77 protein-coding genes, 4 tRNA genes, 1 rRNA gene and 2 other annotated features are annotated in these 88,693 nt (G+C 37.6%); of the genes, 19 read left to right on the forward strand and 63 right to left on the reverse strand.

All coding sequences use genetic code 11. From position 1 onward, the window contains the following. Positions 1–6 precede the first annotated feature (6 nt). The 7 genes from ACYSNO_RS03230 to ACYSNO_RS03260 all read right to left on the reverse strand — a co-directional run bounded on the left by ACYSNO_RS03230 (position 7) and on the right by ACYSNO_RS03260 (position 11,923). Positions 7–858, reverse strand: a complete 852-nt coding sequence (locus ACYSNO_RS03230) for a MetQ/NlpA family ABC transporter substrate-binding protein (RefSeq protein ID WP_461729619.1) — start codon at positions 856–858, stop codon at positions 7–9. 85 nt (positions 859–943) lie between these two features. Next, positions 944–1,176, reverse strand: a binding site (T-box leader). Between the two features lie 58 nt (positions 1,177–1,234). Next, positions 1,235–1,681 carry an NUDIX hydrolase gene (locus ACYSNO_RS03235; protein WP_461729620.1) on the reverse strand — a complete coding sequence of 149 codons (447 nt, stop codon included), beginning with the start codon at positions 1,679–1,681 and terminating at the stop codon, positions 1,235–1,237. 409 nt (positions 1,682–2,090) lie between these two features. Then, the gene (locus ACYSNO_RS03240; protein ID WP_461729621.1) at positions 2,091–5,801 is read right to left on the reverse strand and encodes a MucBP domain-containing protein; all 3,711 of its coding nucleotides are present in this window, start codon (positions 5,799–5,801) and stop codon (positions 2,091–2,093) included. Between the two features lie 486 nt (positions 5,802–6,287). Next, complete coding sequence (locus ACYSNO_RS03245; protein WP_461729622.1) at positions 6,288–7,595, reverse strand: hypothetical protein; 1,308 nt, start codon at positions 7,593–7,595, stop codon at positions 6,288–6,290. A gap of 35 nt (positions 7,596–7,630) precedes the next feature. After that, entirely contained in the window at positions 7,631–10,105 is a 2,475-nt protein-coding gene (locus ACYSNO_RS03250) for a Spaf_1101 family AAA-like ATPase (protein WP_461729623.1), read from the reverse strand. 192 nt (positions 10,106–10,297) lie between these two features. Beyond that, complete coding sequence (locus tag ACYSNO_RS03255) at positions 10,298–11,551, reverse strand: hypothetical protein (protein ID WP_461729624.1); 1,254 nt, start codon at positions 11,549–11,551, stop codon at positions 10,298–10,300. A gap of 117 nt (positions 11,552–11,668) precedes the next feature. Further along, positions 11,669–11,923: a helix-turn-helix domain-containing protein gene (locus tag ACYSNO_RS03260; RefSeq protein ID WP_461729625.1), complete on the reverse strand. Its 255-nt coding sequence runs from the start codon at positions 11,921–11,923 to the stop codon at positions 11,669–11,671. 106 nt (positions 11,924–12,029) lie between these two features. Between ACYSNO_RS03260 and ACYSNO_RS03265 the strand changes: the two genes are divergently transcribed. Then, a complete protein-coding gene (locus tag ACYSNO_RS03265) occupies positions 12,030–12,926 on the forward strand; it encodes a hypothetical protein (protein ID WP_461729626.1) in 897 nt (298 codons plus the stop codon). A 312-nt stretch (positions 12,927–13,238) separates the two neighbouring features. Here the strand turns inward: ACYSNO_RS03265 and ACYSNO_RS03270 are convergent, their stop codons facing one another. The 9 genes from ACYSNO_RS03270 to ACYSNO_RS03310 all read right to left on the reverse strand — a co-directional run bounded on the left by ACYSNO_RS03270 (position 13,239) and on the right by ACYSNO_RS03310 (position 20,534). Continuing rightward, complete coding sequence (locus ACYSNO_RS03270) at positions 13,239–13,574, reverse strand: hypothetical protein (RefSeq protein WP_461729627.1); 336 nt, start codon at positions 13,572–13,574, stop codon at positions 13,239–13,241. 238 nt (positions 13,575–13,812) lie between these two features. Beyond that, a complete protein-coding gene (locus ACYSNO_RS03275; protein WP_461729628.1) occupies positions 13,813–15,210 on the reverse strand; it encodes a relaxase/mobilization nuclease domain-containing protein in 1,398 nt (465 codons plus the stop codon). After that, a complete protein-coding gene (locus ACYSNO_RS03280) occupies positions 15,195–15,806 on the reverse strand; it encodes a plasmid mobilization protein (protein WP_461729629.1) in 612 nt (203 codons plus the stop codon). The genes ACYSNO_RS03275 and ACYSNO_RS03280 overlap by 16 nt, the downstream gene beginning before the upstream one ends. Positions 15,807–15,840: 34 nt before the next feature. Next, positions 15,841–16,014, reverse strand: coding sequence for a hypothetical protein (locus tag ACYSNO_RS03285; RefSeq protein WP_461729630.1), 174 nt, complete (start codon positions 16,012–16,014; stop codon positions 15,841–15,843). Between the two features lie 30 nt (positions 16,015–16,044). Continuing rightward, the gene (locus ACYSNO_RS03290; protein ID WP_461729631.1) at positions 16,045–18,810 is read right to left on the reverse strand and encodes a pLS20_p028 family conjugation system transmembrane protein; all 2,766 of its coding nucleotides are present in this window, start codon (positions 18,808–18,810) and stop codon (positions 16,045–16,047) included. Then, positions 18,807–19,016: a hypothetical protein gene (locus ACYSNO_RS03295; protein WP_461729715.1), complete on the reverse strand. Its 210-nt coding sequence runs from the start codon at positions 19,014–19,016 to the stop codon at positions 18,807–18,809. Before ACYSNO_RS03295 ends, ACYSNO_RS03290 begins: the two co-directional genes overlap by 4 nt. 15 nt (positions 19,017–19,031) lie before the next feature. Continuing rightward, positions 19,032–19,838 carry a hypothetical protein gene (locus ACYSNO_RS03300; protein WP_461729632.1) on the reverse strand — a complete coding sequence of 269 codons (807 nt, stop codon included), beginning with the start codon at positions 19,836–19,838 and terminating at the stop codon, positions 19,032–19,034. 168 nt (positions 19,839–20,006) lie between these two features. Next, positions 20,007–20,288: a helix-turn-helix domain-containing protein gene (locus ACYSNO_RS03305; RefSeq protein ID WP_461729633.1), complete on the reverse strand. Its 282-nt coding sequence runs from the start codon at positions 20,286–20,288 to the stop codon at positions 20,007–20,009. Between the two features lie 39 nt (positions 20,289–20,327). Further along, entirely contained in the window at positions 20,328–20,534 is a 207-nt protein-coding gene (locus tag ACYSNO_RS03310; protein ID WP_461729634.1) for a helix-turn-helix transcriptional regulator, read from the reverse strand. A 141-nt stretch (positions 20,535–20,675) separates the two neighbouring features. On the opposite strand from ACYSNO_RS03310, the gene ACYSNO_RS03315 reads away from it, so the two are divergent. Together ACYSNO_RS03315 and ACYSNO_RS03320 are read left to right on the forward strand one after the other, a co-directional pair. After that, positions 20,676–21,332, forward strand: a complete 657-nt coding sequence (locus ACYSNO_RS03315; RefSeq protein ID WP_461729635.1) for a helix-turn-helix domain-containing protein — start codon at positions 20,676–20,678, stop codon at positions 21,330–21,332. Positions 21,333–21,380: 48 nt separating this feature from the next. After that, positions 21,381–22,526, forward strand: coding sequence for a site-specific integrase (locus ACYSNO_RS03320; protein ID WP_461729636.1), 1,146 nt, complete (start codon positions 21,381–21,383; stop codon positions 22,524–22,526). Between the two features lie 84 nt (positions 22,527–22,610). On the opposite strand, the gene ACYSNO_RS03325 is transcribed toward ACYSNO_RS03320, so the two are convergent. From ACYSNO_RS03325 to ACYSNO_RS03335, 3 genes are read right to left on the reverse strand one after another with little or no spacing between them, the layout of a single operon-like run. Continuing rightward, a complete protein-coding gene (locus tag ACYSNO_RS03325; protein ID WP_461729637.1) occupies positions 22,611–22,910 on the reverse strand; it encodes a DUF1292 domain-containing protein in 300 nt (99 codons plus the stop codon). Positions 22,911–22,932: 22 nt separating this feature from the next. Continuing rightward, on the reverse strand, positions 22,933–23,364 hold the full coding sequence (gene ruvX / locus ACYSNO_RS03330; RefSeq protein WP_461729638.1) for a Holliday junction resolvase RuvX: 432 nt from the start codon (positions 23,362–23,364) through the stop codon (positions 22,933–22,935). Beyond that, on the reverse strand, positions 23,361–23,630 hold the full coding sequence (locus ACYSNO_RS03335; protein ID WP_461729639.1) for an IreB family regulatory phosphoprotein: 270 nt from the start codon (positions 23,628–23,630) through the stop codon (positions 23,361–23,363). The genes ruvX and ACYSNO_RS03335 overlap by 4 nt, the downstream gene beginning before the upstream one ends. A gap of 209 nt (positions 23,631–23,839) precedes the next feature. Between ACYSNO_RS03335 and ACYSNO_RS03340 the strand changes: the two genes are divergently transcribed. Continuing rightward, entirely contained in the window at positions 23,840–24,199 is a 360-nt protein-coding gene (locus tag ACYSNO_RS03340) for a thioredoxin family protein (RefSeq protein WP_461729640.1), read from the forward strand. A gap of 29 nt (positions 24,200–24,228) precedes the next feature. On the opposite strand, the gene ACYSNO_RS03345 is transcribed toward ACYSNO_RS03340, so the two are convergent. Beyond that, the gene (locus tag ACYSNO_RS03345) at positions 24,229–24,876 is read right to left on the reverse strand and encodes a redox-sensing transcriptional repressor Rex (RefSeq protein ID WP_461729641.1); all 648 of its coding nucleotides are present in this window, start codon (positions 24,874–24,876) and stop codon (positions 24,229–24,231) included. A 198-nt stretch (positions 24,877–25,074) separates the two neighbouring features. Here ACYSNO_RS03345 and ACYSNO_RS03350 point away from each other — a divergent pair, with 198 nt between their 5' ends. Further along, the gene (locus ACYSNO_RS03350) at positions 25,075–27,021 is read left to right on the forward strand and encodes an ABC-F family ATP-binding cassette domain-containing protein (protein WP_461729642.1); all 1,947 of its coding nucleotides are present in this window, start codon (positions 25,075–25,077) and stop codon (positions 27,019–27,021) included. A 172-nt stretch (positions 27,022–27,193) separates the two neighbouring features. Continuing rightward, positions 27,194–28,306, forward strand: a complete 1,113-nt coding sequence (ald, locus tag ACYSNO_RS03355) for an alanine dehydrogenase (RefSeq protein WP_461729643.1) — start codon at positions 27,194–27,196, stop codon at positions 28,304–28,306. Positions 28,307–28,438: 132 nt separating this feature from the next. Here ald and ACYSNO_RS03360 read toward each other — a convergent pair whose 3' ends face one another. After that, positions 28,439–29,194, reverse strand: a complete 756-nt coding sequence (locus tag ACYSNO_RS03360; RefSeq protein WP_461729644.1) for a MerR family transcriptional regulator — start codon at positions 29,192–29,194, stop codon at positions 28,439–28,441. Between the two features lie 161 nt (positions 29,195–29,355). Here ACYSNO_RS03360 and ACYSNO_RS03365 point away from each other — a divergent pair, with 161 nt between their 5' ends. Beyond that, a complete protein-coding gene (locus tag ACYSNO_RS03365; RefSeq protein ID WP_461729645.1) occupies positions 29,356–30,156 on the forward strand; it encodes a hypothetical protein in 801 nt (266 codons plus the stop codon). A 91-nt stretch (positions 30,157–30,247) separates the two neighbouring features. On the opposite strand, the gene ACYSNO_RS03370 is transcribed toward ACYSNO_RS03365, so the two are convergent. The 7 genes from ACYSNO_RS03370 to ACYSNO_RS03400 form a co-directional block, all read right to left on the reverse strand. Further along, entirely contained in the window at positions 30,248–31,054 is an 807-nt protein-coding gene (locus ACYSNO_RS03370; RefSeq protein ID WP_461729646.1) for an MBL fold metallo-hydrolase, read from the reverse strand. A 29-nt stretch (positions 31,055–31,083) separates the two neighbouring features. Then, positions 31,084–31,950 (reverse strand): two-component system regulatory protein YycI, encoded by an 867-nt coding sequence (locus tag ACYSNO_RS03375; protein WP_461729647.1) that lies wholly within the window; start codon positions 31,948–31,950, stop codon positions 31,084–31,086. 1 nt (position 31,951) lies between these two features. After that, complete coding sequence (locus ACYSNO_RS03380; RefSeq protein ID WP_461729648.1) at positions 31,952–33,262, reverse strand: YycH family regulatory protein; 1,311 nt, start codon at positions 33,260–33,262, stop codon at positions 31,952–31,954. After that, positions 33,259–35,091, reverse strand: coding sequence for a cell wall metabolism sensor histidine kinase WalK (gene walK / locus ACYSNO_RS03385; protein WP_461729649.1), 1,833 nt, complete (start codon positions 35,089–35,091; stop codon positions 33,259–33,261). The genes ACYSNO_RS03380 and walK overlap by 4 nt, the downstream gene beginning before the upstream one ends. 6 nt (positions 35,092–35,097) lie before the next feature. Beyond that, a complete protein-coding gene (yycF, locus tag ACYSNO_RS03390; RefSeq protein WP_461729650.1) occupies positions 35,098–35,802 on the reverse strand; it encodes a response regulator YycF in 705 nt (234 codons plus the stop codon). A 213-nt stretch (positions 35,803–36,015) separates the two neighbouring features. Beyond that, positions 36,016–36,873, reverse strand: coding sequence for a DegV family protein (locus ACYSNO_RS03395; RefSeq protein ID WP_461729651.1), 858 nt, complete (start codon positions 36,871–36,873; stop codon positions 36,016–36,018). Next, positions 36,870–37,427, reverse strand: a complete 558-nt coding sequence (locus ACYSNO_RS03400) for a DUF1836 domain-containing protein (RefSeq protein ID WP_461729652.1) — start codon at positions 37,425–37,427, stop codon at positions 36,870–36,872. The genes ACYSNO_RS03395 and ACYSNO_RS03400 overlap by 4 nt, the downstream gene beginning before the upstream one ends. 243 nt (positions 37,428–37,670) lie before the next feature. Between ACYSNO_RS03400 and ACYSNO_RS03405 the strand changes: the two genes are divergently transcribed. From ACYSNO_RS03405 to nrdF, 4 genes are all read left to right on the forward strand, one after another. Next, positions 37,671–37,743, forward strand: a tRNA-Lys gene (locus ACYSNO_RS03405). 381 nt (positions 37,744–38,124) lie between these two features. Further along, complete coding sequence (gene nrdH / locus ACYSNO_RS03410; protein WP_461729653.1) at positions 38,125–38,349, forward strand: glutaredoxin-like protein NrdH; 225 nt, start codon at positions 38,125–38,127, stop codon at positions 38,347–38,349. Between the two features lie 123 nt (positions 38,350–38,472). Further along, positions 38,473–40,632 carry a class 1b ribonucleoside-diphosphate reductase subunit alpha gene (gene nrdE, locus ACYSNO_RS03415; protein ID WP_461729654.1) on the forward strand — a complete coding sequence of 720 codons (2,160 nt, stop codon included), beginning with the start codon at positions 38,473–38,475 and terminating at the stop codon, positions 40,630–40,632. An 84-nt stretch (positions 40,633–40,716) separates the two neighbouring features. Then, positions 40,717–41,685, forward strand: a complete 969-nt coding sequence (gene nrdF / locus ACYSNO_RS03420) for a class 1b ribonucleoside-diphosphate reductase subunit beta (protein WP_461729655.1) — start codon at positions 40,717–40,719, stop codon at positions 41,683–41,685. A gap of 244 nt (positions 41,686–41,929) precedes the next feature. Here the strand turns inward: nrdF and ACYSNO_RS03425 are convergent, their stop codons facing one another. Beyond that, the gene (locus ACYSNO_RS03425) at positions 41,930–42,910 is read right to left on the reverse strand and encodes an aldo/keto reductase (RefSeq protein WP_461729656.1); all 981 of its coding nucleotides are present in this window, start codon (positions 42,908–42,910) and stop codon (positions 41,930–41,932) included. 73 nt (positions 42,911–42,983) lie between these two features. Then, a complete protein-coding gene (locus ACYSNO_RS03430) occupies positions 42,984–43,262 on the reverse strand; it encodes a hypothetical protein (RefSeq protein WP_461729657.1) in 279 nt (92 codons plus the stop codon). Positions 43,263–43,671: 409 nt separating this feature from the next. On the opposite strand from ACYSNO_RS03430, the gene ACYSNO_RS03435 reads away from it, so the two are divergent. After that, positions 43,672–45,414 (forward strand): ABC transporter ATP-binding protein, encoded by a 1,743-nt coding sequence (locus ACYSNO_RS03435; protein ID WP_461729658.1) that lies wholly within the window; start codon positions 43,672–43,674, stop codon positions 45,412–45,414. After that, complete coding sequence (locus ACYSNO_RS03440) at positions 45,401–47,149, forward strand: ABC transporter ATP-binding protein (protein ID WP_461729659.1); 1,749 nt, start codon at positions 45,401–45,403, stop codon at positions 47,147–47,149. Before ACYSNO_RS03435 ends, ACYSNO_RS03440 begins: the two co-directional genes overlap by 14 nt. A 100-nt stretch (positions 47,150–47,249) precedes the next feature. Here the strand turns inward: ACYSNO_RS03440 and ACYSNO_RS03445 are convergent, their stop codons facing one another. From ACYSNO_RS03445 to ACYSNO_RS03490, 10 genes are all read right to left on the reverse strand, one after another. Beyond that, positions 47,250–47,534 carry a hypothetical protein gene (locus ACYSNO_RS03445; protein WP_461729660.1) on the reverse strand — a complete coding sequence of 95 codons (285 nt, stop codon included), beginning with the start codon at positions 47,532–47,534 and terminating at the stop codon, positions 47,250–47,252. 254 nt (positions 47,535–47,788) lie between these two features. After that, a complete protein-coding gene (locus tag ACYSNO_RS03450) occupies positions 47,789–48,052 on the reverse strand; it encodes a type B 50S ribosomal protein L31 (RefSeq protein ID WP_461729661.1) in 264 nt (87 codons plus the stop codon). A gap of 98 nt (positions 48,053–48,150) precedes the next feature. Further along, on the reverse strand, positions 48,151–49,446 hold the full coding sequence (gene rho, locus ACYSNO_RS03455) for a transcription termination factor Rho (RefSeq protein ID WP_461729662.1): 1,296 nt from the start codon (positions 49,444–49,446) through the stop codon (positions 48,151–48,153). Between the two features lie 3 nt (positions 49,447–49,449). After that, positions 49,450–50,706 carry a UDP-N-acetylglucosamine 1-carboxyvinyltransferase gene (locus tag ACYSNO_RS03460; protein WP_461729663.1) on the reverse strand — a complete coding sequence of 419 codons (1,257 nt, stop codon included), beginning with the start codon at positions 50,704–50,706 and terminating at the stop codon, positions 49,450–49,452. Positions 50,707–51,005: 299 nt separating this feature from the next. Further along, positions 51,006–51,875, reverse strand: a complete 870-nt coding sequence (locus ACYSNO_RS03465) for a class II fructose-bisphosphate aldolase (RefSeq protein WP_461729664.1) — start codon at positions 51,873–51,875, stop codon at positions 51,006–51,008. A 257-nt stretch (positions 51,876–52,132) separates the two neighbouring features. Then, positions 52,133–53,473, reverse strand: a complete 1,341-nt coding sequence (gene glnA / locus ACYSNO_RS03470; protein WP_461729665.1) for a type I glutamate--ammonia ligase — start codon at positions 53,471–53,473, stop codon at positions 52,133–52,135. Positions 53,474–53,506: 33 nt separating this feature from the next. Continuing rightward, the gene (locus ACYSNO_RS03475) at positions 53,507–53,881 is read right to left on the reverse strand and encodes a MerR family transcriptional regulator (RefSeq protein WP_461729666.1); all 375 of its coding nucleotides are present in this window, start codon (positions 53,879–53,881) and stop codon (positions 53,507–53,509) included. 218 nt (positions 53,882–54,099) lie between these two features. Then, positions 54,100–55,350: a GTPase HflX gene (gene hflX, locus ACYSNO_RS03480; RefSeq protein ID WP_461729667.1), complete on the reverse strand. Its 1,251-nt coding sequence runs from the start codon at positions 55,348–55,350 to the stop codon at positions 54,100–54,102. A 1-nt stretch (position 55,351) separates the two neighbouring features. Beyond that, entirely contained in the window at positions 55,352–56,275 is a 924-nt protein-coding gene (gene miaA, locus ACYSNO_RS03485; protein WP_461729668.1) for a tRNA (adenosine(37)-N6)-dimethylallyltransferase MiaA, read from the reverse strand. Positions 56,276–56,302: 27 nt separating this feature from the next. Beyond that, entirely contained in the window at positions 56,303–56,821 is a 519-nt protein-coding gene (locus ACYSNO_RS03490) for a hypothetical protein (protein WP_461729669.1), read from the reverse strand. A 200-nt stretch (positions 56,822–57,021) separates the two neighbouring features. Between ACYSNO_RS03490 and clpP the strand changes: the two genes are divergently transcribed. After that, on the forward strand, positions 57,022–57,603 hold the full coding sequence (clpP, locus tag ACYSNO_RS03495) for an ATP-dependent Clp endopeptidase proteolytic subunit ClpP (protein ID WP_461729670.1): 582 nt from the start codon (positions 57,022–57,024) through the stop codon (positions 57,601–57,603). A 163-nt stretch (positions 57,604–57,766) separates the two neighbouring features. On the opposite strand, the gene ACYSNO_RS03500 is transcribed toward clpP, so the two are convergent. The 3 genes from ACYSNO_RS03500 to ACYSNO_RS03510 form a co-directional block, all read right to left on the reverse strand. Then, positions 57,767–59,077, reverse strand: coding sequence for a glucosaminidase domain-containing protein (locus ACYSNO_RS03500; RefSeq protein WP_461729671.1), 1,311 nt, complete (start codon positions 59,075–59,077; stop codon positions 57,767–57,769). 202 nt (positions 59,078–59,279) lie between these two features. Next, positions 59,280–61,037: an ABC transporter ATP-binding protein gene (locus ACYSNO_RS03505; protein WP_461729672.1), complete on the reverse strand. Its 1,758-nt coding sequence runs from the start codon at positions 61,035–61,037 to the stop codon at positions 59,280–59,282. Then, the gene (locus ACYSNO_RS03510) at positions 61,034–62,767 is read right to left on the reverse strand and encodes an ABC transporter ATP-binding protein (protein WP_461729673.1); all 1,734 of its coding nucleotides are present in this window, start codon (positions 62,765–62,767) and stop codon (positions 61,034–61,036) included. Before ACYSNO_RS03510 ends, ACYSNO_RS03505 begins: the two co-directional genes overlap by 4 nt. A 392-nt stretch (positions 62,768–63,159) precedes the next feature. Here ACYSNO_RS03510 and ACYSNO_RS03515 point away from each other — a divergent pair, with 392 nt between their 5' ends. Both ACYSNO_RS03515 and rnjA read left to right on the forward strand, forming a co-directional pair. Continuing rightward, entirely contained in the window at positions 63,160–63,372 is a 213-nt protein-coding gene (locus ACYSNO_RS03515) for a DNA-directed RNA polymerase subunit epsilon (protein WP_461729674.1), read from the forward strand. 1 nt (position 63,373) lies between these two features. Continuing rightward, on the forward strand, positions 63,374–65,053 hold the full coding sequence (gene rnjA / locus ACYSNO_RS03520) for a ribonuclease J1 (protein WP_461729675.1): 1,680 nt from the start codon (positions 63,374–63,376) through the stop codon (positions 65,051–65,053). Between the two features lie 105 nt (positions 65,054–65,158). Here rnjA and ACYSNO_RS03525 read toward each other — a convergent pair whose 3' ends face one another. The 11 genes from ACYSNO_RS03525 to ACYSNO_RS03575 form a co-directional block, all read right to left on the reverse strand. Beyond that, entirely contained in the window at positions 65,159–65,359 is a 201-nt protein-coding gene (locus tag ACYSNO_RS03525; RefSeq protein WP_461729676.1) for a cold-shock protein, read from the reverse strand. A 164-nt stretch (positions 65,360–65,523) separates the two neighbouring features. Then, positions 65,524–66,213: a RadC family protein gene (gene radC / locus ACYSNO_RS03530; RefSeq protein ID WP_461729677.1), complete on the reverse strand. Its 690-nt coding sequence runs from the start codon at positions 66,211–66,213 to the stop codon at positions 65,524–65,526. Positions 66,214–66,263: 50 nt separating this feature from the next. Continuing rightward, a complete protein-coding gene (locus ACYSNO_RS03535) occupies positions 66,264–66,926 on the reverse strand; it encodes an HAD family hydrolase (RefSeq protein WP_461729678.1) in 663 nt (220 codons plus the stop codon). Between the two features lie 11 nt (positions 66,927–66,937). Next, positions 66,938–68,242: a bifunctional folylpolyglutamate synthase/dihydrofolate synthase gene (locus ACYSNO_RS03540; protein WP_461729679.1), complete on the reverse strand. Its 1,305-nt coding sequence runs from the start codon at positions 68,240–68,242 to the stop codon at positions 66,938–66,940. Between the two features lie 140 nt (positions 68,243–68,382). Then, complete coding sequence (locus tag ACYSNO_RS03545; RefSeq protein ID WP_461729680.1) at positions 68,383–69,597, reverse strand: hypothetical protein; 1,215 nt, start codon at positions 69,595–69,597, stop codon at positions 68,383–68,385. Positions 69,598–70,149: 552 nt separating this feature from the next. Continuing rightward, positions 70,150–71,457 carry a hypothetical protein gene (locus tag ACYSNO_RS03550; RefSeq protein WP_461729681.1) on the reverse strand — a complete coding sequence of 436 codons (1,308 nt, stop codon included), beginning with the start codon at positions 71,455–71,457 and terminating at the stop codon, positions 70,150–70,152. 617 nt (positions 71,458–72,074) lie between these two features. Then, positions 72,075–74,717 carry a valine--tRNA ligase gene (locus tag ACYSNO_RS03555; protein ID WP_461729682.1) on the reverse strand — a complete coding sequence of 881 codons (2,643 nt, stop codon included), beginning with the start codon at positions 74,715–74,717 and terminating at the stop codon, positions 72,075–72,077. A gap of 46 nt (positions 74,718–74,763) precedes the next feature. Then, positions 74,764–74,977, reverse strand: a binding site (T-box leader). A 47-nt stretch (positions 74,978–75,024) separates the two neighbouring features. Continuing rightward, positions 75,025–75,681, reverse strand: coding sequence for a redox-sensing transcriptional repressor Rex (locus tag ACYSNO_RS03560; protein WP_461729716.1), 657 nt, complete (start codon positions 75,679–75,681; stop codon positions 75,025–75,027). A 170-nt stretch (positions 75,682–75,851) separates the two neighbouring features. After that, positions 75,852–77,054, reverse strand: coding sequence for a tRNA uracil 4-sulfurtransferase ThiI (gene thiI / locus ACYSNO_RS03565; RefSeq protein WP_461729683.1), 1,203 nt, complete (start codon positions 77,052–77,054; stop codon positions 75,852–75,854). Between the two features lie 11 nt (positions 77,055–77,065). Then, positions 77,066–78,208: a cysteine desulfurase family protein gene (locus ACYSNO_RS03570; RefSeq protein ID WP_461729684.1), complete on the reverse strand. Its 1,143-nt coding sequence runs from the start codon at positions 78,206–78,208 to the stop codon at positions 77,066–77,068. A gap of 139 nt (positions 78,209–78,347) precedes the next feature. Further along, positions 78,348–80,069 carry a septation ring formation regulator EzrA gene (locus tag ACYSNO_RS03575; protein ID WP_461729685.1) on the reverse strand — a complete coding sequence of 574 codons (1,722 nt, stop codon included), beginning with the start codon at positions 80,067–80,069 and terminating at the stop codon, positions 78,348–78,350. A 291-nt stretch (positions 80,070–80,360) separates the two neighbouring features. Here ACYSNO_RS03575 and ACYSNO_RS03580 point away from each other — a divergent pair, with 291 nt between their 5' ends. Further along, positions 80,361–81,710, forward strand: coding sequence for an aspartate kinase (locus ACYSNO_RS03580; protein ID WP_461729686.1), 1,350 nt, complete (start codon positions 80,361–80,363; stop codon positions 81,708–81,710). Between the two features lie 83 nt (positions 81,711–81,793). Here ACYSNO_RS03580 and ACYSNO_RS03585 read toward each other — a convergent pair whose 3' ends face one another. From ACYSNO_RS03585 to ACYSNO_RS03600, 4 genes are all read right to left on the reverse strand, one after another. Next, on the reverse strand, positions 81,794–82,297 hold the full coding sequence (locus tag ACYSNO_RS03585) for a pyrophosphohydrolase domain-containing protein (RefSeq protein ID WP_461729687.1): 504 nt from the start codon (positions 82,295–82,297) through the stop codon (positions 81,794–81,796). Positions 82,298–82,303: 6 nt separating this feature from the next. Further along, positions 82,304–83,158, reverse strand: coding sequence for a Cof-type HAD-IIB family hydrolase (locus tag ACYSNO_RS03590; RefSeq protein ID WP_461729688.1), 855 nt, complete (start codon positions 83,156–83,158; stop codon positions 82,304–82,306). Between the two features lie 92 nt (positions 83,159–83,250). Beyond that, positions 83,251–84,000: an acyl-ACP thioesterase domain-containing protein gene (locus ACYSNO_RS03595; protein ID WP_461729689.1), complete on the reverse strand. Its 750-nt coding sequence runs from the start codon at positions 83,998–84,000 to the stop codon at positions 83,251–83,253. Between the two features lie 73 nt (positions 84,001–84,073). Further along, on the reverse strand, positions 84,074–85,402 hold the full coding sequence (locus ACYSNO_RS03600) for a C1 family peptidase (protein ID WP_461729690.1): 1,329 nt from the start codon (positions 85,400–85,402) through the stop codon (positions 84,074–84,076). Positions 85,403–85,526: 124 nt separating this feature from the next. Here ACYSNO_RS03600 and ACYSNO_RS03605 point away from each other — a divergent pair, with 124 nt between their 5' ends. Both ACYSNO_RS03605 and ACYSNO_RS03610 read left to right on the forward strand, forming a co-directional pair. After that, the gene (locus ACYSNO_RS03605) at positions 85,527–85,916 is read left to right on the forward strand and encodes a GntR family transcriptional regulator (protein ID WP_461729691.1); all 390 of its coding nucleotides are present in this window, start codon (positions 85,527–85,529) and stop codon (positions 85,914–85,916) included. Next, complete coding sequence (locus tag ACYSNO_RS03610) at positions 85,913–87,277, forward strand: PH domain-containing protein (RefSeq protein ID WP_461729692.1); 1,365 nt, start codon at positions 85,913–85,915, stop codon at positions 87,275–87,277. The genes ACYSNO_RS03605 and ACYSNO_RS03610 overlap by 4 nt, the downstream gene beginning before the upstream one ends. Positions 87,278–87,322: 45 nt before the next feature. Here the strand turns inward: ACYSNO_RS03610 and ACYSNO_RS03615 are convergent. The 5 genes from ACYSNO_RS03615 to rrf all read right to left on the reverse strand — a co-directional run bounded on the left by ACYSNO_RS03615 (position 87,323) and on the right by rrf (position 88,555). Then, positions 87,323–87,396, reverse strand: a tRNA-Asn gene (locus ACYSNO_RS03615). A gap of 93 nt (positions 87,397–87,489) precedes the next feature. Further along, positions 87,490–87,562 (reverse strand) — tRNA-Thr (locus ACYSNO_RS03620). A gap of 81 nt (positions 87,563–87,643) precedes the next feature. After that, positions 87,644–88,330 carry an HAD family hydrolase gene (locus ACYSNO_RS03625; RefSeq protein WP_461729693.1) on the reverse strand — a complete coding sequence of 229 codons (687 nt, stop codon included), beginning with the start codon at positions 88,328–88,330 and terminating at the stop codon, positions 87,644–87,646. Between the two features lie 22 nt (positions 88,331–88,352). After that, positions 88,353–88,426 (reverse strand) — tRNA-Asn (locus tag ACYSNO_RS03630). A 13-nt stretch (positions 88,427–88,439) separates the two neighbouring features. Beyond that, a 5S ribosomal RNA gene (gene rrf / locus ACYSNO_RS03635) occupies positions 88,440–88,555 on the reverse strand. Positions 88,556–88,693: the final 138 nt, after the last annotated feature.

Here is an 88,693-nt window from a genome sequence, read left to right on the forward strand (position 1 = left end):
TGGCCATTAAAATAAGGGTACCACAGCACCTTGATAATTCTCATTGATGAAATCACGAACTTTATCTGTTCTTAACGCGTCAACCAAGGCTTTAATTTTTGGTGCGGTAGCATCTTGTTCACGAACGACCACCACATTCCCATAAATTTCTGCGGCTTCAGAATCGATTGCTTCGGACGCTAAAGAATCTTTTTCAACATCGAAGCCACCTTCTAACGCGTAATTTGCATTAATTACCGCAAAATCAACGTCTTGAGCAGAACGTGGGACTTGTGCTGCTTCTAACTCAACAATTTCAAGATTGTGAGGATTTTTTGTAATGTCATTGACCGTCGCAGTCACGCCAACGCCGTCTTTCAATTCAATTAAACCATTTGCTTCAAGTAACAACAAAGCCCGCCCGCCATTCGTTGCATCGTTTGGAATTGAAACTTGGGCCTTTTCTTTTACATCGGCTAAGTCCGTTGATTTTCCAGGGTAAATACCTAAGGGCTCAAAGTGAATTTTCGAAACTGCCGTAATCGTTGAGCCTGACTCTTCTTTGTAACTTTCTAAATAAGGCGTGTGTTGAAAGAAGTTTGCATCGACATCGCCCGCATCTAACGTTGGGTTAAATAAAGGATAATCGTCTAACACTGTAATCGCCAAATCATACCCTTGTTCTTTTAAATCCTCTTTAACTTGCTCCAAGATTTCAGCGTGTGGTGTCGATGTTGCTGCAACTTTAATCGTTTCGAATGGTGCTTCTGAAGAACCGCTTGCTTCTCCTGCTCCTTTTTTCTCATTTCCACAAGCAGCCAATCCGACTAGTGCTGCTCCTAATAAACTAAGTTTCATTACTTTATGCCATTTTTTCATGTTTAAAAACCCCTTTTTCTTCATGTTTTTCTTAATACTCATGCCGAGAAAACAAAAAAGCCCCTCTACTAGCCAAAATGACTAGTAAAAGGACGAATGATCGCGGTACCACCTTTTTTTAGAAGTTTACACTTCTCTCAACCCTACATATTTTCATAGATAGGTGTTCAAGATAACGATTGAACCTTTCGAAATCGTCTACCTATCGACGATTTATCCTTCAAGACCATCTTCATCTTTTCTCGTATCGTTCTTTTCACCAACCAGAACGTCTCTAATAAAACTTGAAAAAATTACTCTTCTTTGCATCGGATGAATATTTAAGTTATCTGTACTTTACATGAGAAGTTTCTCATTGTCAACTGTAAAACGACAATTATTCTTGATTAATCAAATGAATGATTGTCGTTTGATTGCTCTTTTCGACTAATTCTTGCAAAACAAGAGGTTTTAACTGACTTATTTCAGTAACAGGCAGCCAATGAATGGTTTGATTCGCGAAATCTTGCCCTTGGTAAGCTTCTCGAATAAGGACGTCTCCTTGAAAGACAAAGAGAAGTTCATGAAAGGATTGATCCAGTTTGAAAAAGTTTTCAATCACCGCAAAGAATCTCGGGTTTTTTAATCGCTCACCGATTTCCTCTTGCATCTCTCTTTGGAGTGCTTCCATACTTGTTTCACCAAATTTCATTCGCCCACCAGGTAAACTTATCGATCCATCTGGGAAAGTTGAAACGAGCAATTGCTCTTCATGCTGAATCCACGCGGCCACTCGAATATTTAGCTTTCCAAGAGGCAGTGGAATGGTTAGGTCTTGGGTCATAAGGGGGGCCTTTCTAAAAAATGATTTTTTAATTTTATCCGTTAGCCGAGAATACTCGTGACTTTAGTCATGAGAGGTTCAATGTCTCGTATTAACCATGAAATGATATCAGATGCGAATAAAAAAATCAAACAAAATCCCAAAGTACTTGTCCCTACCAAGCAAATCATTTGAACGGCGGGAATAAATAGGTTTGTATCCAAGGCAATCATCAGCATCATCGACAAACAATCTTTCATTCAAATATATCGCATCAAAAAAAAGAGAAGTCAATGACTCTTTGGGGGTTGTAAAAAAAGTGTTGGTAAGTGGCAAGGAACCACCAATCAACACTTTTTTTCTTGTGATGTTCGTATGATTTTTCCGAAGTTTTCCAGAAAAGAAACGATCATTTATTTAAGAAAAAGGATCATTTATGACTTTTTTCTTGTCTCTTTCTCACTAAGAATACAAATAGTAACAGGAGAATTCCAAGAATCAGTAAGAATGGCTCTGTTGCTTCATTGGTTTGCGGCAACCGGCCAGTCGAACCACCAGTTTTCGGTAATTTTCCTGTAGGTTTCTTGACGTCCGCATTTCCTTTGGGTACGTCTTTCTGATAAAGGTAAATCACGGTTTGCGCTTTTGAAGTAAAGGTGCCACTTACCGGTCCCTGAACCGATTGAAACGTGTACCCTTCAATGTTTTTTTGTTTGGTTTCATAAGTTTCACCCACATTCCCTGTTAATTTCTCTGCGGGGGCTAGGCTTTGTCCGGTTTCATCTTCGTAGCGAACGGTGATGGCCTCGCCTGCTTCAACCATTTTTGTGTAAATATAAGTTACGGTTTGCGCTTTTGAAGTAAAGGTGCCACTCACCGGTCCTTGAACCGATTGAAACGTGTACCCTTCAATGTTTTTTTGTTTGGTTTCGTAAGGTTCACCCACATTCCCAGTTAATTTCTCTGCAGGGGCTAGGCTTTGTCCGGATCCATCTTCATAGCGAACGGTGATGGCCTCGCCTGCTTCAACCATTTTTGTGTAAATATAAGTTACGGTTTGTGCTTTTGAAGTAAAGGTGCCACTCACCGGTCCTTGAACCGATTGAAACGTGTACCCTTCAATGTTTTTTTGTTTGGTTTCATAAGTTTCACCCACATTCCCTGTTAATTTCTCTGCAGGGGCTAAGCTTTGTCCGGATTCATCTTCGTAGCGAACGGTGATAGCCTCGCCTTTTACGACGTCAATAAAGACGCCTGTTTTTAAGTTTTCAATCGGCATATAATTATTTGCCGCTGCGGCAATATTCATATAAGCTGCTCTTTGTGCTGCAGGAATGGTCGTATCTTGCAAAGCTAGAGAGAGGTCTTTCGGTGTTTTTAACGGCAGGTTGATGAGTAGGGATTGACGATCCAAAATCTCTCCTTTTTTCTGAACAATTTTAAAAGACTGGATTTCAGTCCAATTTTGAACCGCTTTTTCTTCAATCCAATCAGGTGAAACTGCCTTCGCGTGGTTTTTCAAAGGTTCGAAACTCTCCGCATATTTTGTATGAACATCTAATTCGCCCACCGTTTGAATCTGACTTTCTTTCGAATAATAAACATCAAATTTTTCCTCCTGGTTCTTGAATTGAATAGGGCCAGTCAAACTCAACATGTACTTACTTTGACGTTCTTCTAATGTGACAAGTCCATAATCATCTACTTGCGGTAGCATTCCCATCACTATCAAGTTTTCCAAAGATTCATCACTTGTATCGTTTAACTTAATCTGATAATTCAAAGTCGTATCCTTGCTTGATTTTACAAGTCTTTGAGCATCAAAATGTTCGAAGCCACTTTCTAAATCAAGTGCAAATGAATGATTGCCTGAGTATGTGGTTGAGCGAGCGGACGCATAGACTTTTTCATCTTTTTTGCCATTATTATTTAGATCATTTTGATCTTCAATAATCGTTGTTGCCAAATCAAAAATTGTTTCGTCTACTGATTCAGGAACTGAAATTTTTTCAGTCGAATCGATCATCGTATACAATTCAAAGCGACTTGTGGTTAACATCTTCTTATCTGCTTGGACTTTAAATTGAGCTTTTAACTTTTTAGCAATTCCCAAATTTTTACTTTGATAGCGAATTTTAACCAATGTTTGTTGCGTGCCCTGATAGCGATCAGTCACTACCTCGGTTTGATAATCTTCTCCCTCACCATCTAAATAAGTCAGTCCATAAGGCAGTAAGACATACGACTCAAAGGTTCCTTTCATTCCGGCTAACGAGGTTTTCAAATTATTTAAGGTCACTGTTACTTCGTTTTCTCCGAGTTTCACTTGATTGTTTTGATTGAGTTCTATATTTTGCGCAAAAATTCGTGGCGCATCTTCGCCGTATTCAACAACTTTTGCAGAACGCTTACTTAGAATTTTTTTCCAAGCATCTGATTGGCTATAAAATTTTTGTTCTTCGTTGTCATAGACACCTTCGTCCGTATAGGTAAAATCAACTGAGCCAAGCCCAACACTATTTCCAACCCCTTTTACATGCATCGATGGTTGAATCGTTACTTCACCAACATAGCCTGTTTTTGGTGTCGTATAAAAGAAAAATCCTGGGCGGTTTAACATTCCAGCAGGGATTTTAGAATAATCGAGGGTCACTCGTTTAATGGTTTTTCCCTTTAATTGTTCCTTATATGGTGTTTGAGTAAAGTCATACATCTGATTGGGTTGGACATCTTCAATTAGGGTCAGGCTTGTTTGATCATCAAAAGTCACCTTTAGATGATACCTTGGCTGTGATGTTAATGGTTGTTCCTCTGCTAGACCTGGTTTATAAATCGCTGGGTAAGCATAAAATTGTTTGAATTCTTGATTTCCATCAAAATCGAAATGCAATTCTAGGACATCGGGGTCTCTATGTATATTAAGGGCATGACCCACACCATTATACATCCGCCAACCGAGTAACGCATCTTGATAGACGGTAGGGTTCGCATCGGATAAATCTGAATGGGTTGCTCCTTTGCCATCACTTGGTCCGTACCAATAAGCACCATAGACCGAACCCTCTAAATAGGGTGGATCTGTTTTTTCGCTTCTGGTGATTGAAACGGTTGCCGCATAAGACTTAGAATCATGGGTCCCATCAATAAAAGCTGCAGAAACCAGCACTTCTCCCGTTAACTTTGAAAAAACTTCTGCATCGTCATTAATGCGTACATTTAATTGGAATGCTCGTGCAAAAAGAACGTCGGTGGCTGCTTCTTGTTCCAGAAGCGTTGGATTGTCTATTTCCCATTGTAAAACTTTGCCATTTTCTGAAACAGTGGTCGGTTCAGGCGTTTCCCCCATCACCCTTTGAAAAACAGCATCTCCTTTTAAGGTATAGGTGATTTTAAGTTTTTCACCTTCTTTCAGATACTTCACTCCTGAAGCGCGTTTTGGTACGTGAACATTAAATTCCCATTGAGTTTCATCCCCCACACGCGGCGCAGCAATTGGTTCACTTGCGCCAATCGTTTCGCCATACTTAGTTGATACAGCCAACGTTGAATCACTCAAAATCTCTGTTTGTGACGATTCTGAAAGGAGGGATTCTCCTGTTCCTTGATTCTTCATTTCGGCCTTGATTGATACTTTTGTTCCTGACGGAGAGACACCATTTTCGGTAGGTAAATAAAGCGTCGTCTGAAACGTTTCCCCCTTTTTTAAAGATTCCAACGAATAAATCAATTTGTTTTCTTCCTGTTTAGGCGTCACACCTAGTATTTTCAATTGATCCACGTCAATCTTGGCTAAAGAGCCCTCCGAAAAACCCAATAGATACAGCACTAGTACTTGATTTTGGGCAGTCTGTTCTTCATTTGTCACTGCATTTTGGTAATGCACATTGAAAGGAACCGCCTCTCCCGCATAAACCGAACTTGCAACGGCTCCTACACTTAATTGTGTCAAGCGATAAGGCATTACCGCCGATTCCTCATTCTCCGCTTTTCGAAAATCTTGTGTTTCATTTACTTGTGAAGTCTCAAATGTTTGCTCATAATGATTTTCGTCTGCTAGAACACCCACTGGCACAGAAAAAGAATGCATCAATAACAAGCCGCATGCTAGCCATGGATAGATTGATTTACTTTTCTTTTGCATAACGATTCACACTCCCATTCTCAATTTTAACAAATGACATTTTTTACCATTAACCTTAGCGATCTTTGATTTAAAACTAATGGTCCTACACTTCTATTTTATAGAAGGCGCTCTCATGGAACAATTTTATTTTTTACAAAATAACTAAAAAAATAAAATAAGTGCTTTATGCTAAATTCTTACTTTTTAAATGGTTCTGAAGGGCGTCCGGTAAAGCAAAAGTTCTTTCATTCCAGTTTTTCTTGTAACAAAAAAGCTGAACCCCATCATATCAAGGGTTCAGCTCACTCTTTCACTCTATTCTTCTTCTTCGGTCATGAATTTAAGTTAATGATGACTCGTTGAGAATAGCTATGATTACAACACTTTATACATATATTATCTCTTGTTTTGATGATACGTTGGGATTGATTCGGATGTTAATCGTATTCAAAACCGTATTCAAGTTGCGTGGCGTGCTTTTGATTGGAAAGCTCATAATCGTTTTTAAATAGGACGCAATACTCCTTCTGATACAGCTTGTTCTACTGAACCGAATTTTTTTCTGATTATTTTTGAGGTAATAAAAAACTCCTTATATGTTTCTTGTCCTTGAAAGATAAATTCTTGAAAATGATTTCTTACGTGGTTTTTTAAATCCAAAACACTATTATAATGTTTATAATCACGATAGCTATCTATGTACCTCAAGAATGATTCAAACAATCTCTCTTGATCAAAATAAGTATCGACAATAAAAGAATACTTTGAACCACCCAAATAGTATTGAGCTATCAACTTTAACAAAATAAATTGATCCTCAGACAAGATAAACCACTTCTCATCTAACATCACTGGCGTTTCAGGGTTTTCATAATCATATTGAGTATCCTTTGATAGATTCTTAATGTAGTTTCCAGCGATTACAACTAACATATCAGTCACCCGTAGTCCAACTACTTGACTGGAATCACAATCGTCAAGTATCCGACCAAAAGACAGTTCCTCAAAATACTTTTTATCTATCCCACCATCTAGATAAAGTTTCACATTAGATGAATCTAATTCTTCTGTAATCTTTTTTTCATCTAGCCATAAACTCATATCATAAGTAATTTTATTCCAATCAAAAGTTATCTTTTTAGAATGACTTAGGTTGTAATGCTTTGTATTCTTTATGATTTTAATAATTTCTTTGTAACTTTTTAATTGAGAGACCATTCTTCTGTTGTTTCTATTATGATTAACAATCTCTTGCATGCCGTGTTCTATTTTCCAAAGTATCTCTTTTACAGTTGTCTCAGGGTCAAGGAGTTTACTGATAACCTCTTCTTTAGCTTCTATGCTTAAAAATTTTGTAATAATATATTTTAAAGCTCGAATATCTGGGTATAGTCTTTTATTGTCAATTAAATACAGCCAGTTTAGTAACTTGGAATCTACAATTACAGACATTTTATTAATGGAAAACAATAAATTATCTGTATCATATTTAAATAACAATCTAAAAAAATTGGAATAAAATTTAACATTTCTAGGTTTTAATGATGCTACACCGTACTTAAAGTTTCCTTTTACAATTATACTACCTTTCAATTCTCGATCTGGGTTTTGAGTAGACATTAAATACTGTTTTTCTAATACTTCATACTCAACAGAAAAATTTGGTAGATCATCATCTGATATTCGCCAAACATTTCCGATATAACCAAATATTTCATCTGTACCGTAGGCAAGTTTATTTTTCATTGAAAAAGGTTGACTCAAAGTAAATGTTTCTTGAGGTCCTTTCTCATCCATAAATACTGAATACAATATATTCCCTCCTGTTCAATATATTATTTTATAAATCATTTAATCGTTCCATACAGCCAATTCTTTCTTGAAAAGGCTATATCTCCTCCTTCAAGTTTATTAATAATAGCCTTTAATATTTGCTGTTCCTTGCAATAACCTTTTTTCTCAATCCAACCATTTTTTGAATTTGAATCCATAACATAGACCAACTCTGATGTACTATTAACAACAATAGTCGAATTATGAGAAGCAATAATGATCTGTCTGTTTTTCTTTAAATTTCTAAACATATTCACTAGATTATCATAGATGTACTGGTTATCTAGATTATCTTCAGGCTGATCAATGATAAGTGGGGAATAATCTTGAATAAATTCACTAAAAGACAAGATAAAGTTTAGCATAGTCACTACCTTCTGCCCCATTGATAATGAATATATCGCTTTATATTCAGGTTTTCTTTGATCCATCCCTGTTCTATTATTAATATTAAATTCAATATTCCATATGTCTACACCATTATAAAAACGTCTGAGTTCTTCAATTATAAATTTAGATGATCGTATTACACAACGACTGATCTTTTCAAGAACCTGATATATCACTTCTTTAGTTTCTAATTTATTATATCCTAATTCAAAAACAATTTTGTTACTCATTTGGTAGTCTTTCATTGAAATAAACTCTATAATACTTTCAAATTTTTTTTCTTTTAATAATTTTACTAAATTAAATACTCCTACATCATTTGATAGATCATCTAAATATTGGATGATTCCTCCAAATGAAATAGCAAAACCATAAAAACTTTTATCAATATTTGTCCTTGTTGCATAAATTATATCTTTCCAAGAGAAATCAAAATCGGTAGTTTTGTTTTGGCTATACTTTATTCTAAGAATCCCATCCTGTGTATTGTTATATTTATAGATTTGATTCAACATTATTTTTTCTTGATTAGATAGCTTTTTGTCAATATTGTCAATTGCAGTTAGAATACTTTTCCATTCATCTTTAGGATTAATTATAATTTTTTTCTTTAAGATATTATCTCCCTGAACCATTCTTTTTATAAATATATTAATAGAATCGTCATTTTGGGCACTATTAACTAAATCTGATATAGAAAATTTTCTAGTATATATCTTATCTAACAACTCTTTCCGTCTAGTTACTTCACGTACTTTTTTATTACTTTTTTCCCATACCTGTATTCTTCCTAGAACCTCTTCTCTTCTTAACCTATCAAAACTTAATCCTGAATTCAACTCAAAATATCTATCTCTAAAAATCATGTTATTTTCAAATGTACTGTTCAGGGAACTTATATAATAATCTTTTTCCTTGTAAATAAAATGAACACATAAGTCTCCTTGAGGTAAAACAGAATCAAATATCTTTTCATTTGAAATCAATTGCGAAATTAAAAATTCAAGCGTATTAAGAACTGTACTCTTACCCGATCCCCTTCCTCCTATGAATGAATTCATATATTTCGAAAATGTAAAAACAACTCCATCTTTATTTGACTCTTGCGCCTTTAAAAATGTTGCACCTTCGATATATAGCCCTTTAACATAGATTTCAGGATGTTCTGTAATATCAAAAGAAATAGAATTATCAAAATCATTGAATGCATAAAGTATCGTATTAAAATTAACTGACTGTCCTTTTAGCCAAAATGGTTTTTTTCCTAGTTCCTCCAGCGTATGTGAATCTTCGTCTAATATATAGTTAAATTTTCTTTCTGTTATAGAGGTAATCTTGTTTTGAATCCACTCTTGCTTTCCCATGTCAGATAAACCGATTACATTCATTACCGGATTGGAAAACAGCTCTCTCTTGTAGGTGCCACTTAAAAACTTGAAATCTTTAAATAAATCAGATGTATTAAAGTGAGCTATATATGCTATTGCTCCAATATCAATAAAGTACTTTATAACAAGAAGCGAAGGTAAGTAAGTTCCATCTTTAGAAATTATATATTTTTCTAACCATTCTTCAGCTAATTTTAACATCTTGGACTGAAACTGATTATCTATAATCACTACAACATGATGTTTATCTGAGCAACTTATTTCAATTCCATAAAAAACTTGTGGGATTGATGTTTTTAAACTTTTTTTATTTATTTTAAATGCTTCTTTTAATTTTTTTACACCAGAAAACGTATTATGATCTGCCACTACTACGATTTCAAAGTTATTGTCGGATAATTTTTTTGCCATTAAACAATACAACGCCAGTTCTTTACCATCTTTAAAAACTTTATTTTCATCACTTATTAATAGATTATCCAAACTCTGGCTATATTCTTCAAGGTCTATTGGGATACCTATTTTATTCATTTCTGTCACAATCTGATAATCAGATATAACTTCTAAATCTCCTCTTTCAAATAATCCATAGTCATATGATGCAGGAGTATGAATATGGAATACTGTTTTCTTATATACTCCTCCTTGACTTCCACGTTTTATATACTCTGAATCTATTCTAGATATCATTTTTGAAACTCTCGAAGACATAATATTACAACTCCTATATTTTTACACAACATTTTGGGACTCCTCTGAGCAATCATTTGACTTCACATATATAAACTAATCCTTCTTTATGATCTTTACTTTACTGATATATCAAGATGCTAAGCATCTTAATATTACATAACACACTTTTACTAAGGAGAAACAAACATTGTTCAAGAAGTGCTATAACAACTATTTATTATCGACTACTTGACCATAGATAGAATTTTCAAACACACGATCAACATAATTACACCATTTTTTTTCTCTTACTTTTTGTCCCATTAATCTATCGGATTCTCCAAATTCAAAATTACGCACTATTAACTTTGCCATTGCCTGTTTCAGTTTATCATCTGTAGCACTACTGAACGAAGGTCTTCCTCCATGAACAAAGTCATTTCTTTCACGATATTGTTGGTTAATGATATTTGATAGTTCTAAACTAGTCGTATTTGATAAATTAACGAGTTTAGGAAGTATCACACTGAGTCTTATTCTTTTTTCATTCTGTTTTTGTGTTAATAATGATTCTCCTGTAGTCATTAATAACAATTTAGAGACATCTATATCATTTTCATATTTAAGGGCTCTATTAAAAAGAAATATAGAGTTGTAGAAAAGATAATAGTGGGTGTCTCTATTTTTATTGAGAGTCATTTTTTGTATCATTTTAGTTAGTAATTCTTGATTACTTATATCTTTAATGAAATCCAGATTCAGTTGTATTTGAAGATTTGAGTGACTGCTAGTATCATGTCCATTTCTCCAACTATCTTTTGATAGAATAGCTATATGTTGATTTTCCTTGTTAAAATGCGCTCTGGATTTATCAAAATAGTTTGTGCTTGCTTCAACGCTATGATAAATCACTCTTAAATAGTTGAAAATATCCTGCATTACTGAATATGCTGTTCTTTTAATCAGATCTGTTTGATCCTCAATCTTAAAAATAAAAATATTTTCCTTCAAGAAATCTTTTGAACGAGAATTTTTTGTATGAGTAAGAAGTTCTCTAACTTTTTTCTCACTAAGGCTCGTACAACTAGCTATTTCTTTTATAAATTCTTCCTCTTTTTCTCTTTTTCTTAAAAAATAGAAATTAGAAAAGAATATATCTTCTGATAATACTGATCTTTGTAAAGGGCATATTAAAAAGTGAACATCTTTATTTAGAAAAAAATAGCTCTTGATCTGCTCTTCCAAATTGAGTAATTCGTTGTCTATATTAGTTATAGACTTATTTAAATATTTTTTTTCTTGGATATGAGACAGAATTTGATCCTCCATTAATTCAGGATCATAATACTCAACAGAATACATTTCTTCTGCAAGTTTTTCAAAAAAACTATTAAAAACTGAGTCCTCATACCCTTTAATTTCTTTGCCTTCCATCACTGCATAAATTAAATTTTGATATAAATCTTTTTTTGTTTTTTTTGCCACCAATATTCACCTCTACATTTTTAAATAATACTAGAGAAACATTTAACATTACATTATCTAGGTATATCAATATCACTGTAACCTAGAGGACTAATAAATTTCATTACTACTCAGTGACTACTTGTAGTCATTTAACAACACTTCGTACGATACTTTTAAAATATTTCTAATACCTCTTAGTTGCTCTAGTTTGATATGCTGGCGACCACCTTCGATTTTCACAAGCGTTTCTCTCGTAATATCAACATTCTCCAACTGTAATTGTTTAACCAACTCTGTCTGACCAATCCCCTTTTCTAAGCGTAACCGCTTAATATTACTTCCAATTACATTATCTTGATCTATGATTTTTTCTTCTCTCAACCATAACACACCCTATGGACTATTTTCAGTCCTTTTTCTTATTAATTTTAGGGGGTTTTCATGTTACAATGGGACTAGTTTTGGTTCTAATAATTTGATAAAGGGGTAAGAAAAAATGTTAAAGAAGTTAAGTATTGGTATTTTATCTATCATAGGGGGGCTATCTCTTGTTGCATGCTCTTCAAATGATACAACACAGGGAAAGAGTAACGTTCTTTCTACTAGAAATAGTACAATTTCATTCGTAACAGAGTCACAATCAAAGAAAGACATCATCTGGTATCTCCTTGATCCTGATAACGAGGAACAGTTACCTATAGCAAAGATGGCAAGAGTGCAGGGGATTATACATACAAAAGATGGTCAAGGAGTTGCTTATAACATGACTTCTGATAACTATTATTTAAAAGATTTAATTCATCTAGAAGATACTCAAATCATCGAATTTGCAAAACAATCCGATGAAGACAAATTTCAAAAGAAAATAAATGATGAGAAAGAGAGATTCAATGAAAACTATAGTTACGCACAAGAGTTAATAGAAAAATATAATGCAATTGGAGAGAATGAATATAAACCCGAAAAATTTCTCGCTCAATTAAATGAAAATCTTCCGTTAATTAGGCAAGATATCGATACGTTAGATAACATTAATTACCAAAATCCAAAATTCATTGATATAAAAGCAAAAGTAAAAACAGATAATACTGGAAAAGAAACTGTTTCTGAAAGTATTGTGTTCCCTTATATGTTCTTAAAATCATCCTCATGGAGTATTAATAGTGACTATCATAATATTAGACGTAGTGATGACGAAATTGATTATCAAGAGTTAACGGATTCGCTTACTTTTGAATATCCTGTCGCAACGACACAAGTTTTAGATTATTTTTTTACAGGTTTCGTTGATAAAGATTTCGAACAGAGTGTAGTTACAAAAGTAAAAAATGAAAACGTATCTGCCAAATTAGATTCGATTGATACAAAAAACGTAGAAGACATTGATAAATAAAAATTATCTGCTTAGGAACTTCTATCTAAAAGTAAAAAATCATGACAGTGAGTATTTAAAAACTCCCTTCATGATTTTTTATTTTACTTATCTATTGAATTCGTACTAAAAATACGTTTAAAACATTTAAAAGATGATCTTTGATTACTTCACTATGATAGTAGTAACTCATTTTATCCAATCTTAATCAAATCCATTTAAAAATGACTGATTCAATCAGTATAGATTTTCAAAAAAAGCTCACTACTTAAGATTTTAATAATAACTCCTTCAGAAAAACATGCATCATAATTCGTGTTTTCTTTTCAACTATTACCACTTAATAGATTCTTTTATCACGATATCTGTAAGAATATATAGATGATTGTAGCGATTAAAATGATGTAAGAATATTTTCCTAATAGAGAAAGAATAAACAGGATACCACAAAAACTTTAAAAATTTAAAGAAAATCCAAATGATAATAAAATAACCAAACAAACTCCAAAAATTTGGTACAAACCAATTGATAATAGAAATAAAATTTGGAATAATTACCCATTTAATGAGGGCAATAACACCTAATATCCCTATCAATAATATGGCTAAGATAGTTACAATTTCTCCCGTATAACTGTCTTTATACGGATAATTTTTTTCTTCTTTCATTGACTCACCCCTGTTGAGATAATATTTTTTAGTCTCTTTTTATGAACTTAAAAGATTCTGTGGGAGTCTGTAGGGAGCGTGCTCCCTCAGAGAGTGATTTGCACCATATACTTTCCAGTAAAGTAGCCAGCGTAGCGTTGGCGAATGAAACTGGAAAGTATATGGGTAGCTCGCGTAAGGTCTGAATCTCTCGTCTTTCCATCTTCCTCTATTAGTATCGGGGACTGGAAAGTCTTACTTAATAATCCATCTCAAAACTTTGTTGTCGTTGCTGTTGATTATCAATGATTCGTTGGGTAAATTCATAATCTCTTTTTGCACGATGCATCTTTACATCATCATTCATTAAACGGCAAATTTGATAATGTAAGGCACTTGCTGAGGGGGTGTGTGGTGCTTGTACAAATCCTTCACTTGGTAAAAATAATTGTTTTTTATCATTCTTTCTAACGACCATTTTTTGATATTTTTCACTCTTTAACGTTTTTGGATTTACATGAGTATGTAATTTAATTTCGTACTCATTATCTTCTTCTGGATAAATAGTTTTAGAAAAATGTTCATCAACTATAGATAAAAATTCTGAATATTGATAAGTTTTTCCATCTCCTATTGAATGTTTAAATTGCTTGCTTGCAAGATCGTCAACTTCTACATATGGCAATTTTAGTTCTCCTGTCTCAAAATTAATGCCACTTCCAAAAGCTACAACTTGAGCATGACTCGTATCAGGATGAAACAGATTATCTAGATGAAATTGATTTAAATTTTCTCTGAAATGTTCTTCAATTTTTTCTAATGAATAATCTGTTCCAAGTTTTTTTGCACTAAAAGTTCTTTCAACATATTTTTCTTTTTCTTTTCTAGTTGTTTTATTTTCACCCAACAAAATAAATTGCTTTCGATTGTCATAAAAGTTCGCATTTTCTTTGTAAAGAACGTAACCTAATTTTTTACTATTTTTAGAATAGCGATAAACTTCAATATGGTGATTCTTTGCCAATTCATCGGAAAATGATTCGAAATCATGAATCTTAGAATCGTTTAAAACAAACTCAATTGCTTCTTGAACCACTTCTTGATGATTTACTTGATTCATTCTCAAACGACTTGGATCATTAGAATAAACATTTTTTCGTTTGTTTAAATTTTCATAGTAAGAATTATCAATTGGCTTTAAATCGTTCTCAAGCAACGTCTCATCATTAATATTTCGCATACGTTCTAAATCTTTTGGATCAATACGAATTCTTTTCCCTGTTTCTAAATCAATATTATTAATAACTAAGTGACTATGGAAATGTTCTTTGTCGTCATGACTTGCAACAATGACTTGGCACTTTGGGAAAGATTTTTCTGCAAATTGAACAGCAATAGTATGCATTTCTTCATACGTGAGTTCTTTTGAGGTATGTTTATCAAAGGAATGAACCACATGGTACGCTTGTGTCCTATCTTTTGATTGATTCATCTTCGTACGTGTCCGATTCATTTGAATCAGTGCCTTCTCCGTCTCGTCATGACAATTTATTCCTGTCACTGCTACACATTTTTCCTTTTCAGTTGGGCTAGAAGCATAATAAATTAGGGAAGATAAATTCTTCTTCCTTCCTAATGACGTTACACTAGCGCCCATAACTTTTCACTATCCTGTTCGACTGCTTTTAGCATCTCCAAAGCTTTCATGAGACTCTGATCAATCCACCTCAAATACTCTTCTTTTCTCATTGGTCGTTTTTGACGTTCCAGCCAATGATCAAAGACTTGCCTCTCTTCTACACTTAATTTTTGAATTAGGAAGTGTTCCCTATTTTTCTCAACAAATATGCTATCAGCATCTTCAATACCTAGCACCCTTGCGATATTATTCGCCCTTTCATCCTGAAAAATATCGTATCTTTTCATTCCAATTCTAAAATTAGGTGACTCATGTTTCTTTCTCTCAGATTCTGACTGGTAATACCTTACAATCATGTTAATTCCCTTAGTCGCTTGATTTAAGTTATTTCCAACTTCATTTAACCCTCTAATAATACTTTTGGTATCCTCAGCACAAAATAATGGTGGCTCATAGATAAGTCCCTGCAATCGCTCTCTACAAATGTCAGAACGTGATTTTCCTCGTTGCACTGCAATTTTTGTCAATTCTGAGTATGTTTTTTTATCTACGCGAAAATATAAAGCTTCACTATTTTTTCTGTTTTTTTCATATTCTTTCTGTTTTTTTGCCATCCTCAATGCTCCTTACATAATAATAGTGAGAGATTCAGTGAGTAGCTAACAACTCACTGAATACTTGCTCTACCTGTATTTCTTGTTGAATCATAAAACAAATATAATCATTAACATTTAATTTTTCATCAAATATTTCGTCCAATTCAGCACAACGATTCTCTAAAAACTGATACTCTTTTTTTGATAATTTTAGTGTTAACTCCATACTAGTTATTTCTCCTCTCATAGATAAATTTTATTTTTTAAAATTAAACAGTGGATTATTCGTATTATCTGGCTTCTTAAACAATCTATTATGTTCATAAGTAAATGGTTGTCTTTCTTTTTTATCCACAGTAACCTCTTCTCTCACATTTACAGTTCGATCACTCGGTTGACTACTTGTAGTAGTTGGGTGTTCCCTGATGTTTACTGTACGTTCCGATGGTCCTTGACCTGAACTTTGAACCTGCTCTCTCACATTTACAGTTCGATCGCTTGGTTGACTACTCGTAGTATTTGTTTGTTCCCTGACATTTACTGTACGTTCCGATGGCCCTTGACCTGAACTCTGAACCTGTTCTCTCACATTTACAGTTCGATCGCTTGGTTGACTACTTGTAGTATTTGTTTGTTCCCTGACATTTACAGTTCGATCGGATGAACCTTGGCCTGCGTTTTGAACCTGCTCTCTCACATTAACAGTTCGATCATTCGGTTGACTACTTGTAGTAGTTGTTTGTTCCCTGACATTTACTGTACATTCGGATAAACCTCGGCCTGAGTTTTGAACCTGTTCTCTCACATTAACAGTTCGATCAATTGGTTGACTACTTGTAATATTTGTTTGTTCTCTGACATTTACTGTACGTTCGGATAGCCTTTGACCTGGACTTTGAACCTGCTCTCTCACGTTTACAGTGCGGTCACTCGGTTGACTACTTGTAGTAGTTGGGTGTTCCCCGACATTTACTGTACGTTCGGATGACCCTTGTCTTTCATTTTGTGATTGTTCCCTAACATTCACACTGCGATCACTTAATGAACTGCCTGACGGATTCAATCGCTCTTGTACGTTCATTAAACGTTCTGAAGGTCCTTGACTTGCACTCTGCGACTGATTAGTTCCTAATCGTTGATTTATCAATTCTTCACGATTAAATGCTTCTGGGGTATATTTAGCTTCATTTTTCTTTTGTTGTATAAATTCTTCTAAGCTCCTTCCGCCTTCCTTATCTTGATTCAACCCTAATTTTCTTTGTTCAATTTCTTGTTGAACCTTTTGACGAATAGCGCTAATTTCATTTGATTGACCTGAAGAACTAACTTTTTTATCTATTGACGAAGCCTTAGAACCCTCTTGTGAATTAGACAATCTAGTAGGTACATTTTGAGAATCATTATTCTGATCTTTTTCTACTGGTTTTTTACTATTTTTATTTATAGCGGAAGAAGTTCCTTCATCAAAAGCTTTGCTATAGCTATTTTTTGCGTCAGACATAGAGTTGGATAGTGATTTAAAAGGCTTTTTAACGCTGTTTGAAGCGTTTGATACTCCGTCCATTGCTAAACCTGACAATCCTCTTTCCTTTGCATAACCTAGACTTTTTCCTGCCCTTGAAGACAATGACTCACCAAAATTCTTTTCTGGTTTTCGGTTATCATTCTCTAAATTCGAATCTGATACCTTTTCTCTTCCACCAACCTTACTCGCCCCATTCATCCCTTTTTTAAAGAGTAATGCTCCTATTCCAACAGCTGAAGCTAACTGGCCATATCCTTCTTTCAAACCTATATCTACACCGAAATATCGCATAATCGATTGACTACCTTTAATTAAAATAAGAGTGGCACAGACATGAGCAAAGATCTTAATAATAATATTTTGAGTAATCCCTTCTCCTGAATTGAGATAACTTAAAAAAATTGAAAATATTGCTAGACCAAATCCTTGAAAACCGATTGTTAAAAAGCATTCCATAATGTCAGACAGTACCACTTTTGATTTTTGTCCAGATTCTAAATCGGTTGCAAAAACAAGCACTCCAAAAACTTTTTTAAATGCTAGCTCTATAATCGACGAAATAATCACGATTAGACTAAAAACATAAGCAACAGCTAATGATAACAAACTGGTGATAACAGCAAAAAAGTTAACCTTATATCTGAAGTAACCTGTTTGAAGACTATCGGAGAACATAGATAGAATACCATCAGAAATTTTTACTGCTTCTGGTTTTCCTTCAGAATTAATTGTTAAGTGATATCTTAAATTTTCAGCTTCCTCATTTTCTTTTTTCATTTGATCGATGAGTTTATCGGTCAGTACTTCTGAAAAATTTGTTTGGTAAAAATAAGCCTCATCTAGTAAATTTCTCTTGAGATTTGAGTTTTCCAATTGATTGAAAGCCTGATTTTTATTTATATAAACTAAATCAGTCACACCATCTTCTACAAGTGACCATGCGACTGAACCACTTTGACTCGCAGTTTGCGTAGAGTCCGAATAAATAACCTTAGCAAACGTCATCCCTGAAGAAATTAGAGTAGGCATTAGTAAAATCAGTACAATTGACATGAAAACATTCATTCCGATTGTCTTTAAATCTGATACTCCTCTACCTGTAATCATCTTATATCCAATAAAAATCAAAGAGAGAATCATCAAACTAATAACCACACCATTTATAACCGATTGATAAATGGCTGTCATTTTGTTGCTTTCTATAAAGCTAAATAGACTTAATGATTCAGGAATTAATCCCTCAATGCTACTGCTAATCCAATAGGCTCCTTTTATGATCAACCAGCTAACTTGATTCAATATTACAGAAAAAAAACCATCTGCATATTGTAAATATCTTCCATGTTCTTTAAGAAATGTTGTTTGTTGCTCCGTATCAAACCATCCTAACGAGACAGCTTCAATGACACTTGGTTGGGTGACACAAATGAGCAGTACGGACAATATCATTAAAACAGCTATTTTTCTAAAGGGAATTTCTTTTATTCTTTTATTCATCTACTTACCTCCTGACTCCATTGAAAAAGAGCTTCAGAAAGCATTAGAGCCATTTCTTTCGTTATTATGATGTGAGTGATGTCGTTATGATTAACACTCTTTAAATCTAAAACTATCGTGTTAAAACAGATACTTTCAATTAAATTAAAAGTATCTGCTTTATTATCGTAGCAATTTATCGTCTGAACTAGCCTAGTTTGTATCATCAAAATCAATCTCCTTTAAGATTCCTCCAACCAGTTATATGATAAAACATCCAACGACACTGGCTCCTTATAACCAAATACATTTTGAAACTCTTTCGTAGTTTCAATTATCTTTAATCCATGTTGGCTGTTAATTCTTTCGGAAATCCCACGTGTAAAATATTTGCTATAAGAAATTAGCCCTTCGTTCGTACTTGCCTTAACTACACATGCTTCATGCTGTTGTTTAATATATTTACCAATTAATAGTTCTCTGTGTTCAATAAAAAATTCAATAATTGATACTGTATGCTGTAAATGAACATTTGATTCACTTAAATATTTATAAACTGTAAGGACTTTTTCTCCATGATTTTTATCCTTCTCTATTTCACTTATAATTAAATGATGTATTTTTTCTATTACTTTATATTCCTCTTCCTCTATATTATTTGTATTTATAAATGTATTACTATCCTCAGTACTTTTCGAAGGGGCTATTCGAGATACCGACTGCTCCTCTTCGAAATACCGACTAGGTAGAACTCTAATAATTCTTTTTTCAACAGTTTTTCCCATTTCACAATATATTAAGTCAATGGATATAAACCCTTTTTTTCCTAAGCTATTTATCACCTCAGACGACCTGCTCTTACTAAGTCCAAAAAACTCTGCAAAATGTGAATTTGCAGCGTAGCAGCCTTCTTCGTTATCTAAACTTTCAATCTCTGCTAAAAAACAAACTTCTTGGAGTGTCAAATTTGTAGCTAACCATATATGTTTAGGTATCCATACTCCTTTGAAATTCCTTGATTCATTTTTTATTATTCTTTTCTTAGCCATTATGCACAACCTCTGTTAAAATAAGTTTGGAATGGGACTCTGTATACACCATTTCGACTCTTGCTTAGCACACTTCCGCCAAGTTGATGTGCTAAGCATTTTTTATTGTTTTTCATTGTTTAATCACCTTTCAAAAATTTATTTCTAATTAAAAACACGCCACGCATTTTAAACTTCGTAACACATAATAAATCGTGTTAATTCTTCCTTTCTAATAAATTGACATCCATCGATTACACTAACTTTTAAACCTTTTTTATTTATGAACTTTCGCAATGTTGCTCTATCACAACTCAAGTAGTCACATGCTTCCCCTAATCTAAATATTTCTTTATTTAGCGAGGTTTCAATCCGAACTTTTTCTACAGCTTCTTTTGCTACTTCATAAAAATATTGTCGTAATGATTTATCTAAATCAGTAGGTAGTATTACTTGAACATTTCGTTCCATCCTCTCACCTCTTTTCTTTTTCGGTAATATTTTCGGTAATCAAACATCCGAAAAAATATTCTCTAAAGTTATTGATTCAATTTCAGTTTGAACGATTAACTTAAATTGATTCATCTCTCTGTTAGTGAATTCCGTAACACCATTTTCTTTGTTTTGGTATGTTCTCAATGGCATTTCCATTAACCCAGCCATTTCTAATTGTGTTAAATTTAAAAACCTCCGATAATTTTTAGATTTATTTTCCATTCCCCTATCTCTCCTTTCTTTAAAATGAATAAAAAACGGTAATGTAAATATATTTACAAATATAATAATATCATGAAAAAATGTAAAATCAAGTGGAAATTGAATAAATTTCGGTATATCATATACATTAGGAGGTGTATTATGGAAATTAATCTTTCAAGTGCTGGTCAGCGCATTAAACAGATCAGAGAAAAACATGGATATACTATGGCAGACTTAGGAAAATTGGTAGATGCAAATAGCCCCAGTACTATAAATAATTGGGAAAAGGGAAATAATTTGCCGAATAAAAAACGATTAGAAAAAATTGCTCTCTTAGGAGGTACTTCTATTGAATGGATAAAGTATGGAGAGTTTTCCGATTACGTTTCTACACTAACCCAAAATTATGAGAAAAAAATTCTCAATTACTATGGGGAGTCTACTCTCAACAACTATCGTGAAGCTTTACTAGATGAATTATATATTGAAAAAATAACATATGAAGAAGATACTAAAATTCTGTTACATGCAGAAAGAATATATACTCTTTTAGTAAACTCTAAGAATAACGATACATACCATCCAGTTGAATTTGAATTAACTAAAAACCGTATTATAGATAGGTTTTCAAATCTAACAAAAAAAGATTTCCAAACTATGTGTCAGGCACTTATTATTGAAATGGATCCTTTTTACAAAAAAGGGGACAGAACAATAGATAGTACTATACTATCCTTATCATCTATGCTTTTTGACTGTTATAATGATGACCATGATAAATTTACCTTATACAGAGATATAAATAAAATAAATTAATTTTATTTCCTATCAAAAGCACGCCACGCAACTGGTAGGAGGAAAATAATGGCTACAATAAAACAATATGAAAAAAAAGATGGGTCAAAATTATGGATGTTTCAAACCTATTTAGGAATAGATCCTATGACTGGAAAAGAAATTCGTACGACTCGTAGAAATTTTAAATCAAAAAAGGAAGCACAAATCGAACTAAATAGACTACTTGTAGACTTTGAAGAAAATGGATTGCGAAAAGAAACAAATGAAACCTTTGAAGAGGTCTTTCAATTATGGTACGAAAGCTATAAAACAACTGTTAAAGAAGTGACTCAATTAAAAATGGAGATTAAATTTAATAAGTGGATTTTGCCAAAATATGGAGATTTGAGGATCAAAGAGGTGTCTGTAAACCGCGTACAGAAGATATTGAACGAATGGGCAGGCATAACTGACCAATACATCGTCCTACACTCCACTACAAGCCGTATTTTTAAATATGCAATGAGTCTAGGGATCATTAGTAAGAATCCCTGTGAACTTGTAATTAGACCTAAAAGAAACAGTAAGATTCAAGAAGACACTATTAAAATTTATACTAAATCAGAATTAAGACTCTTATTCGATTACTTAGAATCAAAATCCGATTCTTATCGGTCCGAGTACGATAAAACTTTACTCCGTTTTTTATTCTTCAGTGGTTGTCGAATTAGCGAAGTACTCGCACTGAACTGGTCAGATATTAATTTTGAACAAAAGACCGTAAATATCAACAAAACTCTGAGTCAGACAAAACACGGGTATAAAATTTCTTCGCCAAAGACTACAAGTAGTCGAGATATACTTTCTTTAGACACTAAAACAATCCAATGGCTAAAGAAATGGCAAATCAATCAAAGAAAATTTATGCTTGCCGTGGGAATAACTGATCCTGATATGATTTTTTGTGGAATATACAAGCAAATTATCACAAAGCATGCCATTTATTCCCGTATGATAACGATTTGTAATAAATCAGGAATTCCTTTTATGGGAAATCATGTTACAAGACACACTCATGCTAGTATGCTTTTAGAAGCAGGCGTGAGTATGAAAGAAGTTCAAGAGCGTCTGCGCCATTCCTCAATTAAACTGACGATGGATACTTACGCTCATTTAACAAAAGAAACCAAAGAAAAAACAGTGGAGCAACTTGTTGCCCACCTAAATTTTTAGCTCATCGTATTCAATCTCGTATTCAATTCAGAAAACAAAAAAGCTGAACCCTATCATATCAAGGGTTCAGCTCACTGTTTCAATCTATTCTTCTTCTTCGGTCATGAATGTGTTGAAAACTTCTTCAATCATGTCCCATTCTTTGTCTGTTTCGATTTGCTCTAAGCTTCCTTCAGTACCATCTTCGCTTTCAACATAAGCATATGCTTGTAATTCCACTTCTTCTTCTTCAGGCACACCAGCTGGGTAGAGTAACACGTAGTTACGGCCAAATTCTTCTTGTCCATCAACAGTTAACAAAATTTCAAATAATGTTTCATTTCCTTCTTCGTCAACTAGTGTAATGTATTCGTGATTTTCATGATCGTGTGTATGTTCTGTCATCATTTTTCCTCTTTTCTTTTAATTAAAGTAATGGATTGCCGTTTGCATCTAGATAGTTTTGTAAGATCATCACAGCAGCCACTTTATCAATGACTTTTTTCCTCTTTGAACGGGAAACGTTGCCTTGTTCAACCAACATTCGTTCTGCTTGGACAGTTGTTAAGCGTTCATCTTGATAAACAATAGGAATATGATAGAGTTCTTCCAATTTCTTTCCGTAAGCATATGATGCTTCTGCTCGTGGTCCGATGGTATTATTCATATTTTTAGGTAAGCCAATACAAACCTTTGTCACCTCATACTCATCAATGAGTTCTTTTACACGTTTGTAACCAAAGTGATTGGTCGCTTCGTTAATTTGAATAATTTCTACACCTTGTGCCGTCCATCCCATCGGATCGCTGACCGCAACACCCACTGTTTTTGATCCGACATCCAGACCCATTATTCTCATGATAAATGCACACCATGATCTTTTAGGTAGTAACGAATGAGCACTTCTAAAATCTCATCCCGTTCATGGCGGCGAATCAAATTTCTTGCCTCACGGTAACGAGGAATGTAGGCTGGATCTCCAGAGAGTAAATAACCAACAATTTGATTAATTGGGTTATAGCCTTTTTCTTCTAATGCGCGATAAACAATCGCTAATGTTTCGCTAACTTCTTTCTTACGACTATCATCAAAGTCAAAACGAACTGTTTCATCGGTAAATCCCATAAAGCGACACCTCTTTCTCTAAATAAACTCGTTCTTTCTTCTATTCATTGTACTAAACCTTTATCAAAACTACAAACATAATTAATTGTTTTTCATAATGAGTATAACAAGTAAATATGATAGAATTGTGAATTTTCCTTTCTAAAAAAACGCTCGAATTGACAAATCGGCTTTTCCTCAGTAAAGTTCAAGAAAAGGAGGGTTTTTAAATGGAGAATTTGTCTTTTCATGAGACTTTAAATCAAATAAACACTCAAAAATTAGTCTTGTTATCTATTTCTATGCCAAATTGTTCTGTCTGCCTTTCTGTAAAACCTCGGATTGAGCAACTGTTCAAGGATTCTGATGTGCTTTTGCTTTCCTTAGATGCAGCTGAAGCACCGGAAGTCGCAGGGACATTTCAAGTCATGACAGCGCCCGCAATTCTCGTTTTCTATCAAGGAAAAGAAGTTCATCGTCAAGCACGTTTTATCAATTTCAAACAATTGAACGACTTGATTCAAAATTATCAAGCGATGAACGAAACCATCAGTTATCCTGATGTCTTCCAAATAAAAGAGGATCTGTGACAAAGTCGCAGACCCTCTTTTTGTTTGGTTTATGATTCAGTTGGAATTATCCCACCTGAATGTAAAAAATAAATCAATGTTTGTAATTCTGTCGTTAAATCAACGTTTTGCACTAAGATCCCTGCAGGTGCCGTGATACGTGCAGGAGTAAAGTTTAATATCCCTTTGATTCCCGCCGCCACAAGGTCGTTCACCACGTCTTGAGAATGCTCAGCAGGAACAGTCAAAATGGCGATGTCGATTTGTTGAATGGCAATTTGTTCTTTCATATCGCTCATCGGGTAAACAGGGATTCCATCAACAATCCGACCAACGATGTCCGAGTTCACATCAAAAGCGGCGCTAACCCGAATGCTGTTGCTTTGGTGGAATTTATATTTTAACAAGGCACTCCCTAAATTTCCGACTCCGACTAAGGCAACATTTGTCATTTGATCGTCATTTAATGTTTTCGCAAAAAACATCATTAAGTCATTCACATCATAGCCATAACCGCGTTTGCCTAATTCACCAAAATAAGAAAAGTCACGACGAATCGTCGCGCTATCAACTTGAACGGCTTCACTTAGTTCCGTTGATGACACTTTCTTCTTACCTGCATCATTTAAAAGACGTAAATAACGATAATACAAAGGCAAACGTTTCGCTGTTGCCTTTGGGATTTGATTTTCTTTCAATTACAAGACCTCCATTTGTGAAAACTTCACTATTTCAACGCCTATCATAACAAACTTTGACCTAAAAAGGCAATTTGCTTGCTCAAAATTTGAACTTTTTTTTCGAAATAATTTTTGTCAGAGTCGCGACAGCGCAAAATCTATGATAAACTGACTTCAAATCCGATGATTTAGTGAAAGAGAAACGAGGTTTTATTTATGATTTTACTACAAGGAAACCAAATCGCTCGTTTATTTGGCGCAGAGGTTTTATTTGAAAATTTACAATTTGAAATTCATTCGCATGCTCGAATCGGACTTGTTGGCCGCAACGGTGTGGGGAAATCGACCTTATTAAAAATAATTGCGGGCATTGAGTCGCCCGATCAAGGTTTTTTAACAAAATCAAAATCGTTGACGATGGGCTATCTTGCTCAAAATACGGGAATCGTCTCTGAAACGACGGTTTGGGATGAGATGCTTGATGCCTTTCAAGAAGTCCGCCAAATGGAGCAACGGATGCGTGAACTGGAACAGTCCATTAGCACAACCGACATCGAAACCCTTGAAGGAAAGCGGCTATTAAAAGAATATGATCAGTTACAACATCAATTTTCAGATAAAAACGGCTATGGCTACGAAAATGAGATTCGCTCTGTCCTTCACGGCTTCCAATTTGACGCCTCGTTTTACGAACAAGAAATCCAGTCGCTTTCAGGGGGACAACAAACACGGCTTGCCTTGGCGAAGATGTTACTGCAACAACCGGATTTATTAATTCTTGATGAGCCAACCAACCACTTAGATATTGAAACACTCGCTTGGCTAGAGAACTATTTGCAAAACTACCGAGGCGCCCTTTTGATTGTTTCGCATGACCGGTATTTCTTAGATGAAGTGGTAAAAGAAATCTATGAAATCAGCCGTTCGAAAATGACCCACTACAAAGGAAATTACAGTCGCTTCCTGGATTTAAAAGAAGAACAACTCGCACTCGATTGGAAAGCTTATGAAAAACAACAAGAGGAAATTCATAAGCTAGAAGATTTTGTCGCTCGCAATTTGGTTCGCGCTTCGACAACAAAACGAGCACAAAGCCGTAGAAAACAACTGGATAAAATGACACGCCTTGATCGTCCACAAGGGGATGAAAAATCGGCAAACATCTTATTTGAAATCGATCGAACCTCTGGGAATGTCGTCTTACAAGTACAAGACGCAGCGATTGGTTACCCCGATCACCCTCTGTTAGCCAAGGATATTCAATTAGACGTTCGTCGCAAAGATGCTGTTGCTTTAGTCGGACCAAACGGGATCGGAAAATCGACCCTCTTAAAATCGATTTTAAAAGAAATTCCATTTGTAGAAGGTGACATTCATTATGGTACCAATGTTTCGATGGGTTACTACGATCAAGGGCAAAAACAGCTCCATCCACAAAAAACGATTTTAAAAGAACTGTGGGATGAACATCCGACCACACCTGAAGTAACGATTCGACGTGTCCTAGGAAGTTTCTTATTTTCTGGGGAAGATGTTGAAAAAACAGTCGGTCTTTTAAGCGGAGGGGAAAAAGCTCGTGTTGCTCTTGCCAAACTTGCGATGAACCGCGAAAACTTTTTAATTCTTGATGAGCCCACCAACCACTTAGATATTGATAGCAAAGAGGTCTTGGAAAATGCCTTAATTGATTACGAAGGCACCCTCTTGTTTGTTTCTCATGACCGGTATTTTATTAACCGAATTGCAACAAAAGTCATTGAACTCTCCGAAGATGGAAGTCGCCTCTATCTCGGTGACTACGACTACTACATGGAAAAGAAACAAGAAGAAGCCGAGCTTGCAGCATTATTAGAAACTCCGACAACCGTCGAGATTCCGCTCTCACAAGGAAAAAAATCTTTTCAACAAAGCAAAGAAGAGCAACGTCTATTGCGCCAATTGCAACGAAAAGTCACAAGTATTGAAGAAGACCTGGCAGCGATTGAAGAAGAAATTGCACAATTGGAACAACAAATGACCGCTCCTGAAATCTTAAACGACCATCTAGAATTGTTACGCATTCAAAAGACAATCGATGAAAAATACGACAAGCAAGAGCAGTACCTTCAGGATTGGGAAACAACAAGTTTAGCATTAGAAGAAATTGAAACAGCACTTCATTGACCATTTTTTAAACAACGAACAAGAACATCCTTTTCACTTCGAAAAATCGGATGTTCTTTACTTTTTCTTTAATTTTTTCAAAAAACTTTCTGAATATTCGTACATCGATTGTATTCTGAGCAAAATTCATCTATACTTTTTAAGAAGCGAAAAATATTGGAGTGTTCATATTATGAAAATTGGAATTTTAAAAGAAATTAAGAACAATGAAAATCGAGTGGCTTTGCCTCCTGCAGGCGTTTATGAGTTAGTTCAAGCTGGGCATGAAGTCTTCGTTGAAACAAATGCAGGCGCGGGCTCATCAATAGCTGATGAAGCTTACTCTGCTGTCGGTGCAACGATTTTAGAAAGTGCTGAAGAGGTTTGGGCAAGCGAGATGGTTTTAAAAGTCAAAGAACCACTTGAGCAAGAATATGCTTACTTCAGAGAAGGGTTAATTTTATTTACTTATTTACATTTAGCAGCCAATAAAGCTGTAACACAAGCCTTATTAAATGCCAAAGTGACGGCGATTGCTTACGAGGGGGTACGATTAGACAATGGAACATTGCCTCTTTTAGCACCGATGAGTGAGATTGCTGGTCGCATGGCCGTGCAAATTGGTGCACAATTTTTAGAAGGTCCTTATGGCGGAAAAGGTATTTTACTAGCAGGTGTTCCAGGCGTACGTAAAGGAAATGTGGTTGTCATTGGCGGCGGAGTTTCTGGGACGAATGCGGCTCAAATCGCCTCTGGTTTTGGTGCCAATGTGACGGTGTTAGATGTAAATGTCGAACGTTTAAAAGAATTGGACAGTCAATTTAACGGCCAGATTCATACCTTATTGTCAAATACTTTCAATATCGAACAACAATTAAAATCGGCGGATCTTGTGATTGGAGCAGTCTTGGTTCCAGGTAGAAAGGCTCCGACCTTAGTCAGTCGTGAAATGGTTAAAAACATGCCCGATAAATCAGTGATTGTCGATATCGCTATTGACCAAGGAGGCATTTTTGAAACAAGCTGTTCTGCGACGACCCATGATAACCCTACCTATATTTCTGAAGGGGTGATTCATTATGCAGTCTCTAATATGCCGGGGGCAGTCGCGCAAACTGCAACCTATGCATTAAGTAACATGACTTTAGCTTATATCAAAATGATTGCCAATCATTCACTTGAAACAGCTTTAAAAAATGATTCGGCCCTTTTCCGTGGTGTGAATACGTACCAAGGACACCTGGTCGAACTTGGAATTGCGGATGACTTAGGTCTTCCAGGTACACCTTTAGAAAAATTACTATAAAAACAAGCGATTTTATTTTTAAGCAAACAAATCAAATGGGGCTGTGACAGATGTCACAGCCCCATTTGATTTGTTTACACTTGACGGATAAATGAGAAACAAACGATTCTTTTTATATTTTTTTTCGTGCGATTAAGCGTAATATTGAATAATCTCATGTAACAATTGGGCCGCTCCTTGCCCCGCTCGCTCCTCGTAATAGTGAGTAAAGCGATCATCACCAATATAAGTGAACCCCAAGCCTTTATGTGCCTCCGGATGATATTCTGTCCACGAAAACTGAAGCCAATGCTTATGTAACTCAAAAATTTCTTTTGCTAACGGGCTCTCAATCTCTGCTGTTTCTTGCAATTTTTGAAGTTTTTCTATTAACTCCACTTCCGTTCTTTCCATCTCGGCAACTTCCATTTCCGATAAGCCTAAATAGTTTTCATTGGCTTGTTTTACTTTTTCTTCCCCGTATTTTTTTCGAATTTCTTTGCCGTATTTCTCCTCGTTCATTTGCAGTTGTTGCTGACGTAATCCTTTGAATTTTTCTTGGTCTGTCATATGCTTTCTTCCTTTCATACTTTCTATGGTTTGTTCGACCGTTTCAATAATCGCCCTAAGTGTTTTTTGTTGCTCTAAGAGTACCTGGTGGTGCGCCTCTAATGCCTTTTTTACATCGAAAGCTTCTGAGGTTAAAATGGCGCGAATTTCCTCTAATTTCAAGCCCATTCGTTTATACAATAAAATTTGTTGAAGTCGATTCACTTCCTCCTCACCATAAAGTCGATAACCAGAATCAGTTGTTCTTTTCGGTGGCAGTAAACCAATCGTATCATAATAACGTAAGGTTCGACGGCTAACGCCAGATAAGGTACTCATCTCTTTGATTGAATATTCCACAAAATTCCCTCCTTGTTTCTTAGTGTAAACCTTGACGTAACGAGAAGGTCAAGGCCAATTATTAAAAATCACTAATTTTCATCAAAAAGAGATGAAAAAAATAAATAAGCTTGTATAATATCATTAAATAACGTTGTTAATTAAATAAAGGAGTGTGTCTCATGAATACTTTTTTTTCAACTAATTACCAAATGAATTTCGGCGCGTTCGATCATTTCCACGCCTATAAAATCCCCTTAGAAGGCTTAATTTCTCTATTTGATGCTGGCGGATTTCATACTTCAAATATTGGGCAATTGACCCAGCAACTTTATCCTACCCTCTCTCCCAATTTCCATGAAGAAATTTATGCAGTTCTTCCCATTCAACAACACCAATACAAAAGAACAGTCGTTGTATATAGGGACTACCTCATGTATGTGGAAATGGCTCCTTTTCCAGTCATTAAACGACTATTATCGACTTCTCCCTTACTCAATTTCAATGCTTATACAAAAACACTTCAATGCCTATTCAATTGCAATACAACAATTATTCCAGTCGCAACGGATTTTTTTAGCCTTATTCCGCTCGGACCAGTAAAATCAAACGAAACCATCTGGGTGAATCCCGGTCGCATTCGAGAACTTAAAAACGATAAAATGAAAACGCTTTTAACGATTGACAACCAATTTCCTATTGCCAGTGACCGGCTAATTAAAGGAATTACTGGCCGTATGTTAAAAGGTTTCTTGGCACATGGTATCTTAAAGCGTGAAGTTGACGCGAAGCCCGTTTGGCCATCGATGAACTTACTTGAATATTTAGAACTTCCTGCGACACCCGCCGTTCGTCACGTGTTACGTCACTTCCAATTTCAACACCTTCCAAAATTACAAGGTGATTTCTTTTTGAATTATGAGTTAATCTACCACGAACTTCTAAGACAAAATTTACTAGATGATTTAGACATTGAAGAATAAACAAGCAGTTTGGAACGATTTTTAAGCACACGCATAGAGAAATAGTCATAAAAAAGGGCCGCGTACCGCTCCTTCTTATGACTATTTTTTCTTATATCGTAAATAAATCCGTGGCCTCTTCTGGGTCTGTATCAAAAATTTCAAAAGCTTCGCCAACCGCAAATCCTTGTTCTTTCAACATGTTCTCCATCGTCAGGTGAGCGAGCTCTTTTAAATTGTTTTCTCGACTCAAGTGCCCTAAGTATATCCTTTTTGTTCGATCGGATAAAACATCCGCCATCACTAATGCCCCATCTTCGTTTGATAAGTGGCCCTTGTCGCCTAGAATTCGTTGCTTCAAACTCCAGGGATAGGCGCCCATGCGTAACATTCCCAAGTCATGGTTGCTCTCCATTAAATAGGCATCGGCACCTTGAATGGCTCCTCTAAGATGATCGTTGCAATAGCCGGTATCTGTTAGAACAACAAATGAACGATTCGCTTTATGAAAACGATAAAATTGTGGCGCTGCAGCGTCATGAGAAACCCCAAAACTTTCGATATCGATATCGCCAAAGGTTAACACTTTCCCCATTTCAAAGTGGTGTTTTTGCTCCGTCGCAACGACACCAATGAGCGGATCCATCGCTTGCCAAGTTTTTTCGTTGGCATAGACGTCTAATTTATATTTTCGTGCAAGTACGCCTACCCCGTGAATATGATCACGATGCTCATGTGTGACAAAAATCGCGTCTAGCTCCTCTGGTTTTTTCCCAACTTGTTGTAATAACGTTGTGATTTTTTTTCCACTAAGTCCTGCATCGACTAAAATCTTCTTTTTTTGACTTTCAATATATAGCGTGTTGCCTGAACTACCACTCGCCAAAATACTAATTTGAAATGCTGCTGTTTGATCCACTCGTAAAACCTCTCTATTTCTAAATATTCCTATGATTGATCTTCTACCGTTTGAATGGTGGTATTCGTAATAATTCGATTCGTAAAACCATTTACCATTTCCGTCCGCACCTTTTGATCGGGCGTTTCAATTGCAACAAACCAAGTAGGGACATAAATCCCTTGTCCACGTACTTTCAAAGTCATTTTATAAGCCAGTTTTCGCGAGACAATCGTTGAATTTACAGGAATTCGATTATTCACATACAGGGTGTTGATGATTTCTTTTTCAGAATAAACCGCCATGACCTCTCGTAAAGGATTTAAGTCTGAAACATGACTTTGAATATATTTTGTTGCGGTCCATTGATTGTCCTCTCTTTCAAGGATCATCGTCAGGCGTGCAGAAGGATCGTTTAAGGGCAAACCCTCATACGATTGCCCTGCAACAATTTCGGCATAATCTTCAGTGATAAAAGACTCTTCCGCCAAATAACGGTAATCTTTCCCAAATAAAAGAAAATTCTTTTGAGCAAGCAATTGATGCAAGGTTTCAGAAACTTGATTGTCTCCACCAATTGTCACCCGAAGATCCATCGTATGCGTTAAATAAGCCCCTTCAATGGTTGTCTGACTTGCGAGTAATTTTGGTTGATTTAAACGCGTCCGCTCTTCTTTTAATGCTTCTTTAAAGTTTGTTTGGATACCACTCAAGTAATACCCTTCCATTTTTTCATCTGACAACTCCTCCTCATACTGAATATTTTCTGAGGATAGTCGTTGTTGAATTGGAATGGTCTCATTCGTTCGATAAGTAATATTTTGTTCAATTTTTGCTTCGCGATAAAGGTTAAATAGAAATAGATTCAAACCTAAGAAAGCAAAGAAAAAAATCCATTCGATTCGTTTGAAATCCATTCTACTCCCTCTCTTCTTCCATTAAAGTCGACAACAAAAAGTCATAGCTAAACCATTTATCTCCGTATTTAATATACCATTGAGGAATTAAATCAACGACTCCTGTATCTTCTAAGTTTTTCCATTCATAACCAATTAGTAACATTTGAACAAGATTCACATCAAATCCATTGTAATACAAGGTTTCAACGACCTCTTGACTGGCCGGCAATGTGACTTCCTCTGCAGAAGGAATTGGGATTTGTAAAGAAGTTAAATTCCCTTGAATGGAAACATTGACTTCATTGCTGCTATTGTTTTCTTTAAAGTCAAACAATAACCTTCCTGCAGAATTGGAGCCAAAAACAGGAAAACCTTCAACGAAAATTCGGTAATCAATCTCGTTGCGTGTTTGGTCAAGCATGCGAGTCGAACCATAGCTCGTTCCAATTCGCTGCATATAACGAAAACTTGTAGAGAAAATATCAAAAGGTGCAACAATCTGAGCATTTCCCTGAAAATTAATGACTTCTTGATTTTGTTTAATCGTCAAAGACTCTCCACTTTCATACAAGTACGTATCAAAAGCAGAACTATTGCTTCGAACGCTCTTTGGATTTGCAAAAAAAGCATCTCGAAATAACGTATATGGACGCGTTGATGAGATATAGCTATATTGCTTTAATTTCAGCGGCTCGGTCGTTAAATAATGAGTATCTAAATACGTATAGGTATTTTCCAGTACGCGCCACTGGCTGTCTGAGTTTTTAAAGACTTCAAGCAGAGCAAGCCAATCATCTTCTAGCGTTGCCTCGACAAAATGAAACTTCTTATCATTTAAAAAGCGAATTTGAGACTGGTCAAAATCAATTTGAATTTTCGTAAATTTAAATTGCAACAGCTCTTCTTCAGGTAACGCCAAATCCATCTCAAATAGTTCCAAGTACGATTTGAGCGGAAAAGCAAGTGCATAAGCCAGTTCAAAACCATTGGTTAACGTCGTCTGTCGTTGATAGTCTAAACGGTTTTTTTCTTCTACTTTTTTCCCGTCACTGTAACTCGTTTCTTTTAATAATAATTGGATGCTCTTTAATAAATTTTCACTTTGAGTTTCTTTATTTGCTTCCTTGGTTTGATACCGAAGCTTTAATGGTAAAAACATCTCTTCTTGTTTCTTTTGCGGTTTCTTTTCGGCGAGTTCTTTCGTTGGATTATTTTCAGTGGGGATATCACGTCCAACTGGACTGACCCAAATTAAATAAGTTAAATAAAAACTCAGCCCGATCATTACTAATAATATAAAGTGTAAGAGTTTGTCGCCAATCCGATTCATTCCCACCACTCCTCTTCATAAGGTTCATAAGGTAAACTAATATAAAAAGTCGAGCCCTGCTCTTCACGACTTTCGACCCAAATAGAACCACCATGCGCTTTTAAAACTTCACGAGAAATTGCTAGCCCTAAGCCTGTCCCACCTTGTTGACGGGCACGTGCTTTGTCGACTCGATAGAATCGGTCAAAGATTTTCGAGAGGTCCTTTCTTGGAATCCCCATTCCTTCATCTGCAATACTCAATATAATATGATTGTGTGTTTCAATCAAGCGAACCGTCACGGTCCCACCTTCTGGTGAATACTTAATGGCGTTGTTCATAATATTATCAATCACTTGAATTAAACGATCGGTATCGATTTCGACCCATAAGTCGCGCTTTGTAAATTCCCGTTGAATGCGGTAGTTTTTTTCTTGGCTTGTTACCATCATATCAAAGCGATCCAATACAAAGTTCACTAAGTTGTTAAAATTAACAAATTCTAATTGCAACTGGGCATTCCCACTATCCATCTTTGATAAGTTTAATAAATCATTAATCATACGAATCATTCGATCCGTTTCTTCTAAGGTGACTTGCAAGAAGTGGGGGGCAATCGCTTCGTCTTTCCATGCGCCATCTTCAAGCGCTTCTAAATAACTACGCATACTTGTTAAAGGTGTCCGAAGTTCATGTGAAACGTTAGAAACAAAATCACGACGTTCTTGCTCCGTTTTTTCTTGTTCCGTCACGTCATGTAACACAGCAACTAAACCAGAAATGAACCCCGACTCACGACGAATCATCGAAAAATCGACTCTTAAAATTAAACTTGGGACATGCGGAGAATGAGAGGGTCGATCTAAAAGCATTTCTTCTGTACTTTCCAACAATGAGCGTAAACTATACTCTTCATCCAACTCGAACAAACTCAAAATCGACTGCCCGATTGCTTCTTCTTGTTTGACATTTAGTAAGGACAGAGCCATCTCATTAATTGTAATCACCTTGCCTCGTCGGTCCGTTGCCACTACACCATCGGTCATATGCGTGAGGACACTGTCTAGTCGGTTTCGTTCTGATTCCATCGCTTCTTGCGTTTCTTCAATTCGCTCAGCCAATTGATTAAAGCTCTCAGCTAATTGGCCTAGTTCATCTTGCGCCTTGATTTCTACCTTATGGCTATAGTCTCCTTTGGCAATTCGCACTGCTTGTTCCCGCATTTCTCCAATCGGCTGTGTAATCGAGCGCGCGATTAAAACTGAAACGATGATTGCAATCCCAATGGCCATTAACGTCGCCGTTAAAAAAATCACGGCAATATTGGAAATATCTTGATATTGTTTTTCTAAATCCCCACGAATATACAAGGCACCGACCACCACATCACCAACAGACTGAATGACACGAATATTAATCAATACTCGACCACCAGTGGCTTCATCAACGGCTGCCAAACTTTTATTATCATATTGGTCGATGTAAGAATCGACGCTTTTTTTTCCAATCGAACTTCGATCATTGACATCGGTTGTTGCGCGGATAATCCCCTTTTCATCGACGACACGCATTTCCAACACATCTGGCGAGTCGCTACTGTCCAATATGCGCTGGATCTCATTGTTAATTTCTTCAGGGACGCCATCTTGACGACTCAAGTACGTGCTGACAGTCCCTGCTAAAGTTTCGGCTTGGGTATTCATCGTTGCTTTAAAGTTTTCAATCATTGAACGTTCGAGTCCACGAATAAAATACGCCCCGATAATCTCGATTGAAATAAATAAAATCAAGATAAACGTCAGGGCGATTTTAAAGTTCACTGACTGAAAAAAGCGAACTTTCTTTTTCATTATTTTTTACTCCTGTTCTGGATTTCTTAAATAGTAACCGACACCTCGGCGTGTCACAAGGTAATTCGGATGGCTCGGACTATCTTCAATTTTCTCACGTAAACGACGAACAGTAACATCCACCGTTCGAACATCTCCAAAGTAGTCATAACCCCAAACGGTCTGCAACAAGTGCTCGCGGGTCATTACTTGACCGATGTGTTTGGCTAAATAGTGGAGTAACTCAAATTCCCGATGGGTTAATTCAATCGTACTGCCATGCTTGGTCACCATATAGGCATCTGGATGTATGATTAAATCACCAATTTCCAAATCGGTTGTCACAGGGACATCATTTTCTTTATTGGTGCTCGAACCTCGACGTAAATTTGCCTTTACTCGCGCAATCAGTTCTCGATTTGAAAAAGGCTTTGTCACATAATCATCGGCTCCTAATTCCAAACCTAACACCTTATCGATTTCCGAATCTTTCGCTGTTACCATAATAATCGGCATATCATACGTTTTACGTACTTCCCTTGCGACTTCTAAACCATCCAATTTTGGTAACATTAAATCGAGTAAAATTAAATCTGGCTCGACGGCCTTGACTTGTTCTAACGCTTCTTCGCCGTCATAGGCAGTGAAGACCTCATAGCCTTCTTTGACTAAATTAAATTTGACAATATCAGAAATTGGTTTTTCATCGTCAACAACTAGTATTTTCTTCATAAAAACCCCTCATTCTTTGTTTCTTCATTTTTATTTGACACACATTCATCAATCCTCATTATTATACATGATTTTGAGAAATCTTTCATTAAAACGGAAAATTCCCTTTTCTTCTTTAATAAAAAATAAGTAAAAAAAGACGGCCCTTTGCTTGAACCCGACCAATGCTGCTTGTCGGAGTGGCTCAAAAAAAGAGGCGTCCTTATTTTTTATTTAACGAATCACTTGAATCCCCATACCCAATAGGCCAGGCCCAGTATGTACCACGAGGGCGGGAGAAATTGTTCCAAATAAAATTTCCTTTGCTTGCGGAAATCTTTGTTCCAATTTTTCCTTTAGTTGTAACCCTTCTTCCATCGCGTCTCCTTGGGCAACCGCTAGTCGAAATTCCGCGTGCCCTTGAACGAAGGCTTCCGCAATTTCAACTAATTTATCAATACTACGTTTACGCCCTCTTGATTTTGCCACTGTATAATAAACCCCTTCTTCATTACAAGAAATTGTTGGATTTAATTTTAATGCCGTCCCAATAATTGAAGATACGAGTCCGATGCGGCCGCCTTTTTGCAAATACTCCAAGGTACCCACGTTAAACAAGACTTTGTTTTGCTTGATTTCATCTTGTAATTGTTGCAATAAGACACTCCAAGGAGTCCCTGCAGCAATCAATTCCGCTGCGCGAATAGCTTGAAGACCCGCACCAATTCCAATACTTTTTGTATCCAAAACAAAAACTTCTAAGTCTTGTTCCTCTTCTCCTAGTAAACGCATCACATTATAGGTGCCGCTTAAACCACTTGAGATCGTAACAATCAATAACTTTTCATAACCGTCTGCCTTGATTTGTTGAATCATTTTTTGAATCGTTTGACCATCTGGCAAAGACGTACTAGGAATTTCCTCTGCAAAACGCGCATAGACTTCCTCGGGTGTAATATCAACTTTATCCGTGTAAGTTTGTTTCTTATAAATAATTTGTAAGGGAACCATATAAATCCCAAAACGATCCATTCGTTCTTTGGGGACATCGGTTCCTGAATCAACTAGTAAGGCTATTTTTTCTTTATTCATTTCGTTACTCCTTTTTCCAGATAGACCGTTTGTAAGGCGATCATTTTTTCAGCTAACAGCTTGTTGGCAAATGCTTTCGTCGCACTATCTACGGCAAAATACGGTATCTCAGTCATCACCTTGCTCGGCTGAACTTCTTGCTTTAAAGCTTGTCGGCAAACACGATAAATGGCTTCTTCTTGCATTTCACAATATAAATTGTAGGCTTCACGAATCCCAATGGCTTTTCCTTGAAACAAAATTCCTTGTTTTACTTCATAGATTGTTAGTACCTGTTTCAATAAGGTAATCGCGATTAAAAAAGCCACGTGTTTTCGTGTATATCTTTTTTTCTTAGGTGCTGGAATCATTCCGTTTTTGACATAGTTGTTCACCATTGACGGGGTTAACAAAGAATGCTTTTCGGGTTGGATGACCGGGGACAAATAGTGATCGACTAACGTAATCACTTGATCCATATATAAATCCAACTCTGGTAACTCTTCCCAACGTGGCAAGTGCAAGGTTAGTAACGTTTCCCCCCATACAATCAGTTGTTTTTCAATTTCTTCCAAGTTCATCCCTTCTTCTTTTGTTCTTCTTTTATTCTTCTTTTGCTACTTTCAACAAATACTTAACCTAGTTTTCAAAACTAGGTTAAGTGTACCACAAAGATTCACCTTTGAAAAGAACACAAGCAGCATCGATTACTACCTTTCAAGTAACGATTCCCCTTTTAACTTTTCCTTTTTGAAAAAAAAGGTGAAAAGAACTTGCATTTCAAAAAACGAGATGCTATTATAGCAAAGTAGTTTCACGGGATGTTAGCTCAGTCGGTAGAGCAATTGACTTTTAATCAATGGGTCGTAGGTTCGATTCCTACACATCCCATGGGTGCCAAACCCACGGAGCCGGAGAATTGTTGGTGCGCAAGCATTTTGAAAACAAATCTCGCGGCTTCATTTTTTTTGTGGTTTTCGCACACCCCGTATTTCTTTCTTTAAGTCCTTTGAGGCCAAGGATTCAGATTTTCTTTATATTTATTTTTTCACAAAAAGATTTTTTTCGTCTATTTTTCTAGTTTTTAATCCCCTACAAAAGCACCTCTCTCTTAGCTTATTGCCGGAAAAAACTTTTAAAAAACCACAACAGTTAGGGCTTTCTTCTTTCACAAACACAAGATATAGTGTTTTTCCGTTTGACTTTCCACTAAATAGGGTTATACTATTGTTTATAAGATTTACTTGAAACGATTTTAAGGAGGAACCAAAAATGAATATCAAACTATTTTCCAAAAACAACTGTATGCAATGCAACATGGCGAAACGCTTCTTAACAGACAATGATATTTCTTTTGAAGAAATTAACTTAGATAACGAACCAACGGCAATCGATTGGCTAAAAGAACAAGGTTTCCAAAGTGTGCCTGTCATTACAAGTGAGGCAAAAACAATCGTTGGTTTCCGTCCAGACTTATTGCGTCAACTTGCTTCTTAAAATGCAATATCCTTATTCCAATAACAATTAAACATCTGTCGGATTTGTCAGTCTTCAATAGACTTCAAATCCTTCTTTTTATGTTCCATGCTCTCTTATTAATTAGAAAAGGTCGTGTACAAAATGGGTCTTAAATCACTCAAAGATGTTACTTACTTCAAACTAAACAATGAAATTAATCGTCCGGTGAACGATCAAATTCCTTTACATAAAGATAAAGAGGCTTTAAAAGCTTTCTTTAAAGAAAATGTCTTACCACATACAAAAGCATTTTCTTCTATTTCAGAAAAAATTAACTACTTAATTGAAGAAGATTACCTAGAAAAAGAATTTATCGAAAAATACTCAATGGCTTTTATTGAATCCTTGTATCAGTTTCTTGCTGAACAAAACTTCCGCTTTCAATCATTTATGGCCGCTTACAAGTTCTATGGTCAATACGCATTAAAAACAAATGATGGCGAAGCCTACCTAGAAACCTATGAAGATCGCGTCGCTTTCAACGCGCTTTACTTTGCTGATGGCGATGAAGAATTAGCTTTAACCTTAGCCGATGAAATGATTCATCAACGTTATCAACCAGCGACTCCTTCTTTCTTAAACGCCGGTCGTAAACGTCGTGGGGAACTTGTTTCTTGTTTCTTAATTCAATTGACCGATGATATGAATTCGATTGGTCGTGGGATTAATTCCGCCTTGCAACTTTCGCGCATTGGCGGTGGTGTTGGGATCACCCTTTCAAACTTGCGTGAAGCAGGTGCACCAATTAAAGGCTATGAAGGAGCGGCTAGCGGGGTGATGCCGGTCATGAAACTTTTTGAAGATAGTTTTAGTTACTCCAATCAATTAGGGCAACGTCAAGGAGCAGGGGTGGTTTACTTAAATGTTTTCCATCCAGATATCATTGACTTCCTTTCAGCGAAAAAAGAGAACGCCGATGAAAAACTGCGCGTTAAAACACTTTCACTTGGTGTCATCGTTCCAGACAAGTTTTACGAGTTAACGCGTAAAAATGAAGACATGTACTTATTTAGTCCTTACAGTGTGGAAAAAGAATATGGCGTGCCTTTCTCTTATGTAGACATTACGAAAGAATATGACAACTTAGTCGCGAATCCTAACATTCACAAAACAAAAATAAATGCACGTGAGCTAGAAGATGAAATTTCAAAATTACAACAAGAGTCGGGTTACCCTTATATTGTCAATATCGATACAGCCAACCGTGAAAATCCAATTGATGGAAAAATCATCATGAGTAATCTATGTTCAGAGATTTTACAAGTGCAAGAACCATCGATGGTGAATGACATTCAAGAATTTGAAGTCTTAGGCACAGATATCAGCTGTAACTTAGGTTCAACCAATATCGTCAATTTAATGGAAAGCCCTGACTTCGGACGCTCGGTCCGTGCCATGACTCGCGCCTTAACCTTTGTCACGGATGCTTCAGACATCGCAGTCGTACCTTCGATTCAACATGGAAACCGAATCAACCACACGATTGGACTTGGAGCAATGGGTTTACACACGTACTTTGCAAAAAATCAAATGGCTTATGGCTCGCCTGAATCGATTGAATTTACGGATATTTACTTCATGTTATTAAACTACTGGACCTTAATGGAAAGTCATCAAATTGCAAAAGAAAAGAAAATGACCTTCCATCATTTCGAAAAATCAAAATATGCGGACGGTTCTTACTTTACGAAATACATCGAAGCGGACTATACGCCTAAGTTTGCAAAAGTCGCTGCCTTATTCGAAAACATTGCACTCCCAACGAAAGCGGATTGGGAAACCTTGGCAGCCAATGTCAAAATCGACGGACTCTATCACCAAAACCGTCTCGCTGTTGCTCCAAATGGTTCCATTTCTTATATTAACGATACAAGTGCAAGCTTACACCCGATTACCCGTTTGATTGAAGAACGTCAAGAAAAGAAAATCGGAAAAATTTACTATCCAGCGGCACACTTATCAAATGAAACCATCCAGTATTATCAATCCGCCTATGACATGGATATGCGTAAAGTCATCGATGTTTATGCCACTGCGCAAAAACACATTGACCAAGGAATGAGTTTAACCCTCTTCATGCGTTCCGATATTCCTGAAGGGATTTATGAGTGGAAAACAACTTCGAAACAAACGACTCGTGACTTAAATATTTTACGTCATTATGCCTTTAACAAAGGCGTGAAAACCATTTATTATGTCCGTACCTTTACTGATGATGCGGAAGAAATCGGCAGTAACCAATGTGAGAGCTGTGTCATTTAGCCGCTATAAATGACTTCGAACATCAAAAGCTAGCGGGTCAAACCGCTAGCTTTTATTATTTCAAATTGAAGGAGGCCATCTTTTATGGCAAAAACATATTATCCAGCAATTAACTGGAATGAAATTGAAGATTTAATTGACAAATCCACTTGGGAAAAGTTAACCGAACAGTTTTGGTTAGACACACGGATCCCCCTTTCAAACGATTTAGATGACTGGCGCCGCCTGCCAAAAGAGGAACAACAAATGATTAGCTACGTTTTAGGGGGCTTAACCTTACTTGATACAGTCCAATCTGAAAGTGGAGTAAAGCATTTAAAATCAGCCGTACGCACCCCGCACGAAGAAGCCGTTTTAAACAATATTGAATTTATGGAATCTGTCCATGCTAAAAGTTATTCGTCTATTTTTAGTACTTTAAATTCAAAAGCAGAAATTGAAAAGATTTTCGAATGGATCAATACCAACCAGTACCTTCAAAAGAAAGCGGAAATGATCAACGAAGTCTACCTTAATGGAACGCCATTAGAAAAGAAAGTCGCAAGTGTCTACTTAGAAACCTTCCTTTTCTATTCAGGTTTTTACACGCCTTTACATTATCTAGGAAATAACAAGCTACCAAACGTGGCTGAAATCATCAAATTAATTATTCGTGACGAATCTGTTCATGGTACTTATATTGGTTATAAATTCCAATTAGGTTTTAATGAATTACCGGAAGAAGAGCAAGAACCATTAAAAGAATGGATGTATCGTTTCCTTTTTGAACTCTATGAAAATGAAGAAAAATATACTGCTGAACTCTATGATCACATTGGTTGGACGGAAGAAGTAAACACCTTCTTACGTTACAATGCCAACAAAGCACTAATGAACTTAGGGCAAGACCCACTCTTCCCAGATACAGCCGATGACGTCAATCCTATCGTCATGAATGGAATTTCAACGGGTACAAGTAACCATGACTTCTTCTCACAAGTTGGAAATGGCTACTTATTAGGTACCGTAGAAGCGATGCAAGACGCGGATTACCTCATTGGTATCGAAAAATAATTCTTCATAACATAACAAAATGAGTTTATTGCACTCATTCATAAAGAAAGGGGGCTGTGACAGATGTCACAGTCCCCTTATTGTTTTACAAACGTTTGACGGATATACAGGCAATAAAAGTCAGCTCTTTCAAAAACTTCACGAAATTCGAGCGATTGAAAAAGCCATTTGTTCGAATTTCCCTCCCGTTTCTCAGAGAAAAACGACTTTTGTTCCCCTCTTTTTTACTCATTCTTACTGTTTTTTATCTGGCTCCAACTACTCGGTGCGGGACATAGGGTGCTTCTAAAAAGGCAACTTGTTCCTTGGTTAGTTGGAGATCAATCGCCGGTAACGCTTCTAACAAATGCCTCTCTTTCGTCGCACCAATAATTGGAATGGTCGGCACTTCTTTTTGCATCAGCCACGCTAGGGCTACTTGCGCGCGTTTTACGCCATGTTCTTTTGCAACTTGTGCCACTCTTTCAACAATCACACGGTCTTGTTCCATCGTTTGATCGTATCTTACTCTCGATGTTTTGTCCGTTTGTGCTCGTTTGGTTTCTCCTGTCCAATCTCTTGTTAAACGTCCGGAAGCCAAGGGACTATAGGGAGTCAATGCAATTTTTTGATCGGCACAAAACGGCAGCATTTCTCTTTCTTCTTCACGATATAACAAGTTCAAATGATTTTGCATTGAAACGAATTTTGTCCATCCATTTTTTTCTGCAACAAATTGCGCCTTCGCAAATTGCCACGTATACATTGCGGAGGCTCCTAGATAACGGACTTTTCCAGCTTTAACTAAGTCATGTAAAGCCTCCATCGTTTCCTCAATTGGCGTGTGGTAATCCCAGCGATGAATGATATACAAATCGATATAGTCCATTCCTAAACGCTTTAAGCTTTCCTCGACTTGAAAGAAGATTTCTTTTCTTGAAAGTCCCCCACTATTCGGTGCTTTTTTCATCGGCATATAAAGTTTGGTTGCGACAACCAATTCTTCTCGCTTACCAAAATCACGTAAGGCTTTTCCTAAGACTTCCTCGCTACGTCCTAACGAATAAATATTGGCGGTATCAAAGAAATTAATACCTAAATCTAAGGCTTTCTTTATCACTGGCCGACTGGCTTCTTCTTCCAAAATCCAATCATGAATCCAATTTGTTGAACTGCCAAACCCCATTGCCCCTAGGCAAAGTCGTGAGACATCTAATCCCGTATTCCCTAATTTGATATATTCCATCAATCTTTTCCTCCCAAAATACTTGTCCCTTTATTCTAACAAAGCAACCAAATAATGCACGAGAAACGCCCCTTCAGCCTAGAATATCATCATTTTCTAATAATGCCTTTAAGGTAAAAAAATCATTTTCTGTATACACATTAAAACGCTTTTTCTGTCGATTTTGAATCACTAAGATGTAATGCTTTTGCCCCTTATCCAATGATTGATCGTATTGTTCATAGGTAACCATTGGATTTAACCTCATCAAGCGAGAAATGAGATCATCAACGGATTCATAGCTTTCGATACTTTCAAATCGATCACTTTTCTTTTGCTTTAATTGTGCAATCATTTCATGCATGCTAATCATTCTTTGTATTTTCCTTTCCGATTTCTTTTTTTCATTTTAACACAATTAAAATAACAATTTCATTTTCCTCTTCTCTTTTTCTTGTTTTCTTTTAAAACTTTTTTAATTTTTAGACTTTACAAGGAGAAAAATATGTAGTAAATTGAAACTATCAAAAATTTAAGGAAGGAGTTTTCAAAATGAAATTACATTTAATCCAAAATAACACGACCTATCAATTTCATATGAATCATCGAACTCCTTTACAAGTAGGTAATCTTTTAGAGGGCTAGCTTTTTTGGCTACCGCTTTTTATTAGTAAACATTTATGCCTCGTTTTGTTCAGTCGGCCGATGGACAAAACGAGGCTTTTTTGTGCACTTTTTTACCCCTTTTTTTGAAAATTATAGAAAATATGAGGAATTCTTTTATGTTAAAAGCTTTTTGGTCTTATATTAAACAACACCCTTATTTGTATAGCGTAATCACTCTTTTCGCTTTGCTTTCATCTGTCCTGGCGATCGTTCCTAATTACTTGATTCAACGTTTTATTGATGCGATGGTGAATCAAACACTCACGCAACAAAATTTAAGCAGTTATTTGGGCATCTTTGCGCTTAGTATCCTCTTGATTTATCTCGTTGACATCACTTGGGTCGTCCTTTTATTCAGTCAATGCTATCACTATCAAAAATCTTTGCGCACGCAATTGTATCAACGTCTATTGCAGCTTCGAACCCCTTTTTATGAGCGCTTTCGCTCGGGTGATTTAATGACTCGAATGACAAGCGATATTGAAGCACTCGGTGATACCATCGGTTATGGTTTTATGTTAATTGTCTCAAACGGTACTTGGGCAGTCAGTATTCTAGCCATCATGATGCTCACGATTTCTTGGAAGGCCGCACTTGCTAGCACAGTGCCACTTTTCTTCTTCGCTTGGTCGATTCTCAAGTTGTGGACAAAAATTGATGTCCTTTACGAGGCCAACCGGGATGCCGTCGCAACCTTAAGTAATGAAGTCTTAGAAGTTGTTGATGGGGTTCGTGTGATGCGTGCCTATGGAAAAAAGGAACTCGAGCAAAGACGCTTTCAGTCTCGCACAGCCGAAGTTTCAGAAAAAGCAAATTTACTAATGGCTTATAACGGTGCTGTTTTGCCCATTGCTCGTTTTTTTACAGGACTTAGCATGGCAATTGGTTTAACCTACAGCGGGTATTTAATTCACCTTGGTCAGATGACCGTTGGGGAACTCATCTCCTTTCAAATTTACTTAGGCATGTTGAGCGGCTCGATTTGGGGTCTTTCAGATATTGTACTTGTCTATCAACAAGGAAACATCTCTTACCGAAAAATTGAAGAAATCTTAACAGCCGATGACCTCGTAGAAAAAACTGGCAGTCACGACCTCTCAAAAATTGAAGAAATTGTCTTTTCTGATTATTCTTTTCAGTATCCAACGAGTCAAACACCAACCATCGAAAACATTGATTTGGTACTAAAGCAAGGTGAAACTTTAGGGATTGTTGGGCCTACAGGTAGTGGGAAAACAACATTGATTCGACAACTTCTCCGACAATATCCCGTCAGCAATCAAGGGCACTTAGCCATTAATGGAAAAAAAGTAGCCGACTATCAAATTGCGGACATAGAAAAACAGATTGGCTATGTGCCACAAGAGCATATTCTGTTTTCCAAAAATGTTGATTATAATATTCGCTTTGGCAAACACCAAGCGACGGCAGCCGAAGTGCTAGCAGTCATCGAATCGGCTGATTTTACCAAAGATGTGAATCGAATGGCGCAAGGGTTAGAGACCTTAATCGGTGAAAAGGGGGTTTCAATCTCTGGTGGTCAAAAGCAGCGGATTTCCATTGCTCGAGGCTTAATTCGCCAACCCGAATTGTTAATTCTCGATGATTCGCTTTCGGCCGTCGATGCCAAAACCGAGCAGGCAATTATAAAAAACATTCAAGAAATTCGACAAAACCAAACAACCATTATCATCACTCATCGACTTTCAGCCGTCGCTAAGGCCGAAAAAGTGATTGTGATGGATCAAGGAAAAATCATCGAATGTGGGACGCCTGAAGCCCTTTTAGAAAAAAAAGGCTGGTATTACCAGCAACATTTGAAACAACAATTGGAGGAAACAAGTAATGAAAACCTTTAGACGCCTTTTAAGTTACTTAAAAGACGAACCGCTTTTTTATAGTTTGAGTTTTATTCTTTCCATTTTCTCTGCGGGGACGGTCATTTATTCACCCATGATTGGAAAAGAAATCATCGACGCCATCTCAAAAAGTGTCGAAAACCAGCAACAGCTGCCCCCCGCATTTCTGATTCAAAAATTCGGTTGGTTTATGCTGATTACCATACTGAGTGCCATAACCGGTTATTTTAGCCAACTCCTTTTTTCTTATGCATCGAACCGAGTTGGTAAGAGAATTCGCGATGCCGCGCATGAAAAAATGCAGCAATTACCGATTTCTTATTTTGACGATAAACCAGCTGGAAAAATTTCAGCTAGGATTGTCAACGATACCGAAGTCATCCGTAATCATTTTTACCAAAATTTTAGTAGTCAAGTGTTGCTAAACACATTGATGGTCATTGGGACTTATCTTGCACTTTTTCTTGTTAGTCGCCAAGTTGGACTCGCCCTCCTATTCTTGCTCCCTTTCTTTATTCTTTGGCAATTTTTTTACGTACGTTTTTCCACCCCTTTAAATAAAAATTGGCGTGAAATTGTGAGTGAATTAAATAGCCTAACCGCCGAAATTATCCAAGGTGTTTCGATTGTCCAGCTTTTCCATCAGCAAGTGAGTATGCTAGAAGAATTTGAAGAAAAAAATCAAGCTTGGCTCGACAATCGTGTGCGGACCATACGCTTAGACGGGATTTTTTCTTGGGATTTTTCCACTTTTATTAAGAATATCGTCACCTTTTGTCTTTTACTCTATTTGGGAACCCAATTTACAAACGGTGTGTTAGGGTATTCGATGGGAACAATTTTTATTTTAATCAATTATATTTCAAGTCTTTTCGATCCCATCTTAAACTTAGTTCGTATCATGCCAACACTCCAACAGTCACTAGCAGCAGGTGAACGTGTCTTCGAGCTACTAGATGAAGCAAACGAAATCGACAGTGACTTGCCGCTTCACTTTTTAAAAGGGGAGATCCAGTTTGAGCATGTCACCTTTGGTTATGAGGCAACAGCTCCCGTATTAAAAGAGATTCACTTTCATGTCCGTCCAGGAGAAACCGTCGGATTGGTTGGACATACTGGTTCTGGAAAAAGTTCGTTAATTAACTTACTCTTTCGTTTTTATGATCCTCAAAAAGGGAGCATTTTGATCGATAAGCAACCCATTCAACAATGCAACCGAGAAAGTGTTCGTGAACAAATGGGGATTGTTTTACAAGAGCCTTATCTCTTTAGTGGTACCATTGGGAGTAACGTCAGTATGCAAGATGAAACCATTACAGAAGCAATGATTGTCTCTGCTTTACAAAAAGTTGGGGCCCAACCCTTGCTTGATAAATTGCCAAAGGGAATTCATGAAGAAGTCATTGAAAAAGGCCAATCGCTTTCTTCCGGTGAACGACAATTAATTGCTTTTGCACGAACGTTAGCCAAAAATCCCAAGATTCTGATTTTAGATGAAGCCACTTCTCATATTGATACGGAAACCGAGGAGATTATTCAAAACGCGATGAATGTTGTCAAAGAAGGACGAACGACCTTTATAATTGCGCATCGACTCTCCACGATACAGCAGGCTGACCAGATTTTACTGCTTGACCAAGGCGTCATTCGAGAACAAGGTACGCACGAAGAACTCCTAGCACTCAATGGACAATATGCCGAAATGTACCATCTCCAGACGAACGCTGCGCGGTAAAATCCTTACGTTTCACGGAATGATTGCAAGCATGAAAAAGAAGATTTGATTGGAAAAACATCCTCATCAAATCTTCTTTTTTTTTACTCCTTGTCAACATTTAGTCGACAAATTCAATCTTTTCTTCCGCAGGTACCAGTTCAAACGTTCCGATAGTGACAAAGCTGGGGGCACTATCGAAAAAATGAAAATGAAGCGTATTGGCAATGTTGAGCATAGAATCCGCTTTCACATAGTCATAAGAACCTGCAATCGGATGTTGTTCTTCCAAGGCCCAATCGTACAAATCATTTTTGACACCATTAATATACACGACACCATCGACCACACAAACAGCCATCTCCACGCCGAAACGTTTTCCTTGTGCGATAATTTTTGCTTGCATTTGCTTAACCTCCAAATTTTATCTATGGCTCCAACCATTTCTTCCTATGAATGGTCCTCTTGCCTTAACATAGCAAAAATTTCGGTCGTTTGGTCCATCAAGCTTGTCGGATTTCGAGTCATTTTTTTATAACCGATTCAATGAATGAAATAGTACTTGTCTGTCAAAAAAGTGAGAGCTTAATTGCTACAAGCAAACGCAATCGACAAAAAAAGAGCTCCCTCGTAAAAGGTAAGCTCTTTTCAATTTTTTGATTATTCTGCAGCGTTTGCGTCTTTGAGACCGTATTTTTTGTTGAAACGATCCACACGTCCGTCTGCTTGAGTGAATTTTTGACGACCTGTATAGAACGGGTGTGAGTCAGAAGTCACCTCAACACGGATAACTGGGTATGTATTACCATCTTCCCACTCGATTGTTTCAGATGATTTTTTTGTTGATCCTGACAAGAATTTAAAACCTGTCGTTGAGTCTAGGAATACCACTGGATGGTACTCTGGATGAATATTTGGTTTCATAATGCTTTCTCTCCTTTGCCCTGATCCATTTGCTGAACCAGAGTTGATTTTGAAATTTACAACAAGAACATCTTAACACGTTTCGTTTTTAGATGCAATTATCTTTTTTTAATTCGTTTCGTTATTTTTTCTCCGAAGGATAACTCATTGATTGTCTGCAAGAATGCTTCATTACTCTTCGTCTTTTTCATTAACTGAACAAACTGCTCCGTATACTCTAAAGACTCTCCTTGCATGTTGTTGCGTAGTTTCCAAGTATCTTCTAATTGCTCAGATGTCATTAATAAGTCTTCTTTACGCGTGCTTGATTTTTTCAAGTCAATGGCCGGGAAAATGCGCCGTTCCGCTAGTTGTCTAGATAAATGGAGTTCCATGTTCCCGGTACCTTTGAATTCTTCAAAAATGACATCATCCATGCGACTACCTGTATCAACTAAAGCTGTGGCCAAAATCGTCAAACTACCGCCTTCTTCAATATTTCGAGCAGCACCAAAGAATTTCTTAGGCTTGTATAAAGCTGCGGGATCGATCCCACCACTTAACGTCCGACCACTTGGAGGGACAACTAAGTTATAGGCTCGGGCCAAACGCGTCAAACTATCCATTAAGATCACGACATCACGCTTATCTTCCACCAAACGCATCGCTCGTTCTAACACAAGTTCTGCCACTCGTGTATGGTTGCTTGGCTGCAAATCAAAAGTTGATGAGACAATATCTCCTTTAATGCTTCGCTCGAGATCGGTTACTTCTTCTGGACGTTCATCAATAAGCAAAACAATCAATTCTACTTCGGGGTGATTTTCTGTAATGCCATTGGCTATTTCTTTTAGAATACTTGTTTTTCCGGCTTTGGGTGGCGCAACAATTAGCCCACGTTGCCCGTAACCAATTGGGGAAAACAAATCAATCATACGCGTCGATAGTCGCCCGGTTGTGGTCTCTAATTGAATTTTACGATCGGGGTATAAGGGCGTCAAAGCTGGGAAATGTGGACGTTCTTTGGCTTCTTCCGGATTTTTCCCATTGACACTTTCTACATGCATCAAACCATAGTAACGTTCAGATTCTTTTGGTGGGCGTGCTTTTCCGGCCACCTTGTCGCCATTTCGCAAGCCAAAACGACGAATTTGCGAAGTCGATATATAAATGTCTTCCGCACTCGGACCATAGTTAATCGGACGTAAAAAGCCATACCCTTCTTGACCGATAATGTCTAAAATTCCTTCCATGTAAAAGAACCCTTGTTTTTCCGCTTGCGCTCGAATGACTGCTAAGGAGAGTTCCTTTTTATTCATTTGGCTGTAATACGGAATCTTTAATTCTTTTGCATAGGTGTAGATTTCTTTTAAGGTACGATGTTCGAGCTCTGCCATTGTTAAATAATCAGCCATCTACTACTCCTCAATCATTTTAATCTCTGCTCCTAAAGCAGTTAATTTTTCAATAATATGGTCATATCCTCTTAAAATATGATCGACTTTACTAATTTTTGTCGTTCCTTTTGCCATTAAACCAGCAATAACTAAACAGGCACCTGCTCGTAAATCCGAAGCCATCACTTCTGTTCCTTGTAACTCACTCTCACCATTCACGACAACCATTGATCCTTCAATGCTTGCTTTTGCACCCATCCGAATCAATTCTGGGATATGATTAACCCGTTTTGGATAAATCGTATCGACGACTTCTGAAGTCCCTTGTGCTTTAAGTAATAACGGAGTGAGTGGTTGTTGCAAGTCCGTTGCAAAACCTGGATAAGGATACGTTTTTAGGGAAATCGGCTTTAGGTCCTTCGCTGGATGGACGTAGATACTATCTTCACCAATATCCATCTTCACGCCCATTTCTTGTAACTTCGCAATAAAACTATCCAGGTGTTCGTAAATCACATTTTTCACAGTTACCCCATTGCCAACAGCCGCTGCTAAGGCTAGGTAGGTTCCAGATTCAATCCGGTCAGGAATAATGGAGTGACGGCAACCGTGCAGCGCTTCGACTCCATCAATCCGAATTTCATTGGTTCCTGCTCCACGAATTTTTGCCCCCATATTATTTAATAAAGTGGCAACATCGATAATTTCAGGTTCTCTGGCCGCATTTTCAATAATCGTCCGACCCTTGGCACGAACGGCTGCAAAGATGACATTAATCGTCGCACCAATTGAAACCATATCCATAAAAATACGTGTCCCAACGAGTCCGTCACCACTACGCAAATACATCGCACCGTGTTCATTGGTGACTTGTGCGCCGAGCGCTTCAAATCCTTTAATATGGAGGTTGATTGGACGAGGACCTAGGTTACAACCACCAGGTAGACCAACCACGCCTTCGCCAAACTTGCCAAGCAAAGCACCCATAAAATAATACGACGCTCGTAAGCTATTGATTTTCCCCGTTGGCATCGGAATGGAAGCAATTTCTGTTGGATCAATTTCTAAACGATTGTTTTCAAATTTGGTTTTCACACCCATGATTTCTAAAATTTCAATTAATGAATGGACGTCCTGAATGTCAGGGACTCCTTCTAAAGTTACCGGTGAGTCGGCCAAAATTGCTGCAGGGATTAAGGCCACGACACTATTTTTTGCACCACTAATCGTTACTTCTCCTGTTAGTGGCTTATTACCTTCAATTATTATTTTTTTCATCAAATTTCACCTATTTATTTTCAATTAATTATTTCAATCTTTACTATTTTAGCATATTTACTGAAAAGAAAAAAGGTACGCGTGTTTTCCTTCACGCAGCCCATTCCTTCTTCCGTTTTTGTTTATCTTTTCCAGTCAAAAGGTGTGTGCCTTTTAGAAACTGGAAAGACCATCGAACCATTCTTTTCGCTGGTCTTTCCAATGACGAAATGGATTCCTTTTTAGATTTCATTCCACAGACATGGTTGTAATAAAAGAAGGCCATGACGATTGTCACAGCCCCAAAAATATTTATAAAATTATGCTTTGTTCGCTGAACCGAATAAATCGATGTGCGCTTCCGCTTCTCTAACGATCGCTGCTTTCCCTGGTGCTAATAATTGACGAGGGTCAAATCCTTTGCCTTCTAAATCTTTACCAGCTTCAATGTATTCGCGAGTTGCTTTCGCAAAAACAACTTGGAACTCTGTGTTTACGTTAATTTTTGAAACACCCATTGAGATTGCTTTTGAAATTTGGTCTGCAGGAATTCCTGAACCACCATGTAAAACTAATGGCATATCTTCGCCAACTGCATTTGCAATTGCTTGTAAGTGGTCAAATGCTAAACCAGCCCAGTTTGAAGGGTATGCGCCGTGGATGTTTCCAATTCCACATGCTAGGAAGTCAATACCTGTGTTCGCAATTTGTACACACTCATCGATATCTGCTAATTCACCAGTACCAACGACTCCATCTTCTTCTCCACCAATTGAACCTACTTCACACTCAACAGAAACGCCTTTTGCATGTGCTTTTGCAACAACGTCTTTTGCTAATTTTAAGTTTTCTTCGAAAGGTAAATGAGAACCATCAAACATAACTGAAGTGTAACCTGCTTCAATACACGCAAGTGCTGCTTCATAATCACCATGGTCTAAGTGTAGAGCCACTGGAACAGTGATGTTCATTGATTCCATTAATTCTTTCACCATGCTTACAACTAATTTGTAACCACCCATGTATTTTGCTGCACCCATTGATGTTTGGATTAAAACTGGCGCATTTTTCGCTTGTGCCGATTGTAAGATCGCTTGCGTCCACTCTAAGTTGTTTGTGTTGTAAGCTCCAACTGCATAGCCGCCTTTACGAGCTGCCTGTAAGATTTCAGTTCCTGATACTAATGGCATAATAATTTCCTCCTAGTTTTTAGCTAAACTTATTTGTCAAGATTCTTGCATCTCAACTAACGCCTTTATTCTAGCAAAGTTTCGAAACTTTTACTAGTCTATCTGAAGATTTTACTTGTTTTTTCATAATCTCTTTGCATTCGTTCGATTCTTCTTAGAAAACTTTCAGAAAAAACCGCATTGCTTTTGTTGGCACTTTCATCAAAACTGACGCAAAAAGAGGCGTTGGCATGCACCTCGCCTCTTTGCTTTCTTTCTTAGTACAATTCCAAGTATTGCTCTCTTTCCCACTCAGAAACAGTTTGACGATAAGCCGCCCATTCCATTCGTTTGGCTTCATTAAAGTTACCATAAATATGTTGGCCAAGCGCTTCAATCATCACGGGATCTTTTCTCAATGCTTTAATCGCGTTGTGAATCGTCGATGGCAGGTCATAAATCTGCGCCGCTTCACGCTCTTCTTCAGTCATCACATAAATATTGCGATCAACCGCAGGTGGTGGGGTCAATTTCCGACGGATGCCATCAAGTCCAGCTTCTAACAAGACTGCCATCGCTAAATAAGGATTGGCCGTAGGATCAACTGAACGCAATTCCACTCGAGTTGATAACCCTCGTGCTTCCGGAATCCGAATAAGCGGGGAGCGATTGTGTCCGGACCAAGCAACATAAACAGGTGCTTCAAAACCAGGAACTAAACGTTTATACGAATTGACGGTTGGATTACAAACGGCCGTAAAAGCACGCGCGTGTTCCAACAACCCTGCCATAAATTGGTAGGCCACTTGACTGAGTTGCATCTCTCCTTTTGGATCGAAAAAGGCATTCTTTTTCCCCTTAAACAAAGACATATTGCAATGCATCCCAGAACCTGCAATCCCATACAATGGTTTCGCCATAAAGGTTGCGTGCAATCCGTGCTTACGAGCGATCGTTTTCACAACCAATTTAAACGTTTGAATGTTATCACATGCTTCAATTACATCGGCATACTTAAAATCAATTTCGTGTTGTCCTGGTGCCGTTTCATGGTGTGAGGCTTCTACTTCAAAGCCCATTTTCTCTAATTCCAGCACGATATCTCGTCGACAATTTTCACCTAAATCCATGGGAGAAAAATCAAAATATCCAGCTTTATCATTAAGGTCTGTTGTAATTTCTCCATTCTCGTCTAACTTAAAGAGAAAAAATTCAGGTTCTGGACCTAAATTAAAGGAGGTAAAGCCAAGAGTCTCCATCCCTTTTAAGACACGCTTTAAATTTCCGCGAGGGTCGCCTGCAAAGGGGGTACCATCTGGGTTGTAAATATCGCAAATCAAACGTGCAACTTTTCCATGCTGATTTTCCCAAGGGAAGATTAACCAGGTCGTTAAATCTGGATATAAGAACATATCGCTTTCTTCAATTCGGACAAATCCTTCAATTGAAGAGCCATCGAACATCATTTTTTTATCAAGTACTTTTTGTAATTGACTAATTGGCACTTCCACGTTTTTAATCGTTCCCATGATATCAGTAAACATTAAACGTAAAAAATGCACATTTTCTTCTTTGGCATTTTGGATAATTTCGGCAGCAGTATAGTCAACTCTTGGCATATTTTTCCATCCTCTTTCATGTCGGTTAAAATTTTATATTCTTGGATTCTTTTGGAAGGGATTGCTTTGTGACAACCCTCCTTGAGAGAGTAACTCATCATAGAAAATCCGACGAACGTCTTTATCCGTCAGTGGCTGTTTTACTTTCGCTTCTTTTTCTTCTTCCTTCATCTTATAGAGCTTTTTAATACCAGCCATATTTAATCCATCTGAGAGGTAATCTTTAATTTCAAGTAAGACATCAATGTCATTTAAAGAATACATTCGGCGATTCCCTTCACTTCTCTCGGGGTGAATCAAATCTTGTTCCTCATAATAACGAATTTGTCGCGCTGTTAAATCAGTCAACTTCATGACTGTTCCAATTGGAAAAACAGACATCGAACGTCGTAATTCCTTTTCTTGCATGATAGCCTTCCTCGTCTGACATATTTAAGGTTTTTTTCTTCCGACTTTCCAGGAAAACCTTAGCAACCTTTTTTATTTTCTAGTCATTCTAAAAAAAATATACCAAGACCTTCCTTGCTTGTCAACCTCTTATGTCAGCTTTTCTAACATCAATTCTTTGTTTTTTTTAAAATAAAAAACAAGCAGTCAAAAGGACTACTTGTTCCATTTTTTCAACGTCATGCTTCCATACGTCGCATCGCATAAGAATGCGGCAAAGCAAAGCCTTTGACTAAATATACTTGTTCTTCTTCATTAAAATCGGACGAAAGTAATAGCGACTCTCTTTGCAATAAGCTTAATAGATTTCCCTCACTTGGCGCTAAAGTCAAGGTGTAAGGTTGTAATATCTCCATTAAGGTCAGTTTGATGGCTTGCGTTAACTGTTCCTTTCCTCGAAGACTTTTAGCGGAAATCAAAACACTCGGAAAGAGCGTTGGGACAAATTGCAATGGATCTGTTTGGTCCGCTTTATTATAGACTGTTAAAACAGGAATTTCATTCAATGAAAGTTCATCCATTAATTGCAAGACCGTTTCTTCGTGTTGTTGTCGATTTTCAGAACTTGCATCAACGACATGTAAGAGCAAATCCATGCTTTTACTTTCTTCTAGCGTCGAATGAAAGGCGCTAATTAATTGCGTTGGTAAATCTTGAATGAAACCAACGGTATCTGTTAAGGTCACTTCAAACCCTTCTGGCAGTCGCCACTTTTTCGTCAGCGGATCAAGCGTCGCAAATAATAAATCTTCTTCATAAGTTTCTGCCTTAGTGAGCAAATTTAAAATTGTTGACTTGCCAGCATTCGTGTAGCCAATCAGGCCGATTTGAAAGGTCTCGTTGTCTTGGCGTTTTTGACGGGTGCGTGACCGGTGGGCTTCCACTTCTTTTAATTCTCGCTTGATGATTGTCACTTTTGTACGAATGTGTCGGCGATCCGTTTCTAACTTGGTTTCTCCTGGCCCTCGGGTACCTATTCCTCCACCTAGACGAGAAAGCATCTTTCCTTGCCCCATTAAACGTGGCAACAAGTATTCTAATTGCGCAAGCTCGACTTGAAGCTTCCCTTCTTTTGAACGAGCGCGCATGGCAAAAATATCTAAGATCACTTGTACGCGATCAATCACCGGTACACCCAAGGCATCGCCAATATTTTGACTTTGTCTTGGAGTTAATTCATGATTAAAAATGACTAAATTTGCTTCATGTTCTTCAATCAAAGCACTTAACTCTGCCATCTTCCCTTTACCAACCACTGTTTTGCGATCAATCTGTGGTCTTTTTTGGCTTAAAGAAAAAACAACTTCGCCTGCAGCCGTCTTCGTTAAGTTTTTTAGTTCTAACATTGATTCTTCAAAATATTTATAGTTTTCTTCCGTTTCGACTCCAACGATAATCACTCGTTCTTTTTCTTGTTTTGTTTGTGTCATCTCATTCACTTCCTTTCAACCATTCTTCGATTTGATTTTCCAACTGCGCAAACGATTCCGGGTTTAAAATAAAATCAAACCACTTTGGCGCCATTCGATTACGAAACCATGTTAATTGTCGTTTGGCATAGCGACGAGAATGCAATTGAATGGTTTCAATGACCGAGTCTAGTGAGACTTCCCCTTCAAAATATGGGAAAAACTCTTGGTAACCGATTCCTAAGGCTGCCTGCGTGCCTGGAAATGGTAGTAAAGTTCTTGCCTCTTCTAGCAAACCATTCTCGAGCATCTGAACGACTCGTTGGTTGATTCGTTCATAGAGTAACGCTCGATCGGTCGTTAAACCGATTAAAAAGTCGTCATACAATTTTTTGGGGGTTTCTTTCGGTGCCAAAATACTTTGCCCTGTCAGTTCAAAAACTTCCAACGCCCGAATAACCTTCCGTTGATTATTAAAATGAATTTTTTCAGCTGCGAGAGGATCACGTGCTTGTAGTAACTCCCATAAAGCCACAGCGCCTTTTTCTTCTCCATATTTGGTATATGTTTTTCTTAGTTCCGAATTTTCTGGACTTGATTGTTTCCCTAATTGATAGTCGTAAATTAAGGCCTGTACGTAAAGCCCTGTTCCACCAACTACGATAGGCAATTTCCCTCGTTGTGAAATTTCCTCAATTTTTTCACGTGCCATCTTTTGAAAATCGGCAACGGTATAGGTTTGATCCATTTCATAAAGATCGATTAAGTGGTGTGGAACGCCCATTGCTTCCTCTTTTGTAACTTTGGCGGTCCCGATATCTAGTCCTCGAAAAACTTGCATGGAATCGGCATTAATAATTTCACCATTGTATTTTTTTGCTAATTCGATACTCAGTGCCGTCTTCCCTACGGCAGTCGGACCGACAATTACCATTATTTTTTTCATTCTTTTCCTCAAATCTTCACACTAGGTTTAGAGTGTTTTTTTAAACAACGTCAAAGGTTCATCCGTTAAATTTTTCAATTGTACTTTTCTTTCATAAATCATTTCTGTAATTGTGTCTGATAATTGTTCAATCAAGACACGCCCACCTTTGAACGTATAACCGCCTAAAGAAACGGTTTCAGCCGGTGAGAGTACCGCTTTTCTAGTTGAAATCTGTTTGAAGAACTCATCTAAAAAATAATTTGGCAAATAAAAACTATTATGTGCAGCAAAAGATTGTAAGTAAATGTAATCATCTACCGTAATATAACAATCGTCAAACGCATCAAAACTGACATATTCAGCCATCGTAATCGTCCGTTTTTCCAAGATTTCAATTATTTTTTTATTTAATGCCAATAATGTTTCAATTTCTTTCACCTTATGCTCCAACAAGCGTTGTTTTTTTTCTTTTCTTTCGAGATAATTCATTTGAATCGAAAAAGCAATAAGCATCAATGCTGCTCCGACGACGACCCCACTTGTGCCAATTAAAAACATTGCCATTTCAGCTGTTCCCTCCCTTTCTTAACCTTCTTTCATTCTACCATATCTTCTTGCTTTTTATAATCTTTTTCATTTGACCTTTATTGACCTTTCCGTTATAATTTCAGTTAGCTAAATGACAGTTTTCTCTATTTAATCGACAATTAATGTGATATGCTAGAGTTAAAATTTAGCAAAAACTATCAAGGAGGATTTTTCCTATGAATTTAATTCCAACAGTTATCGAACAATCATCTCGTGGTGAAAGAGCCTACGACATCTATTCACGTTTATTAAAAGATCGCATCATTATGTTAAGTGGTCCAGTGACCGATGATTTGGCAAATACAATCATTGCTCAATTACTTTTCCTTGATGCCCAAGATTCTGAAAAAGACATCTATGTATACATCAATTCACCTGGTGGAAGTGTCACAGCTGGTCTAGCAATTTTTGATACCATGAATTTTGTGAAAGCCGATGTACAAACCATCGTGATGGGAATGGCTGCATCAATGGGGAGCTTCCTGCTAGCTGCCGGAACGAAAGGCAAACGCTTTGCTTTACCAAATGCAGAAGTAATGATTCATCAACCGTTAGGTGGCGCTCAAGGACAAGCAACCGAAATTGAAATTGCCGCTCGCCACATTTTAAAAACACGCGATCGCTTAAATAAAATTTTAGCAGAACGCACGGGACAACCGATTGAAATCATCGAAAAAGACACCGATCGTGACAACTTTATGTCAGCAGAAGAAGCAAAAGCATACGGTCTAGTCGACGAAGTGATGACTACAAAATAAGAAAGAACAAATGCCACAAGTTCCTTGAATTCAAGCGGACTTGTGGCATTTGTTTATCTTCTACTCCCAATCCTTCAAAAAAGGGAGGGCGTACCCGATTTTTCAACTGTTGACAATTCATTCCTTTACAAAAAAAGCAGCATTTTTTCTTTCCATTTTTTATCTAATCATATTGGGTCAAGTCCCAGTGTTCGATAATTTGATTCAATTTTTGAGCATATTGAGGATCCGTTGCATACTTCCCTGTTAAAGCTTCCGTCGCTTCTTGGTAAGTCGTTGCGACATTACGCCAAGTGCCTCGGTAAAAATGCGGATCCCAATTGACCCCTTCTGCAATTTTTTTAGCATAATCTTCCAGGGAATCTTTGGCTGTCGCGTATTTCCTAAAGGAAGCTGGTAGCAAGACCCGCTGGCCGTTGATTACTTCATCTGAGGCAATTTCGTATCGTTCAAATTTCCCTTCATCCACACCGACAGTAAATTTCATCCCGTAAAAATTATTGGCTTCTTGCGTCAATTGGCTGGCGCCATAACCAGATTCCAAAATTGCCTGGGCAATCATCACTGAAGGATAAAGATTGTATTCACGGCCCAAAATGACCGCATCTTGCGCTAACCGGTCGACAAAGGCTTGTTTGCTACTAAAGGTCATCGCTTGAAAGGGCTGCGAAACAGTCACTGAACTCGTTGTGTCCCTTTGGACTCTCCCATTCGCTCCACGTGCCATCCCTCCCATCAAATGCTGGCGAAAGTCTTCACTTAAGCGAACGGTCGCAGTTCTCGTTTCCATCGGTGGAACCAAGGTCTCCGTTGTTTCATTTGTAACCAAGTCCTTTGTTTCCTCGTCTTTTTCTTCTTTTGGGACGGACTTGGAAGGTTCGTCTACCACAGAAGGCGTTATAGAAACTGCTTGGGCTGTATGTTTTTCTTCCGTCGCTTTTTGATCAAGCAGCCCTAGGAGTTGCTGCTGCTCATCTTCTATTTCATAATAGGTGGTACCATTAAAATGATGGTAGGCGCCTTTAATCCGTACTTTTTGACCTAGCAATTCCTCTGATTGTTTCTTTTCTTCCCAATCAAAGTTTGCATAAATGGGATACCCCACGTGATGAATGGTTTTCCTTTGAACTAAAGGTTGCTTCACACCTTCGGGTTGTTCTCCAGCTAATGTCACACTTGAAGCCTGAACATACCCCATTGCTTGGCGTTCTTTATTTTCTAACAGATAATAAGTCGAAATGCCCCGAGTATACGAGCGAGAAATAAAAAAGGTTTGATTTAAAGAGACAAAAGTTTCTTGTGCTTTTGCCCCATCTAATGATTCTAAGATGCGAAAGTGTTCATACGTAATCGTGCCGTATTGATTGACCGTCGCTTCTTGGTACTTTGTTTGCGCATGAAAATCTCTTGCTCCACCAAAAACAATCCCTAGACTCCAAAGGACCACCAACGTAACATTTATTTTCTTTTTCAATCGTTTTATTCCCCCGCTTCCTTCGAAACTCTTCTCCTTCATTATACAAGATATTCAAAAGAGATGGTCTCATTTTCATAAAAAAGAACACGAAATGAAAAGACTCTTACTTCCTTTTAACCAAAAAACATGAACGGCAAAAGGAGCGAAGCACGACGATGCGCTTCTTTCTCTTTTTATCCGTTCATGTATCATTTTTTTCTTATTCTGCTTCTTCTGAAAATTGACTATTATACAGATTCGCATAAAAGCCATTCGCCGCTAATAAAGTTGTATGGTTCCCTTGTTCAATAATTGAACCTTTATCCATCACTAAAATTAAATCCGCATCACGAATCGTTGATAAGCGGTGGGCAATCACAAAGCTGGTCCGGCCTTCCATCACCTTGTCCATTGCTTTTTGAATGAGCGCTTCCAGTCGTGTATCAACCGAGCTCGTAGCCTCGTCTAAAATTAAAATTTTCGGATCAGAAATAACGGCTCGAGCAATTGTCATCAATTGTTTTTGACCAAGTGAGACGTTATCTCCCTCCGCATTAATTAACATGTCATACCCTTCAGGCATCGTGCGGATAAAATGGTCGACATTGGCCGTTTTCGCTGCATCGACCACTTCATAATCGGTTGCATCCAGTTTCCCAAATCGAATATTATCAGCGATGGTTCCTTCATACAACCAAGCGTCTTGTAAGACCATACCAAATAGCGAGCGAACATCGCTTCTTGCCATCTTCTTCGTATCGACGCCATCAATTTTAATCGCACCCGCATTTACATCATAAAAGCGCATCAGTAAATTAATCAAGGTTGTTTTTCCTGCACCCGTCGGTCCGACAATTGCAACGGTTTGCCCAGCTTTTACAGTAAAATTCAAGTTTTGAATGAGTGGTTTTTCTGGTGCATAAGCAAAATCAACCGCTTCAAAAGTGACCTCTCCATGAAACACTTCTGGTAACGCAATATCAACTTCATTTTCAACTTCTTCTAATTCATCTAAAATTTCAAAGACACGTTTGGCAGAAGCTGAAGCACTTTGTAAAACACCTGATAATTGCGTAATATTCCCCATCGGTTGGCTCACTTGCCAGATGTATTGAATGAAAGCTTGCAGTTGCCCCACAACAATCACCCCGCCAATGACATAATAGCTTCCTAAAACGGCGACCACAATGTACGCTAGGTAGGCTGTTAACTGAACAAGCGGCATCATCAACCCTGATATAAAGGCTGCTCGAAACCCATAATATTGTAATTTATGATTCGATTGTTTAAATCCTTCGAGTGCTTCTTTTTCACGCCCATACACTTTTAGGACACTAAAACCTGTCATGTTTTCTTGCACATAACCATTCATCTCGCCTAAAGCGTTTTGCATGTTGTTAAAATAAGGCTGCGATTTGCTTACGATTGCTTTTGAAATCAAAAGAGAAGCGGGAATCATAATCATTGCTAACAAAGCCATCTTCGAATTGATATAAAACATCATCCCTAAAGCAATGGCAATACTTAAAATCGCATTCACAATTCCGATTAAGGCTTGTTGCATCGCCCCACTCACTGCGTCCACATCATTTGTCACACGCGACAAGATATTTCCTTGTTGGTTTCTATCAAAATAGGAAACAGGCAAACGATTGATTTTTGTTTCTAAATCTTGCCGTAAATCTTTCATCGCCGATTGCACCACATTGGTAATGAGTACACCTGCGAGGAGTTGGGCAATTCCATAGCCTAATCCGATGAAAAAGATCCACAGAAGCGTCTGTTTAATATAAGCAAAATTAATTCCAGTACCTTCTGAAACATTTTTCGCAAGTTCCGTCGTTGGTAACCCAGACACATATGGAAGTAACCCACTGAAAACAACGGTAGCAACTGTAAAAAATAGGACGAAAAAGAAGGCGATTCGATAAGGTTTGAGATAATTTGCTAATCGTTTAAAAGAAGAAAAGTTTTTCATTTGGCTAATTCCTCCTCTGACAATTGTGATGCTGCAATATCATAATAAATTGGGCAAGTTGCCAATAACTCCTTGTGCGTCCCTACACCGACAACATCTCCTTCATTTAATACAATAATTTTATCTGCATCCATAATCGTTCCTACGCGTTGGGCAACAATCAAGGTCGTGGACTCTTTCGTTTCTTGACGCAAACGCTCCCGTAAACGAGCATCGGTTGCATAGTCTAGCGCGGAAAAACTATCATCAAAAATAAAGATCTCTGGTTGTCGAATAACGGCACGCGCAATTGCTAAGCGTTGTTTTTGACCACCTGAAAAATTACTACCCCCTTCTGATACGAAGGTGTCTAGTCCATCCGGTAATCCCATGACAAAATCGGTGGCTTGCGCAATTGCTAATGCTCGATGCATCTCTTCTTCCGTCGCGTCTTCTTTTCCGTAACGTAAGTTCTCCGCAATTGTTCCAGTAAACAGCAAGGCTTTTTGCGGAATATAGCCGATTTTTTGACGAAGGGCAGCCAGTTTATAAGCTCGTACATCATGCCCGTCAATTTTGACACTTCCTTGACTGACATCATAAAAACGCGGAATCAATTGAATCAATGTCGATTTTCCGCTTCCGGTACTACCGATAAAGGCAACCGTTTCACCAGGGTTTGCGGTAAAACTAATTTGACGAATCACCGGCGTCTGAGAAGGTCCTGGATAAGCAAATGTCACCTTTTCAAAAGTGATCACGCCTTTTGTCGCAGTCGTTTCAATTCCATCTACTGGGTCCTTAATTAAAGGCTGGGCATCAAACGCTTCTTGAATTCTTCCAGCTGAGACCGCTGCACGTGGATACATCATAAAGACAGTTGCAAATAGCATGAATGAGAATAAAGCATGGAAAATATACTCAATAAAAGCAATTAAATCACCGACTTGCAAGTCACCTGCATCGATTTGAACACTTCCCGACCAAATAATTAAGACCATTACGATATTAAACAAGAAAAAGAAGGCCGGCTGTGCCACGGACATCAAACGGAAGAGTCTTTTCGAACTCGTCGTATACGCCGCATTGACTTTTTCAAAACGCTTCTCCTCAAATTTCTCATTAACAAAAGCACGAACCACGCGTAGCCCTGATAAGTTCTCCCGTAAAATTCCATTAATTCGGTCTAAGTTCTTTTGCTGCATTTTTGAAATTGGCTCAGAATAAACAGCAATTGCCACGACCCCTCCTAGTAAAAAGGGTAATGAACCGAGTACATACCACCCAAGAGAAGGACTCGTTCTGACAACCATATACAAGCTGACAATAAACATCATCGGCGCAGTAAAACCAATCCGCAAAATATTTTGCATAAATAGCATGATTTGATAAGCGTCATTGGTCACACGTGTAATTAATGAAGAAACGCCAATTTCTTCATACTCGTTATGTGAATACTCCTGCACTTTTTCAAATAAGTCGTCCCTGATATCAGCAATCATATTTGTTGTGATTTTTGACGTCACAAATCCTAGTAGGATATTTAAAGACACACCAACCAAGACAATCACGAACATCAAAATCCCCATTTGTTTCACATAGCCCATATCTTTCGGCACAATGCCGTTGTCAATCATGGTTGCGAGTAGAGTTGGTAATCCCAATTCAACTAAAATAAAACCAAAGACACAAAAAAAGTTAAATAATAGTAATTTTTTTTGCTTCATTGCATAACGCCACATTAATTTCAAATAAAAACCTCCCTAATCATTTCATTCTTCTCTTATTCTAACTATAACAAAACTCTTGAAGGGGATAAAGCTTTTTCAGAAAGTTGTCTGCTTCTTTTCTTGCAAAGATGATTGTCTCATCTACACAACTCCATTCTATACTTCTTTTGCTTTCTATGATAAAATAAAAACAAATCCTGTATGGACATACAGAAACGTTCGGTTGAATTTTTTTAAAATGAAGCAATCAGAAAGTGTAGACGAGACTTTCTCTTTTTTCTCACGTTAAATGTCTGAAAAAAGCCCATTCAAGTTTTTCATTGACTGAAAAGGTCTAAACGATGATGACCTTCATTTTGGTGCGTTAAAATTCAAACCTTAAAAACTGCCCAGCAGATAAAGGAGAGTATCACATGATTTATAAAGTTTTTTACCAAGAGAGAAAAGATCAAAACCCAAAAAGAGAACAAACACAATCTCTTTATATTGAAGCAGAAACAGAAGTTCTTGCACGTCAATTAGTTGAGGATAATACCCCATATAATATCGAATATCTTCAACTATTAGAAGGCAATCACTTAGCTTACGAAAAAGAAAACACTGACTTCATTTTGACGGAGTTTTAAAATGAAAGTCTCCCTAAAAAACAACGAAACTGGTGTTTTTGGCATCGGTGGTTTAGGTGAAATCGGGAAAAACTGTTATGGGGTTCAATTCCAAGATGAGATCATCCTAATTGATGCAGGAATTAAGTTTCCTGAAGACGAATTGCTCGGGATTGACTATGTGATTTCCGACTACAGTTACATTGTACAAAATTTATCCAAAGTAAAAGGCCTGGTCATTACCCATGGCCACGAAGACCATATCGGTGGTATTCCTTACCTATTACGACAAGCGAATATTCCGATTTATGCGGGCCCGCTAGCCCTTGCCTTGATTACAAACAAACTAGATGAACATGGCTTGTTGCGCGATGCTACCCTCCATGAAATTAACGAAGACAGCATCATTCGTTTTCGTAAAACCTCGGTTAGTTTCTTTCGTACGACGCACAGTATCCCTGAAGCCCTTGGTGTTGTTGTTAAAACACCTTCAGGAAACATTGTGGCAACCGGCGATTTCAAATTTGACTTTACTCCAGTAGGTGAACCAGCCGACTTGCATAAGATGGCGCGGATTGGAGAAGAAGGCGTTTTGTGTCTATTATCAGATAGTACGAATGCAGAAATTCCTACTTTTACAAAATCTGAAAAAACAATTGGTTCTTCCATTACCCGAATTTTTGAAAAGATTGAAGGTCGTGTTATTTTTGCCAGCTTTGCTTCAAACATCTTCCGCCTACAACAAGCCGCAGATGCAGCAGTGGCAACCGGTAGAAAAATTGCAGTCTTTGGACGAAGCATGGAAAACGCGATTGTCAATGGACAAAACCTCGGCTACATTAAAGTTCCTAAAGGCACCTTCGTAGATGCTTCTGAAATTAATCGTTTACCTGCAAATGAAACAATGATTTTATGTACAGGCTCACAAGGAGAGCCAATGGCGGCTTTGAGTCGGATTGCTAATGGTACACACCGACAAATTCAAATTCACCCAGACGATACCGTCATTTTTTCAAGCTCACCCATTCCGGGAAATACCAAAAGTGTCAACCATTTAATTAACTTACTTTTAGAAGCAGGCGCGGAAGTCATCCACGGGAAATTAAATAATATTCACACTTCTGGTCACGGTGGACAAGAAGAACAAAAATTAATGCTACGTTTAATGAATCCGAAATTTTTTATGCCCGTTCACGGTGAGTTTCGTATGTTAAAAATTCACACCCAATTGGCACAAGATACCGGCGTACCAGAAGAAAATTGCTTCATTATGGAAAATGGCGATCTGCTGGCATTGACAGCAGATACCGCTCGGATTGCTGGACATTTCAATGCAAATGACGTTTATGTTGATGGTAGTGGCATTGGAGATATTGGCAATGTCGTCTTAAAAGATCGCCGGATTCTTTCAGAAGAAGGTTTAGTCCTCGCGGTAGCAACGGTTGATATTGAAAGCAAAGAAATTTTAGCTGGTCCAGATATCCTATCACGTGGATTTGTTTACATGCGTGAATCCGGTGAAATGATTAGTGAAGGACAGACGGTTTTATTCAATAGCTTACGCGAAGCCTTGCAACAACCAAATTGTACCGAATATAAATTAAGAGAAGCAATGTCTGCTGCTCTACAACCTTTCTTATTCGAAAAAACCGAAAGACATCCAATGATTTTATCAATGGTAATGACGCCCGATCAAGCATAAAAAGAACAAAGATGAGCCCGTAAATCAAAGCTCGTCTTTGTTCTTTTTTCTTTAGCTATAAAAAAAGAAACGCAGATTATTATCTACGCTTCTTTTGTTAAATTCTTATGCTTTGTTAACGTTTGTTGCTTGAGGACCACGATCTGAGTCTTCAACATCAAATATTACAGCTTGGCCTTCTTCTAAAGTTTTGAATCCGTCACCTTGGATTGCTGAGAAGTGTACGAATACATCGCTACCATCTTCGCGAGAAATAAAACCAAAACCTTTTTCTGCGTTAAACCATTTTACTGTTCCATTTTCCATGAATATAACCTCCTAGTGCTGATGCACAATAATAATTCGTAAGCTTTGCTCGTCATACACATAGAGGTCAAATCTTTCATTTTAACTCCTACTTGCGAAACAAAATTACATCTACTATTCTACACGTATGTTCAATATTTTGCAACCTTGGAATTCATTCTTTTTTAATGTTCCCAAAATCCTTCTTCTCTTAAACTCACATAACTCTGATCACCAATCACCAAATGGTCCAATAATTCAATTCCCATCATCTCGCCGCATTCTTTTAAACGTCGGGTAAATTGTCGGTCGTTCATCGAAGGTTCAGGATTTCCGGATGGATGATTGTGCGCACAAATAATCCGAGCGGCACTATAGCGAACCGCCACGCGAAAAATTTCACGTGGATGCGCAATACTCTGATTGAGCGACCCAATAAACAACGTCTGTCTGTGAATGATTTCGTTTTTTGTATTTAAATACAAACATAGCAAGTGTTCCTGTTGGTAGTCTTTTAATTCTTCCATTAATTGATACGCTAAATCCATACTCGTTCGTACACTTCCGTACTTAGGTTGCAGTGACTGATGGATGCGACGCCCAAATTCCATCATTGCCTTTAGCTCAATTGCTTTAATCGCTCCAATCCCTCGAACTTCTTGTAATTCATTTAAAGAGGCTGCTTTTAAGTCGTATAAACTGGGAAAAGCGGCTAGCAGTAAGCCGGACAACTCCATCACGTTATAGGGAGCGGAACCCGTTCGCAATAAAATTGCTAATAACTCTTGATTGGAAAGCGCTTGTTCTCCATACTCTAACAATCTCTCTCGTGGCAAAGAACTTTTCGGGATTGTCCGCATTAATTTTTCGCTCATATAAAAACTCCTTTACGTATTTTCAAACTAACATACGCAAAGGAGTTCCTTTATTTTATGATAAAATGAGGGACTTCTAACAAACTCGGTAAAACTTTTGTAATTTTCGCTTCCAAATCTGGTGTAGGTAACACTAAATCAGGAACCATCACCACATCGATCCCCGCTCCATGAGCCGCCAATACGCCGTTTCTAGAATCTTCTAGAATCAATATTTCCTTTTGTGGCAAAGCTAAAAAACGGTGCGCTTTTTTAAATATTTCTGGATCTGGTTTTGCTCGTTGCACGTCTTCAAAAGAAAAAATCGTTTCGAATTCGTCGATAATTCCTGCTTTTTTTAACAAAATATCAATCAGACGTCGCTGATTACTCGAAGCAATCACTTTGGCGACTTGGTGTTGATTTAAGAAAGTCAGTAACTCCAAAACCCCCTCTTTTAAATCTGCTTCGCCGGCTTCAAACATTTCCACACTCCGATTAAAAATAGCGACAATAAATTGATCTACTTTTTCTGACCCAAAATCTTCATCGTAGAGGTCATGGTAAACGACCCACAATTCTTCGTCACTGATTCCAATGTAACGATGATAAATGCTTTGATCATAAGGGATACCCATAAGATTCGCAATCTCTTGTGTCGCTTGATAATAAAGACGTTCCGTATCAAATAACAAACCATCTAAATCAAAAATCACACCTTGGTATTTTTTCATTTTTTGCTCCTTTATAAGCTTAATAAGTATTGACGGATTTCAGAGACAAAATAAAGAGAACCTGTAATTAAAATGACATCTTCTGGCGTACTTTTTTCTAATAAATCTGCCAAACCAAATTTCCAAGAAGAAGCAATCGTTATTTTAAGAGGATTCGTTTCTTCGTAGTGTTTTTTTAATTGAATGGCTCGCGGATTATCAAACGTCGTCAGCACGATTTCACTTTTAGGGATGTGACATAAGGCTTGTAACATTTGCTGAATATCTTTGGTTTCTAAGGCTGAAAACAAAATATAAATCCGGCGATTCGCAAAGGTCTTTTGCATATTCTCAACCAGTCGTTGCATCGCATGGACATTATGTGCGCCATCAAGAATCACAAGTGGTTCTTCTTGAATCCTTTCCATCCGAGCGGGCCACGCTGTCTTAGCTAACCCTTTTCGAATCATTTCAGGAAAGACTGGCAAGTCATTTAACTTACAGTAAGTATAAAACAATTCGATGGCTAAGCCGGCATTTTCCACTTGATGCGCTCCTAGAAGTGGCGTTTTCAAATCCTTCAACTTCCCACTCTCATTGTAAAAATCAAAGCGTTCGCCCCAAAGTGGATCCGGTTTGGGGTTGGCTACTTGATAGTCTGCTCCATAGAGTCGAATCGGTGCATCTAACGTCTTCGCACGCGCTTGAATAACGGTTCGCGCCTCTTCCACAATATTTCCTGTAACAAGCGGCGTATTTGGTTTAATAATCCCAGCTTTTTGACTAGCAACTTCGGCCAGTGTTTCGCCTAGTATATCTGTGTGGTCTAAACCAATCGTTGTGATTCCCGTTAATACAGGCTGGATGACATTGGTTGAATCCAGTAATCCACCTAGACCAACTTCAATAATGGCAACGTCCACTTTTTGACTGTAAAAATAATCCAACCCCATAACCGTCAGTAACTCAAATTCGGTAATGCCGCTAACCGCTTCTTGTTGATCAAGGATCGCAACAAGTGGTTGGTATTTTTGAACGAGCTGTAGCAAATCCTCATCTGGAATATAGCGACCATTTAAAGCGATTCGCTCGTTAAACACTTCGATGTAGGGTGAAGTAAACGTGCCCACATTTAAACCAACTTCTTGTAGCATTTGACTTAAATAACTGACAGTTGAACCTTTCCCGTTTGTCCCTGCAAGGTGAATCATTTTTAGTTTCTTCTCTGGATGATCCACCAATGCTAATAAGGCCTCTACTCTTTCTAGTCCTGGTCGAATACCAAAAGGTAAACGACCATGTATCCATTCAATGGCTTCTTCGATTGTCTCTACCACATTATCACCTCTTCGTCATTATACCAAACCCTTCTGGATTGTCACATGAAAAACATACATTCCCTCAGGTAACTGCTTGAATCATTGGGCTCATTATAAAAGAGCGAGGACGTCTTTCTCCCCACTCTTTTCTACTTCAACTAATGGGCAAACCAAATCGCTAAAGCGGAATTTGGATCGGCTGTTTCACATGTTTGCCAAGTCACGGTTGCTCCTTGAGATTTTAAAACACCGTAAGCATTGTCATCATTTGCAACATAGCGCATCACATGAAACACTGTATAGGTTTGCCCATGAATCACTACCGTATCGCCAATACCAATGTTCCAAATGGCACTGCCGGCACTACTTGCTTTTTCAACCAAGTAATGGGAAGGGTCATCTGACCACTGATAAATGTAAGGGGTCCACTGAGGTACAGCCCCTACTCCTGAAAAAGAACTTAAATCAAAGTGATAGCCTTTAAAGTTAAAGCCATCGGTTCTCGGAGAAGTGTCAAAGGGGGTTTCTGGTGAAGGAGAGGAAATAGCGGGTTCTTCCGAATTTGTTGGGGCATTTGGCTCCACGGTATTCTCGGTATTCTCGCTCTTCCGATCGAGAGTGATGTGAGTCGTATTTTGGCGCTGTTTTTCTGCTTCTTTTTGTCGTTCAAGTGTTCTCTTGAATGTCGTCAAATCTTCTTTATAAAGGGCTTGGACCGATTCTGGAACAACTTGTTCGACCATTTTTTTCAACGCACGATAATTTTTATCCGTGTAGCTCTTTTTGTTCTTCGCTAACCACTTTTCTACGGATTCCTTTGTTAAAATTTGTTCCGTTGCAAACGCGAGGACTTCTGCGGTTTCAGTCATGGATGGATTCACCTGATCCACTTGTTCAATTTGATTGGCAACCGATTCTATCTGTTGTTCGTCAACTTCGTCTTTAATTTTCACAGTCAGATCTATCCCTGATTCCGTTAAAATCTCTGCTTCAAATAAGGTTTGCTGCAGCTGATAAATCGTGACTAAACCATATAAATCTGCACGTTCTTCTTCAACTTTATTTACTCTTTCAACGACTTCCTTCGTATGCTTTTCAGGAATTTCTTTAGATTTTGTCTTTATCTTTTCTAATTGTCTGTCCAATCCCTCTAAATGATTTTTCGTTTGATCCATGACGACGATTTGATAAAGTTTTCCTTCTGATAGTGTATGAATCGAATCATCAATTGCCTCACCTTCACGAATCAATTGATTTTTTAAGTGAAGGTCTTTTGTAATCAATCGATAGGTAAAAAAGGTGAGTGCCAACCCTGAAATGACCAGTGCAATGACTAAAAATAGTGTCCGTTTCGTCATGTTTCCCTGTTTCATTTTTCTCATCCTTTCTTTCAACTTGCCATCTAACTTCACTCGCATCTGAAGGATTGCAATGAATCGAAAAGACTCTTTTTATCTGAATTGAGTAGATTCAATTCATGTAAATAACAAGAAAATGAAAAACATAAGAAATATCTACTTTTACCGTTCATTTTTAGCAGTTAAGCACCTCTTATTTCTATCTTTATTATAACTGGATTTTCTCCTTCTAAAATGACTGTTCTGTGATTCCCCCCCGACGATTCTTCCTCTGATTCGAGAAAGAACCTGCCACCATTTCCTTTCTAATGTCGCTTGCTCCGCCGAAAGAGGCAACTGCTTTCTCTTCCTTTCGCTACGGCTCTTCTTTTTATTTATAGAAAAAAAGCAAGCGTCTGCTAGAGTAGCGGTCGCCCACACCCTATTGTACGTTTGCTTTTTTTCTTTTCGAATGCAAATTTTTGAAATGCTTTTTTTCAACAACATCAGGCTTTTCAAACGACTAAAGCGTCTGACTTTTCGGAATTTTCGATAAACAAACCGTCTTTTTTCACGAAAATTTCCTTACTAGTAGGCATACCAAATCGCTAAAGCGGAATTTGGATCGGCTGTTTCACATGTTTGCCAAGTCACGGTTGCTCCTTGAGATTTCAAGACACCATAAGCGTTGTCATCATTTGCGACATGGCGCATCACATGAAATACTGTATAGGTTTGCCCATTAATCACTACCGTATCGCCAACACCAATGTTCCAAATGGCGCTGCCGGCACTACTTGCTTTTTCAACCAAGTAATGGGAAGGATCATCTGACCACTGATAAATGTATGGAGTCCACTGAGGTACAGCCCCTACTCCTGAAAAAGAACTTAAATCAAAGTGATAGCCTTTAAAGTTAAAGCCATCGGTTCTCGGTTCTGGTGCTGGTGCCGGCGTTGCAGCTTGAGACGAAAGGCTATTGCCGTTTACCGTAATATTTGTGGAATTCGAAGCAGATGGTTGATTGGTGTTTTTATTCGTTCCATTCGTAGACTCTCCGCTCGAAGATTGCTGAGTGGTCACTTGGTTTTCAGTTTGACTTGTCGATGATGTTTGTGCCTGAGCGATTTGGGCGGCTTTTTCTTTTGCCGCTTTTTCTTTTGCGGCTTTTTCATCGGCAATTTTTTTATCTAATCCTTTCTTAAAGGACACCACGGAAGACTGATACGACTCTCTCACCGATTGCGGGACAACCTGTTCCACTAATTCTTGTAGTCCACGATAGTTTTTCTCATTGTATTTTTTTCCGTTTTTTCTTAACCAGTCATCAACTGCTTTTTTCGACGTAAATTGCGTTTCGGCATATGCGATTACTTCTTTGGTTTCATCCTCTAATTGAAAACTTTGTTCATTTGCCTGCACCGTTTCAAAGACGTCATTGATTTTTTCTAATGTTACTTCTTTTTTTAATGTCGCTTCTTTGTTCACGCCATCTTTGGTTAAAATTTCTTCTTCAAATAAAGTATTTTGCGCTTCATAAATTTTAACTAGATCATAAAAAGCAGCAATTTCTTGAGCCAATTCTCGACTATTGGCTTTAATTTCTTGTGCATTCTCATTTGTTAATGTTTTCGTTTTCCCTTGAATCGCTTCTAGTTTTGATGCATACATCGCCAACGTTTGTTTAATTTGTTCGATCGTTCCAATTTGATAATACTCTTCCTCATATAGTTTTTTTAAAGAATGTTCCAAGCCATTTTGTTGACTAACTAAATGTTCTTTTATCTGTCCTTCTTTAACGGATTCTGCATAGCCATAAACTCCTAATCCTGAGCCGATGACAACAGCAGTTAATATACTTAATTTGACAATTGTTTTCTTAGCTAACTTCTTCATTTTGTTCCTTCACTCTTTCTGAAATTATTTTTCTCAAACACTTCACAACGATCAATTGTTTTTAAGTAGCAAGCCAATGAAGAAGAAAATTAGTCTCTTCTTCTCATCTTTTAACATTATTTCCAAAAAAGAATTTAATTAAAACTAAAAATGAACATCCGGTGAAATTTCCTTCATCTTTTTTTCTAGTTCAATCTTCTTATTCTCTTATATCGGTCGTTTCTCTCTTGATTTAAGCCTTTTACTAATAATCACTCGACTTAGATTTAGTAACAATGAATGAGCAACAACGATTTAGTTATATCATTTTTTACTTAAAAACAAATGAACAACCAAAGAAAGTGTTCTGAATTTAAAATTAAATAACCCTAGTTTGAACACAAAAAAGAATAATTATGTTTTTGTTTCATTCTCAATGAGTAAAGTGTTTGTTTTTGACCATTTGATTACCGCAAAAAAAAGAACCATTCATTGTGCTCACCTCTTTTTTATTTGATTGAAGCCTCCTGAAATGTACCATGATTTTCTACACGTTTTTGACATTTTTTTTGCTTTTTAACGACAAAAAGAGTGACTCTAAACTTATTAAAAAGTTTAGAATCACTCTTATTTTTTTATTATAAAATGTTATTTAATTGTTCGATTCGCTCAATCGTTGACTGTTGTTTTTCTAAATAGTCTTTTTCTTTTTCTCGTTCTTCTTGAACAACTGCTTCAGGCGCATTTGAAACAAAACGTTCGTTTGATAATTTTCCTTGAACACGTTTCACTTCTTGTGTCCATTTCGCTAATTCTTTATTCAAACGTTGAATTTCTTCTTCGATATTGATTAAATCAGCTAATGGCAAGAAAATGGTCGCTCCAGTTAACATGGCAGACATCGCGAGTTCTGGGGCTTTGATTTCACTCGAAATGACCAATTCTTCTGGATTACAAAAACGGTCGATATAATTGGTATTCTCTTTTAAAAATTGATCAATCTTCGCATCGTGCGTTTGAATTAAGAGTGTAATTTCTTTTGACAATGGCGTATTCACTTCAGCGCGAATATTTCGCACGGAACGAATTAACTCTTTTAAAGTCTCCATTCCTGTCGTTGCAACGTCATCCAACCATTCTTTTTCGACAACTGGATACTCGGCTACTACGAGAGATTCACCATTTTTTGGTAATTTACTCCAAATTTCTTCTGTCACAAAAGGCATAATCGGATGTAACAGACGCAAACTTTGATCTAAAACGTGCACTAAAACATTTTTATTCATTCTCTTAGCCGTTTCATCGTCACCGTATAATGTTTCTTTACTCATCTCAATGTACCAATCACAAAAATCATCCCAGATAAAATTATATAATTGACGACCCGCTTCACCAAATTCAAAACGATCAAATAGATGCGTTACTCGTTCAATCGTTTCATTTAAACGACTTAAAATCCAACGATCTGCAACCGTCTTTTCTCCTTCAAGGCTTCGCTCTTCCACCGTTAAGTCTTCAATATTCATTAAAACAAAGCGTGAAGCGTTCCAAATCTTATTGATGAAATTCCAAGCAGCATCCATTTTTTCATAGCTAAAGCGCATATCTTGGCCAGGTGACGAACCATTTGATAGGAACCAACGGAGTGCATCCGCTCCATATTGATCGATCACTTCCATGGGATCAATCCCATTTCCTAAAGATTTACTCATCTTACGACCATCTTCTGCCCGAATCAAGCCGTGAATCAAGACATTTTCAAAAGGACGTTTCTCCGTGAACTCTAAACTTTGGAAAATCATTCGACTAACCCAAAAAGCAATAATATCATAACCCGTTACTAAAGTGCTGTTAGGGAAGTAACGTTGATAATCCTCACTTGTTTCGTCCGGCCAACCCATGGTTGAAAATGGCCACAAAGCTGAACTAAACCAGGTGTCTAGTACATCTGGGTCTTGCTCCCAATTTTCAGAATCAAGAGGCGCTTCCATTCCTACATACGTTTCGCCTGTCTCTTTATGATACCAAGCGGGAATTTGGTGCCCCCACCATAATTGGCGTGAAATGACCCAATCATGAATATTTTCCATCCAACGTAAGAAGGTCTGGTTGAAACGCGGTGGATAAAAATCAACGGCATTTTCGGTGGCTTGATTTTCAATGGCTTCTTTGGCTAATGGTGCCATATTGACAAACCATTGCGTGGATAAACGTGGCTCAACGACCACGCCAGTTCTTTCTGAATGACCGACACTATGAACCATTTTTTCAACCTTTATTAGTCGACCAAGCGCTTCTAAATCTTGCACAATTTGTTTCCGCGCAGTAAAACGATCCATCCCTGTATAGTTCCCTGCAAGCTCATTCATCGTGCCATCATCGTTCATCACATTGACACGCGGCAAGTCGTGGCGATTCCCGACTTCAAAGTCATTTGGGTCGTGTGCTGGTGTAATTTTTACCACACCCGTACCAAATTCTCGGTCCACATAATCATCGGCAATTATTGGAATTTCTTTATTCACTAAAGGTAAAACAACCATTTTTCCAATTAAATCTTGGTAGCGTTCATCTTCTGGGTGAACAGCTACCGCGGTATCACCTAGCATCGTTTCGGGACGAGTTGTTGCAATTTCAACCTCGCCAGTACCGTCAGCTAATGGATAAGACATGTGATAGAAAGCTCCTTCAATGTCTTTATGATTCACTTCAATATCCGATAGTGCTGTCCGTGCTTGAGGGTCCCAGTTAATAATGTACTCTCCACGATAGATGAGTTTTTTTTCATACATCGTCACAAAAACTTTTTTGACGGCTTCTGACAAACCAGCATCTAAAGTAAAGCGTTCACGACTATAGTCTAATGATAACCCCATTTTCGCCCACTGTTCACGAATATGACTGGCATATTCTTCTTTCCAACTCCAAACTTCTTCAACAAATTTCTCACGACCTAAATCATGACGCGAAATTCCTTGCTCCCGTAGTTTTTCTTCTACTCGAGCCTGAGTTGCAATCCCTGCATGATCCATCCCAGGTAACCAAAGCGTGTCAAACCCTTGCATTCTTTTTTGACGAATAATAATGTCTTGTAACGTGGTATCCCAAGCATGACCTAAATGCAATTTGCCGGTAACGTTTGGGGGTGGAATGACGATCGAGTAAGGTTTTGCCTGTTTGTCCCCACTTGGTTTAAATAAATCTTTGGCTAGCCACTCTTGATAACGACCCGCTTCCACTTCATTGGGCTGATACTTGGTCGATAGTTCTTTTTTTACCATCTTTTTTCCTCCTTAAAAAATAAAAAAGCCCTAAGATGTAAAAACATCTTAGGGCGTAAATTACGCGGTACCACCTAAATTGTAGAAAAAAATTTCTACCTCTTAAAACGTGAGTTAACGATCACGACACGTTTGGTCTTACTTTTTTCAAACCAAAAACTCCCAAGCTACCTTCGCTAAATTTGTTGAAAGTCTTTCAGCACTTGACTTTCTCTCTAAAAAACAAGTTTTTAGCTACTCCTCTTGTTCAACGTCTTGGTTCATTTTACAATGAACCCTTTTGATTGTCAAACGCTTCGTTCAATACCTAACGATCGCTAAAGTTTAACATCGGTGTCTGATAATGGTACTCGTTGTCGAAAAAGATTAATGTTAATAACTCGGTCGTCAAATCAATGTAACGCACATTCACATAAGGAGGGACAGACACACGATCCGGTGCAAAATTCAAAATTGCTGTAATTCCGCCTTCGACAATCACATCGACGGCTTCTTGCGAACTATGACTAGGGACCGTTGTAATCGCAACGTTAATCGCATTTTCTTGCACTATTTCTTGAAATTGATCCATGCCATAAATTGGATAGCCATCAAACTCTGTACCAATCAATGCCGGGTTATTGTCAAAGATGCAAGTAATTTTTAAGTTTTCGTTTCTTCTAAAATTGTTTTTTAGCAGTGCTTTCCCTAAATTTCCTACGCCGATTAAGGCAATTCGTTTTTTCTCATCTGTTGCTAGTAATTCACTAAAGACTTCTATTAAAAAAGGCACTTCATAACCATAACCACTACGACCTAGCTCACCTAAGTACGAAAAATCACGACGAATCGTTGCCGATGGAACTTGAGTGATTTCAGCAAATTCTTTTGATTTAATTCGAACAACTCCATTGGTTTCAAGTACTTTTAAATTACGCAGGTATAGTGGTAAGCGTTTCGCTGTTGCTTTAGGCAACTTTTTCATTTCTTTCACTTCCACGTTTTCCACCTCTTTGTTAATAAGTTCACATAAAGTGTACCACGTCAGTATTTTATTCGCAAGACAAATCCTGCTTTTCTTCACAAATAAAAAAGGTCGATAAATCAGGTCTGCTCCCCTATTTATCGATCTTTTTTCTTCACTTGGCCAAAGTGTTATAATAAATCAGAAAAATCGTCTTCTTCTTGGCTTGCTGAAATTTCACTAATGATCAAACCAGCCATTGCTCGCTCAATCATCCCCTCTACATCCAAACGCGCTTCATAAAGTTGTACTTTATCGAGTCTTGGACGCGTTTTTGGTTGGGGTGGTGCAAAAATGGTGCAACAATCTTCAAAAGGTTGAATGGATAATTCATAGGTTCCGATTTTTTCTGCCAGTTCAATAATTTCTAATTTATCCATCGTTGCAACGGGACGAATAATTGGCGTCTGTGTCACTTCATTAATCGCTACCATACTCTGTAAGGTCTGAGAAGCCACTTGCCCTAACGATTCTCCGTTAACAATAATTAACCCCTTTCTCAGCGCACGAATCTCATCGCTTAGGCGTAACATCATCCGCCGGGTTATCGTCATCCAGTAACCTTGGGGAACCTTTTCTTTAATGGTTTCTTGTATTTCGGTAAAAGGGACTTCAATAAATTGGATGCTTCCCACGTAAGGTGTTAGTTTTTTCGTCAAATCTTTGGCTTTTTGTAAGGCTTGCTCACTCGTATAAGGCGGACTTGCAAAATGAACGGCTTCAATCTCCACCCCACGTTTCATTGCAAGATAGCCAGCAACGGGTGAATCAATCCCGCCAGAGAGCATCAACATGCCTTTCCCAGCCGTTCCAACTGGTAACCCTCCTGCTCCTCGCAAAGTTTCATAAGATAAATATGCCCCATCTTGACGAATTTCTAGTCGCAGATTAATATCCGGTTGTTTCATTTGGGCTTTGATATTGGGAAAAATATCAAAAATTGCATTCCCTAAAGTTAGGTTTAATTCATTGCTATCTTGAATAAAATCATGATCACTGCGTTTCGCAGTAATTTTAAACGTTTCAACTCCCGTATAAATTTCCTGCATCATTGCTTGCGCTGTCTGCTTAATCACTTCGATGTCTTTTTCAACCCGAATGCTTGGTGAAAAATTTTGAATTCCAAAAACTTTTGATAATAAGGGAATCATACGCTCACTATCTTCACCATTTAAAATTAAATGCATGCGATCTCTTTCCGCTTTAATTTTTAAAGCAGGAAAGTCAATTAAGCTCTTTCTCACATTCGTTGCTAAGCGATCAATAAATGTCCGCCGATTTTTTCCTTTGGTTGAAAGTTCACCGTAACGAACCATAATTTCTGTATACTTCAATGCCATTCTCCTTAATTAATCTTTCCAAATTTTTGATACAATTGATTAAAAACAATTAAAAACTGTTCGACCTCAGCCAAGGTATTACTTTGATCTAAGCTAATTCGAACTGCCGTTGTCGCCTGTACTTCTGGAATGTTCATCGCATGCAAGGTCCCACCGACTTGTTGTTTTTTACTTGAACAAGCACTCGTTGTCGAAAGATAAATTTGCTTCTCCTCGAATGCATGAACCATGACCTCGCCTCGAATCCCTTTTAAACCAAAACATAAGATATGAGGGGAAAAATCTTCTTCTTGAGAAAAAACCGTTACCTTCTCGTATTTTTTTAAAGCTGCTAGAAGATACCCTTTTAGCTGTGCGACATGTTGTGGGTGTGCTGCATTTTTTTCTAAGGTCATCCGTAAACTACGAGCCATCGCGACAATCCCCGCAACATTTTCGGTCCCACTTCGTTTCCCCTCTTCTTGCCCGCCCCCTGTTAGCAAAGGGGCCAGACGCCGACCTTCACGCCAAAAGACAAAGCCAACCCCTTTAGGCCCATGGAACTTATGAGCTGAAAAAGTGGCAAAATCAACCCGTTTTGTTAACCAGTTTTCCGTTGGTACATGGCCAATCCCTTGAACTGCATCCACGTGAAAATGAATTTTGGGATACGCTTGTAAAAGCTCACCAATTTCATGAATCGGTTGAATCGCTCCAATTTCATTATTAACAGCCATTACTGAAACTAAAATGGTCGTTTTCCGAATGAGATTTTTTAAGGCAACAAGATCAACAAATCCTTCTTTCGTCACAGGGGCAAAACTCACTTCAAAACCTAGCTGCTCTAATTGTTTGCCGGTTTCACTTACCGAAGGATGTTCGATACTTGAAAGGATAAGGTGGTTACCAAAAGTTCGCTTTTCTAATGCTGTGCCTTTTAGCACCCAATTGTTCCCTTCTGTCCCACCACTTGTAAAAAAGATTTCCTTTTCTGAAACATCTAAAAGTTGGCTCATTTGCTTTCTCGCCTGTTGTAATAAACGGGTTGCTTGATTGCCTAAATCATGTAAACTCGAAGGATTCCCCATTATTCTCTGACTTGTTTGAACATAGGTATTTAGAACTTCTGGAAAAATAGGTGACGTTGCACTGTGATCAAAATATATCATCCTTAAAATTCCTTCCTCTTTAAATTCTTTTTCATTATAACGATTCATCCCATCGCTTTCAAGTAATTGAAAACTTCTAGTCAGTCAATAAAAAAACTATTTTGAAATTCTCGAAACAAGAATTCAAAATAGTTCAAATTTAAACTAAGTCACGATGATTAAAATAGAAACTTTCTAAACGTTTGAAAGCACCTGGCTCCACTCGTTCAAGACTGGTTGCAATTTCATCTAAAGCATCTTGGTAACGATATTCTTCATTAAACAAGACCAGACTATGTTCAATTGCTGCTTTCACTTCTGGATGAGAATGACGGTAACGATTTGCATATTGCATTAACTGTTCCGTTAAAGCTGCTGCATCAACTAATTCTTTGGTACGTGTATCTAAAATTTGTAATTCTTCTTCACAAATAGCGACAAGTTTATTCACTTCTTCGATATTAATACGGATTTTATTTAAGGCTTTGCCCAACTCTTCTACTCGGTCCGTTGCTAAGAAGAAAAATTCCAAGTAATCCGTAGCTAAACCAGGCAAGCGTTGTTTTTCAACAAAACGTTTTAAATTACGTAACTGTAATTCGAAATCTTCAATTTTGTCTTGAGCGACTTTTTCATCTTTACGTAAAACACGTAACGAATCATCAATTTCGACTTGTTGATTTTCCACATCATCTAAAATTTGATAGGCATCTTTATAAAAAGCTTGAACTTCAGAGTACGGAATTTCATGTCCTTCGATTTGAGGTAAATAAATGCCATGGCGACGAACCAATTCATCGATTTCTGTTTGGAAACCACGTACGCGTCCGAGTTCGTTATGATTCAACGTATAACTTTGTGACGTGTGATCCAATTCAATCAGTAATTGACGGTTATTTTTCATCGAGTGATTGATGTATTCTTCGATGATTTGACGATTTTTCAAGACGTATTTTTTCGCATCAATTTCTCGCTCCATCACCGTATATAAAATATCAATCTCATGTGTCGTGTCACGGTTCGCAACTTCGACTGCAGCAACTTCAACTTTCGCTAAATCTGCCATCGAGTTTTCAACACGGCGTGCCACTCGTTGAATCTCCTGTTCGAAATTCGCTTCTGGAAACTTAAATTTCGCTTCAAGTAATTTTTTATATCCTTCTTCAATTTCTTTCAATTGACCAGGAAAAATTTTATGTAGCTCTTCATAAACAACTGGAATGCGTTTCATTAGATCTTCTAATTCATACGTATGGTTTTCTGCCGTATCTAGAACTTCTCTTGCTTCCACCGGATCGCCTGAAGTATTTAACGTCACGAATTGAGTAAATTCAATTTCAATGTTTTTCACTTGTTTTTGTAACTCTGCATATGCCGGCCCATAAGTACTACCCTGTTCACGTAATTCTTTCTTTAATTCTTCGTAAACATCCAATGCTTGCTGGACTTGCAAGGAGTTACGCTCTTCACTCTCGCGCAATTCTTTTAATCCTTGACGAATTTCTTCTACGCCTTTTTCCATTGCATCCATTGTTTCTTCTGCTTCTTTGACAGCTGCTTGCCCTTTAAAAAAGCGGAAAGTTTCATTTAAGTTTTCAACCTCAAAAATCTGACTTTCTAACTCTGCAAAATCCGTTGTCGAAAGTTCCGTCCATTTTTGACTCCACTCTCTAAACGTATTTTGGCTTTGGCCCACTAGATGCATTTTTTTTACTTCGTCTACTTCTTCAATCACAGGTAAATCAAAAAGTGTTTCTTTACGTTTGGCTAACGAATCGAGCTTTTCTTGATTTTTCCTTCTCATGAAAAAGCCCACCCCATACAAAACCGCAACGACGGCAATAATGGCGATGACAATTCCGATGATTACTTGACTCTCCATTCAAAATTCCTCCATTTTACTCCAGCATTCATATTCATTGTGATGGACACAAATTGTTTTTATTTTTTTATCGTTCATCCTTCAAATAAAAAGCATCTAAAATAAATTATAGCACAAACAAGTTTTGCAAGCACTAGCAACAAGCAAAATAATCAAATTTCTTGAAATTTCCTTTACTTATTTAAATTCGGATGGAAATCAAGCTGATTTTTTCCTAAAAATTACTGAAAACACTTGATTTATTAGGCATTTAAAGGTAATATATTAAAAATTGATGGGAAGAGGATTAAAATGAAAGTGATCAAATTTGGTGGCAGCTCACTTGCCACAGCAAAACAAGTGAAGAAAGTTGTTCGAATCATTGCAGCAGAAAAAGAACGCAAATTTGTCGTTGTTTCTGCTCCCGGAAAACGTGCAACAGAAGATAAAAAAGTAACCGATCTCCTAATTGAACTTTATGAGGCTCGCATGAAACAACAACCAATCGATGCCTTCATTGAAGATATCTACCAACGCTACGAAGAAATTGCCCACCCTTATCAAGTGGCGGCCGATCAGCTCCACAAAATTTATGATGAGCTGCAGGCGCTAAAAGACCTGGTGATTGCAGACAATCCTTACTTTTTAGATACGATTCTAGCCACTGGAGAAAATTGTAACGCCCAATTAATCGCAAGTATTCTTCGAGCGGAGGGATTAAAAGCACGTTACATTAATCCCCGAGAACTAGGAATAATTGTTTCCTGCCATCCGCAAAATGCACAAATTTTGACAAAAGCTTATCACGAAATCAAAAAATGGCGGCAAACAAAAGAAATTCTCGTCATTCCAGGCTTTTTTGGTTATACCGAAAATGGTGATATCTGTACCTTCTCACGTGGCGGATCGGATGTCACTGGCGCGATTGTTGCTCGCGGAGTCAAAGCCAGTCTCTATGAAAATTTTACCGATGTGAATGGGATTTATGCAGCACATCCAGGTTATGTCCATGAGCCGGAAACGATTAAGGAAATTTCTTATCGTGAAATGCGAGAACTAGCTTATGCTGGCTTTTCTGTCTTTCATGAAGAAGCTTTAATGCCTTCTTTCCAAGCGGCAATCCCCGTGGTTATCAAAAATACAAATAACCCTAGCCACCCAGGCACATTGATTACAACTGAGCGAACCGATTTAACGAAGCCTGTCGTGGGGATTGCAAGCGATGAAGGGTTCTCAATGATTTACTTAAGCAAGTACTTAATGAACCGAGAAGTTGGTTTCACCTTGCGAATCTTAGAAATTTTTCGAGACTTCAATTTAAATTACGAACATATTCCATCTGGAATTGATGATTTATCAATCATTTTGCGCTCCGACCAATTGACACCTGAAATTCAAGAAGAATTGCTTCGAAAAATTGCCTATGAAATCGATCCAGATGAGTTACGTATCACCCATGACCTCTCGTTAGTTGTTGTCGTTGGAGAAGGGATGAAACATCGTGTAGGAAGTATGGCTGAAAGTACAGCCGCACTCGCACGAAAAAATATTAACATTGAAATGATTAACCAAGGTTCTTCTGAAGTGAGTATCATGTTTGGTATTCATAAGGAACGTGAATTTGATGCGATTCGTAGCCTCTATTACACGTTTTTTGATTAAAAATCGAAAGGGGTTTCTCCCAACAAAAAGGCCTGCGACAATCGTCACAGGTCTTTTTGTCATATGAATAAAGATTTTTCTCCTTACCTTTTCGTCTCAATCTGTTGATCCAAGGCCTGGCGTATTTTCCTTTCGGGTGCATATTCTTTTTCCCAATGAGGCGGTTTTAAGACTTTATTCGTCACCGGATCATAGTGTGGGCGTCCGTCTGGAAAAAGTTTCCCCATATTTGCTTGATGAACAATTGCCATCATCGGTTCTGGATTGATCCCCATTAAAGAAAACGTCCCATAAGTAAAATAAAGCAAGTCTGTCAAGGCATCCACTTGTTCAACGAGGGTGTCTGATCGTTTTTCTGATTTTTTTCGGACTTTTTCTTTCGCTGCTTCAACCGCTTGATGCATAGCTGCTACAGCGTGTTCAAATTCTTCTTCTCCGGCACTCGTTGCCGCTAGTAACTCAACTAATTCTTCCACTTTAAAACCGACACGATGACTTGCCTGCTCAATCGAAAGAATCGTTGGAGACGAGGCCCCGCTTGTATCAAAGGTCCGATGAAATTCCTCTGTCATCTCATAAGGTTTCATTTGAATTTACACTTCCTCTTCTTGATGAATGACACCATAATATTGCAAAGCTTTTTCAATTCCCTCTTGGTCATGGTTGTCAGTGACATAGTCTGCACTTTCTTTTGTTGCTGCTTCCGCATTCCCCATTGCAATGCCCACACCGACAGCTTCTAGCATTTCAATATCATTGAAGTGATCACCAAATGCCATCGTTTCAGCAAGTTCAATCCCTTGATCGGCCAAAAAGAACTGCATCCCGCGCACTTTCGAACCACCTTTTGGAACCAAATCTACCGCATAGGGATTTGAACGCTGGAAATCACAATTTGGTAGAGCCGCCTGTAATTTTTGATGTTCATAATCCGCACCAAACATCATGCATTGATAAATCGGTTCTTTTAAAATCCCTAGATGAGAATACCGATTGCTGCGTCTATTCGGGCTATATTTTTGTAAAATCAATTTTACTCGGCGAATGGGAAAACGTTTTGGAATAAAACGAATAAATTTTCGAACAAAACTCGATTCACCGATGCGCATTGTTAAACTGCCTTCTGTTCGGTTCTTTCCTCCAAAAAGAATTTGACGCGAATGATTGTTACTAAAAGCCACGATTTCTTCCACCACTTCTTTTTCAAATGCTCTGGCATAAATCAGACGTTCGTTCGTATAGACGTATTGTCCGTTATACGTCACAAACATATCCAAATCCAAGTCTTTTAAGATTTTTTTCAAGCTACTCGGACCCCGTCCAGTTGAAATGCCACATAGGACCCCCTGCTGTTGGGCTAGCATAATCGCTCTTTTCGTGCGCTTTGACACACGACCATTACTTGATAGCAAGGTACCATCCACATCAAAAAAAATTGCTTTAATCATCCGCTCACCGCCTTTTTTTGTAATGTTTATCATACCAATCCATCGAAAAAAACTCAAGTTTATTTTAACGAAAAAAACCTCAGAGATAGGTTTTAATCCCTATCTCCTGAGGTCTCCCATTCCATTTGCGCTCGACAACAAATCTCATTTTCAACTTTGATTTCATGAAGCGTTTCGATGGTTCCTTCCTTCTTTTTCACTTCAAAAAAACTCAGAACTTGGCAGCCATATAAGATTTCTTTTTCAAATCGCACACGAATCTTTTTAGGTAAATGATTCGTTAAAAAGGTGAAGCCTAATGGCGCAAATAACCAGTTAAAATAAACCGCGTTGTTTACATGCTGATTCTCATCTAAATCAAAAAAATGAATTTGAAAGGCCTGTGCTTCTCCTTGTTCAATTGGTAAAATATTCGACATTCGTTTAATCGAAGGCAACTTTTCACTTTTATAGGGTGCAATGATTTCCTCTTGAACACGAGCAATCTTTCGTGTCTTTTGATTCATTAAGGCAAAAACCGTTTCAATCTTCACCAACTCTTGGCCATCTTCAGCAAAAACCCAGAAGCTTCGATAACAAAAGAAACGGTTGTAAGCAGTTGCCTCTGTTTTAAACCGTACCTTTTCTCCGACTCTCGGTAATCGTGCAAGGGTTAAATCATAATCTGTAATGATCCAATTAAGTCCAAGCGCATGAATCGCATCTGTTCCACGTTCCAATAAATTACTTTGTTTTTCTGAGGCGGCAATCGCAACTGCTACTAACATTGAAATCGTCATTCGTCCATACATATCACATTCCCAATAAGCCACTTCATGCGGCATTTCGTACGTTAATCCCATTTTCTTCCCTTTCAAATTAAAGTGAATGCGAGAAAACACTGCTTGCCATTTTCCCGCATCCTTCTTTTTTTGGTTAAGCTAAAGCACCCATTGGATCCCAAGGAGCTAACATCGTTGGTGTCGCCTCAAAAGCGGCACGTTGTTCGACCGTTAACAAATCTTTATGAATCACAATTTGATAGGTGTATTCATCCATCCAAGCGTCACTAGCCACAAAAAATCCTTTCTCTCCGACTTTTTCACCCCAGCTATTTTCAACTTTCCATTTCGTCGGTAGCCCATCAATCAAATCGACCCCAGTTAAGACCATCGCATGTGTCATCAAGCTTTCACCGTAATCCAAACGTTGTCCTTTTGTCATTTCAAAATTGATTTCAAATAGCGCGTCCACATCAAACGCTTCTGTCGCCATAATCCCACTATCTCTCGTTGATGATTGGCCAACATCACAACCAAACCAAACAGACTCTCCTCGTTCTAGTTGCGCAATTGCAAGAGCTTTAAAGGTTTCCATCTCAACGTTTAAATAACGCACCTCTTTGCCTCCTACGACGTTTCCTAACATTTCAACCGTATAGGATTGATTGAATGGTTTGTCGGCAGTAGGCGCATTAATCACGCTAACATAGTCATCTAAGTTCACTCCAATATATTTCGCATAAAAGCTTTGGGGTGTCAACTGACGATCAAGGTGATAGTTTTTTTCTTCATCACGATACTCAAAATCAAATGTCGTCGGTGGGTTACCTAAGGACATCGCGAGAAAGTGATAAATTTCTTCAAGGAAACTTTCTTTTATCACTTGAATTTCTTCTCGACTTTTTCCTTCCGCAACCAAACGACGTAAAAGAATCGCATCTTTTCGTAATTTTTTATTTAAATAATGATTGATTTCAGAAGAATGGCTGGAATTATAGCTTTCTGGCATCACAGATTTAGGGACGGCACCATATTTTTGAAAGATTGAGACAATCATATCCCACTGGCCACCATCTTGCTGAGGTGTTTGAAGTAAAAAGGCCACCTTTCGACTTGTCAAATCTTCATTAGCCGTTTGTAAAATATTCTCATAGAAGTAATTGGCTTTTTCATACTTATCCCAAAAAAAAGTATAATTTTGAGAAAGTTCAAATTCTTTTAACTTAAAATCATGTAACATTTTATGACGAAACGTATTTAAAGCGGCAAACATCCAGCAGCGACCGGACTGTGCTTGGTTCGAAACTTTTCCGGTTTCAAGATCAATTGAAAAGACTGGCACATTATTTACGGTTGCTTGCATGTCTTCTGCTGAGGCTTTAATTCCATTTTTCACGACGCTGCGCTGGGATGTTACTTTCTTTTGGTTATCGACAAAACTTTGAGCAAATCTTTCTGTTAACGACATTGTGATTTCAGACATATTTGAGACTCCTTTTTCTTTGATACTGCTTATTCTACTCTTCTCATTTTAGAAACACAATCCTCTTTTCCTTTCTTTTCCGATCTTTTTGTATTATAATTACTGATACAAAGAGGTGAGAAAAATGATTTTTGATATCGATGAACAAAGGGAACTCCCGATCTATAAGCAAATTCAACAACAAATCATTCTTGGGATTGCCACCCAAAAACTATTTCCAGGAGAACAATTACCTTCCATTCGACAATTGAGTGATGAGTTAGGGATCAATCCGATGACAATCTCAAAAGCGTATGCTCGATTAAAAACAGATGGCTACTTGCAGACGGATCGTAGGAAGGGGACAACAATCACTTTCCCTCGACCTTTTGATCCATTAAAAAAGGAAAACTATTTAGAAAAATTAACATTGATTTTAGCTGATGGTTTTTTACACCAAGAAGACACAGAGACGATTTTATTGGATGTAAAAAAAGTGTTGGCGAATTTTGAAAAAGAGAGGGATAAGAAATGAATGTACTATTAATTGCTTTATTAATCTTCACTTATGGAATTCAAATTTTCACTTTAAGTTTGGCGGCCCGTCCTCACCAGCAAGTCATCCTAGAAAATACATTACCGAAAGAATCTCTTGGCCATCCTTTTGTTCGGGCTTTGTGTAAAAAATATCGACATACTTTATTCCTATTAGGTGCTTTTTTTAGCCTTAGCAGTACATCACTACTGTTTACTTCCTATGACTCTATTCAACTCACTATATTTTGGTTGCTTTTATTCAGCAGTTTGGGAGCCATGTATTTGTGTAAGATTTTTTATATTCACCGAATGAAAGAACTAGTAACTAACGAGCATTGGCAGCTTGAAATTGAACCAAAACGAATCGATACCAAACTTGTCTTAGAAAAAAATCAAAAGATGGTGGCTAGCTATTGGTTGTATCTTGCTTTTTTACCGACATTCCCTTTAGCTTGGTATACCTTTAAAGTAACAGATCTTCAAACGAGCATTCTTTTATTCCTTTGTCATACTGGTTTCTTTCTAATGATGCTATACATGTACCACTACGTCGGAAGAATTCCCGCTAAAAGCTTAACCAATCACCCTCAAACAAATAAACAGCTCAATGATCTAACCAAACATCACTGGTCTTTCCTCCTTGTTTTAACGAATTGGTGGATGCTACCGCTTTTGTTTTTACCCATTTTTATGATGGAAGCAGCTGGTATATTCGCAATTGTCCTAACGACACTTTTTATCGCAAGCTTACTGGGATTTGTTTTTTTTATCATCGGCTATCTCTACTTGCTCCGAAAAAAACAAGATACTCTATTAATGCAACAATCCGAGTATCGTTATAATGGAGAAGATGCTTATTGGCGCTACGGTGTTTATATCAATCCAGACGACCCAAAACTCTTTGTTCCCGATCGAATCGGGATGAATCTTGGAATCAATCTCGGACGGCGCTCAGGACAAGTGATCATGGGCGTGGTGACCTTGTTGTTAATCGTGACAATCTTTTTCACTCTCATTCCAAGTTATTTGTACGATTTCACAAAGAATCCTCTACAACTGTCGATTCACGAGCAAGCAATTCAACTCTCTGCTCCTTTAGCTAAGAGGCAAACGATTCCATTAGAAGACATTAAGGCAATTCAATTAGTCGACCGTTTACCGACTCCATTAATAAAAACCTTTGGTACAGCTACTGATAATTATGCAATCGGACGTTTTAGCAGCAACCAACACACGCTATATCTCTATGTTGACTATCATTCAAAACCGATTTTATGGATTCAAACAGCGGACGCCGATTATTATTATACAAATAAGATCGAAGCGAAAACGATTGAATTGTATCAAAAGTTAAAATAAAACAAAAAAAGAAGTTTTTTCAAAATTGAAAAAACTTCTTTTTTACTCCGGCAGTAGGACTCGAACCTACGACATCATGATTAACAGTCATGCGCTACTACCAACTGAGCTATGCCGGAATATGTATCTCATTCATCCTCAAAATTGAACTTTCTAAACGAATCATTCAATTATAAGGTAACGTTATTTAAAAATCAATCATTGATTTTTAAAGCCACCTGTCGGACTTGAACCGACGACCCCCACCTTACCATGGTGGTGCTCTACCAGCTGAGCTAAGGCGGCAAATGTTCAATTAGCACAAGACCTAGGATACCTAATTTCTGTTAAAAAGTCAAGTAACTAATTGAAAATAATTTGTTATATTTAACTTAGTAGACTTAAAAGATCCTGAACACTTTCTACTAACTCTGTTGCGCCTGCTTCCTTCAACTCTAATTCTGAACCAAATCCATATAAAACGCCGATACTATCAATCCCATTTTCTTTTGCACCAATAATATCATGCTTTCGATCACCGATCATCACTACTTGATCATAATCTGCAATTTTCGACTGCTCAAATACTCTTTTAATGACATCTGCTTTTTTTGAACGAGTTCCTGACAAATTAGCGCCATAGATTCCAGTAAAATACTGCGTATATTCTAAGTGTTCTAAAATATGTTCAGCAAAAGGCTCTGGTTTTGATGTAGCCAAATAAAGTTGACTCTTTTTCGCTAACTCCTGTAACACAGTTTTGATTCCGGGATAAGCATTCAATTGTAATATTCCTTTTTCCCGATAATATTCACGATAATAAGAAATTGCTTCTTGTGCTTCGCTTATATTCATCCCTAAGCCCATAAAGGAATCCTCTAATGGTGGCCCTATAAATGTTCTTAAAGTCTCTTCTAATAGCCTTTCTCGACCTAATTTACTCATTGCATAATTCACTGATTGGTAGATTCCTTGACTTGGTTCAATAATTGTTCCATCTAAATCAAATAAAAGATATTTCTTCTTCAAGTTTCTCTCCTCCAATACTTGATTGTAACAAAAAAGAACATCCATTTAGAATGTTCTTCGATTAAGACTCCGGCAGTAGGACTCGAACCTACGACATCATGATTAACAGTCATGCGCTACTACCAACTGAGCTATGCCGGAATAAGATACAACAGCGTGGCGACGTCCTGCTCTCACAAAGGGAAACCCTTCACTACAATCGGCGCTAAGAAGCTTAACTTCTGTGTTCGGCATGGGTACAGGTGTATCCTTCTCGCTATCGCCACCACACTATTTAATTATTGAGTAAACATTGCTCACTCAAAACTGGATTTGAAGAAATCATTGCGTCTTACCAAGACTATTTTAAGAACTTTGGTTAAGTCCTCGAACGATTAGTATCAGTCCGCTCCGTACATCACTGCACTT

The sequence above is a fragment of the Enterococcus sp. LJL98 genome, assembly GCF_054871745.1.

Bases quoted from the DNA above. Each gene is read 5' to 3' on its own strand.
- ACYSNO_RS03230 (WP_461729619.1), bottom strand. From the start codon at position 858: ATGAAAAAATGGCATAAAGTAATGAAACTTAGTTTATTAGGAGCAGCA.
- ACYSNO_RS03235 (WP_461729620.1), bottom strand. From the start codon at position 1,681: ATGACCCAAGACCTAACCATTCCACTGCCTCTTGGAAAGCTAAATATT.
- ACYSNO_RS03240 (WP_461729621.1), bottom strand. From the start codon at position 5,801: ATGCAAAAGAAAAGTAAATCAATCTATCCATGGCTAGCATGCGGCTTG.
- ACYSNO_RS03250 (WP_461729623.1), bottom strand. From the start codon at position 10,105: ATGTCTTCGAGAGTTTCAAAAATGATATCTAGAATAGATTCAGAGTAT.
- ACYSNO_RS03265 (WP_461729626.1), top strand. From the start codon at position 12,030: ATGTTAAAGAAGTTAAGTATTGGTATTTTATCTATCATAGGGGGGCTA.
- ACYSNO_RS03270 (WP_461729627.1), bottom strand. From the start codon at position 13,574: ATGAAAGAAGAAAAAAATTATCCGTATAAAGACAGTTATACGGGAGAA.
- ACYSNO_RS03275 (WP_461729628.1), bottom strand. From the start codon at position 15,210: ATGGGCGCTAGTGTAACGTCATTAGGAAGGAAGAAGAATTTATCTTCC.
- ACYSNO_RS03280 (WP_461729629.1), bottom strand. From the start codon at position 15,806: ATGGCAAAAAAACAGAAAGAATATGAAAAAAACAGAAAAAATAGTGAA.
- ACYSNO_RS03285 (WP_461729630.1), bottom strand. From the start codon at position 16,014: ATGGAGTTAACACTAAAATTATCAAAAAAAGAGTATCAGTTTTTAGAG.
- ACYSNO_RS03290 (WP_461729631.1), bottom strand. From the start codon at position 18,810: ATGAATAAAAGAATAAAAGAAATTCCCTTTAGAAAAATAGCTGTTTTA.
- ACYSNO_RS03295 (WP_461729715.1), bottom strand. From the start codon at position 19,016: ATGATACAAACTAGGCTAGTTCAGACGATAAATTGCTACGATAATAAA.
- ACYSNO_RS03300 (WP_461729632.1), bottom strand. From the start codon at position 19,838: ATGGCTAAGAAAAGAATAATAAAAAATGAATCAAGGAATTTCAAAGGA.
- ACYSNO_RS03305 (WP_461729633.1), bottom strand. From the start codon at position 20,288: ATGGAACGAAATGTTCAAGTAATACTACCTACTGATTTAGATAAATCA.
- ACYSNO_RS03310 (WP_461729634.1), bottom strand. From the start codon at position 20,534: ATGGAAAATAAATCTAAAAATTATCGGAGGTTTTTAAATTTAACACAA.
- ACYSNO_RS03315 (WP_461729635.1), top strand. From the start codon at position 20,676: ATGGAAATTAATCTTTCAAGTGCTGGTCAGCGCATTAAACAGATCAGA.
- ACYSNO_RS03320 (WP_461729636.1), top strand. From the start codon at position 21,381: ATGGCTACAATAAAACAATATGAAAAAAAAGATGGGTCAAAATTATGG.
- ACYSNO_RS03325 (WP_461729637.1), bottom strand. From the start codon at position 22,910: ATGACAGAACATACACACGATCATGAAAATCACGAATACATTACACTA.
- ruvX (WP_461729638.1), bottom strand. From the start codon at position 23,364: ATGAGAATAATGGGTCTGGATGTCGGATCAAAAACAGTGGGTGTTGCG.
- ACYSNO_RS03335 (WP_461729639.1), bottom strand. From the start codon at position 23,630: ATGGGATTTACCGATGAAACAGTTCGTTTTGACTTTGATGATAGTCGT.
- ACYSNO_RS03340 (WP_461729640.1), top strand. From the start codon at position 23,840: ATGGAGAATTTGTCTTTTCATGAGACTTTAAATCAAATAAACACTCAA.
- ACYSNO_RS03350 (WP_461729642.1), top strand. From the start codon at position 25,075: ATGATTTTACTACAAGGAAACCAAATCGCTCGTTTATTTGGCGCAGAG.
- ald (WP_461729643.1), top strand. From the start codon at position 27,194: ATGAAAATTGGAATTTTAAAAGAAATTAAGAACAATGAAAATCGAGTG.
- ACYSNO_RS03365 (WP_461729645.1), top strand. From the start codon at position 29,356: ATGAATACTTTTTTTTCAACTAATTACCAAATGAATTTCGGCGCGTTC.
- ACYSNO_RS03375 (WP_461729647.1), bottom strand. From the start codon at position 31,950: ATGGATTTCAAACGAATCGAATGGATTTTTTTCTTTGCTTTCTTAGGT.
- ACYSNO_RS03380 (WP_461729648.1), bottom strand. From the start codon at position 33,262: ATGAATCGGATTGGCGACAAACTCTTACACTTTATATTATTAGTAATG.
- walK (WP_461729649.1), bottom strand. From the start codon at position 35,091: ATGAAAAAGAAAGTTCGCTTTTTTCAGTCAGTGAACTTTAAAATCGCC.
- yycF (WP_461729650.1), bottom strand. From the start codon at position 35,802: ATGAAGAAAATACTAGTTGTTGACGATGAAAAACCAATTTCTGATATT.
- ACYSNO_RS03395 (WP_461729651.1), bottom strand. From the start codon at position 36,873: ATGAATAAAGAAAAAATAGCCTTACTAGTTGATTCAGGAACCGATGTC.
- nrdH (WP_461729653.1), top strand. From the start codon at position 38,125: ATGAATATCAAACTATTTTCCAAAAACAACTGTATGCAATGCAACATG.
- nrdE (WP_461729654.1), top strand. From the start codon at position 38,473: ATGGGTCTTAAATCACTCAAAGATGTTACTTACTTCAAACTAAACAAT.
- nrdF (WP_461729655.1), top strand. From the start codon at position 40,717: ATGGCAAAAACATATTATCCAGCAATTAACTGGAATGAAATTGAAGAT.
- ACYSNO_RS03425 (WP_461729656.1), bottom strand. From the start codon at position 42,910: ATGGAATATATCAAATTAGGGAATACGGGATTAGATGTCTCACGACTT.
- ACYSNO_RS03430 (WP_461729657.1), bottom strand. From the start codon at position 43,262: ATGATTAGCATGCATGAAATGATTGCACAATTAAAGCAAAAGAAAAGT.
- ACYSNO_RS03435 (WP_461729658.1), top strand. From the start codon at position 43,672: ATGTTAAAAGCTTTTTGGTCTTATATTAAACAACACCCTTATTTGTAT.
- ACYSNO_RS03440 (WP_461729659.1), top strand. From the start codon at position 45,401: ATGAAAACCTTTAGACGCCTTTTAAGTTACTTAAAAGACGAACCGCTT.
- ACYSNO_RS03445 (WP_461729660.1), bottom strand. From the start codon at position 47,534: ATGCAAGCAAAAATTATCGCACAAGGAAAACGTTTCGGCGTGGAGATG.
- ACYSNO_RS03450 (WP_461729661.1), bottom strand. From the start codon at position 48,052: ATGAAACCAAATATTCATCCAGAGTACCATCCAGTGGTATTCCTAGAC.
- rho (WP_461729662.1), bottom strand. From the start codon at position 49,446: ATGGCTGATTATTTAACAATGGCAGAGCTCGAACATCGTACCTTAAAA.
- ACYSNO_RS03460 (WP_461729663.1), bottom strand. From the start codon at position 50,706: ATGAAAAAAATAATAATTGAAGGTAATAAGCCACTAACAGGAGAAGTA.
- ACYSNO_RS03465 (WP_461729664.1), bottom strand. From the start codon at position 51,875: ATGCCATTAGTATCAGGAACTGAAATCTTACAGGCAGCTCGTAAAGGC.
- glnA (WP_461729665.1), bottom strand. From the start codon at position 53,473: ATGCCAAGAGTTGACTATACTGCTGCCGAAATTATCCAAAATGCCAAA.
- ACYSNO_RS03475 (WP_461729666.1), bottom strand. From the start codon at position 53,881: ATGCAAGAAAAGGAATTACGACGTTCGATGTCTGTTTTTCCAATTGGA.
- hflX (WP_461729667.1), bottom strand. From the start codon at position 55,350: ATGACACAAACAAAACAAGAAAAAGAACGAGTGATTATCGTTGGAGTC.
- miaA (WP_461729668.1), bottom strand. From the start codon at position 56,275: ATGAAAAAAATAATGGTAATTGTCGGTCCGACTGCCGTAGGGAAGACG.
- ACYSNO_RS03490 (WP_461729669.1), bottom strand. From the start codon at position 56,821: ATGGCAATGTTTTTAATTGGCACAAGTGGGGTCGTCGTCGGAGCAGCA.
- clpP (WP_461729670.1), top strand. From the start codon at position 57,022: ATGAATTTAATTCCAACAGTTATCGAACAATCATCTCGTGGTGAAAGA.
- ACYSNO_RS03505 (WP_461729672.1), bottom strand. From the start codon at position 61,037: ATGAAAAACTTTTCTTCTTTTAAACGATTAGCAAATTATCTCAAACCT.
- ACYSNO_RS03515 (WP_461729674.1), top strand. From the start codon at position 63,160: ATGATTTATAAAGTTTTTTACCAAGAGAGAAAAGATCAAAACCCAAAA.
- rnjA (WP_461729675.1), top strand. From the start codon at position 63,374: ATGAAAGTCTCCCTAAAAAACAACGAAACTGGTGTTTTTGGCATCGGT.
- ACYSNO_RS03525 (WP_461729676.1), bottom strand. From the start codon at position 65,359: ATGGAAAATGGAACAGTAAAATGGTTTAACGCAGAAAAAGGTTTTGGT.
- radC (WP_461729677.1), bottom strand. From the start codon at position 66,213: ATGAGCGAAAAATTAATGCGGACAATCCCGAAAAGTTCTTTGCCACGA.
- ACYSNO_RS03535 (WP_461729678.1), bottom strand. From the start codon at position 66,926: ATGAAAAAATACCAAGGTGTGATTTTTGATTTAGATGGTTTGTTATTT.
- ACYSNO_RS03545 (WP_461729680.1), bottom strand. From the start codon at position 69,597: ATGAAACAGGGAAACATGACGAAACGGACACTATTTTTAGTCATTGCA.
- ACYSNO_RS03550 (WP_461729681.1), bottom strand. From the start codon at position 71,457: ATGAAGAAGTTAGCTAAGAAAACAATTGTCAAATTAAGTATATTAACT.
- ACYSNO_RS03555 (WP_461729682.1), bottom strand. From the start codon at position 74,717: ATGGTAAAAAAAGAACTATCGACCAAGTATCAGCCCAATGAAGTGGAA.
- ACYSNO_RS03560 (WP_461729716.1), bottom strand. From the start codon at position 75,681: ATGAAAAAGTTGCCTAAAGCAACAGCGAAACGCTTACCACTATACCTG.
- ACYSNO_RS03570 (WP_461729684.1), bottom strand. From the start codon at position 78,208: ATGATATATTTTGATCACAGTGCAACGTCACCTATTTTTCCAGAAGTT.
- ACYSNO_RS03575 (WP_461729685.1), bottom strand. From the start codon at position 80,069: ATGGAGAGTCAAGTAATCATCGGAATTGTCATCGCCATTATTGCCGTC.
- ACYSNO_RS03580 (WP_461729686.1), top strand. From the start codon at position 80,361: ATGAAAGTGATCAAATTTGGTGGCAGCTCACTTGCCACAGCAAAACAA.
- ACYSNO_RS03585 (WP_461729687.1), bottom strand. From the start codon at position 82,297: ATGAAACCTTATGAGATGACAGAGGAATTTCATCGGACCTTTGATACA.
- ACYSNO_RS03590 (WP_461729688.1), bottom strand. From the start codon at position 83,158: ATGATTAAAGCAATTTTTTTTGATGTGGATGGTACCTTGCTATCAAGT.
- ACYSNO_RS03595 (WP_461729689.1), bottom strand. From the start codon at position 84,000: ATGGGATTAACGTACGAAATGCCGCATGAAGTGGCTTATTGGGAATGT.
- ACYSNO_RS03600 (WP_461729690.1), bottom strand. From the start codon at position 85,402: ATGTCTGAAATCACAATGTCGTTAACAGAAAGATTTGCTCAAAGTTTT.
- ACYSNO_RS03605 (WP_461729691.1), top strand. From the start codon at position 85,527: ATGATTTTTGATATCGATGAACAAAGGGAACTCCCGATCTATAAGCAA.
- ACYSNO_RS03610 (WP_461729692.1), top strand. From the start codon at position 85,913: ATGAATGTACTATTAATTGCTTTATTAATCTTCACTTATGGAATTCAA.
- ACYSNO_RS03625 (WP_461729693.1), bottom strand. From the start codon at position 88,330: ATGGATGTTCTTTTTTGTTACAATCAAGTATTGGAGGAGAGAAACTTG.